At 60.6% G+C, this 114,093-nt stretch carries 106 protein-coding genes, 7 tRNA genes and 1 riboswitch (1 of these 114 only partly in view); of the genes, 47 read left to right on the forward strand and 66 right to left on the reverse strand.

Going from position 1 to position 114,093, the window contains the following annotated elements; genetic code table 11:
* The first annotated feature begins 65 nt into the window (after nt 1–65).
* The 6 genes from LG294_RS10290 to LG294_RS10315 all read left to right on the forward strand — a co-directional run bounded on the left by LG294_RS10290 (nt 66) and on the right by LG294_RS10315 (nt 5,496).
* Nucleotides 66–794 (forward strand): LysE family translocator, encoded by a 729-nt coding sequence (locus LG294_RS10290; RefSeq protein ID WP_404285449.1) that lies wholly within the window; start codon nt 66–68, stop codon nt 792–794.
* 148 nt (nt 795–942) lie between these two features.
* Nucleotides 943–1,632, forward strand: coding sequence for an energy-coupling factor ABC transporter ATP-binding protein (locus tag LG294_RS10295; protein WP_404285450.1), 690 nt, complete (start codon nt 943–945; stop codon nt 1,630–1,632).
* Nucleotides 1,629–2,234, forward strand: a complete 606-nt coding sequence (locus LG294_RS10300) for an energy-coupling factor transporter transmembrane component T family protein (protein WP_404285451.1) — start codon at nt 1,629–1,631, stop codon at nt 2,232–2,234. Before LG294_RS10295 ends, LG294_RS10300 begins: the two co-directional genes overlap by 4 nt.
* A 43-nt stretch (nt 2,235–2,277) precedes the next feature.
* Nucleotides 2,278–2,853 carry a biotin transporter BioY gene (locus LG294_RS10305; RefSeq protein ID WP_404285452.1) on the forward strand — a complete coding sequence of 192 codons (576 nt, stop codon included), beginning with the start codon at nt 2,278–2,280 and terminating at the stop codon, nt 2,851–2,853.
* Nucleotides 2,854–2,857: 4 nt separating this feature from the next.
* On the forward strand, nt 2,858–4,327 hold the full coding sequence (locus LG294_RS10310) for a class I adenylate-forming enzyme family protein (RefSeq protein WP_404285453.1): 1,470 nt from the start codon (nt 2,858–2,860) through the stop codon (nt 4,325–4,327).
* Entirely contained in the window at nt 4,324–5,496 is a 1,173-nt protein-coding gene (locus LG294_RS10315; protein ID WP_404285454.1) for a thiolase family protein, read from the forward strand. Before LG294_RS10310 ends, LG294_RS10315 begins: the two co-directional genes overlap by 4 nt.
* A 111-nt stretch (nt 5,497–5,607) precedes the next feature.
* On the opposite strand, the gene LG294_RS10320 is transcribed toward LG294_RS10315, so the two are convergent.
* Genes LG294_RS10320 through LG294_RS10340 form a run of 5 tightly spaced genes read right to left on the reverse strand, consistent with a single transcriptional unit; the run spans nt 5,608 to nt 10,296 of the window.
* Complete coding sequence (locus tag LG294_RS10320; RefSeq protein WP_096285112.1) at nt 5,608–5,952, reverse strand: metal-sulfur cluster assembly factor; 345 nt, start codon at nt 5,950–5,952, stop codon at nt 5,608–5,610.
* Between the two features lie 13 nt (nt 5,953–5,965).
* The gene (gene sufC, locus LG294_RS10325; RefSeq protein WP_404285455.1) at nt 5,966–6,724 is read right to left on the reverse strand and encodes a Fe-S cluster assembly ATPase SufC; all 759 of its coding nucleotides are present in this window, start codon (nt 6,722–6,724) and stop codon (nt 5,966–5,968) included.
* Nucleotides 6,725–6,770: 46 nt separating this feature from the next.
* Nucleotides 6,771–8,051: a Fe-S cluster assembly protein SufD gene (sufD, locus tag LG294_RS10330; RefSeq protein WP_404285456.1), complete on the reverse strand. Its 1,281-nt coding sequence runs from the start codon at nt 8,049–8,051 to the stop codon at nt 6,771–6,773.
* Between the two features lie 2 nt (nt 8,052–8,053).
* Nucleotides 8,054–9,514 (reverse strand): Fe-S cluster assembly protein SufB, encoded by a 1,461-nt coding sequence (sufB, locus tag LG294_RS10335; protein WP_404285457.1) that lies wholly within the window; start codon nt 9,512–9,514, stop codon nt 8,054–8,056.
* Entirely contained in the window at nt 9,511–10,296 is a 786-nt protein-coding gene (locus LG294_RS10340) for a helix-turn-helix transcriptional regulator (protein ID WP_404285458.1), read from the reverse strand. The genes sufB and LG294_RS10340 overlap by 4 nt, the downstream gene beginning before the upstream one ends.
* 191 nt (nt 10,297–10,487) lie before the next feature.
* On the opposite strand from LG294_RS10340, the gene LG294_RS10345 reads away from it, so the two are divergent.
* Genes LG294_RS10345 through LG294_RS10355 form a run of 3 tightly spaced genes read left to right on the forward strand, consistent with a single transcriptional unit; the run spans nt 10,488 to nt 13,166 of the window.
* Nucleotides 10,488–11,441 carry an ABC transporter ATP-binding protein gene (locus LG294_RS10345; RefSeq protein ID WP_404285459.1) on the forward strand — a complete coding sequence of 318 codons (954 nt, stop codon included), beginning with the start codon at nt 10,488–10,490 and terminating at the stop codon, nt 11,439–11,441.
* Complete coding sequence (locus tag LG294_RS10350) at nt 11,438–12,199, forward strand: ABC transporter permease (RefSeq protein WP_404285460.1); 762 nt, start codon at nt 11,438–11,440, stop codon at nt 12,197–12,199. The genes LG294_RS10345 and LG294_RS10350 overlap by 4 nt, the downstream gene beginning before the upstream one ends.
* A 25-nt stretch (nt 12,200–12,224) precedes the next feature.
* Entirely contained in the window at nt 12,225–13,166 is a 942-nt protein-coding gene (locus tag LG294_RS10355) for a heme A synthase (protein ID WP_404285461.1), read from the forward strand.
* A 75-nt stretch (nt 13,167–13,241) separates the two neighbouring features.
* On the opposite strand, the gene LG294_RS10360 is transcribed toward LG294_RS10355, so the two are convergent.
* The 3 genes from LG294_RS10360 to LG294_RS10370 all read right to left on the reverse strand — a co-directional run bounded on the left by LG294_RS10360 (nt 13,242) and on the right by LG294_RS10370 (nt 15,695).
* Nucleotides 13,242–14,195, reverse strand: a complete 954-nt coding sequence (locus LG294_RS10360; protein WP_404285462.1) for an HAAS signaling domain-containing protein — start codon at nt 14,193–14,195, stop codon at nt 13,242–13,244.
* On the reverse strand, nt 14,188–14,529 hold the full coding sequence (locus LG294_RS10365; protein ID WP_404285463.1) for a PadR family transcriptional regulator: 342 nt from the start codon (nt 14,527–14,529) through the stop codon (nt 14,188–14,190). The genes LG294_RS10360 and LG294_RS10365 overlap by 8 nt, the downstream gene beginning before the upstream one ends.
* A 218-nt stretch (nt 14,530–14,747) precedes the next feature.
* Nucleotides 14,748–15,695 carry a heme o synthase gene (locus LG294_RS10370; RefSeq protein WP_404285464.1) on the reverse strand — a complete coding sequence of 316 codons (948 nt, stop codon included), beginning with the start codon at nt 15,693–15,695 and terminating at the stop codon, nt 14,748–14,750.
* Nucleotides 15,696–16,420: 725 nt separating this feature from the next.
* On the opposite strand from LG294_RS10370, the gene tkt reads away from it, so the two are divergent.
* The 9 genes from tkt to LG294_RS10415 all read left to right on the forward strand — a co-directional run bounded on the left by tkt (nt 16,421) and on the right by LG294_RS10415 (nt 27,735).
* The gene (tkt, locus tag LG294_RS10375) at nt 16,421–18,523 is read left to right on the forward strand and encodes a transketolase (RefSeq protein ID WP_404285465.1); all 2,103 of its coding nucleotides are present in this window, start codon (nt 16,421–16,423) and stop codon (nt 18,521–18,523) included.
* Between the two features lie 16 nt (nt 18,524–18,539).
* Nucleotides 18,540–19,643 (forward strand): transaldolase, encoded by a 1,104-nt coding sequence (gene tal, locus LG294_RS10380; protein ID WP_404285466.1) that lies wholly within the window; start codon nt 18,540–18,542, stop codon nt 19,641–19,643.
* On the forward strand, nt 19,644–21,218 hold the full coding sequence (locus LG294_RS10385; protein ID WP_404285467.1) for a glucose-6-phosphate isomerase: 1,575 nt from the start codon (nt 19,644–19,646) through the stop codon (nt 21,216–21,218).
* Between the two features lie 9 nt (nt 21,219–21,227).
* Nucleotides 21,228–22,748, forward strand: coding sequence for a glucose-6-phosphate dehydrogenase (gene zwf, locus LG294_RS10390; protein WP_404285468.1), 1,521 nt, complete (start codon nt 21,228–21,230; stop codon nt 22,746–22,748).
* The gene (locus LG294_RS10395) at nt 22,745–23,686 is read left to right on the forward strand and encodes a glucose-6-phosphate dehydrogenase assembly protein OpcA (RefSeq protein WP_404285469.1); all 942 of its coding nucleotides are present in this window, start codon (nt 22,745–22,747) and stop codon (nt 23,684–23,686) included. Before zwf ends, LG294_RS10395 begins: the two co-directional genes overlap by 4 nt.
* Nucleotides 23,676–24,416 carry a 6-phosphogluconolactonase gene (gene pgl / locus LG294_RS10400; RefSeq protein ID WP_404285470.1) on the forward strand — a complete coding sequence of 247 codons (741 nt, stop codon included), beginning with the start codon at nt 23,676–23,678 and terminating at the stop codon, nt 24,414–24,416. The genes LG294_RS10395 and pgl overlap by 11 nt, the downstream gene beginning before the upstream one ends.
* A gap of 73 nt (nt 24,417–24,489) precedes the next feature.
* Nucleotides 24,490–25,470, forward strand: a complete 981-nt coding sequence (locus tag LG294_RS10405; RefSeq protein WP_404285471.1) for an FAD-dependent oxidoreductase — start codon at nt 24,490–24,492, stop codon at nt 25,468–25,470.
* A gap of 209 nt (nt 25,471–25,679) precedes the next feature.
* On the forward strand, nt 25,680–27,047 hold the full coding sequence (locus LG294_RS10410; RefSeq protein WP_404285472.1) for a TrkH family potassium uptake protein: 1,368 nt from the start codon (nt 25,680–25,682) through the stop codon (nt 27,045–27,047).
* On the forward strand, nt 27,040–27,735 hold the full coding sequence (locus LG294_RS10415) for a potassium channel family protein (protein WP_404285473.1): 696 nt from the start codon (nt 27,040–27,042) through the stop codon (nt 27,733–27,735). Before LG294_RS10410 ends, LG294_RS10415 begins: the two co-directional genes overlap by 8 nt.
* Nucleotides 27,736–27,809: 74 nt before the next feature.
* On the opposite strand, the gene secG is transcribed toward LG294_RS10415, so the two are convergent.
* From secG to uvrA, 12 genes are all read right to left on the reverse strand, one after another.
* The gene (gene secG / locus LG294_RS10420; protein ID WP_096285146.1) at nt 27,810–28,061 is read right to left on the reverse strand and encodes a preprotein translocase subunit SecG; all 252 of its coding nucleotides are present in this window, start codon (nt 28,059–28,061) and stop codon (nt 27,810–27,812) included.
* Between the two features lie 22 nt (nt 28,062–28,083).
* Entirely contained in the window at nt 28,084–28,899 is an 816-nt protein-coding gene (gene tpiA, locus LG294_RS10425) for a triose-phosphate isomerase (RefSeq protein WP_404285474.1), read from the reverse strand.
* Between the two features lie 3 nt (nt 28,900–28,902).
* Nucleotides 28,903–30,129 (reverse strand): phosphoglycerate kinase, encoded by a 1,227-nt coding sequence (locus LG294_RS10430; RefSeq protein ID WP_404285475.1) that lies wholly within the window; start codon nt 30,127–30,129, stop codon nt 28,903–28,905.
* Nucleotides 30,130–30,145: 16 nt separating this feature from the next.
* Complete coding sequence (gene gap, locus LG294_RS10435) at nt 30,146–31,153, reverse strand: type I glyceraldehyde-3-phosphate dehydrogenase (protein WP_404285476.1); 1,008 nt, start codon at nt 31,151–31,153, stop codon at nt 30,146–30,148.
* A 199-nt stretch (nt 31,154–31,352) separates the two neighbouring features.
* Complete coding sequence (locus tag LG294_RS10440) at nt 31,353–31,982, reverse strand: superoxide dismutase (protein WP_404285477.1); 630 nt, start codon at nt 31,980–31,982, stop codon at nt 31,353–31,355.
* A gap of 63 nt (nt 31,983–32,045) precedes the next feature.
* Nucleotides 32,046–33,026, reverse strand: a complete 981-nt coding sequence (gene whiA, locus LG294_RS10445; RefSeq protein ID WP_404285478.1) for a DNA-binding protein WhiA — start codon at nt 33,024–33,026, stop codon at nt 32,046–32,048.
* A 27-nt stretch (nt 33,027–33,053) separates the two neighbouring features.
* Entirely contained in the window at nt 33,054–34,079 is a 1,026-nt protein-coding gene (gene yvcK, locus LG294_RS10450) for a uridine diphosphate-N-acetylglucosamine-binding protein YvcK (protein ID WP_404285479.1), read from the reverse strand.
* A gap of 6 nt (nt 34,080–34,085) precedes the next feature.
* A complete protein-coding gene (rapZ, locus tag LG294_RS10455) occupies nt 34,086–34,979 on the reverse strand; it encodes an RNase adapter RapZ (protein WP_404285480.1) in 894 nt (297 codons plus the stop codon).
* Nucleotides 34,980–34,988: 9 nt separating this feature from the next.
* The gene (gene uvrC / locus LG294_RS10460; protein ID WP_404285481.1) at nt 34,989–36,926 is read right to left on the reverse strand and encodes an excinuclease ABC subunit UvrC; all 1,938 of its coding nucleotides are present in this window, start codon (nt 36,924–36,926) and stop codon (nt 34,989–34,991) included.
* Between the two features lie 2 nt (nt 36,927–36,928).
* Nucleotides 36,929–37,600: a lysophospholipid acyltransferase family protein gene (locus LG294_RS10465; protein WP_404285482.1), complete on the reverse strand. Its 672-nt coding sequence runs from the start codon at nt 37,598–37,600 to the stop codon at nt 36,929–36,931.
* On the reverse strand, nt 37,600–38,298 hold the full coding sequence (locus LG294_RS10470) for an HAD hydrolase-like protein (RefSeq protein ID WP_404291720.1): 699 nt from the start codon (nt 38,296–38,298) through the stop codon (nt 37,600–37,602). Before LG294_RS10470 ends, LG294_RS10465 begins: the two co-directional genes overlap by 1 nt.
* A gap of 97 nt (nt 38,299–38,395) precedes the next feature.
* Nucleotides 38,396–41,266, reverse strand: a complete 2,871-nt coding sequence (uvrA, locus tag LG294_RS10475; protein WP_404285483.1) for an excinuclease ABC subunit UvrA — start codon at nt 41,264–41,266, stop codon at nt 38,396–38,398.
* A 366-nt stretch (nt 41,267–41,632) separates the two neighbouring features.
* Here uvrA and LG294_RS10480 point away from each other — a divergent pair, with 366 nt between their 5' ends.
* Nucleotides 41,633–42,469 (forward strand): SDR family NAD(P)-dependent oxidoreductase, encoded by an 837-nt coding sequence (locus tag LG294_RS10480; RefSeq protein WP_404291722.1) that lies wholly within the window; start codon nt 41,633–41,635, stop codon nt 42,467–42,469.
* A 142-nt stretch (nt 42,470–42,611) separates the two neighbouring features.
* On the opposite strand, the gene LG294_RS10485 is transcribed toward LG294_RS10480, so the two are convergent.
* Entirely contained in the window at nt 42,612–42,989 is a 378-nt protein-coding gene (locus LG294_RS10485) for a GntR family transcriptional regulator (protein WP_404285484.1), read from the reverse strand.
* Nucleotides 42,990–43,071: 82 nt separating this feature from the next.
* Between LG294_RS10485 and LG294_RS10490 the strand changes: the two genes are divergently transcribed.
* Nucleotides 43,072–43,725, forward strand: coding sequence for an MBL fold metallo-hydrolase (locus LG294_RS10490; protein WP_404285485.1), 654 nt, complete (start codon nt 43,072–43,074; stop codon nt 43,723–43,725).
* Nucleotides 43,726–43,753: 28 nt separating this feature from the next.
* Here the strand turns inward: LG294_RS10490 and LG294_RS10495 are convergent, their stop codons facing one another.
* Nucleotides 43,754–44,233 carry a GNAT family N-acetyltransferase gene (locus LG294_RS10495; RefSeq protein WP_404285486.1) on the reverse strand — a complete coding sequence of 160 codons (480 nt, stop codon included), beginning with the start codon at nt 44,231–44,233 and terminating at the stop codon, nt 43,754–43,756.
* Between the two features lie 40 nt (nt 44,234–44,273).
* On the reverse strand, nt 44,274–45,065 hold the full coding sequence (locus LG294_RS10500; protein WP_404285487.1) for a methyltransferase domain-containing protein: 792 nt from the start codon (nt 45,063–45,065) through the stop codon (nt 44,274–44,276).
* Nucleotides 45,066–45,142: 77 nt separating this feature from the next.
* On the opposite strand from LG294_RS10500, the gene LG294_RS10505 reads away from it, so the two are divergent.
* Complete coding sequence (locus LG294_RS10505) at nt 45,143–47,671, forward strand: DEAD/DEAH box helicase (protein WP_404285488.1); 2,529 nt, start codon at nt 45,143–45,145, stop codon at nt 47,669–47,671.
* Between the two features lie 508 nt (nt 47,672–48,179).
* On the opposite strand, the gene LG294_RS10510 is transcribed toward LG294_RS10505, so the two are convergent.
* Nucleotides 48,180–49,214: an NAD-dependent epimerase/dehydratase family protein gene (locus LG294_RS10510; RefSeq protein WP_404285489.1), complete on the reverse strand. Its 1,035-nt coding sequence runs from the start codon at nt 49,212–49,214 to the stop codon at nt 48,180–48,182.
* Nucleotides 49,215–49,333: 119 nt separating this feature from the next.
* Between LG294_RS10510 and LG294_RS10515 the strand changes: the two genes are divergently transcribed.
* Nucleotides 49,334–49,906: a dihydrofolate reductase family protein gene (locus LG294_RS10515; RefSeq protein WP_404285490.1), complete on the forward strand. Its 573-nt coding sequence runs from the start codon at nt 49,334–49,336 to the stop codon at nt 49,904–49,906.
* Here the strand turns inward: LG294_RS10515 and LG294_RS10520 are convergent.
* A complete protein-coding gene (locus LG294_RS10520; protein WP_404285491.1) occupies nt 49,903–50,655 on the reverse strand; it encodes a metal-dependent hydrolase in 753 nt (250 codons plus the stop codon). The genes LG294_RS10515 and LG294_RS10520 overlap by 4 nt on opposite strands.
* A gap of 62 nt (nt 50,656–50,717) precedes the next feature.
* Here LG294_RS10520 and LG294_RS10525 point away from each other — a divergent pair, with 62 nt between their 5' ends.
* The 3 genes from LG294_RS10525 to LG294_RS10535 all read left to right on the forward strand — a co-directional run bounded on the left by LG294_RS10525 (nt 50,718) and on the right by LG294_RS10535 (nt 53,342).
* Complete coding sequence (locus LG294_RS10525; RefSeq protein ID WP_404285492.1) at nt 50,718–51,194, forward strand: GNAT family N-acetyltransferase; 477 nt, start codon at nt 50,718–50,720, stop codon at nt 51,192–51,194.
* Nucleotides 51,191–52,477, forward strand: coding sequence for an alpha/beta fold hydrolase (locus LG294_RS10530; RefSeq protein ID WP_404285493.1), 1,287 nt, complete (start codon nt 51,191–51,193; stop codon nt 52,475–52,477). The genes LG294_RS10525 and LG294_RS10530 overlap by 4 nt, the downstream gene beginning before the upstream one ends.
* A gap of 193 nt (nt 52,478–52,670) precedes the next feature.
* The gene (locus LG294_RS10535; RefSeq protein WP_404285494.1) at nt 52,671–53,342 is read left to right on the forward strand and encodes a hypothetical protein; all 672 of its coding nucleotides are present in this window, start codon (nt 52,671–52,673) and stop codon (nt 53,340–53,342) included.
* Between the two features lie 74 nt (nt 53,343–53,416).
* On the opposite strand, the gene LG294_RS10540 is transcribed toward LG294_RS10535, so the two are convergent.
* From LG294_RS10540 to coaE, 6 genes are all read right to left on the reverse strand, one after another.
* Entirely contained in the window at nt 53,417–54,694 is a 1,278-nt protein-coding gene (locus LG294_RS10540) for an MFS transporter (RefSeq protein WP_404285495.1), read from the reverse strand.
* A gap of 50 nt (nt 54,695–54,744) precedes the next feature.
* On the reverse strand, nt 54,745–55,197 hold the full coding sequence (locus tag LG294_RS10545; RefSeq protein WP_404285496.1) for a MarR family winged helix-turn-helix transcriptional regulator: 453 nt from the start codon (nt 55,195–55,197) through the stop codon (nt 54,745–54,747).
* Nucleotides 55,198–55,332: 135 nt separating this feature from the next.
* The gene (locus LG294_RS10550; protein WP_404285497.1) at nt 55,333–56,391 is read right to left on the reverse strand and encodes a TerC family protein; all 1,059 of its coding nucleotides are present in this window, start codon (nt 56,389–56,391) and stop codon (nt 55,333–55,335) included.
* A gap of 291 nt (nt 56,392–56,682) precedes the next feature.
* On the reverse strand, nt 56,683–58,764 hold the full coding sequence (gene uvrB, locus LG294_RS10555; protein WP_404285498.1) for an excinuclease ABC subunit UvrB: 2,082 nt from the start codon (nt 58,762–58,764) through the stop codon (nt 56,683–56,685).
* Between the two features lie 62 nt (nt 58,765–58,826).
* Nucleotides 58,827–59,081 carry a hypothetical protein gene (locus LG294_RS10560; protein WP_404285499.1) on the reverse strand — a complete coding sequence of 85 codons (255 nt, stop codon included), beginning with the start codon at nt 59,079–59,081 and terminating at the stop codon, nt 58,827–58,829.
* Nucleotides 59,081–59,671 carry a dephospho-CoA kinase gene (coaE, locus tag LG294_RS10565; RefSeq protein WP_404285500.1) on the reverse strand — a complete coding sequence of 197 codons (591 nt, stop codon included), beginning with the start codon at nt 59,669–59,671 and terminating at the stop codon, nt 59,081–59,083. Before coaE ends, LG294_RS10560 begins: the two co-directional genes overlap by 1 nt.
* Before the next feature lie 26 nt (nt 59,672–59,697).
* Between coaE and LG294_RS10570 the strand changes: the two genes are divergently transcribed.
* The 3 genes from LG294_RS10570 (at nt 59,698) to LG294_RS10580 (ending at nt 63,167) form a co-directional block, all read left to right on the forward strand.
* The gene (locus LG294_RS10570; protein ID WP_404285501.1) at nt 59,698–60,369 is read left to right on the forward strand and encodes a YigZ family protein; all 672 of its coding nucleotides are present in this window, start codon (nt 59,698–59,700) and stop codon (nt 60,367–60,369) included.
* Nucleotides 60,366–61,484, forward strand: coding sequence for a class I SAM-dependent methyltransferase (locus tag LG294_RS10575; RefSeq protein WP_404285502.1), 1,119 nt, complete (start codon nt 60,366–60,368; stop codon nt 61,482–61,484). Before LG294_RS10570 ends, LG294_RS10575 begins: the two co-directional genes overlap by 4 nt.
* 63 nt (nt 61,485–61,547) lie before the next feature.
* The gene (locus LG294_RS10580) at nt 61,548–63,167 is read left to right on the forward strand and encodes a DUF222 domain-containing protein (protein ID WP_404285503.1); all 1,620 of its coding nucleotides are present in this window, start codon (nt 61,548–61,550) and stop codon (nt 63,165–63,167) included.
* Here LG294_RS10580 and LG294_RS10585 read toward each other — a convergent pair.
* The 4 genes from LG294_RS10585 to polA all read right to left on the reverse strand — a co-directional run bounded on the left by LG294_RS10585 (nt 63,164) and on the right by polA (nt 70,389).
* Complete coding sequence (locus LG294_RS10585; protein ID WP_404285504.1) at nt 63,164–64,477, reverse strand: hypothetical protein; 1,314 nt, start codon at nt 64,475–64,477, stop codon at nt 63,164–63,166. The two genes, LG294_RS10580 and LG294_RS10585, sit on opposite strands and share 4 nt — an antisense overlap.
* A gap of 230 nt (nt 64,478–64,707) precedes the next feature.
* On the reverse strand, nt 64,708–66,192 hold the full coding sequence (gene rpsA / locus LG294_RS10590; RefSeq protein WP_404285505.1) for a 30S ribosomal protein S1: 1,485 nt from the start codon (nt 66,190–66,192) through the stop codon (nt 64,708–64,710).
* Nucleotides 66,193–66,392: 200 nt separating this feature from the next.
* The gene (locus LG294_RS10595; protein WP_404285506.1) at nt 66,393–67,688 is read right to left on the reverse strand and encodes a GNAT family N-acetyltransferase; all 1,296 of its coding nucleotides are present in this window, start codon (nt 67,686–67,688) and stop codon (nt 66,393–66,395) included.
* Nucleotides 67,689–67,773: 85 nt separating this feature from the next.
* Nucleotides 67,774–70,389 carry a DNA polymerase I gene (polA, locus tag LG294_RS10600; RefSeq protein WP_404291724.1) on the reverse strand — a complete coding sequence of 872 codons (2,616 nt, stop codon included), beginning with the start codon at nt 70,387–70,389 and terminating at the stop codon, nt 67,774–67,776.
* An 85-nt stretch (nt 70,390–70,474) separates the two neighbouring features.
* On the opposite strand from polA, the gene LG294_RS10605 reads away from it, so the two are divergent.
* Nucleotides 70,475–70,960 carry a hotdog fold thioesterase gene (locus LG294_RS10605; protein ID WP_404285507.1) on the forward strand — a complete coding sequence of 162 codons (486 nt, stop codon included), beginning with the start codon at nt 70,475–70,477 and terminating at the stop codon, nt 70,958–70,960.
* Nucleotides 70,961–70,967: 7 nt separating this feature from the next.
* On the opposite strand, the gene LG294_RS10610 is transcribed toward LG294_RS10605, so the two are convergent.
* The 4 genes from LG294_RS10610 to LG294_RS10625 all read right to left on the reverse strand — a co-directional run bounded on the left by LG294_RS10610 (nt 70,968) and on the right by LG294_RS10625 (nt 73,987).
* The gene (locus LG294_RS10610) at nt 70,968–71,513 is read right to left on the reverse strand and encodes a dihydrofolate reductase family protein (protein WP_404285508.1); all 546 of its coding nucleotides are present in this window, start codon (nt 71,511–71,513) and stop codon (nt 70,968–70,970) included.
* Nucleotides 71,514–71,584: 71 nt separating this feature from the next.
* On the reverse strand, nt 71,585–71,821 hold the full coding sequence (locus tag LG294_RS10615; protein ID WP_404285509.1) for a hypothetical protein: 237 nt from the start codon (nt 71,819–71,821) through the stop codon (nt 71,585–71,587).
* Entirely contained in the window at nt 71,818–73,059 is a 1,242-nt protein-coding gene (locus tag LG294_RS10620; protein ID WP_404285510.1) for an anion permease, read from the reverse strand. Before LG294_RS10620 ends, LG294_RS10615 begins: the two co-directional genes overlap by 4 nt.
* 310 nt (nt 73,060–73,369) lie before the next feature.
* Nucleotides 73,370–73,987, reverse strand: coding sequence for an ANTAR domain-containing response regulator (locus LG294_RS10625; RefSeq protein WP_404285511.1), 618 nt, complete (start codon nt 73,985–73,987; stop codon nt 73,370–73,372).
* Nucleotides 73,988–74,175: 188 nt separating this feature from the next.
* Between LG294_RS10625 and LG294_RS10630 the strand changes: the two genes are divergently transcribed.
* Nucleotides 74,176–74,257, forward strand: a tRNA-Leu gene (locus LG294_RS10630).
* Between the two features lie 163 nt (nt 74,258–74,420).
* Here LG294_RS10630 and LG294_RS10635 read toward each other — a convergent pair.
* The 12 genes from LG294_RS10635 to hisI form a co-directional block, all read right to left on the reverse strand.
* Nucleotides 74,421–75,575, reverse strand: coding sequence for an IS1249 family transposase (locus LG294_RS10635; protein ID WP_404285512.1), 1,155 nt, complete (start codon nt 75,573–75,575; stop codon nt 74,421–74,423).
* Between the two features lie 167 nt (nt 75,576–75,742).
* Nucleotides 75,743–77,254, reverse strand: coding sequence for a pyruvate kinase (pyk, locus tag LG294_RS10640; RefSeq protein ID WP_404285513.1), 1,512 nt, complete (start codon nt 77,252–77,254; stop codon nt 75,743–75,745).
* 83 nt (nt 77,255–77,337) lie between these two features.
* Entirely contained in the window at nt 77,338–78,807 is a 1,470-nt protein-coding gene (locus LG294_RS10645) for a glutamate synthase subunit beta (protein ID WP_404285514.1), read from the reverse strand.
* Nucleotides 78,800–83,413 carry a glutamate synthase large subunit gene (gene gltB, locus LG294_RS10650; RefSeq protein ID WP_404285515.1) on the reverse strand — a complete coding sequence of 1,538 codons (4,614 nt, stop codon included), beginning with the start codon at nt 83,411–83,413 and terminating at the stop codon, nt 78,800–78,802. The genes LG294_RS10645 and gltB overlap by 8 nt, the downstream gene beginning before the upstream one ends.
* A gap of 509 nt (nt 83,414–83,922) precedes the next feature.
* On the reverse strand, nt 83,923–84,885 hold the full coding sequence (gene lgt, locus LG294_RS10655; protein WP_404285517.1) for a prolipoprotein diacylglyceryl transferase: 963 nt from the start codon (nt 84,883–84,885) through the stop codon (nt 83,923–83,925).
* 2 nt (nt 84,886–84,887) lie between these two features.
* The gene (gene trpA, locus LG294_RS10660; protein WP_404285519.1) at nt 84,888–85,670 is read right to left on the reverse strand and encodes a tryptophan synthase subunit alpha; all 783 of its coding nucleotides are present in this window, start codon (nt 85,668–85,670) and stop codon (nt 84,888–84,890) included.
* Nucleotides 85,671–86,933 (reverse strand): tryptophan synthase subunit beta, encoded by a 1,263-nt coding sequence (gene trpB, locus LG294_RS10665; protein WP_404285521.1) that lies wholly within the window; start codon nt 86,931–86,933, stop codon nt 85,671–85,673. It lies immediately after the preceding gene.
* Nucleotides 86,934–87,020: 87 nt separating this feature from the next.
* Nucleotides 87,021–87,845, reverse strand: coding sequence for an indole-3-glycerol phosphate synthase TrpC (gene trpC, locus LG294_RS10670; protein WP_404285523.1), 825 nt, complete (start codon nt 87,843–87,845; stop codon nt 87,021–87,023).
* A 1-nt stretch (nt 87,846) separates the two neighbouring features.
* Nucleotides 87,847–88,095, reverse strand: a complete 249-nt coding sequence (locus LG294_RS10675) for an HGxxPAAW family protein (RefSeq protein WP_404285525.1) — start codon at nt 88,093–88,095, stop codon at nt 87,847–87,849.
* Between the two features lie 146 nt (nt 88,096–88,241).
* The gene (locus LG294_RS10680; RefSeq protein ID WP_404285527.1) at nt 88,242–88,826 is read right to left on the reverse strand and encodes a Trp biosynthesis-associated membrane protein; all 585 of its coding nucleotides are present in this window, start codon (nt 88,824–88,826) and stop codon (nt 88,242–88,244) included.
* The gene (locus tag LG294_RS10685) at nt 88,823–90,385 is read right to left on the reverse strand and encodes an anthranilate synthase component I (RefSeq protein ID WP_404285529.1); all 1,563 of its coding nucleotides are present in this window, start codon (nt 90,383–90,385) and stop codon (nt 88,823–88,825) included. The genes LG294_RS10680 and LG294_RS10685 overlap by 4 nt, the downstream gene beginning before the upstream one ends.
* A 76-nt stretch (nt 90,386–90,461) precedes the next feature.
* Nucleotides 90,462–90,863, reverse strand: coding sequence for a phosphoribosyl-AMP cyclohydrolase (gene hisI, locus LG294_RS10690; RefSeq protein WP_404285531.1), 402 nt, complete (start codon nt 90,861–90,863; stop codon nt 90,462–90,464).
* 116 nt (nt 90,864–90,979) lie between these two features.
* On the opposite strand from hisI, the gene LG294_RS10695 reads away from it, so the two are divergent.
* The 3 genes from LG294_RS10695 to LG294_RS10705 all read left to right on the forward strand — a co-directional run bounded on the left by LG294_RS10695 (nt 90,980) and on the right by LG294_RS10705 (nt 93,323).
* Nucleotides 90,980–91,639, forward strand: a complete 660-nt coding sequence (locus LG294_RS10695) for a TIGR03085 family metal-binding protein (protein ID WP_404285533.1) — start codon at nt 90,980–90,982, stop codon at nt 91,637–91,639.
* 133 nt (nt 91,640–91,772) lie between these two features.
* Entirely contained in the window at nt 91,773–92,405 is a 633-nt protein-coding gene (locus LG294_RS10700; protein WP_404285535.1) for a DUF6318 family protein, read from the forward strand.
* Nucleotides 92,406–92,408: 3 nt separating this feature from the next.
* On the forward strand, nt 92,409–93,323 hold the full coding sequence (locus LG294_RS10705) for a hypothetical protein (RefSeq protein WP_404285537.1): 915 nt from the start codon (nt 92,409–92,411) through the stop codon (nt 93,321–93,323).
* A 78-nt stretch (nt 93,324–93,401) separates the two neighbouring features.
* On the opposite strand, the gene hisF is transcribed toward LG294_RS10705, so the two are convergent.
* From hisF to LG294_RS10770, 13 genes are all read right to left on the reverse strand, one after another.
* Nucleotides 93,402–94,172, reverse strand: a complete 771-nt coding sequence (gene hisF, locus LG294_RS10710; RefSeq protein ID WP_404285539.1) for an imidazole glycerol phosphate synthase subunit HisF — start codon at nt 94,170–94,172, stop codon at nt 93,402–93,404.
* A gap of 26 nt (nt 94,173–94,198) precedes the next feature.
* On the reverse strand, nt 94,199–95,047 hold the full coding sequence (gene hisG / locus LG294_RS10715) for an ATP phosphoribosyltransferase (protein ID WP_404285541.1): 849 nt from the start codon (nt 95,045–95,047) through the stop codon (nt 94,199–94,201).
* A 135-nt stretch (nt 95,048–95,182) separates the two neighbouring features.
* A complete protein-coding gene (locus LG294_RS10720; RefSeq protein WP_404285543.1) occupies nt 95,183–95,446 on the reverse strand; it encodes a phosphoribosyl-ATP diphosphatase in 264 nt (87 codons plus the stop codon).
* Nucleotides 95,447–95,517: 71 nt separating this feature from the next.
* Nucleotides 95,518–95,994 (reverse strand): 6,7-dimethyl-8-ribityllumazine synthase, encoded by a 477-nt coding sequence (gene ribH, locus LG294_RS10725; protein WP_404285545.1) that lies wholly within the window; start codon nt 95,992–95,994, stop codon nt 95,518–95,520.
* Nucleotides 95,995–96,026: 32 nt separating this feature from the next.
* Entirely contained in the window at nt 96,027–97,250 is a 1,224-nt protein-coding gene (gene ribB / locus LG294_RS10730; protein WP_404285547.1) for a 3,4-dihydroxy-2-butanone-4-phosphate synthase, read from the reverse strand.
* Nucleotides 97,250–97,873, reverse strand: a complete 624-nt coding sequence (locus tag LG294_RS10735; protein ID WP_404285549.1) for a riboflavin synthase — start codon at nt 97,871–97,873, stop codon at nt 97,250–97,252. The genes ribB and LG294_RS10735 overlap by 1 nt, the downstream gene beginning before the upstream one ends.
* A 14-nt stretch (nt 97,874–97,887) precedes the next feature.
* Nucleotides 97,888–98,946 (reverse strand): bifunctional diaminohydroxyphosphoribosylaminopyrimidine deaminase/5-amino-6-(5-phosphoribosylamino)uracil reductase RibD, encoded by a 1,059-nt coding sequence (gene ribD / locus LG294_RS10740; RefSeq protein WP_404285551.1) that lies wholly within the window; start codon nt 98,944–98,946, stop codon nt 97,888–97,890.
* Nucleotides 98,943–99,653 carry a nicotinamide riboside transporter PnuC gene (gene pnuC, locus LG294_RS10745; protein ID WP_404291726.1) on the reverse strand — a complete coding sequence of 237 codons (711 nt, stop codon included), beginning with the start codon at nt 99,651–99,653 and terminating at the stop codon, nt 98,943–98,945. The genes ribD and pnuC overlap by 4 nt, the downstream gene beginning before the upstream one ends.
* A 113-nt stretch (nt 99,654–99,766) precedes the next feature.
* Nucleotides 99,767–99,904, reverse strand: a riboswitch (FMN riboswitch).
* A 32-nt stretch (nt 99,905–99,936) separates the two neighbouring features.
* Nucleotides 99,937–100,599, reverse strand: coding sequence for a ribulose-phosphate 3-epimerase (rpe, locus tag LG294_RS10750; RefSeq protein WP_404285553.1), 663 nt, complete (start codon nt 100,597–100,599; stop codon nt 99,937–99,939).
* A 41-nt stretch (nt 100,600–100,640) separates the two neighbouring features.
* Nucleotides 100,641–102,155 carry an RsmB/NOP family class I SAM-dependent RNA methyltransferase gene (locus tag LG294_RS10755; RefSeq protein WP_404285555.1) on the reverse strand — a complete coding sequence of 505 codons (1,515 nt, stop codon included), beginning with the start codon at nt 102,153–102,155 and terminating at the stop codon, nt 100,641–100,643.
* Nucleotides 102,152–103,084 carry a methionyl-tRNA formyltransferase gene (gene fmt, locus LG294_RS10760; RefSeq protein WP_404285557.1) on the reverse strand — a complete coding sequence of 311 codons (933 nt, stop codon included), beginning with the start codon at nt 103,082–103,084 and terminating at the stop codon, nt 102,152–102,154. Before fmt ends, LG294_RS10755 begins: the two co-directional genes overlap by 4 nt.
* A 3-nt stretch (nt 103,085–103,087) precedes the next feature.
* Nucleotides 103,088–103,651, reverse strand: coding sequence for a peptide deformylase (def, locus tag LG294_RS10765; protein WP_404285559.1), 564 nt, complete (start codon nt 103,649–103,651; stop codon nt 103,088–103,090).
* Nucleotides 103,652–103,741: 90 nt separating this feature from the next.
* Nucleotides 103,742–104,587, reverse strand: a complete 846-nt coding sequence (locus tag LG294_RS10770) for a cytochrome (RefSeq protein ID WP_404285561.1) — start codon at nt 104,585–104,587, stop codon at nt 103,742–103,744.
* Nucleotides 104,588–104,781: 194 nt separating this feature from the next.
* Between LG294_RS10770 and LG294_RS10775 the strand changes: the two genes are divergently transcribed.
* The 8 genes from LG294_RS10775 to LG294_RS10810 all read left to right on the forward strand — a co-directional run bounded on the left by LG294_RS10775 (nt 104,782) and on the right by LG294_RS10810 (nt 107,135).
* Nucleotides 104,782–104,854: transfer RNA gene (locus LG294_RS10775), tRNA-Gly, on the forward strand.
* A 55-nt stretch (nt 104,855–104,909) separates the two neighbouring features.
* Nucleotides 104,910–104,980, forward strand: a tRNA-Cys gene (locus LG294_RS10780).
* 24 nt (nt 104,981–105,004) lie between these two features.
* Nucleotides 105,005–105,076 (forward strand) — tRNA-Val (locus LG294_RS10785).
* Between the two features lie 34 nt (nt 105,077–105,110).
* A tRNA-Gly gene (locus tag LG294_RS10790) sits at nt 105,111–105,183 on the forward strand.
* A 55-nt stretch (nt 105,184–105,238) separates the two neighbouring features.
* Nucleotides 105,239–105,310, forward strand: a tRNA-Val gene (locus tag LG294_RS10795).
* A 28-nt stretch (nt 105,311–105,338) separates the two neighbouring features.
* Nucleotides 105,339–105,414, forward strand: a tRNA-Gly gene (locus LG294_RS10800).
* 166 nt (nt 105,415–105,580) lie between these two features.
* The gene (locus LG294_RS10805) at nt 105,581–105,802 is read left to right on the forward strand and encodes an antitoxin (RefSeq protein ID WP_404285563.1); all 222 of its coding nucleotides are present in this window, start codon (nt 105,581–105,583) and stop codon (nt 105,800–105,802) included.
* Between the two features lie 145 nt (nt 105,803–105,947).
* On the forward strand, nt 105,948–107,135 hold the full coding sequence (locus LG294_RS10810; protein WP_404285565.1) for a benzoate/H(+) symporter BenE family transporter: 1,188 nt from the start codon (nt 105,948–105,950) through the stop codon (nt 107,133–107,135).
* Nucleotides 107,136–107,157: 22 nt separating this feature from the next.
* Here the strand turns inward: LG294_RS10810 and zapE are convergent, their stop codons facing one another.
* Nucleotides 107,158–108,198, reverse strand: coding sequence for a cell division protein ZapE (zapE, locus tag LG294_RS10815; RefSeq protein ID WP_404285567.1), 1,041 nt, complete (start codon nt 108,196–108,198; stop codon nt 107,158–107,160).
* A 215-nt stretch (nt 108,199–108,413) separates the two neighbouring features.
* On the opposite strand from zapE, the gene LG294_RS10820 reads away from it, so the two are divergent.
* The 3 genes from LG294_RS10820 to ybaK are packed head-to-tail and all read left to right on the forward strand — an operon-like array spanning nt 108,414 to nt 110,303.
* Nucleotides 108,414–109,328, forward strand: coding sequence for a sulfurtransferase (locus LG294_RS10820; RefSeq protein WP_404285569.1), 915 nt, complete (start codon nt 108,414–108,416; stop codon nt 109,326–109,328).
* On the forward strand, nt 109,325–109,759 hold the full coding sequence (locus tag LG294_RS10825; RefSeq protein ID WP_404285571.1) for a SufE family protein: 435 nt from the start codon (nt 109,325–109,327) through the stop codon (nt 109,757–109,759). The genes LG294_RS10820 and LG294_RS10825 overlap by 4 nt, the downstream gene beginning before the upstream one ends.
* Before the next feature lie 37 nt (nt 109,760–109,796).
* Nucleotides 109,797–110,303: a Cys-tRNA(Pro) deacylase gene (ybaK, locus tag LG294_RS10830; protein ID WP_404285573.1), complete on the forward strand. Its 507-nt coding sequence runs from the start codon at nt 109,797–109,799 to the stop codon at nt 110,301–110,303.
* On the opposite strand, the gene LG294_RS10835 is transcribed toward ybaK, so the two are convergent.
* Nucleotides 110,294–111,511 carry an alpha/beta hydrolase gene (locus LG294_RS10835; RefSeq protein WP_404285575.1) on the reverse strand — a complete coding sequence of 406 codons (1,218 nt, stop codon included), beginning with the start codon at nt 111,509–111,511 and terminating at the stop codon, nt 110,294–110,296. The two genes, ybaK and LG294_RS10835, sit on opposite strands and share 10 nt — an antisense overlap.
* A gap of 56 nt (nt 111,512–111,567) precedes the next feature.
* Between LG294_RS10835 and msrB the strand changes: the two genes are divergently transcribed.
* The 3 genes from msrB to LG294_RS10850 form a co-directional block, all read left to right on the forward strand.
* Entirely contained in the window at nt 111,568–111,981 is a 414-nt protein-coding gene (gene msrB / locus LG294_RS10840; protein WP_404285577.1) for a peptide-methionine (R)-S-oxide reductase MsrB, read from the forward strand.
* Nucleotides 111,982–112,128: 147 nt separating this feature from the next.
* A complete protein-coding gene (locus LG294_RS10845; RefSeq protein ID WP_404285579.1) occupies nt 112,129–113,502 on the forward strand; it encodes a DUF6421 family protein in 1,374 nt (457 codons plus the stop codon).
* Nucleotides 113,503–113,512: 10 nt separating this feature from the next.
* Nucleotides 113,513–114,093, forward strand: the 5' portion of a protein-coding gene (locus LG294_RS10850; protein ID WP_404285581.1) for an SDR family NAD(P)-dependent oxidoreductase. Its footprint extends 109 nt past the window's final position; the window shows 581 of its 690 coding nt (coding positions 1–581); it begins with the start codon at nt 113,513–113,515; its stop codon lies off the right edge, out of view.

A 114,093-nucleotide genomic window follows, 5' to 3' on the forward strand; every position in this document is an offset into this window, starting at 1 on the left:
CAAACACTTTTCGATAAATATTCTCAAGTGTTGTACCAGTACTGCAAGAACCATGAGGAGACACCTTGGATATCGCTCAACTAACCGGATTTCTGCTTGTCTCCGTTACGCTCGCCTGCACGCCGGGTGCCGATTGGGCGTACATCATTTCTTCGGCCATTGGACCCAAGGGATATCGTGCAGCAGTTTGGGGACTCCTCACCGGGTACCTATTTCATACCGCCCTGCTGGTCTGCGGTGTGGCGGCGCTTGTGGCCAGTTCACCGCAGCTCCTGTTATGGCTCACCATGGCCGGATCCCTTTACCTCTTGTGGCTTGGCATCGTCACGCTGGCAAGTTGGAGATCGGCGAAATTCTACAATGCGACGGCGACTTCATCTTCCGAGTCAATGACAGCGGTGAGTTCTTCAAGCGTTCCCGCGGAACCTACCTTCGGCGCTACCACCGTACTTACCGAGGCACCTACGCGGATGAACCCTCGCGGCCAATGGCGCGGCTCGTTTTTCAAAGGTCTACTCACCAGCGGCACTAACCCGAAGGCTCTGCTTCTCTACCTTGCGCTCATCCCCCAATTCATTGACCGCTCCGCACCCTGGCCACTGTCGCTACAGACCGGAATACTGGGGCTCTCTCACTTCACGGTGTCGGTCTTCGTTTATTTCTCAATTGCCTTCGCCTCGCGCCTTTTGTTACGCTCCCGTCCGCTGGCGGCGCGCATAGTGACCGCATGTTCTGGAATTATTATGATCGGACTCTCACTAGTGCTTATCTATGAACAGTTCCTTGGCTTATAAATATTTATTGAACACCGATCAAGACAATTGAACAGTGATCAAGTATGCTCTTTTCTCAGTGGGTCAATCAACCACGAAGAACGCAGCCCTACCACCAAATCGCCACTGGTGATTTACTGGGCGAACAAGTACGTCGCGATGGAGCATTGTGGAACTACCAGAGATCCAACTTGAGCATGTCACCGTTGTCTTCGAAGACCGCACGGTCTTGGCTGATGTCAATTTGGCGCTCAACGAACGCCGCATCGGAATCATTGGTGCCAATGGCGCAGGGAAAAGCACCCTGTCCCGCTTGCTCAATGCTCTCGTTATTCCCACCGATGGCACGGTGCGAGTAGGCGAATTGAATACCGCCAAGCATGCAAAACAGATTCGTCGCGATGTAGGATTTGTCTTCCAAAACCCTGCAAACCAAATCATCATGCCACTGGTGGCGGACGACATTGCTTTCGGCCTGAAGAACCTTGGACTATCAAAGGCTGACCGTAAGGTCAGGGTCGAACAAACCCTAGACGAACTTAACATCAAGCATCTGGCGGACCGAGAAAGTCATACACTTTCGGGTGGCGAGCAACAGATGGTCGCGCTGGCCGCTGTGATCGCGATGCAGCCGCGCACCATCGTATTCGACGAGCCAACGACCATGCTCGATCTGCGCAATCGCTTGCGGTTCCAACGTGAGATCGCGCAGCTACCCCAGCGCGCGATCGTAATCACCCATGATTTGGAGCTGCTCGATGATTTCGACCGCGTTCTGGTCGTCACCGACGGAACCATTGCTTTTGATGGCTCTCCCGCGGAGGCCATTGACCATTACCGCCAGTGGAGCCACGTATGATCGCGGCACACAACACTTCCTACCTGGCTAAACTTCCTGCCGGGCTGAAGTTTGGAGCGCTTTTGGTAGTAAGCATCGGGTTGTACTTGATCAATAGTTGGCAAGTGCTTTTCGCGCTTCTCATTTGCAGCATTCTGCTACTGCTCAGCGCGCAAGTGAAATTCCGGCAATTACGCACGCCGCTGGTGACCTTGTTACTGATACTCAGCTTTGTCTTTATTTCGCTGGGTATACAGACCAATTGGGAGAACGCCTCGGTGTCCGTCCTTCGCTTGCTCACCATGTGCATGTTTGCCTACGCAGTCAGCCTGACGACAACGTTCGACGCCATGCTGGAACTTTTTCAGCAGGTGGCCTCTCCCCTGCGTTATGTGGGGGCGAACCCGGCCCAAATTTCATTGGGGCTATCTCTAGCCATTCGTTTCATTCCAGAGCTCAAGCGCGTCTATCTAGAAGTCCGCGAGGCACAACACGCTCGCGGGCTCGCCAATAACCCTTTGGCTGTTGCAGTCCCGCTGGTGATTCGTTCGTTACGCATTGCCGACGATACCGCCGAAGCATTGGAAGCTCGTGGGTACGACTCGGCCGACAAGCACAAATAATTTCGCCCTCATCACTCGCAGCATCACTCGTTAGGACCCTCCCATGGCAACTGCCACTTCTTCTCAAACCCGAAATACCGTCTACGTAGCAATTTTCGCTGCGATGATCGCCGCGATGGGACTGGTGCCCCCCATCGTGATTGGCATTATTCCAGTGCCTATCACCTTGCAGACCTTAGGCGTCATGCTCGCAGGTGCTCTGCTTGGGCCCATCAGAGGCATGCTGTCAAGCCTGATTGTGGTTGTCCTTGCACTTGCAGGATTACCGCTCCTAGCAGGTGGACGTGGCGGACTTGCGGTTCTGCTCGGGCCAACCGGCGGATACCTGCTCGGCTGGATTTTCGGCTCCTTAGTCATCGGAGCACTGTTCAAGTACTGGGTACTTCGCCAGAAAAGCCAGGGCATGCGCATCGCGACCGGACTGCTTTCCACCATGCTCGGCGGAATAGGTGTCATCTACCTCTTCGGAATTCCCTGGACTTCTGTAGTGACAGGCCTTGACTTGGGTACCTCTGCGCTTGGTTCTCTGGCATTCATCCCAGGGGATCTGATCAAGGCAGTAGTTGCCACGCTAGTGGCCGTCACGGTTCACCGCAGCTACCGGGGACTCATGCGCTAGACCCATGAATCTCGCTAGCCAACTGCATCAGCACGCACTCACTCGCCCAGATCACCCGGCGGTAATCAGCAGCTCCCAGGTAATCGATTATGCAACGCTGTATGCATCCAGCCACGATTTGGCTCAACTGTTGCAGACGGATCCGAGCATTGGACGTCGAATCGGACTCTACTGCTCGGATCCGGTCGCATTGGCCATAGGATTCCATGCTTGCCTGCTCGCCGGAGTGAGCGCCATGATTCTCGACCCATCATGGCCTGCCGAAAAGCTCCGGAACACGCTCACGCAATTCGGTTCACCGAAGGTCCTCACAGATCAGCTCGGCGAGGCTTCAATGGCCGCTGTCGGCCACACGGCCCTGCCCGTGCGCCCAAACTCCGAACGAGCTGAGGCGGTCCCGCTCCTTGCCTCGCAAAGCGGCTCGGAATCCGAGCTTTTGCTCATCTTCACTTCAGGATCCACCGGCAGCCCTAAGGCCGTTGTTCGCACCCGTGGATCATGGGAACAATCGATAAACCACAGCGCGGCCATTCTAGGTGCCAGCAAGGATTCGAAAACTCTTGTTCCAGGGCCACTAGCGCATGGCCTCGGCCTCTACGCGATGGTTGAATCGGTCGCTCTGGGTGGCACCCTCGTGGCACCGGGTCGTTGGCGGGCCGATAAGGTTCGGCCACTGCTACAGACAACTAGTTGCAACCGACTGGTCGCAGTTCCTGCACTCGTGCGGTTGTTAATGCAGCAGATACCGCTCCAGTTGCTCTCAGGCCTACGTCATGTTGTCACCGGCGGTGAGGCTTTGAGCTTGGAACTAGCCCAGCAGGTCCTAGGTCTTTCGAATGACATGACGTGCACCGAATACTTCGGCAGCAGCGAGCACAGCCTCATTGCCTACCGCCGGCGCAGCATTGAGGAAACCGGGGAGAGCCCTTTTACGGGAACGCTCTTCGCTGGAGTTCAGGCGCATTTGCATGCACAGAATCCCACCGATGGGACAGGTCGGCTCATGATTCGAAGCGCGTTCAACGCCACCGGTTACGACCCGCTGGGCTCGGGACAACTAGAGCGTTGCGAGGAAGCGACCGGAATTGGCGATATTGCCCGTTTGATTCCCGGTGACCGCATCCAAATACTGGGCCGCGGGGGCGACATGATGAATATCAATGGAAACAATGTCTACCCTGCTGAGATCAGCACAGCGCTCGAAGCAGCAGGCCTGATGCAGCCGCTCGTACAGGCTCACCTTATTGCCTCCGGCAGGACTCTGTTGACCGCCTACGTATTGCATCCTCAACAACAGCCGTTGCCCGATCCCCTTACATTGCTTGAAGCGCTCCGCGAAGTTCTGCCCATTTACAAGATCCCCCATGAACTGGTGTTTTTGTCCTCTTGGCCGCTGCTCGATAGCGGAAAACGAGACATTCGTAATCTTCCTGCACCGCCATCAACCGGACTTAGAAAGCTACGATTGCGATGAAAGAAGCCCTAATCATAGCCGCCAGGCGTACTCCAGTGGTGCGCTCAAATAAGGAATTCGCTCGCCTCGGGGCCGACCAATTGTTAGGCAAGGTCTTTGACGCTTTGTTGGCGGACTCCGGAATCTCCCCTGCGGAAGTCGACCACGTCTTTGCAGGGAATGCGGCAGGGCCCGGCGGAAATGTTGCGCGCGTAGCGACGCAAGCTTCCCGGCTGCCCAACTCCGTGCCGGCGACCACCCTCGATGCCCAATGCGCGAGCGCGTTGGAAGCAATCGCAGCCGCAGCCAGAATGGTGCGCTGTGGCGAGGCACGTGCGGTGATCGCGGGCGGTGTTGAATCGGTTTCAACCGCCCCTTGGCGAATGGAGAAAAATGGGGATCCTAGCGGTCCGCCAAGGATCTATTCGCGTGCCCGTTTCACCCCGAGCCCGCAAGCCGACCCGGAAATGGGTGTGGCCGCGGAGAACATCGCCACGCAGTTTGATATCTCTCGTGCCGCACAAGACGAGTTTGCCTTAGGAAGTCACCAACGCGCAGTGCGAGCGCAGCAAGCCGGACGCTTCAGCCAGGAAATCGTTCCGGTCGACACGCCTTCGGGTGTGGTTCAGTCCGATACCTGCCCGCGAGAGGGACTCTCGGCCAGAAAGCTCGCGTCCTTACGTCCCGCGTTCGTTCCCGGAGGTACCGTGACGGCTGGTAATTCATGCCCCATAAATGATGGAGCTGCAGCCGTGCTAGTTGTCGATGCGGAGCACTATGCGCAACTCGGATCACAGTTTGCCCTGCGTTATTTAGGGACCGGGACTGGCGCCTGCGACCCACAAATACTTGGCATGGCTGCGGTACCCGCGTACCAAAAACTTGCGACGCTACTTGGCGAAAACCGGCTCAGACAGGCGGACCTCATTGAGTTCAATGAAGCGTTCGCCGTACAGGCCTTGGCTTGCCTTGCCGAGCTAGGAATCACAGCATCAACGGTTAACCGTGATGGTGGCGCGCTTGCTTTGGGCCACCCCTATGGCGCCAGCGGAGCTCTGCTGGTGACCCGGCTCTTCTGGCAGGCGCAAGCCAATGCACGTAGTGAAGAACTATGTCTGGCTCTCATGGCCGCCGCCGGTGGCACCGGCACGGCGATGGCCTTTGAATCGGTCTCCACGCAGCGCGTTTGAATCCGTTGGCCATGGGATAGCGCTACTTCCAGCGCAGATTCAACTAGCGGATTAAGAAAAGGCACCTTTCGAATCTTGAGAGATTCGAAAGGTGCCAATTTGCTCTACAACTTAGATGTTGAACCCAAGGGCGCGCATCTGGTCGCGACCATCGTCGGTAATGCGTTCAGGACCCCAAGGTGGCATCCAAACCCAATTCAAACGATGCTCGTCGACAACGCTTTCCATCGCCTGGGCAACCTGCTCTTCGATAATATCGGTGAGCGGGCAAGCCGCGGTGGTCAAGGTCATGTCGAGAATAAGTGCGCCGTCTTCCGCGTACTTCAAACCGTAGAGCAGGCCCAAGTCGACGATATTAACACCGAGTTCCGGGTCAATGACGTCTTTGAGCGCCTCCTCTACGTCTTCCAACGGAGTCGTAGCGGCTCCCGTGCTCTGTTCGGTTGATTCACTCATGGAATTTACCTTACTAGGCTTGGACGTTCAGGAAGCGGTCGTAACCTTCTTCTTCCAAACGATCTGCAAGTTCCGGGCCACCCTGCTCAGCGATTCGACCGTCAACAAACACGTGCACCTGGTCTGGCTTGATGTAGCGCAGGATGCGGGTGTAGTGGGTGATCAGCAAGGTGCCCATCTGGTTCTCGTCCTGAGCGCGGTTGACGCCCTCGGAAACGGTCTTCAACGCGTCAACGTCGAGGCCCGAGTCGGTCTCGTCGAGAATCGCGAACTTAGGCTTGAACAGCTCAAGCTGCAAGATCTCGACGCGCTTCTTCTCGCCGCCGGAGAAGCCTTCGTTGACGTTACGAGCCGCGAAGTCCGCATCGATCTTCAGCTTGCTCATGGCTGCCTTGACGTCCTTGGTCCAAGTACGCAGCTTCGGAGCTTCTCCGTCGATTGCGGTCTTGGCGGTACGCAGGAAGTTGGTCATGCTCACGCCTGGCACCTCAACTGGGTACTGCATAGCCAGGAACAGGCCTGCCTTGGCACGCTCGTCAACGCTCATCTCCAGCACATCGGCGCCATCAAGGGTAATCGAACCCGAGGTGACCTTGTAGCGTGGGTGACCGGCGATGGTCGAGGCCAAGGTGGACTTGCCCGAACCGTTAGGGCCCATGATTGCGTGGGTTTCGTTGGTGTTGATGGTCAGCGAAACACCCTTGAGAATTTCCTTCTCACCCTGCTCGGTGTCGATCGAGACGTGCAGGTCTTTGATTTCCAGAGTAGACATACGTCGTTCCGTTTCTATATCTAAAAGGCTGGTAGAACCGGAGCTACTAGAGATTAGTAGCTGCCAATTCTTCTTCGATGGTGTCGGTCAGGCGCTCTTGGAGCTGCTCATCACCGATCTGCTGGACGATTTCGTTCAGGAAGCCACGAACCACCAAACGGCGTGCGGTCTTCTCATCGATACCGCGAGACATCAGGTAGAACAGGTGCGCGTCGTCGAAGCGTCCGGTGGTGGAAGCGTGTCCGGCACCGTCGATCAGGCCGGTCTCGATTTCCAGGTTAGGCACCGAGTCGGCACGAGTGCCGTCGGTGAGCACCAGGTTGCGGTTCGCCTCGTAGGAGTCGGTTCCCACAGCAGCCTTCTGGATCAGCACGTCGCCAACCCATACGGTGTGTGCGCCCTTGCCCTGCAGGGCACCCTTGTACAGCACGTTCGACTTGCAGTTAGGTACCGCGTGGTCAACGAACAGGCGGTGTTCCAGGTGCTGGCCGGCGTCGGCGAAGTACAGGCCGTACAGCTCGATCTCTGCGTGTTCCCCGGCAAAGCGAGCCGAAGGGTTCACGCGCACCAGGTCGCCACCGAAGGTGACGGCGATGTGCTTGAACGTTGCATCCTTGGCCACGACTGCCTGCTGCGAGGAAGTGTGGATCGTATCGGACTCCCAGGCCTGCAGCGAGACAACGCGCAGACGAGCACCGGCGTGAACATCAAATTCAATGTTCTGTGCCAGAACTGCCGAGCCGACGTGGTCGATGACGACCATGGCTTCGGAGTTCTCCTCCGCCACGATGATCAGGTGCTGGGCCGCTGGATCCAGCGACTCGCCGGTGATGCGCAGAACGCTCTTCACGTCCTCGGCGTTAGCCGGGATGGTGAGCACCTGCGCGCCGTTGGAGTACTTCCAGCTGTTGGCCGACACGCGGTCATCAGGGGTGAAAGCATTTCCGCGGATCGCGTCATCTGCCGCAACGGTGCGCAGCGAGACGGTTTCCGAACCGGTGAGCTCGATCTTTGGTGCCTTGCCGGTCAGCTCCGCGGTGTGCAAGTTGCCGATGCGCTTGAGCGGGGTAAAGCGCCAGTCTTCTTCGCGACCGGTCAGCTTTGGGAAATCTTCAACGTTGTAGCTGGTCAACCGGCCTGCACGCGAGGAATCCGTGACGCCTTCGCCGCCGCCGTGGCTGTGGCTCTTGGAAGAGGCACCGGCAAGCGGAGAGGTGGCGCTGTCGTTCAGGGGCGAAAGGTTTTCGCCCTCTTCGGTGAAGCCCGGGATGGAAGGGGCGCCAATGCGCGCCTTCTCATCGGGAATCTGAGTGGTGGTCTCCGACATTCTTAACCGACCGATCCTTCCATCTGAAGTTCAATAAGGCGGTTCAGTTCCAGCGCGTATTCCATTGGAAGCTCACGGGCGATTGGCTCAACGAAGCCACGCACGATCATTGCCATTGCCTCGTCCTCGGCCATGCCGCGGGACATCAGGTAGAACAGCTGTTCTTCGGAAACACGGGAAACTGTCGCCTCGTGGCCCATGGTCACGTCATCCTCGCGGACGTCGATGTATGGGTAGGTGTCCGAACGCGAGATCTGGTCAACCAGCAACGCGTCACAGACGACCGAGTTCTTTGTACCCTTGGCGCCTTCGCGAACCTGGACCAGACCACGGTAAGCGGAGCGGCCGCCGTTACGGGCCACCGACTTCGCGACAATGGAGCTGGAGGTGTTCGGAGCGATGTGAACCATCTTCGAACCGGTGTCCTGGTGCTGGCCTTCGCCGGCGAAAGCGATGGACAAGGTTTCACCCTTGGCATGCTCGCCTACCAGGTACACGGCTGGGTACTTCATGGTCACCTTGGAGCCGATGTTGCCATCGACCCATTCCATGGTGGCGCCTTCTTCACAGACGGCACGCTTGGTCACCAGGTTGTACACGTTGTTCGACCAGTTCTGGATCGTCGTGTAGCGAACGCGGGCGTTCTTCTTCACGATGATCTCGACTACTGCCGAGTGCAGCGAGTCCGACTGGTAGATCGGGGCGGTGCAACCCTCAATGTAGTGAACGTAGGAATCTTCGTCGGCGATGATCAAGGTGCGCTCGAACTGACCCATATTTTCCGTGTTGATGCGGAAGTATGCCTGCAGTGGGATCTCTACATGGACGCCCTTAGGAACGTACACGAAGGAGCCACCGGACCAGGTCGCGGTGTTCAGCGAGGCGAACTTGTTATCGCCAGCCGGGATGACCGAGCCGAAGTACTCCTTGAAGATGTCTTCGTGTTCCTTCAACGCGGTATCCGTGTCAAGGAAGATGACACCCTGCTGCTCGAGATCCTCGCGCAGCTGGTGGTAGACAACCTCGGACTCGTACTGAGCAGCCACGCCGGAAACCAGACGCTGCTTTTCAGCCTCTGGAATGCCTAGCTTGTCGTACGTGTTCTTGATGTCTTCGGGCAGGTCCTCCCACGAGGTGGCCTGCTTCTCCGTCGAGCGAACGAAGTACTTGATGTTGTCGAAGTCAATGCCTGAGAGGTCTGGACCCCAGGTAGGCATCGGCTTGCGGTCGAAGTACTTCAAGCCCTTCTGGCGCATCTCCAACATCCACTCAGGTTCTGACTTGAGGTTGGAAATGTTGGCTACAACATCGGCGTCAACGCCACGACGTGCATTTGCACCCGCGTCGTTCTTGTCTGACCAGCCGTATTCGTAATTACCGATTCCGTGGAGTTCGGGGTTCTTCTCCAGAATTTCGGAAATTACACCTGGGTCGGCAGACTCCTGTGCAATCTGATCCGTCATCGCGGCCTCTCCTGCTTCGTGAACTGAATTCGAGTTCTTTTCTCAGCGCGCATTGGCGCCTTACCGCGACCCACAGGGATGTGGGTCGTGCACACATGTCCACCGCCGGCTAGCGTCGACAACCTTCTCACGTCAACACCGACCAATCGGGCGAACATTTCAGTTTCCATGTCGCAAAACACCGGAAACTCGCGTGCCAAATCTTGTATGGGGCAATGCCCCTGGCACAGCTGAACGCTGCGCATTAGTGCTGTTGAAACTTTCGCTTCAACCTTGCGGGTGTAACCAACGAAACCGTCGGAGCTAAGCAATTCGCTAAGCTTCGCTGCTCGCTCCTCCAGCCCTTCAACACCGTCTAGTGCTTTCGCATAGCGGCTTTCCATCGTCGCGAAGCGGTCACGGGCGAATTTGCGAATCGCATCTTCTCCCGCCGCGTCCCCCAAGACTTTAAGCGCCTGGGTGGCGATGTCCAAGTAGTCATTGCCCAGCTTCGTCTGTCCCCGGTGCGATAGTACGTACCGACGGGACGGACGGCCTGCGCCCGACTTCTGGTTGGCTACCAGCTTCACCTCTACTAGCCCGGATTTGGACAAAGCATCGAGGTGACGCCGAACCGCCGCTGGTGTGAACCCGAGCTTGGTGCCAAGCTCGGCCGCACTGACCGGTCCATCTTCTAGGACTGCGTTGAGAACTCGGTCTCGCGTGCGCTCCTCAGTATCCCCAACCGCGTCAACCGTAGTGCCAGTTGTGGTACTAGCTGTGTCTGAATTAGATGAATACACAACATAAGCATGCCTATATTTTATGTCTACGTCTAGTAAGGAAGGACTTACTAAGGTAGAGCTTGTCATCGGGAGAATCTTGCGGTTTTTCTCTCCCGCTATATCCATCATCCTCGGTACGCAAACCGAATTCGAGCCTTCGTGACAAAGGACTCAGAGCCCTTGACTTCGACATGACGTAGAATGCTGTGGTGTCTTCAGTTACTCCCAGCCTCATCATCAATGAGCTGAGCAAGGATCTGGGACCGGTTCCTGCGCTAAATAATCGCATGCTCAGGGTCCTGGATTCCGTCTCCCTCAAAGCTTTCCCCGGGCAGGTCACCACGCTTCTCGGCTCCAATGGCGCCGGCAAGTCAACAACCCTTGCCTGTGCCCAGGGACTTATGCGCCCTGAAGGCGGAACAGTTCAACTGCTCGGCCAAGATCCTTTTGGCGATAATCCGGCTCTTCGTTCGCGCGTCGGAGTGATGTTGCAAGACGGTGGATTGCCACCCTCGATGCGACCAGTTCCGTTGCTGCGCCATGTCGCTGCCATGTACAAAAACCCAATAGATATTGACGCGCTGATTGCGCGTCTAGATCTCGAATCTTTCGGCAGCCGCACCATCCGCCGACTCTCCGGGGGGCAAAAGCAACGTGTCGCCTTGGCGCTAGCGCTAGCCGGAGACCCCGAAGTTTTGTTCTTAGACGAGCCAAGCGCGGGCCTCGACCCCCAGTCGCGTCATGTAGTTTTCGACCTAATCAGCGAACAGCGCGACGCCGGCAAGGCGATAGTGCTCACCACCCACCTGATGGATGACGCGCAACGCCTTAGTGATTACGTGTACATCATCGATAAGGGCCGCACCGTCGCACGGGGCACAGTCGCCGAATTGACGACGCTGGCCGCCGCAGAACATGAGACCCGGCCAGTGAACTTCGGTGCGACACCTGGACTCACGCTCCCGCAGCCGCCAACAGGTCTGCACTTGGACGAAACTGCCCCCGGCGAGTACCACCTGACCGGGGTCAGCGCTGCGGATCATCTTCATTGGCTCACCAGTTGGTGGGCACGCGAGGGAATCTTGCCAACGCACATGAATCTGCAAGCACGCAGCCTCGAAGATGTTTTCTTGGAGTTCGCGCAGAAGGAGGAATCGGCATGAGCCAGAATATTGCCAAATCCAACGCGGTTTCCACATCCAAGCGCATCGCGCTGCAAGGCAAATACGAAACAATCATGATGCTCAGCAATGGTGAGCAACTGGTCCTAGCGGTGGTTCTGCCTGTCATCGCCTTATTCGGGCTGACTTTTACGGATTTACTTGAGGGAGTTGCTCCGCGCAGCATTGATGCAGCCGTCCCCGGCGTGCTTGCCCTGTGCGTGATCTCTACCGCCTTCACTGGCCAAGGCATTGGAACCGGCTTCGACCGCCGCTACGGCGTACTACGGATGTTCTCCACGACCCCTTTGGGGAAGACTGGCTTGATTTTCGGCAAGGTCATCGCGGTGCTTACCGTGCTCGCCATCCAGGTAGTCCTCATCACGCTAGTAGCTTTGTTGCTCGGCTGGGAGCCAAACCTGTTTGGAATCATCCCCGCGATCTTGTTCTTGCTCCTCGGGGCAGCGGCCTTCACCGCCTTGGGGCTGCTCATTGCAGGCACTGTGCGCCCAGAGGCCACGCTGGCAATCACGAACTTGGCGTGGATCCTGCTCGCCGGAGTAGGCGGGGTGCTCTTCCCCTTGCGCATGGCTCCGCAATGGATCCAGCCGACACTGGACGCGCTGCCTTCGGCTGCGCTTGGCGATGCAATGCGCTCAGCGCTCATTGAAGGTCACTTCAGCATCGCGAGCTTGATCTTCTTAATACTTTGGGCCGCGGCCGGTTCATTCGCCGCCATCAAACTTTTCAAATGGAACTAACCAACACAAAATAAGGGAGATTTCCATGTCTTCAAGCCTAGTCACCCCAAGTTGGGCCGATAGGTTGCCGACGCAGGTCACCCGCCTCGTCCACGGTTTGGCGATCGCCTCCTTGATCTCTCAGGTTGGCATCATCATCACCGGTGGCGCAGTACGACTGACCAAATCCGGTTTGGGCTGCTCACACTGGCCAAACTGCGTCCCGGGTTCCATGACCCCGGTCCCAGAGATGGGAGTGCACGGGCTCATTGAGTTCGGCAACCGCCTGCTCACCTTTGTGTTGCTGGCTATTGCAGTGGCGTTCTTTATCGCCGTCTGGAATATGCGCAAGACCCATCGCTCGATCTTCACCCTTGCCTGGGTCCTTTTGGCTGGTATTCCCGCTCAGGGAGTCATCGGTGGCATCACCGTATGGACCGACCTAAACCCTTGGGTTGTGTCCCTGCACTTCATTCTTTCGGGAACACTGGTCTGTTTGGCCACCATTTTGGTCAATCGCACCCGTCGAGAATTGAAGCAGGAAGAGAACCCAGCGTCGACTAAGTCAGTTGGCCAATTCGCCACGGCTGCTTGGATCTTGTCCATGCTTTCGGTCATCATGGGAACCATCGTCACCGGCACTGGCCCGCACGCAGGTGACGCCAGCGCCCCCCGCCACCTCTTTGATCCGCTCTTGGTCACTCGGATGCACACCGCTCCGGTGTACCTGCTGGTAGTGGCGGCCATCGCCGTAGTGATTCTGGCTCATCGCACTGGCGGTAACCCTAAGGTCCGGGCAGCTGGCTGGTGGCTGGTACTGGTTATCGTGGTGCAGGCGGCTATCGGATATACCCAGCACTTCACTGGCTTGCCGATCGCTCTGGTACTGCTGCATATGCTCGGCGCTTGCCTTCTGCTGGTCGCAGCCACGCATTTGTGGGACCGAGCCGTCCGACTGCCCCGTAGCGAACGCGTAGAAGAGCGCTAAACGCTATCTAAGACTCAAGCGGCTGGATCCCCGGGGATCCAGCCGCTTTTGCTTTACCTTGCCACAACGGTCTTCCTAGCGGGTGATGCCTGCCCTGGGGCGCAGACGCAGCAGGCCATAGATTCCAAAAGACACGACGATGCCTCCAAACAGCCAAATCGCTGCTACCAGCATTCCACTATCGAATACGGCGACCAGAAGTGCCAACAGACCGTAAATCAACACGGCCCAGTAGGCGATACGACGGTTGAGCATAACCCCGATTGCTATCACCAGACACGCTACTGCCCAGATCACTGCGGGAACCATGACGAGCTCAAACGTTTGGTTGACCATCGTGCCGAAGAGTACCAAAACGGGAAGCAGTATTATGACTAAACCAATGATCCGCAGCACCACAGACTCTCCCCGGCCAGAGCGAAGTTCTTTGGCAAACGGCAGCGTGGCAGCCAACCAAATCACGATGGCCATGGGGACGTAGAACAAGCCTGCATCCATAGGATTAAGGAACACCAACAAGCTGGATGCCACCGCACAGGCGAGCGTAGCCCAACGTCGCATCCGCAGTGGCACGAGCAAGAGCAACGCCACCAGCACCGCCGGAAGCAGGGTGAGTACCGCTACTCCCGGTCCGTAAAGATCCACCAAAGATGAGAGCGTGCGTTCGGTCGCACTAGTCGATTCGGGATGCTGCCCCTCGGCGTTCCGCAGGAAAAAGCTCACGATGACCGCAGTGAAAGTCGCCAACGCCACCGCGGCTCCAATCAGGGTGCTCCCTACTGGCCATGGGCTGGTTCCACGTGGCTCGGGGATCCCCAACTCGCTTCGGGACATCTTGGCCACCTCCCGAGGCTCCCCCAACGCACTGATGACCTCAGATTCGGTACGGCCGCTCAACCTTGATTCCTCGATATGCTCCGAGATGTCCTGGATAATAACTCGCCGCTGAGTCTCAGGAAGGTCCGCCAAGTATCCGCTGAGTTGACGTAGATAGCGCTTCGCAGTCACGTCCGCCTTGGTACTAAACATGATGTTCTCCTATTAAACCGTTCACCCGGTTACTCAGCTGGCCCCAGACTGAGCCGAAGAGTTCTAGTGATTGCCTACCGTTGTCGGTGATTGCGTAGTACTTGCGTGAGCGTGAACCGTCGGTTTGCTCCCAGCGGGTCTGCACACTTCGCGCATCCTTCATCCTGGCTAGCAAGGGGTAGAGACTCCCCTCGCTGGCCGTCAGCTCCAGCTCAACTAGCTGATTTGCAATCTCAAGCCCATACATCTCCCGCTCGGATAACAATGCAAGGACGCAGTATTCAAGCACACCCTTGCGAAGGTTCGTAGCGATCTTTTCGGCGTTGAGATTCATACCCTGAACTTACCTTGCGTAACAAGCCTTGTATAGCAAGAAATCCAATCGTTAGCGATTCTTGACCAAGATCAGAACCCCAACCTGCGGTGGCCACGGACTCCGCTACCAAGTCGGCGATGGAATTACCTGTTAGACAGCAAGCAGCTCAATGAACGAGTGGGCACAAAAAAATCCCCGTCTTCAACTGATTGAAAACGGGGATTCAAGAAATTCTTTTAGCCAAATAGCGGGCTACCAATAAAAGGGTCGAAAGCCAGTGCTAGGAAGACCACCGATAGATAAGTGATCGAGATATGGAAGACCTTCATAGCCTTGCGGTTCATCTCCGCCGGACTGTGGTCTCGCTGAGCCTCGCGGTAGAGAACGTGCGATTCGTAGACGAACCAGATACCTGCGCCACCGGCAACCGCGGTATAGACGATGCCCGCGTAGCCCATAGGAAGCAAGAGCAATGAACACACGACGGTGGCCCATGCGTAGAGAACAACCTGTACCGAGACCCGGCGCGCGTTGGCAATGGCACCGAGCATTGGCACCGAAGCAGCGTTGTAATCGTCCGCATATTTCATCGACAGTGGCCAGTAGTGTGGCGGAGTCCAGAGGAAGATAACCAGGAACAAGATGATCGCCGGCCACTCAACTGTTTCGGTCACTGCGGCCCAGGCGATGAGCACCGGCATGCATCCTGCGATACCGCCCCAGACAATGTTCTGCGAGGTACGACGCTTGAGGATCATCGTGTAAAGCACCACGTAAAGAAGAATCGCGGCGAGACCAAGCGCGGTGGTCAGCGGGTTGGTTCCGAACCAGAACACGGCAAGCGATGCGACTGCCAATACCCAGGAGAAGACAAGGGCCTCACGTGGCGTGACATCACCGGTAACCAAGGGGCGACCCTTGGTCCGCTTCATCAGCTTGTCCATGTCACGGTCGAGATAGCAGTTGAATGAGCCGGCTGCACCCGCGGACATCGCACCGCCAAGAAGGGTTGCGATCATGAGCCAAACATCAGGGAAACCTCGCTCGGCGAAGATCATCGTCGGCAAAGTAGTGACCAGGAGCAGCTCTACGACGCGAGGCTTGGTCAACGCGAGATAGGCGCTAGCCTTACGCTTGACAAAATCCCCGGTGCTTTCATCAGGCTGGCGCGCTGAGCGCGGCACTGATGATCCGGCGACATTAAGAGTCTTCAATTAAACGCACTCAGTTCTACACGGGTACAAGACAGACATCTTTTATTCTACGACGAATAGAAGTCAGGCGGTAGTTGCCTCGTGGAGGTATTCATAGTTATGCCCGTGATTCCGGTCATCTTTGCCGGCAATAAATTCCGCACCCTGTCCCACTAAGAGCAGCTTTTCACCGACAGCCAGACGGTAGTACGAGAACTGCCGTCGGTAACTCGCTCGACCAAACACAGGCTTATAACTTTGTATTCTTTTATCCAACAAGATCTGCAGATTGTGCGGTTGCTATTTTCGATCTGCCGAAAGCAACAGCCCGCACCCTCCGGGTGGGGCAAAATTGCGAAACCGGAACCAACTCCATTGTGTTGATGTCAACGTCGCAGATGTCATGGAAGAAACGGATGCGAGACTTCCGGGCACCCTAAATTCGATTCCTTGCCTCCGGTGTGGCATCCAAAGCACGCGCCGACACCCAAGGCTTCCAAGCCATTGAATGTTCGAGGGGTCAAAGATTGACGCAAATTGTGCGTGTCATGTTTGTTCAACCCATACAGTCAAAGGCCGATTCGCGATACAGTGGACACTAATCGCGCCGTCGCCACCGAATACCCCACAAGCTCGACCACGGGTAGGAGGGTCGACGGCGTATTGCGTGTCAGCGGGATAAGCCCCGTCCAAGCCTGAATGGAAGGAACGCCGCAGTGGCGATTGAATCCTTAGTAGAAGAGTTCTCACTTACCGAGTTGGATCGTAAGGCCATCGACACCACGCGTGTCTTGGCAGCCGACGCAGTAGAAAAAGTTGGCAACGGCCATCCCGGTACCGCCATGAGCTTGGCTCCGGCCGCGTATTTGATCTTCCAGAAGCACCTGCGTCATGACCCGAAGGATCCCAACTGGATCGGTCGCGACCGCTTTGTGCTCTCCCCCGGTCACACCTCGCTGACCCTGTACCTACAGCTGTTCCTCTCGGGCTACGGCCTGGAAATGGAAGATATCGAAGCGCTGCGCACTTGGGGCGCCAAGACTCCGGGCCACCCGGAGTACGGCCACACCGCCGGCGTTGAGATCACTACCGGCCCATTGGGCCAGGGCCTGGCTTCGGCAGTAGGCTTCGCGTACTCCCAGCGCCGCATGCGCGGTCTGCTGGATCCTGCAGCAGAAGCCGGCACCAGCCCGTTTGACCACACCGTGTACGTCATCGCTTCCGATGGCGACCTGCAGGAGGGCGTCACCTCCGAGGCCTCCTCGCTGGCTGGCCATCAGGAACTCGGCAACCTTGTCGTTATTTACGATGACAACAAGATCTCCATTGAGAACGACACCGACATCGCGTTCACCGAAGACGTCTTGGGCCGCTACGACTCCTACGGCTGGCACACCCAGCGCGTTGACTGGACCGTCACCGGCGAGTACGTCGAAGACATGCACGCACTGGACGCCGCGATCCGCGCCGCCAAGGCCGAGACCTCCCGCCCATCGATGATCGCGCTACGCACCATCATCGGCTGGCCTTCGCCAACCAAGCAGAACACCGGTGGCATCCACGGTTCGAAGCTCGGCGGCGAAGAAGTTGCAGGCTTGAAGGAAGTTTTGGGCTTCGACCCAGCGCAGTCATTCCACATCGACGAAGAGGTTCTGGAGCACGCTCGCGAGGTAGTGACCCGCGGCGCAGAGCTGCACGAGTCGTGGAACGAGACCTTCAGCGCGTGGAAGCAGGCAAATCCCGAAGAAGCAGCGCTGCTTGAGCGACTGCAGGCCGGTGAGCTGCCAGCGGGCTGGACCGAAAAGATCCCGACCTTCGAACCAGGCTCCACCATGGCCACCCGCGCCGCCTCGGGCAAGGTCATCAACGCGATCGCCGATGAGTTGCCAGAACTGTGGGGCGGCTCTGCCGACCTCGCCGGTTCGAACAACACCACCATCGAGACCGCGAAGTCCTTCGCACCGGAACGCCGCTCCACCGATTCGTGGGATGCCAGCCCTTACGGCCGCGTATTGCACTTCGGTATCCGCGAGCACGCCGCCGCGTCGATCGTGAACGGCATCGTGCTCTCCAGCCCGACCCGCGCATTCTCCGGAACCTTCCTGATCTTCTCGGACTACCAGCGTCCGGCCATCCGCTTGGCCGCCTTGATGGGCATCCCATCGATCTTCGTCTGGACCCACGACTCGATCGGACTTGGCGAGGACGGCCCGACCCACCAGCCGGTGGAGCAGCTTGCCTCCTTGCGCGTCATCCCGAACTTCGACGTTGTCCGCCCGGCGGACGCAAACGAGGTCGCCTACGCATGGCGCGGCATGCTGGAACTGACCGGCACCCCATCGGGTATCGTGCTCTCCCGCCAGAACCTGCCGATCTATGACCGTTCGGCGCCCGGATTCCGCGGTGCCGAAGGCACCCTGAAGGGTGGCTACATCCTGGCCGAAGCCGTCCGCGACGGCGCCGAGGTGACCCCAGATGTCATCTTGCTGGCCACCGGCTCCGAGGTCGAGCTGGCAGTCGAGGCACGCGAGGCACTTGCAGCCAAGAACGTCGCAGCACGCGTCGTCTCGCTGCCAAGCTTCGAGTGGTTCGCCAAGCAGGACGCGGCCTACCGCGAAGAGGTTCTCCCAGCGGCCATCACCGCCCGCGTGTCGGTGGAAGCCGGCGTAGCCCAGGGCTGGCGCGAGCTGGTCGGCGCCGCAGGCGAGATCATCTCCCTGGATCACTTCGGTGCATCCGCAGATTACAAGAAGCTCTACAGCGAATTCGGAATCACCGCCGATGCAGTTGTCGCAGCCGCCGAAAAAGTTGTTAAGTAAGGAACTGGCACACATTATGAGTAACCCAAATACCCAGGCCCTGTCCGACGCCGGCGTTTCCATCTGGCTGGACGACCTTTCCCGCGAGCGTTTGACCAGCGGCTCGCTGGCCAAGCTCATCGAAGAGAAGAACGTCGTTGGCGTAACCACCAACCCTTCGATCTTCGCCGCGGCGCTATCTAACGCAGCTGTGTACGGCGAGGCAATCGCCGAGCAGCGCCACAAGTCGGTCGAAGACGCAATCACCGAGATCACCAGCGACGATGTTGCGTCCGCCTGCGATCTGTTCCGCCCGGTCTACGACTCCACCAACGGCTTCGACGGCCGCGTGTCCATCGAGGTCGACCCGCGTCTGGCTCACGACACCGCGCAGACCATCGTTCAGGCCAAGGCCCTCTACGAACGCGTTGACCGCGAAAACGTGCTCATCAAGATCCCCGCTACGCTCGCTGGCCTAGAGGCCATCACCGAAACCATTGCGGCGGGCATCAGCGTCAACGTCACGCTGATCTTCTCGCTGGAACGCTACCGCGAGGTCATCAACGCGTACCTGATCGGCTTGGAGAAGGCCAAGGCCAATGGCTTGGATCTGTCCAAGATCCACTCGGTCGCCTCCTTCTTCGTCTCCCGCGTGGACTCGGAAATCGACAAGCGCCTGAACGCCATCGGCACCGACGAAGCTCTGGCCCTGCGCGGCCAGGCCGGTGTGGCTAACGCACGCCTGGCCTACCAGGTCTTCGAGGAGTCATTCGCCTCGGCACGCTACGAGGCGTTGGCGACCTCCGGCGCCAATGTGCAGCGTCCGCTGTGGGCGTCGACCGGCGTCAAGGATCCGGCCTACCCGTCCACCCTGTACGTCACCGAGCTGGTGGCACCGCAGACCGTGAACACCATGCCGGAAAAGACTTTGGATGCTACCGCCGCGGAAGCAGAGGTACGCGGAAACGTGGTTTCCGGCAGCTACGACCAGGCAAACGGCGTGCTCGATGCGCTCGCTGCCCAGGGCATCGACTACAACGAAGTTGTGTCACTGCTTGAGGTTGAAGGCGTTCAGAAGTTCGACGTCGCATGGAATGAACTCCTTGAGGACATGTCTGTGGCTTTGAAAGAGGCCAAGTAAATGGAATTGGGCTTAGTGACTTCCGGTGCGGCACTCGCATCGGTTGATCAGCTACTTCCGAAGCTCATCGAAGCTAAGGTCGGCAGCCGCATCGCCGCCCAGGACCCCACCGTGTGGGGCGCCGAGGCCGAAGCCGAATCAGCTATGCGTCTGGGGTGGGCTCAGCCCTTCGAAGCCGCCGAAAAGCTGCTTCCGCAGATCCTGGAGCTGCGCGAGCAGCTGCTGGCCGAGGGCCTGACCCGCATCGCCCTGTGCGGTATGGGCGGCTCCTCGCTGGCACCCGAGGTGATCGCCGCACATGACGAGGTTGACCTGGTCATCTGTGACACCACCGACCCGCAGATGGTTTCCGAGATCGTGAACACCGAGCTGGAGCGCACCGTCGTGGTCGTCGCCTCCAAATCGGGGTCCACCGTGGAAACCGATTCGCAGCGTCGTGCATTCACCGCGGCCTTCGAGGCAGCCGGCATCGATCCGGCGACCCGACTGGTGCTCGTCACCGATCCGGGTTCCCCGATGGACAATCCAGAAGGCGTGCGTGCGGTATTCAACGCCGATCCGAATGTGGGCGGGCGCTACTCGGCGCTAACCGCTTTCGGGCTGGTGCCTTCGGGTCTTGCCGGAGCCGATATCGAAGCGCTGATCGAAGAGGCCGGGTTGATCTCGGACCTGCTCAGCGGCGACGACGAGGACAATATTGCCTTGCACCTTGGTGCAGCGCTGGTCACCGCCGGCCGCGACAAGCTGGTCATCGCCGAAATCGGCGACGCCCTGCCGGGCTTCGGCGACTGGGCCGAACAGCTCATTGCCGAATCCACCGGCAAGCTTGGCAAGGGAGTGCTTCCCGTGGTGGCACATCCCGATGCGCCCGAGCTGAAGGATGTGGCCGCCGACGTGCTGCCGCTCTACCTGCATGAGCAGCTGCCCGCGGAAATCGATGAGGAGGCCACCGCGATCCACCTCAGTGCACCGCTGGGCACCTCGTTCATGATCTTCGAGTTCGCTACCGCAGTGGCGGGCTACCTGTTGGGCATCAACCCGTTTGACCAGCCGGATGTCGAGGCAGCCAAGATCGCCGCGCGTTCGCTGCTCGACGCACCGACCGCCGGATCCCCGGATGCGGTGGACGGCAGCGTTGAGCTGTTCGGCACGCAGGCAGCGGACCTGGCAGGTGCGCTGGATGCGCTGACCGCACAGCTGGGCGAGGATGGCTACCTGGCCATCCACGCCTACCTGAACCGTCACGGTGACGCTGGTCTGGAGGAACTGCGCGATCTGCTGGCCGAACGCACCGGACGCCCGGTGACCTTCGGCTGGGGACCACGCTTCTTGCACTCCACCGGCCAGTACCACAAGGGCGGCCCCCGCCAGGGGGTCTTCCTGCAGGTCACCGCGAACCATGAGCAGGATCTTGAGATCCCGGGCCGCGCCTACAGCTTCGGCGGTTTGATCACCGCACAGGCTACCGGCGACGGCAAGGTGCTCTCGGACGCCGAACATGGCCGTCCGGTGCTGCGCGTGAATCTAACCGATCGCGCCGCGGGTATCGCGGCGCTGCTTGAGGCTGCGAGCTAAGAACAAAATATGAGTAATCCACTTCGCGACGCCCGCGACCGGCGGCTTAACCGCATCGCCGGTCCGGGCGCGCTGGTGTTCTTCGGAATCACCGGCGACCTGGCCCGCAAAAAACTGATGCCCGCGGTCTATGACCTGGCTAACCGCGGTCTGCTACCCCCGAACTTTGCCATCGTCGGCTTCGGCCGCCGCGACTGGTCGGCCGAGGAATTCGCCAACCAGGCCCGCGAATGGATCCTGGCCAGCGCGCGGACCCCGTTCAACGAGACGGTATTCGAACAGCTGGCCTCCGGAATGCGCTTCATCTCCGGGGCCTTCGACGACGACAACGCCTATCAACAGCTCTCCGCCACCCTGGATGAGTTGGCCGAGTCGCGTTCCACCGGACGCAACCACGCCTTCTACCTGTCCATCCCGCCGAGCTGGTTCGACGTGGTCTGCCAGAAGCTCTCCGAGCACAAGCTCGCCAAGGATGAGAATCCCGGCTGGGAGCGTGTGGTCATCGAGAAGCCCTTCGGCCACGACTTGGAAAGCGCCCGCGAGCTCAACGAGATCGTCGAGTCGGTCTTCCCGCCCGACGCGGTCTTCCGCATCGACCACTATCTGGGCAAGGAAACGGTGCAGAACCTGCTGGCGCTGCGTTTCGGCAACCAGATGTTCGAGCCGCTGTGGAACAACAAGTACGTGGACCACGTGCAGATCACCATGGCCGAGGATATCGGCATCGGGGGACGCGCAAGCTACTACGACGGAGTGGGCGCTGCCCGCGACGTCATCCAGAACCACCTGCTGCAGCTCTTGGCGCTGACCGCCATGGAAGAACCCATCTCCTTCAACGCCGACCACCTGCGCGCCGAGAAGGAGAAGGTGCTCACCGCGGTGCAGCTGCCCGAGGATCTGGGTGCAGCCAGCGCGCGCGGCCAGTACACCTCCGGGTGGCAGGGCGGCGAAGAGGTAGTCGGCTTCCTCGACGAGGAGGGCTTCAACCCGAAGTCCAAAACCGAAACCTACGCGGCGGTGCGGCTGAACATCAACACCCGCCGCTGGGACGGGGTGCCTTTCTACCTGCGTGCCGGCAAGCGTCTGGGACGCCGCGTCACCGAGATCGCGGTGGTCTTCAAACGCGCACCGAACCTGCTGTTCACCGATCACGCGGATGACGAGTTCGGGCAGAATGCCTTCGTGATCCGCGTGCAGCCCGATGAGGGCGCCACCATCCGCTTCTCCTCCAAGGTGCCCGGCACCCAGATGGAGATCCGCGACGTGACCATGGACTTCGGCTACGGCAACGCGTTCACCGAGTCCTCCCCGGAGGCCTACGAACGACTGATCCTTGACGTGCTGCTCGGCGAACCGCCGCTGTTCCCGCGCCATGAAGAGGTCGAGCAGTCCTGGCGCATCCTGGACCCGTTCGAGGACTACTGGGCCGCACAGCCCGAACAGCCAGATCCCTACCTGCCCGGCTCCTGGGGCCCGGCCAGCAGCGATCAGCTGATGGCCAAAGATGGAAGGACGTGGCGACGACCATGATGATCGATCTTCCCAATACGACCACCTCAAAGGTGGCCAAGAAGCTGCTCTCCTCGCGCCGCACCCACGGCGTGGTGGCCCTTTCCCGGGTGCTGACCCTGGTGGTCATCACCCGCGAGGGCTTCGCGGAGAACGCCATCGAGGCGGCCAACCTGGCTAGCCGCGAACACCCCTGCCGCATCATCGTGGTGGTGCGCGGCTCGGAGAAGGGCGAGAACCGGCTCGACGTGCAGATCCGTGTCGGCGGAGACGCCGGCGCCTCCGAGGTCATCGTAATGCGCACGCACGGCCCGGATATGGCTGCCGACGAGGCGCTGATCTCCGCACTGCTGCTGCCCGACGCACCAATTGTGGCCTGGTGGCCGCACGGGGTCCCGGCCGATCCGTACAACACCGCGCTGGGCAAGCTGGCGCACCGGCGGATCACCGACTCCAACGAGACCAAGGATCCCACCGAAGCGCTGTTCCAACGAGCCAGCACCTACCGCGCCGGAGACACCGACCTGGCATGGACCCGCATCACCCTCTGGCGCGCCCAGCTGGCCAGCATCATCGATCTGATCGGCACCGAGGGCCTGAGCGGCATCACCGTGAAAGGTTCGGAGAACTCTCCGTCCACCTCGCTGCTGGCGGCCTGGCTGACCATGCGCTTGGAAGTCCCGGTGACCATCGCGGCGGATAAGTCCACCGGCGGGCTCTCCAGCGTACGGTTGTCCCGCGAGGCTGGGGACGTGGAGCTGTCCCGTCCCTCCGGGGCCGTGGCCCACCTCTACCTTCCGGGCAGCGCACCGCAGCGAATCTCATTGCCGCGCCGCTCGGTGGCCGAATGCCTGGCCGAGGAGATGCGCCGCCTGGACGCGGACGACGTCTTCGGCGAAGTCATCACCCGCGGGCTCAGCCTGACCAACCTAAGGAGCATCATTCCCAGTGATCGCTAGACAGATTGTCATCCATGAAGACGGCTCGGCCACCGCGCACGGAGTCGCCGCCCGGCTGATCACCTCCATCGCCGATGCGATCGCCGCCCGCGGGGTCGCCCATGTGGTCCTCACCGGCGGCACGCTGGGCATCGCGGCGCTGGCGGCAGTGGCGCAGAACCCGGCGAAAGTCACGGTGAATTGGTCGGCGGTGCACTTCTGGTGGGGCGATGAGCGCTTCGTCGCGGCCGGCAGCACCGATCGCAACGCGGTGCAGGCCGAAGTGCTGTTCGCTGCCCTGGATGAGCTGGGCCTTGACCGTGGCACCGTCCACGTGATGGGTGACAGCGACGCCTTCGCCAGCGCCGAGGAAGCGGCGGCCGCCTACACGCAGCTGCTCGCCGACGAGGCAAGCGACGGGGCCGCGAACCCGGTCTTCGACGTGCTGATGCTCGGCATGGGCCCGGATTCACATGTGGCCTCGCTGTTCCCGAACCACACGCGCTCCACCGAGCTCGGGGCAATCGCGGTGCACGACTCCCCCAAGCCGCCGCCGCACCGGGTGTCGCTGACCATGAGCACCATCAACACGGCCCGCGAGGTTTGGTTGCTGGTCTCCGGCGCGGAGAAGGCGCCAGCCTTGGCGGCCGCCCAGCATGAGGTCAACGAGGTCAAGGTGCCGGCAAGTGCCGTACAAGGCACCGAGGCTACCCGCTGGCTGATCGACCGCAGCGCCGCGACGCTGCTCTAAGCATCACCGCAGACCGGTGCCGCCCATAAGCCATGGGCGGCACCGGTCTTCGTGTTTTGAAAGGACCTTCCATATGACCGTGCAACAACCGCCAATTCAGACACGGCGCATCACGGTGATCGGCGCCGGAGTGATCGGGCTGTCCACCGCCCACGAGCTGGCTACCGCGGGCTACGCGGTCACCGTGATCTCGGATCAAGAGCCATTGGAGACCGTTTCCGCCGTGGCCGCCGCCATCTGGTTCCCCTACCACACGGAGAACTCCCCCGCCGCAGATCTGCTGCTCGCTCGCTCGCTCGCGCGGTTCGAAGAGCTGGCATCCATACCGGCGGCCGGAGTGGATCTGCGTCCGGGTTTGAACGTGGACCATTTGCCCGGAGCCGATCGCTCCTGGACCAAGATCGTTGCGAACGCGACCGAGGCGCCAAAGGCGGAGCTGCCCGAAGGTGCCCACGCCGGAGTCTACGCGCGCCTCCCGATCATCACCATGACCACCTACCTCTCGTGGCTGCGCAATGAGGTCGAAGCGCTCGGGGTGAAGTTCATCCACGGTACGGTCGAGGATCTGGCCGAGCTGAAGGGCAGCGCGGATCTTGCGGTCATCGCCGGCGGGCTGCGCGGTGGCCAGCTCTTGGGCGATGCTGAGTCCGTGTACCCGATCCGCGGCCAGGTGGTACGCCTGGCCAATACGAAGAAGCTCACCGACTGGCTGTGCGACGACGACTACCCCGATGGGGTCAGCTACATCATTCCCCGGCGCGAGGACATCATTGTCGGCGGCACCGACACAGCGCATGATTGGAACCGCGAAGTCGATCCGGACACCGCGGCGGCAATTCTGCGCCGCGCCACCGAGCTGATGCCAGAACTCGAAGGTCTGGAAGTCCTCGAGCACAAGGTGGGACTTCGCCCGGCGCGCGATGCCATTCGCCTTGAACTCGTCTCGGGACATCAAATTCCGGTCATTGCCGCCTACGGCCATGGTGGCGCGGGTGTCACCCTGTCATGGGGTACCGCGCAGCGCGTCCTCGATTTGGTCGCCGAAATTCACTAGTCGCTCAGGTTCACTGAAGATCCTCGAAAACAAGACGATTATTCGTATTAGCTTCGGGGACCCGCGTATTAACGACAAATCTGATGCGCGAAACGGCCTGGGATAGTGAGATGCAAATCACTGCTTGATGCCTTGAATACAGGCGTAGTATTTCATTCGTTACTCACGCTCGCGCTTCCGTGCGGCGTTACTACGATCAATGTGAAATCATGCTCGCAAAGAAGTCTGGGCTCCAACTGAGCCCGCGCCATAATTCCCTGGCCCGGCCAGCGCAACTAGTCGCACTAGGGTTTCTGGGCGCCATCCTGCTCGGCGGCTTGCTGCTCGCCACACCTTGGGCGCACACCGATGGAAAATTCACCCCACTTATCGATGCGCTTTTCACCGCCACTTCAGCGGTCTGCGTCACCGGCCTCACCGTGGTGGATACGGCCACCCATTTCACGCTCTTCGGCAAAATCATCATCTTGGTACTGATTCAGCTAGGCGGGCTTGGCATCATGCTCGTCGCCTCCCTGCTGAGCATGCTGCTCATGGGCAAGATCGGGATGCTCACCCGTCAGTCCTCACAGCGCGAAAGCAACGCACTGAGCGGACAAGACGTACGCACAGCGACTAAAGTCATTCTGCTCTTCTCACTGTCCATCGAAGCCATTATCGCCCTGCCGCTGGCTCTACGCTTCTGGCTAGGCTACGACTACGATGTGCCCGCGGCCTTATGGCACGCGGTTTTCCATGCGATATCCTCCTTCAACAACGCAGGATTTGCACTCTACACAGATAGTTTGATGGGATTCGTGGACGACCCGTGGATCAACCTCCCGCTCAGCTTTGCGATTATTCTTGGCGGCCTCGGTTTCCCGGTGCTCGTTCAGCTACGCCGCTACGGTCGCAACACGCTCAAATGGAGTATGAATACCCGGCTCGTCCTGCTCATGACCGCCCTTCTGCTGCTCGGCGGCACGGTATTCATCACCGCCATGGAGTGGAACAACCCAGAGACCCTTGGCAAGCTGGATCCGGCCGCACGAGTGCTTGCAGGATTCTTCCAATCGGTGCAAACCCGAACCGCCGGCTTCAACTCCATCGATATCGGCGCGATGCACCCGGCTTCGTGGCTTGGCATGGACGTGCTCATGTTCATCGGCGCCGGCCCCGCCGGTACCGCAGGTGGCATTAAGGTCACCACCGCGGCAGTGCTGCTATTTATTATCATCGCCGAGCTGCGCGGCGAAACGGCCGTCAACGTGCTGGGCAAACGGCTTTCGCGGTCCATTCATCGCCAAGCACTGACGGTTGCGCTCTTGGGCGCCGCCGCGGTCTTCGCGGGCACCATGGGATTGCTGTTGCTGACGCCGTATTCGCTGGATCGCTGCCTCTTCGAAGCAACATCGGCTTTCGCAACCGTCGGCTTGTCCACCGGCATCACCCCCGACCTGCCCGATGCCGGTAAAACCATTCTGATCGCGCTCATGTACTCAGGGCGCGTCGGCGTACTCTCTCTTGGCTCGGCTCTCGCATTGCGCGACCGCAAGGCCCTCTACGAACTTCCAAAAGAAAGGCCCGCAATTGGGTAAGCTACTGAATTTCCGCTCAGACTCGAAGCACATTGCCGCCGCCGACTCGGTTGCGGTGATTGGCTTGGGACGCTTTGGCACGTCACTTGCCATGGAGTTGATGAAATCGGGCACTCATGTATTGGGAATCGACCTGCACGAGGACAACGTCCAGGCATTGAACGGTGAACTGACGCAGGTGGTACGCGCAGACGCGTCACGCCGCGAAGTGCTTGAACAGCTCTCCATTCACGACTTTGACCGGGTAGTGGTCGCCGTAGGCAGCCACCTGCAATCCTCGATCCTGTGCTGCTCGCTACTTGTGAGCATGAATATTCCGTTGATCTGGGCGAAGGCCCAGGATGATCGCCACGGACTGATATTGGAGCAATTGGGGGTCCACCATATTGTCTATCCCGAAAAGGATATGGGCCGACGCGTAGCCCATCTAGTGCGCGGCTCGATCATGGATTACGTGGAGGTGGACCCGGGTTATGCCCTGGTGAAGATGACCGCACCGGCTAGCCTGCATGGGATGCGGTTGAGCGAGATGGGAGTCCGGAAGAAGTATCGGGTCACCATCGCCGCGAAAGCCAATGCGAACGGCATTTGGCAAAATACCGACGCGGACTCGGTGCTTGAAGAAGGGGACCGTGTACTGGTGCTCGGATCCACCGCGGACATCGATCGCTTCGGACAACTGCGCTAGGCGGCGATAACCGAATCGAGGCTTAAAGCAAGGAAGGGGACCCACCATCGTGGGTCCCCTTCTCTAGATGCCTGCTATGACTCGATGCTGAAGCGCATGACCAGTGCTAGGCCAATGATGACTGCACCCCAGACCAGACCAAGAACAATGGTGATTCGGTTCAGGTTGCGCTCGGCAACACCGGATGAACCCATCGAGCTGGTCATGCCGCCACCGAACATGTCGGACATACCGCCGCCACGACCCTTATGAAGAAGGATCAATAGGGTGAGCAGGACGCTGGTGATACCCAGCAGTACCTGCAGAATGATCTTGATGATATCCAAGTCGACGGTTCCTTAGTTAGATTCAGTCGGTGACGAGATGGTGCTCGAACCTTACAATATTAGCAAACTCTTCGGCATCCAAACTAGCACCGCCGACCAGCAGACCATCGACGTCGCGTTCACGCATGATTACCGCGGCATTTGCTGCCTTAACACTTCCGCCATAAAGCAGGCGCGCCTTCTGTGCAATGTCCTCGCCGAAACGCTCGATCAAAGCTCCGCGGATCGCGGCGCACATCTCCTGCGCATCGGACGGGCCTGCAACTTCGCCGGTTCCGATGGCCCACACTGGCTCGTAGGCAATGACCAGAGTTTCGGCCTGTTCGGCGGTGACGCCTTCCAAGGATTCGGCAAGCTGGTTCAGCGTGTAGGCAACATGCTCGTTCGCTTGGCGCACCTCAAGTCCTTCACCGACGCAAAGCACCGGGGTCAGCTCGTGGCGGTACGCGGCACCAAGCTTCGCGGCAACCACAGCGTTGGACTCGTTGTGGTATTCGCGGCGCTCCGAGTGGCCGACCAGCACGTAGCTGCAGCCAAGCTTATTCAGGAACTGACCGGAGATCTCCCCGGTGTAGGCTCCCGAATCCTGCGCGGACAGGTCCTGCGCGCCGTAGACGACGTCAAGCTTGTCGCCCAGGGTCAGGGTCTGCACACCGCGGATGTCGGTGAACGGTGGGAACACCGCAACCTCGGCACGATCGTAATCATGCTGCGCATCCTTCAGGGTCCACGCCAGCTTCTGCACCAGGGTGATGCCCTGGACGTGGTCCATGTTCATCTTCCAGTTGCCCGCGATCAGCGGCTGGCGCACGTAGGCACCGTTATTCGACATCGTCATAATTTAGCCTTCCAAAGCGGCAACACCCGGCAGGGTCTTGCCTTCAAGGTATTCGAGCGACGCTCCGCCACCGGTGGAGATGTGGCCGAAGTCGTCCTCCGAGAAGCCCAAGGCACGCACAGCAGCGGCTGAATCGCCACCGCCTACGACGCTAAACGCCTCGGAGCCGGCTAATGCCTGGGCCACCGTACGGGTGCCCTCGGCGAAAGCCGGGATCTCGAAAACGCCCATTGGGCCATTCCAGAACACGGTGTTTGCACTCGTGATGTAGCTTGCGAACAGTTCTGCTGACTTCGGGCCGATATCCAGGCCCAGGCCGTTGGATCCGAAGCTGGCTTCTTCGATCTTGTCGGCGGCAAGCACCTCGTGCTCCGCATCTGCCCCGAACTTGCTGGCAACTACGACGTCCGATGGAACGATGATGTCGCAACCAAGCTTTTCGGCGCGGGCCAGGTACTCCTGGCAGATGGAGATCTGATCTTCTTCAAGCAGCGAGCCGCCGATGGCGTATCCCTGGGCCTTGAGGAAGGTGAATGCCATGCCGCCACCGATCAGCAGCTGATCGGCCTTGCCCAGCAGGTTGTCGATGACCGCGAGTTTGTCCGAAACCTTCGACCCGCCAAGCACGACCACATAGGGGCGCTTTGGCGCTTCGGTCAAAGTCTTGAGGACCTTGATCTCGGTAGCGACCAGGTCACCCTGGTAGCTAGGCAGCAAGGCTGCGATATCGAAGACCGAGGCGTGCTTGCGGTGCACTGCGCCGAAGGCATCATTCACGTAGACGCCGTTGTCACCGGTCAGAGCGGCTAGCGCCTTGGCGAACTCTTCACGCTCCGCGTCGACCTTGGAGGTCTCGCGGGCGTCGAATCGTACGTTTTCAAGAACGAGAACCGAGCCCTCGGCCAACGCGGCAGCGGATTCGCGAGCGGAATCCCCCACGACATCGGTGGCCACGGTGACATCAAAATCTGCAAGTTCATTCAAGCGGTGAGCGGCAGGCTCGATGGAGTACTTCGAATCGACCTGGCCCTTAGGGCGACCCAGGTGTGCCATCACGATGACCTTGGCGCCAGCCTCGGTCAGTTTGGTGATGACCGGAAGGGACGCGCGCACGCGTCCGTCATCGGTTACGGTCGCCCCGTCGAGCGGTACGTTAAGGTCGCTTCGGACCAAAATGTACCGCCCGCGGACACCGTCAGCGAGTAATTCGTCGAGAGTGTGAGAAGACATGTCTCTAGGTTATCGACTAGAGGCTTGATCCCACGAATTCGACAAGGTCAACAAGTCGCGAGGAGTAGCCCCACTCGTTGTCGTACCAAGCCACAACCTTGACGGTGTTGCCAATTACGGAGGTCAATCCGGAGTCGAAAATAGCTGAGTGCTTGTTCGTCACAATATCCGAGGAAACCAGCGGATCGGTCGAGTACTCGAGGTATTCGGCCAGCTTGCCTTCGGTGGCTGCCTTCTCGAAAGCGGCGTTGATTTCTTCAACGGTCGCGGTGCGAGCCAGGTTGACGGTCAGGTCGGTGGCCGAGCCGGTTGGTACCGGTACGCGCATTGCGTAACCGTTAAGCTTGCCCTTCAACTCCGGAAGCACTACGCCGATGGCCTTAGCGGCACCGGTGGAGGTCGGGATCAGGTTCAGCGCTGCGGCGCGGGCACGACGCGGGTCGCTGTGTGGTGCATCCTGCAGGCGCTGGTCAGCGGTGTATGCGTGGATGGTGGTCATCAGACCGTCAACAATGCCGAATTCATCGTTCAAAACCTTGGCCATTGGGGCCAGGCAGTTAGTGGTGCACGATGCGTTCGAGATGATGTGGTGGTTTGCCGGTTCGTACTTGTCGTGGTTGGCGCCCATCACGATGGTGATGTCTTCATCGCTGGCCGGAGCTGAGATGACGACCTTCTTTGCACCCGCGGTGATGTGCTTGCCAGCGTCGGCAGCCTTGGTGAAGAAACCGGTCGATTCGATGACGACGTCGACGTTCAATTCGCCCCATGGCAGGTTTGCTGGGTCGCGCTCCGAGAGCACTTTGATGCGGCGTTCTCCGACGACAATGGTGTCGCCATCTACGGATACCGCTTCGCCTAGTGGGCCGAGAACGCTATCGAATTTGACTAGGTGAGCCAGTGCATCGATGGAACCGAGGTCGTTGACTGCGACGATTTCGATGTCTGCTTTGTGCGCCAGAGTGGCACGCAGGAAGTTGCGTCCGATACGACCGAAACCATTGATTCCAACACGAGTAGTCATGTGGCTATCTCCTCTAAATGGGATGATTGCGCCACTGCCGTGCTTTTCACGGAAGTGGCCTGCTTATCTAAGAGGACACTCCGTTGTGTCGTGAGTTGCAGACCTCGTGAAACACGAGGTCTGCAACACACCTGATACATCCTACGCGAAATTCGCGGAGAATGTGAGCTGAATTACCAGAAGGTTAATTCGGCAATAATTACTTACCTGGAACTACCAGCGAAGCAGCACCATTGCGAGCGGCTTCGAAGCGAGCCTGGACATCAGCCCAGTTCACGATGTTCCAGAAGGCCTTGACGTAGTCAGCCTTGACGTTGACGTAGTCCAGGTAGAAGGCGTGCTCCCACATGTCCAGCATCAACAGTGGGATGGTTCCCACTGGGACGTTGCCCTGCTGATCGTACAGCTGCTCGATGACCAGCTGGCCACCTAGCGGCTCGTAGGCCAGAAGTGCCCAGCCCGAGCCCTGGAGGCTCATTGCCGAGGCGGTGAAGTGACCGCGGAAAGCGTCGAAGGAGCCGAAGAACTCGTCAATCGCCGCAGCCAACTCGCCTACTGGCTTGTCGCCACCCTCTGGGGAGAGGTTGTTCCAGAAGATCGAGTGGTTGGTGTGTCCACCCAAGTGGAACGCCAGGTCCTTCGAGAGCTTCGGGATGTTACCGAATTCGCCCTTTTCGCGGGCTTCTGCCAACTGCTCCAACGCCGAGTTAGCGCCTGCAACGTAGGTTGCGTGGTGCTTCGAGTGGTGCAGCTCCATGATGCGAGCCGAGATGTTCGGCTCCAGTGCAGCGTAGTCGTACTGCAGTTCTGGCAGTGAATAGACAGCCATGATTCTCCTCAATCTTCTCAATTGGTTGAATCTCCGCGGAAGGTCTCCCGCGGGGACAATTTTTTACTGTTCCAGTTCATCTACTGGAACACTGGACTCGGTTCCAGGTATTCCCAGATCACCAGCTTTTTTATCCGCCATGGCTAATAGCCGACGGATACGACCGGCAATCGCGTCTTTAGTCATCGGAGGTTCGGCCATGCGGCCCAACTCATCCAACGACGCTTGTTTGTGCTCCAGGCGAAGCACCCCGGCGTAACGCAGATGCTCAGGCACCTCGTCGCCAAGAATCTCCAGGGCACGCTCCACGCGAGCACCCGCAGCTACGGCAGCTTGAGCGCTGCGGCGCAGGTTCGCATCGTCGAAGTTCGCCAGCCGATTTGCGGTAGCACGCACTTCTTTGCGCATCCGGCGTTCTTCCCACACCATCAGCGCGTCGTGCGCACCCATGCGCGTCAGCAGTTGAGCGATGGCATCTCCATCGCGAATCACTACGCGATCCACACCACGCACCTCGCGTGCCTTGACCGTCAGATCCAGACGTCGAGCAGCACCGACTAGGGCGAGCGCTGCTTCTGGGCCTGGGCAGGTAATTTCAAGTGCCGAACTACGTCCCGGTTCGGTTAGCGAACCGTGGGACAAGAACGCACCGCGCCATACCGCTTCGGCATCGGCAGTTGAACCGTTGACGATCACCGAAGGCAGCCCGCGTACGGGCCTTCCACGCTGGTCAAGTAGCCCGGTTTGGCGTGCCAGAACTTCGCCGTCTTTGGCAACACGAACTATGTATCGACTGCCCTTGCGGATGCCGGAGCCGGAGACCATGACAATCTCCGAGTCATGTCCGTAGAGTTCGCCAATGGCGATCTTGAGCCTGCGAGCGGTCGCAGCCAAGTCAACCTCAGCCTCGATTACTATTCGCCCGGAGACAATATGCAGTCCGCCGCTGAAGCGGAGCATGGTCGAAACCTCGGCCTTGCGTACCGATGGCTTGCGAATCTCAACCCGCGACAGCTCGTCTTTGACGGAAGCCGTCAATGCCATGAATCAAACTCCCTTACATAGATCCGATCAGGATCCGATTGCGGTAAACACCTCATGATAGGCCGCCGCTAAGCGCAACGGGTCGTGCTCGGCACGACCGTCAGATACACCCACTCTACTAAAGAAGACTCGTGCCCCGAGTTTTTGCGCTGCCAGCTCAAATCTTTCCTTGTTACGAACCCGCGATTCATCAGCGATAATCGCATCAAATTGTACGTTTGGGGCGTAGCGTCCCAAAACTTCAAGATGCGCCGCAGCGTCCATTCCTGAAGTCTCGGCGGTGTCCACGGACAGATTCATGGTTAGCAGTTTTTTCGCCGTTGTATCCGCGATGGCTTGGCGCATATCGGGCAACAACAGGTGCGGGAGCACCGAGGTGTACCACGAGCCTGGACCGAGAATGATCCAGTCGGCCAATTCGATTGCGTCCAATGCTTCTGCACAAGCAGGCGCTCCGTCTGGTTCCAAATACACTTTGGAGACCAGTCCCCCACCGCCGGCTGCGGCTAGTTGCGCTTGGCCATCGATTCGTCGCTTAATCAAGGTATCGGTGGCTTCGTCCGCTTCGAGGACTTCACCGTGAATCGACAACGGGACGGTACTCATCGGCAGCACTTGGCCACGCGCGCCAAGCAAAGCGCCGGCCCAGCGCAGCCCGGCGACCGGGCTGTCCAGCAATTCCCAGAGCGCGAGGATCAGCAAATTGCCCACCGCATGACCATTCAGCGGCTCTTCTGGATGTTCGTCGGATTTGAACCGGTGCTGCATGACGTCGCGCCACGTTCGCCCCCAGTCATTGTCATCACATAAAGCGGCCAGCGCCATGCGCAGGTCCCCCGGAGGTAGCACGTCGAAAGAACTGCGCAACCTTCCAGAGCTTCCTCCGTCATCGGCGACGGTCACCACGGCTGTCAGCTCCGTGGTGAGGCGGCGCAGCGCCGCAAGAGAGGCAGACAGGCCATGCCCACCGCCCAACGCAACCACCGAGGGGTTGCGCATATCATCGGGTCTGGTAAGACCCTGAATCGGGATTGGTCCCGTTGCGAATGCCATTGAAGACTACTCCCGGCCTAAATCACGGTGCGTGATGTTCACTCGCACATTGGGTAGCTGCGCGAGGCGACGCCCCAATTCAATGGTCGTCGCTACGGAACGGTGCTTACCGCCGGTACAACCGACGGCAATTGTCGCGTAGTGCTTGTTTTCCCGCCGGTACCCCTCGAACACTGGCTCCAGCGCTTTGAGGTAGTTTTCGATAAATTCGTTGGTCCCCGGCTGACGCAGGACGTAGTCCGAGACTTCCTTGTCCTTGCCGGTTTGTGGACGCAGCTCTGGGACCCAGTGTGGGTTTGGTATGAAGCGCACATCTGCCACATAGTTGGCGTCGGTAGGCAGCCCGTATTTGAACCCGAAGCTCATGACATTGATCCGGAGAATGATCGGGCCGGATTCGGCAAATAGCTCGTTCGCCGAGCGCGCAAGATCGTGCACCGACATCGACGAGGAGTCCAGGATGAGCTCGGCCGCTTCACGCAAAGGTCCGGTAACATCGCGTTCTCGCTGAATCCCATCGACAATGCGCCCGTCGCCCTGCAAAGGGTGCGGACGCCGGCCCTGTTCAAAGCGCCGCACAAGGACCTCATCGCTGGCATCCAAATAGACCAGACGGTATTTCACTCCGCCGCTGGTGAGCAGCGCCAAAGATTCACGAATTTCTGGAAAGAGATCTTTGGAGCGCACATCCATGACCACCGCCAAACGTGGAATGGTCCCCTGGGAACGGCTCATCAGCTCGGTCAGCATGCCGAGCATGGAAGGCGGAAGGTTCTCTACTACGTACCAGCCCAAGTCTTCCAGTGCATGGGCTACGGTGGTTCGTCCGGCGCCTGACATGCCCGTAACGATCACGAGCTCGGATTCCGGAGGTTTTACAGCTTCATACTCGGTGGTCATATCTCAAGGCTAGTCGAGAATTTCTCCGGTAGTCATGTTCACACCCGCACGTGAAGTATCTTCCAAGGATTCTTTGATGGATGTTGCAAGCTTTTCCCCGACTCCAGACACCTCCATGAGCTGTTCCAAGGACGCAGCCCGGATCTTTTTCATCGATCCGAAGTGCTTGCGCAGCGCTTCCTGTTTCGATTTACCTAAGCCCGGAATAGCATCCAAGTCAGAAGAAATCATCGACTTCGATCGCTTTGCACGGTGGAAGGTGATAGCAAAACGGTGGGCCTCATCACGCAAACGCTGCACCAGGTACAACGCTGCCGAAGCACGAGGCAAAATGACGGGGAACGGGTCCTCCGGTAGCCAAAGCTCTTCCAGTCGCTTCGCCAAACCAACAACAGGAATATCATCGATCCCCAAGTCATCTAGGGCTTTTTGAGCTGCAGATACCTGCGGCGGACCACCGTCAACGATCACCAGGGATGGAGGGTACGCAAATTTCTTGACTTCACTGGCTCCGGGTTCAACTTCGCCGGTGCTGAAAGTTTCCGGGTCGATTTTTTCCTTCAGATACCGGCTGAAGCGTCGGTAGATCACGTCATACATACTGGCGGTATCGTCACGCGCCGCGTCGCCCGTAATCGAGAATTTTCGGTATTCGCTCTTCTTGGGCAGCCCGTCTTCAAAAACCACCATCGAGGCTACGACATTGGTTCCCTGCGTATGCGACGCGTCGTAACATTCGATACGCAATAAGGCGGTTTCAGCACCGAGCGCTTCTTGCAATTCCTGCATCGCTGCAGAACGAGTCGAAATGTCACCTGCTCGTTTGGACTTGTGCAGGCGCAAGGCTTGTTCTGCATTCTCCACCACAGTGGACGCCAGCGCCGCCTTGTCGCCTCGCTGCGCGACGCGCAGGGAAACCTTCGAGCCGCGTAGTTCCGTCAGCCAGGTGGTGACATCTTCAAGGTCATCGGGCAGCGTAGGAACCAATACTTCGCGCGGGATCCTATCGGCATGATCGGCATAAACCTGGGTGAGCAGCTGTTCGACAAACTCGGCGTCGGTCAGATCGGCGACCTTTTCCACCACCCACCCACGTTGCGAGCGAATTCGACCGTCTCGCACGTGGAAGACCTGTACGGCTGCTTCTAGCTCATCGGCGTGAATGCCGAAGACATCGGCTTCGGTATTCTCCGCAAGCACCACCGCGTTACGCTCGAACACCTTGTTCAGGGCGGCGATGTCATCACGATAGCGGGCGGCTTGTTCATATTCGAGATTGCTGACAGCCGCTTGCATCTGCGCAGTCAGCTGTCGGGTGAATTTCCCCGCTTCGCCACCCATGAAAGTACACAGGTCTTCGGCCAATGCTCGGTGATCTTCTGGCGAGATTCGGTTCACGCACGGTGCGGAACACTTATCGATATACCCCAGCAGGCAGGGGCGGCCCGATGCCTCTGCACGCTTGAATACCCCGGGGGCGCAGGTGCGTACCGGGAATACGCGCAAAAGCGTATCGAGGGTTTCGCGTATCGCCTTAGCCGGGTAAAAAGGACCGAAGTATTTCACGCCCTTGCGCTTATCTCCGCGCATGACCAGTGCGCGCGGGAACTTTTCGTCCATCGTAATAGCAAGGTATGGGTAGGTCTTATCATCGCGGAAGACAATATTGAATCGCGGTGTATATTCCTTGATCCAGGTGTACTCGAGCTGTAGCGCTTCCAGCTCGGATCCGACGGTCGTCCATTCAACGCTTGCCGCGGTGAACACCATCGTGCGGGTTTTCGCGGTAAGGCGTTGCGGGTTGACAAAATAGGAGGCCAAACGATTGCGCAGGACACGGGCTTTGCCCACATAAATGACCCGGCCGTGCTCGTCGCGGAAGCGGTAGACACCCGGTTTGGTAGGGATATCCGATGATTTCGGACGGTAGCTGGCTGGATCTGCCATCGTTACTTCGCGTCCGGTGGCAACTGGTTGTAGGAGTCCACACGTTCCTGACCGCTCAGTTCGGCGATCGCGTCAACGATTCGGTCCGTGGCCCGGCGGCGTTCGGGCAGCGGGTGCTTGCGACCCAGCTGATCAAAGTACAACGGCTCCCCGTAATGAATAGAAAACTTTGTCGGGCGAATCCCCTTGGTATCGGCCGGCTGCAGTTTTTCGGTACCGATCAACCCCACCGGGATCACCGGAACTCCCGTGGTCAGGGCCAGCCAACCCACGCCGGTTCGGCCACGGTAGAGCTTACCGTCGCGGGAACGGGTGCCTTCAGGGTAGATGCCAATTCCGCTGCCGCTTTCGATGATCTCCACCAGCGAGTCCAGAGCCGCCACAGAGGCAGCTTGCTCACCACGCTGCACCGGAATCGAACCAACGGATTCGAAAAAGGTTTTCATGGCTTTGCCTTTAATGCCGGGTGTGGTGAAGTACTCGGCCTTTGCGAAGAACGCGACGTCACGTGGGGTCAGCGCCTGGACAATGATCGAGTCGAGGAACGACAGATGGTTTGAGGCGACAATGAAGCCGCCTTCCTTTGGCACGTTATGAATACCGGTAATCTCCGGACGGCACAATGTGTGGAGCATTCCGCGAATTGATGAGCGGGTCATGGTGTAAAGGCTCATTACTTCAGGCCCTCCTGCATCGACTGTCCGTCTAGCGCCGCAGCACGTTCTTCACCTAGCAACAATACGGCGAGCTCACGCACGTTACTTGCGAGGTAATCTGCCGCGTCCAACTCATTAGGCAGCGCAAAACCCCAGCTGACGCCGATCGATGCCACTGAGTTTTCACGCGCCGCATCCAAGTCATAGTAGCGATCGCCCACAACTACGGCGCGTGCTGGATCCAGATTGCCCGCCTGGAGTGCCGCCAAGACAATATGCGTCTTGCTCGAGCCCATGGAACCATGTTCCGAAGAGTTGCCGAAGATCGCATCCAGCGAGGAGTCCAGTCCCTGCTTGGTGATCAACTCGCGCGCAATGGGCTCAGGTTTAGCGGTAGTCACTGCCACGTAAATTCCGGCCGAGCGCAGCGCCGCCAGAAGTTCGCGCAGTCCCGGGTAAACCCGTGAAGCAGCCATGCCCACTGCCGCGTACCGGGCACGGTATTCGGCGATGATCTGATCGATGTTCTCATCGGTGACACCCTCCAGGGTGCGCAGACCGATTTGCAGCGGTGGTCCCACCAGCGCCTCGACAGCTTCCTCGCCAGGATCGGTGACATTATTTGCCACGAGGGCATGACGAATCCCGGATGTAATGGAGCCTGCGGGGTCTACGAGAGTCCCGTCCAGATCAAAGAGCACGCTTGTTACCGACATATTCACTTAGACATCATCCCATGAAGCGGACTCACGTTAAGAATCCATAACTGAAAACGCATACTCAGCGGCTCCGCCTCACTCGGGTTTTGACGTTTTAGAGAATTTCGGAAAGGAACTTTCCGGTGTGCGATTCGGCGACCTTCGCCACGGATTCCGGGCTTCCGGTGGCCAAAATCATTCCACCGCCCGAGCCGCCTTCCGGCCCCAGATCGATCACCCAGTCGGCCGACTTGATGACATCCAAGTTGTGCTCGATGGTCAACACTGTATTGCCTTTGTCGACCAGTCCTTGCAAAACTTTCAGCAGCTTGCGGATGTCTTCAAAGTGCAGACCGGTGGTCGGCTCGTCGAGTACATAGATGGAGCGGCCGTTTGAACGCTTCTGCAATTCCGCGGCGAGCTTTACACGCTGCGCTTCACCGCCGGAGAGCGTGGTTGCCGGCTGTCCAAGACGAACATAGCCGAGTCCCACATCGACCAAGGTCCTCAGGTGGCGTGCGATCGGAGTAAATGCGGCGAAGAATTCGGCGCCTTCGGAGATCGGCATATTCAGCACGTCCGCGATGTTTTTGCCCTTGTACAGCACCTGCAGGGTTTCGCGGTTGTAGCGCTCACCCTGGCAGACTTCGCAAGGCACATATACGTCCGGCAGGAAGTTCATCTCGATCTTCAGCGTGCCGTCGCCCGAGCAGGACTCGCAGCGCCCGCCCTTGACGTTGAAGGAGAACCGGCCAGGCTGGTAGCCGCGCAGTTTCGCCTCATTGGTCTCCGCGAAGAGCTTGCGGATATTGTCGAATACCCCGGTGTAGGTGGCCGGGTTCGACCGCGGGGTGCGCCCAATCGGCGACTGGTCCACGTGCACGACCTTGTCCAAGTGCTCCAGGCCCAGCACCCGGGTATGACGACCGGGGACTTGCTTGGCGCCGTTGAGCTTATTCGCCAGCACCTTGTACAGGATGTCATTGACCAGCGTTGACTTGCCCGAGCCGGAGACACCTGTAATGGCGGTCAACACGCCCAGCGGGAACTCCACCGAGACGTCCTGCAGGTTGTTTTCCTTAGCGCCTACCAGCTTGAGAATGCGCTTCTTGTCGACCTTGCGGCGCTTGGCGGGCAGCTCGATCTGCTTGCGTCCGGAGAGGTAGTCGCCGGTCAGCGAGCGGGTGTTCTCCTTCAGTCCCTCCAGTGAGCCGGAATGGACCACCTCGCCGCCGTGCTCCCCGGCACCCGGACCGATATCAACGATCCAGTCCGCCTCGGCAATGGTGTCCTCATCATGTTCGACGACGATCAGCGTGTTGCCCAGCGAACGCAGGTGCAGCAGGGTTTCGATCAGCCGGCGGTTGTCACGCTGGTGCAAGCCAATGGACGGCTCGTCCAATACGTAGAGCACGCCCACCAGGCCGGAGCCGATCTGCGTGGCCAAGCGGATTCGCTGCGCCTCGCCACCGGACAGCGTGCCCGCGGCACGTTCCAGGGTCAGGTATTCCAGGCCCACGTCCAAGAGGAACTTCATGCGCGCGCCAATTTCCTTCAGCACCTGGGTGGCGATCTTCGCTTCGCGGTCGCTCAGTTCCAAGGTGGTGAGGAATTCGGCTGCCGCACGCAGGTCCATGGCCGCCACCGCGGCGATCGATTTTCCGCCGATCAGCACCGACAGCGAGGCCGGGTTCAGGCGTGCACCGCCACAGGTAGGGCACGGAATCTGGCGCATGTACTGTTCGTAGCGGTCGCGTGCGTGATCCGATTCAGTCTCTTCATGCTTGCGGTGCACATAGGAGATGACGCCTTCGAACCCGGTGGAGTACTTGCGTTCCCGGCCGAAACGGTTCTTGTACTGCACGACGACCTTGTGGTCCTTGCCGTTCAGGATTGCCTGGCGCGCCGATGCCGGCAGGTCCTTCCAGGCGGTGTCCATGCTGAAGCCCAGTTCTTTGCCCAGACCCTCGATCAACCGGTTCCAGTACTCGGTGGTCGCCTTGCCCAAGGACCACGGTGCGATGGCTCCGTCGGCCAGCTTGACCTCGGAGTCCGGGACGATCAGGTGCTCATCGACCTCGAGCTTGGTGCCGATGCCGCTGCAGGCGGAGCAGGCACCAAAAGGGTTGTTGAAGGAAAAGGTTCGTGGTTCGATCTCATCGATCGCCAGCGGGTGCTCGTTCGGGCAGGCGAGGTTCTCGGAGAACGCACGGACGCGCTTGGGATCGTTCTCTTCCAGATCCACGAAGTCCACCAGAACGCGGCCATCGGCCAGGTTCAGCGCCGTTTCCACGGAGTCGGTCAGCCGCTGGTGCACCGTATCGTTGATGGCGAGGCGGTCAACGACGACCTCGATGGTGTGCTTGACCTGCTTAGCAAGCTTGGGTGGCTCATTCAGCTGAATGGTTGTGCCGTCAACCCGTGCGCGGGCGAACCCCTTGGAGGAGAGCTCTGCGAACAGGTCGACGAACTCGCCCTTGCGGGCACGCACTACGGGGGCGAGGACCTGGAAGCGGGTTTTCTCCGGCATTTCCAGCAGCTGGTCGACAATCTGCTGCGGCGACTGCTTAGAAATAGGTTCACCGCATTCGGGGCAATGCGGGCGGCCTACGCGGGCCCAGAGCAGGCGCATGTAGTCATAGACCTCGGTGATGGTGCCGACGGTGGACCGCGGGTTGCGGCTCGTTGACTTCTGGTCGATCGAAACGGCCGGGGATAGCCCTTCGATGAAGTCCACATCCGGCTTGTCGACCTGTCCCAGGAACATGCGCGCATAGGCGGACAGGGATTCGACGTAGCGGCGCTGCCCCTCTGCGAAAATCGTGTCGAAGGCCAGCGATGACTTGCCTGAGCCGGACAAGCCGGTGAAGACGATCATCGCGTCGCGCGGAAGATCCACGTCTACGTTCTTCAGGTTATGCTCGCGCGCACCCTTGACGATCAGACGGGACAAATCCAGTTTTTTGCTTTCTGCAGTAATAGCCACGAAGCAATACTAATCGAAAACTACTTCGAATAAACGTGGTACTTGGCACAAATGCGCGTTACTTTCGCGCAGGGCGATATCCCGGGCATTTCCTTGCCTGGAGATTTGCGGGTCGGCGGCCGTTTCGAGCCTCGGACGGATCGAGCAGGAGAAACCAGATGATTAGTCGCTAGCGCCGGCAGCGTTCATCCTCTTGGCATGTCCCCATAAAATTCTCTTGACGAGCCATACTGCTTGTGCGTCCGGGTGAGGTGCTCCAGCCCCACGCCAGAGCTCTTGGCATGCAACTAAATACAGGCACAGGCGTCCGCTAGGATGACTTATCTGTTCGCTCCAGGAATGGGGGCTCGAGCGCCCGAGTCGATAATGAGGAATGAATTCATCTTGAGTAAAACTATTATCATCACCGGCGCCAGTGACGGCATCGGCGCAGCCGCCGCCCGCACGCTGGTTGGCCGTGGCCATCGCGTCGTTATCGTGGGGCGTTCGGAGAGCAAAACCAAAAGCATCGCGACAGAGCTGTCGGTTCCTTACTACGTTGCGGATTTCGCGGAGCTGAACCAAGTTAGAAAGCTGGCAGATGATCTGCTGGAGGCATACCCGGAAATCAACGTGCTCGCGAATAACGCAGGCGGGATCATGGGTGTGCGAACCCAGACTGTTGATGGTCATGAAAACACTTTCCAGGTCAACCACCTTGCTCCGTTCCTGCTCACTAGCTTGCTCATGCCAGCGCTGATTGCCGGCGAGGCAACGATTATCCAGACAGCCAGTGCGGCAGCACGGATCTTCGGACGGTTCGATATCGGAGACCTGCAGAATGCCGAGGGCTACGCCCCGCAGAAAGCCTATGGCAACGCGAAACTCGCTAATATCCTCTTCACTCAGGAATTGCAACACCGGTTTGGACCACGCGGCATCACCGCCGTTGCATTCCACCCCGGTATCGTCGCCAGCAGCTTCGCCAGCGACACCACTCATTTCATGCGGCGCATTTACCACGGGCCGCTCAAACGCCTATTTACCGTCACGCCGGAGAAAGGGTCAGATCAGCTTGTTTGGCTCGCGGAAGGGATTCCTGGAACGACTTTCCTGCCGGGTTCCTACTATGAATCCCGCAGGATAGCGACAAAGGTAAGTGCCGAAATGCACAATCCGAAGATTGCCGAACAGCTCTGGAAGAAGTCGGCTTCACTCCTCTGAACCGTTGCCTGACAGGATTTGCCAATAGTTCTAGTGCAGTGCAGTTTTGGTCCCAACCAGCATGAACCACCTGTTTGGGGCTCGCAGTTCGTGTTTGGATTGGTTCCCACTGCACGTCGCCTCATGGCTCGGAGGTTGCTGACTAGCGAGGCAGCGAGCTGAAAGCGGCGCGCAAATATTTAACCGCGGTCTCCTCGTCAACCGACCAGGTCTGGGCAACGCGTGCCAGATCGGCTGCGGCATCGCTGACTTCTTGCTGGGCGCGATCCTCAGCCGCTTGCACGATTGTTCCGTGCCGCCCGCGGGTCACGACCGCGCCTTGGGCTTCTAGCTCCTTATAGACCTTAGCCACCGTGTTCACCGCAAGATCCAGGTCACCGGCGAGCGCCCGCACCGAGGGAAGCTTGGTTCCGGGTGCCAAATCACCACCGGCAATACTTGCAAGGATTTGCTCACGTACCTGCTGATACGGTGCTACAGCCGATTTCGAGTCGATACGGATGAAATCCAGGTTGGCCATGGGCGCTCCATTCGGTGCAATACTTCGGTTGATTCACTGAGCCTATCGTGTTCAGTCCAATCGCCATCGTAAGGTAATAACCATGAGTGAACTTCTATTAGCCGACGTCACGATTCGTTCGGTGAGCGTCTCGGAAATGAACAACAACGTTTACTTGGTCACCGAGCGGGCCAGTGGCAAACAGCTACTGATCGATGCGGCTGACGAAACTCCTGCGATTCTAGAACTCGTGGCCAGCGCCGCCAAGGATGGCCCCGAGCCACAGGTCGTTGGGATCGCCACGACCCATGAGCATTGGGACCACGTGCGGGCTCTGGCCGAGGTAGCCGAAAACTTCGCCGTTCCCACGTACGCAGGCGCCGAAGATATCGAGGGTATCGCCAAGGAGTCGGGGGTGAAGATTAGCCACGGGTTGACCCACGGTGATCGAATTTCCGTTGGCCAGATCGACCTTGAGGCCATTCACCTTCGCGGGCACACCGCGGGCTCGATCGCCTATGCACTGCAGGACTCCTCAGGGCAGCAGGTCATCTTCAGCGGAGACAGCCTATTCCCTGGAGGTGTAGGCAATACCTGGGAGGACCCGGAGCGTTTCGCATCGTTGCTCAACGACGTATCAGAACGTATCTTCGAAAAATTCCCGGATGAAACCATGGTCCTGCCCGGTCATGGTGGCTCCACCACGGTGGGCACCGAGCGCCCGCACCTCGATGAATGGCGCCAGCGCGGCTGGTAATCCATAATTTGAAGAATTGCCCATCAGGCTACGGCCCGGTGGGCAATTCTTGTATGTAGAGAAGCATCCGCCATTCACTGCCCGGTTCGTGGTTCACGAACCCGCGATCCTCGTAAAAGCGACGAGTCGCTGCATCGTCTTCGTCCACGTTGATGTGCATTTCGCTGCCCCCACGCTGCGCAAGCTGAATCAGGACAAGTTCAAGGATGGCGCCGCCGATGCCTTGGCCTCGCAGTGGAGGGCGCACATACAGCTCATCAAGCACCGCGAGCGGCCCGTCCGAATAGATGGTTGGCCGCAAGGTCACGATGGCGTGTCCCGATGGTTGAGTTGCAGGGCCGGCTAGGACTGCATAGCACTGTGGGCCAGCGAGCATGTCCCGCAACCGCCGGGTTAATATCTGCTCCGCGGGGCAGGGAGAACCGAACTCCGCATTGAAGTCAGCCTGCAGCTTTGCCAGCTGCTCGCAGTGTTCCGCCGTAGCCAAGTAGGTGCGCCGCTTTTCCATGCGGTCATTCTCCTCCTCGATCATTGGCGGCACCAGTGTTTCAGCCCTGCTTGCGTGCCACCATAAAAATGCGCCGGAAAGGAAAGTTTGTCAGCTTAGCTCCGTCGGGTGCCGTGAATGCTGGGTAATGCTCGGCGACGGCAGCCGAATAGTCCGCTTCAAAATCTAGGTACTCCAGCTCGGGCAGTGTCGCCTTGATGGGCAGCAAAGCGGTGCCTCGCACCCAGTCAAGGATCGGGTTCTCCCCCTCCATCACCTGGTGGTACGTCGTCTCCCACACATTTGCCTGAAATCCTGCATCCAGCAATAGCCGCTGATACTCTTCAGGTTCATCCACCACGTCGTCATGCCGCAGGACGCCACCGAGCTTGCCTGCCCACTTCTGACCGTCCGCCACCTGGCGCATCACCGCATGGGAGGCAGAGCCGAAGTTTCCCGGCACCTGGATTGCGACGTAAGCACCGGCCTTCAAATCACCCAACCAGCTTTTGATCAGTTCGCGGTGTTCGGGGAGCCACTGCAGCATGGCGTTGGAAAAGAGCAGGTCGATCTCTGGGTCCGGGTGCCAGTTGCGTGCATCGACAAATTCAAAGTTGAGATTTGGTTGCTGCACCGCGATGTTGGCTTGGGCGATCATCTCCGGCGAGGAATCCAATCCGGTCACCTGCGCCAGAGGCCACCGCTCGGCCAGCAAGCTCGTCTTGTCTCCCGGCCCGCAGCCCAGATCGACAATCCGGTTGGGGGTGATTTCGCCTAGCTGACCTAGCAGGTCTGCATAGGGCCGTCCGCGGTAATTCGCGAATTCGGCGTATTTATTTGGGTTCCACTTCATATTTCCGAGCCTAGTACTACGGCTCAGCGTTCAACTAGCCTCCGGTCACAGTTCTCAACGGATAGGCTTAGAACATCATGTTGCTCACCGATTACCTGCCTGCAGATGCGAAGAACGTTTCCGACGACGAGATTTACGAGTCCTTTGGCCGCTGGGTAACCACCCGCGGCATCGACCTATACCCCGCCCAGGACGAGGCCTCGATGGCCTTGGCTGCCGGAAGCAACGTCATTCTGGCGACGCCCACCGGCTCGGGCAAATCGCTGGTCGCCATTGCCGCGCACTTCTACGCAATGTCCCGCGACCAAATCAGCTTCTACACCGCCCCGATCAAGGCCCTGGTGTCCGAGAAGTTCTTCGACCTGTGCAAGATCTTCGGAGCCGAAAACGTCGGCATGGTCACCGGCGATTCCTCGGTGAACGCCGACGCGCCGATCATCTGCTGCACCGCCGAGATCTTGGCAAACATCGCATTGCGCGAAGGCTCCCGCGCGGATGCCGGTGTGGTCATCATGGACGAGTTCCACTTCTACGCAGATCCACAGCGCGGCTGGGCCTGGCAATTGCCGCTCATCGAGCTGCCGCAGTCGCAGTTCCTCTTGATGAGTGCCACCCTGGGCGACGTCAGCCGTTTTGAGAAGGAACTTGAAGATCGCACCGGGAAAACCACCGTGACGGTGGCGCACTCCGAGCGTCCCATCCCGCTGCACTTCTACTACTCGATGGAACCGGTCCAGGAAGCCGTCGAGGAACTGATCAAAACCCAGCAGGTCCCGATCTACATCGTGCATTTCTCCCAGCTGGACGCGATCGATCGCGCCACCGGCTTGATGAGCATCAATGTGTGCACCCGCGAGGAGAAGGACCGCATCGCCGAACTGGTGGCCGGATTCCGCTTCGCCGCCGGGTTCGGCAAGACATTGAACCGCCTGGTGCGCCACGGCATCGGCGTGCACCACGCCGGCATGCTGCCTAAATACCGCCGGCTGGTCGAGCAGCTCGCCCAGGCCGGACTGCTCAAGGTCATCTGCGGTACCGACACCCTGGGAGTGGGCATCAACGTGCCGATCCGCACGGTGCTGATCACCGCGCTGTCCAAGTTCGACGGCACCCGCACCCGCATCCTCAACGCCCGCGAGTTCCACCAGATCGCCGGCCGCGCCGGACGTGCAGGTTTCGACACCGCCGGTACCGTGCTGGTCCAGGCGCCCGAGCATGCGATCGAAAACCACAAGGCCATGGAAAAGGCGCTGAAGAAGCATGGTGAGGGCTCTTCGAAGCTCAAGCAGATCCCGAAGAAGAAGCCGCCGCAGAACTTCGTCACCTGGGGCGAGAAGACCTACGACAAGATTGTGCATGCGGATCCGGAAACGCTGAAGTCCTCCTTCCAGGTCTCCCACTCGATGCTGCTGAACCTGCTCGAACGCGAGGACAACGCTTTCGAGGCGGCCCGGCGTTTGCTCACCGAGAACCATGAGACTCCCACCTCGCAGCGCAAGTTGAAGCTGCGTGCCCTGGGCATTCTGCGCGAGCTGATCGCTACCGGCGTGGTGGTGCGGCGCGCGGAGCCCGATGAATACGGCAACTATTACGAGCTGACCGTGCACCTGCAGCAGAACTTTGCGTTGAACCAGCCGCTGTCTCCATTCGCCTTGGCTGCCCTGGAACTCTTCGAACCCGAATCCCCAAGCTACGCACTGGATGTAGTTTCCGTGATCGAGGCGACCTTGGAGAAACCCCGTCAGGTGCTCTCCGGCCAGGAGAAGAAGGCCCGCGGCGAGGCAATTGCCGCGATGAAGGCCGATGGCCTCGACTACGACGCGCGGATGGCGGCCTTGGAAGAGGTCACCTACCCGCAGCCGCTGGCGGAGAAACTTGAGGCGGCCTTCGAGCAGTACCGTTCTGGTGCCCCTTGGTTGGCCGACTTCGAGCTGCAGCCAAAGTCGGTCGTGCGCGACATGTACGAACGAGCCATGGGTTTCTCGGACTTCGTCCAGTACTACCAGTTGGCTCGCTCGGAGGGCGTGCTGCTGCGCTACCTGACCGATGCGTACAAGGCCCTGCGCCAGACGGTCCCGCAGGATTCGCTGCGTGAAGACCTGGAAGACCTCATCGAGTGGCTTGGCGAATTGATCCGCCAGATCGATTCCTCGCTGCTCGACGAATGGGAGGAACTCTCCCGCGGTGAACTGCACGAGGAAACCGAGATCACTCCCCCTGCCCCGGAGAAGCTCACCACCAATATGCGGGCCTTCCGCGTGATGGTTCGCAATGAGATGTTCCGCCGGGTCAAGCTCTTCGCCGATGAACAAGATCAGGCCTTGGGCGAACTTGATGGGCACAATGGTTTTGATTCCGATGCCTGGGCCGAAGCAATGGACGGCTACTTCGAGGAACATGAGGACATCGACGACGGGCCGAACGGCCGTGGCTCGAACTTATTTGTCATCAAGGAAAAGCCGAACCGGATCTGGGAGGTCCGCCAGATCTTCGCCGATCCGGACGAAAACCATGACTGGGGAATCAACGCCACCATCTCCTTGGACGACTCCGACGAACTCGGTGCACCGGTAGTCACGGTGACCGCGGTGGGACGACTGGACTAGTTTTGGAGCGATAGTCCCGAGCATCTGCTTTCGCCCGCGACAGCCTCGGCCGTCATGCACCCCAACAGGTGAATGACGGCCGAGGCTGTCTTGGAGTTAACTAGTTTTCAAAAAACCTAGTCCAACGGGCTATTTGGCATCTTCGAGCAGCTTTGCCGCAGCTGCTAAATCCACTGATAAAAGTTTGGCGAAAATTAACCTGTCACAGCTAACCGGTTATGGGGATTCGACGGTATTGTTTGTCCCATGAATCCAATCAGGCTGCGCAAGATCGGCAGTTTCGTCATGTTTCTCGCATGGCTGAGTCTCATTAGTAATCACGCGGTGATGTTTACTGCGGAAGGTCTACTAGCCACACTGCTACAGCTGGCGTTAACCGCTAGCGGCACGTGGTTGCTGTATCAGAGCTGGAAATCACAGCCTCAGGTGGAAGCCCTGAGCCAGCCCTAAACCGGCGAAGCATCCCGGGCCGCGGAACAGTGACTTCGAAGTTCACTGCGGACCTGATCTATCGGTTGGTTCCCTGCGAAACGGTAGCCAAATTACTGAGGATAGTTACCTCTTCTTCCCTGCTCAAGCCTGTACGCGCACCGTCGATTCCATGCAGCCATTGAAGCGTGTCAACGGTCGTCTGCGCTAAGCTGCGGGCACGTAACCCCGCTTGCTGAACCGGACGATGATCGCGATCAAGCATGCCGGCAACTGCCGGATCAGGGAGCCACAGCGGAAGCGACCTTTCCCCGCTCCATGGCACGACGCCCTGATCGTGTAGCGACGCAGCGTCAGCCCAGTGCACCCTTGGCTCACCTTCCAGCGCCTGAAAGATCTGCGCGATGAATTGGCGGCGCGAAGTTGCCGGGCCCACCGCGTCAAAGGTTCCGCTGGATTTTTCCTCGGCGAGCTCGATGAGCCAGATCGCAAGATCACGCGCGTCAAGTACTTGCACCGGGTCTTCGGCTGCAAGCGGCACCAGCAGGTCGAAGCCGTCGTCTAAGCTGCGCGCCGCATGCTCTGGCCAGTAGCTGAACCTGCCTGTGGGGTCCTTGGGCCCGACGAGCAGTCCCGGTCGGATGATCGCGGCTGTGGCTTGATGCTCATGGACGAGTTGCTCGCAGGCAACCTTCATCGCCCCATAGGTCTCGGCTGTCGTCTGTCCCCCGTCGCTTTCGAGCGGTTCGAATAGCTTGGCGTTGGTGGGCGACCCACCGGGCAGCGACAGGTCCGAATACACGGATATGGTGGACACGAAGACCCAATGATCTGCACTGAGTTCTTGCGTTGCGCGGCGCACGTGCGCGGGGGTCCGCGAGACATCGATAACCGCGTCGAATTGCAAGGTGGCGAGTTCGGCTGGCGCCGGATCGTTCCGGTCCCAGTAAATGAACTCGCTGCCCTGCGGAGCAATCCCGCTTTCCCCACGGGCAGCGCATGTCACTAGATGCCCGGCATCCAACGCGAATTGGGCCACGTACTGCGAAAGGAACACGGTACCGCCAAGCACAAGAAGTTTCATGTTCCCAAGTACAGCAGTGGTGGATGCCACAAAAAAGAGCTTTCACTCTGAGCACACTGCAAAACTCGGCTTTCTAGCCACCGCTTGTCGTGCGTGTTAGCATTTTGAAAATTGCTGAGCCGGTACCGTTAGGCCGAAGGATGTGCACGATGAGTCGAAAACTTGTTTATTTCGTGGCGGTGAGCCTGGACGGTTTTATCGCCGCACCCGATGGTGACTTCACGGCGTTTCCCACCGAGGGTGACCATATGCAAGCAATCATTACCGAATACGCCGACGCGATACCCGCACATATTCACCGCGCCCTTGGCACCAGCGCCCCGGGGACCAAATTCGATACGGTGCTGATGGGCTGGAACACCTACAATCCCGAAACTTACGGCGGCATCGATAGTCCCTACACCCATCTCCGGCAGGTAGTAGTTTCACGATCCGCACGCTCGGTTCCTGAGCATATTGAGCTGATCAATGATCCGGTGAGCAAAGTACGCGAACTGAAACAGGAGGACGGGCTTGATATCTATCTTTGCGGCGGCGGGCAACTAGCTCAGGCGCTCCGCGAAGAAATCGACACGCTCATCCTCAAACGCTATCCGTTGGTTTTCGGCTCGGGGATTCCGCTGTTCGGCGATGCCGACTACACCGCGTTGCCCTTTACCCACCTGAACACGCGTACTTTTAATACCGGCGTCTCGTTCACCGAGTATGAGCGCGCCCGCTAGGCCAAGATGATCGCGATGGCGACATAGGAAGTCAGGAGGCTGGCAAGGATCCATTCGGCCTTCGAACCGGTTTCCGCGAGGATCGGCAATGCGACCCGCCCGTTAGCTTTCCAGCAATCCCCGATGACCGGGATCCTGCGGAACCACCGCGGGGCTCCTATTTTAATTGGCCACAGCAAGTTGCACCCGCCGATGGTGAGCATATCCCCCAGAATGTGCACGATCACCCCGACGGTCACCGCCAGCGGGAACCATGCTCTTTCGACGGGAGCATTCATTCCCACGAACGCCCCGGCAGCCAGCGCAATCACCCAGCACAGCAAGGGCGGCATGAATTTCACGCTCTTCACCGCGAAGGAAATCAGCAGGATGGCGAAGAGCGCGGCGCCGGGGTAAACCACTCCGAGCTGGGCAACTTCCACAGACCACGAGTCGGCTAGCCAGGCAACAAAAATGAAGAACAAGATTCCCAGAATAGAGTGGGTACCGTTACGGTGGCCGCCGGCGACCTTGCCGATAATCCGAGTCAGGAGATTCGAAATCGGTGGCAGGGAGCGCGCGATCGTGGCCTTGTGGTGGTCGGCGTCGGGCAGCAGGGCCGCGCCTGCGCAAACGATCGCCCCCGCAAGGGTTTCCCACCGCTCCATATGCAACGTGCCGAATCCCAGGTTCACGGATCCAACGGTCACCGGAGTTGTTATTGCTAGCCATGCGGCTGCGCCGCTCATGGCGTGGTGTCCACCCATCATGGATTCCACCTTAGGACTGGTCACCGACGTTATAGCCGCACGACGGCGGTAAGCTTAAACACATGCCACAAATCAGAGAAGCGCGCCGCGCGGACTGCCCGCGAATCCTTGACTTGATCCAAGAGCTGGCGGTGTATGAAAAAGAACCAAACGCCGTGAAAAACACCGTCGCAGATCTGGAGGAGCATCTCTTCGGCGATGCTCCAAAGGTCTTCACTCACGTCGCCGAAGACGAGTCCGGATTGGTTGTCGGAATCGCCATGTGGTTCCCGACCTACTCCACATGGGAAGGACGCCACGGCATTCACCTGGAGGACCTGTACGTGCAGGAAACCGAACGTGGCAAGGGCACCGGCACCGCGTTGCTCAAGACCTTGGCACAGATCTGCGTGGAGCGTGGCTACCGCCGCCTAGAGTGGGCGGTACTGGACTGGAATGCCCCGGCGATCGCCTTCTACGATTCGATCCGCTCGTCCACCATGGACGGTTGGAGCACTCGCCGCCTTGACGGCCCTGCATTAGAGGAGATGGCCCGATGATTCACTACCGAGGGATGGACGTAACCGAGCACCGCGTCGAAGTGCCGCTGGAGCATGGAAGCGCAGTCGGCGAGAAAATCACCGTCTTCGCCCGCGAAATCAGCACCGATGCCGGCAAGCCATGGCTGCTGTTCCTGCAGGGCGGTCCGGGAGGGAAATCTCCGCGCCCCGGCTCCTTGTCCGGCTGGCTGGCCGAAGCGACCAAGCACTTCCGCGTCCTGCTGCTCGATCAACGCGGCACCGGCCTGTCCACCCCGGCGAACCACCAGACCCTGGGCTTGCGTGGCGACGCGGCAGCCCAAGCGCGCTACCTCACGCACTTCCGCGCCGATTCGATCGTGCGCGACGCCGAGGCGCTGCGTGAGCAGCTGGGCATCGAGAAATGGAGCACCTTCGGGCAGAGCTACGGCGGATTCTGCACGCTGACCTACCTGTCGTTGTTCCCCGAATCCCTCGAACGCAGCCTGGTCACCGGCGGACTTGCCTCCTTGGATGCCGATGCGCAGACCGTTTATCGGGCCACCTATCAGCGCATGGCCGAACGCAACCGCGAATACTTCTCCTGGTATCCGGAAGACTTCGACACCCTGCACAAGATCTACGAGCATCTGCGGCACAATGATGACGAGCTGCTGCCCGACGGGCGCAAGGTCACCGTGCAGTTAGTTCAGATGCTCGGCATGTTCCTCGGCGGCAACACCCGCGTGCATCTGCTGCATCACGTGTTCGAGGAGGCATTCTCGGCAACTCCTGGCGGCTGGCGGCTCTCGGACGCCTTCCTGTCCACCCTGTACGCTCAGGTTTCCTTCGCCGCGAATCCGCTCTACGCGCTGATGCACGAATCCATCTACGCCCAAGGGGAAGCCACCAATTGGGCCGCCGAACAGGTTCTGGAGGAGTATCCGGAATTCACCGAGCATGCCGATACCCCGCTGCTCACCGGCGAGATGGTCTACCGCTGGCATTTCACCGAAGATCCGGCATTGCGTCCGCTCGAAGAGGTGGCGCGAATTTTAGCTGAACACGAACATTTCGGCCCGCTCTACGACCTCGACGTGCTCGCACGCAATACCGTACCGGTCGCTGCCGCCGTCTACCACGATGATGTCTATGTCGATCGCGAACTGTCGTTGCGCACCGCTTCCCAAGTCAAGGGCCTGCAAACGTGGGTGACTGAGGATTTCCACCACGACGGAATCGGCGATGAAGGTCCGGCGATCTTCCGCCGGCTGTTGGCTATGACCAACGGCGAAGACCCGGAAACGGCCGCGGCTGGCGACTGAGCACTATCGCCGGTGCGCCGTGGTGGCTAGACTGGCACACAAGCTCGGCGTCAACCAACCTCGAAGTTGCTTGGCGCCTTTGCTTTGGCGGCCTCTGGCTCAACGGGTGTGGCGGATGCTATTCGCGCACACCGCGCGTGCTAGGTTTTCGCTCAAGGGCAGCTAGCCCGATATATAGGTCGAAAGGAACACTATGGGAAACAATATTAATGGTGTCGATGTTCCAGACGATCTGGTCTCGAAGGTCGAAGAGTTTGACGGCATCATCGCAGCCGCTCACCTGCCATACAACATGACGCTCGATCGCGCCGAAGAAGACGCGTTGGTTTACAAGTTCGTAGAGTCCGACATTGACTTCGCACTGGTTCTGCATGGTGAGGCGATCTTCGCCACGACCTCCGCGTTGGATGACTCGGACGCGGATTTCGAGCCGGTATACACCTTCGACCCGGAGTTCCCGCTCACCGCCGAGGACTTCGCCGAACGCCTCACCGACTTCGTGACCTTAGCGCAGAATTGGCAGGAAGTTTCCGAACTGCCCTTCGTGGCCGAGAACCCCGAGTACTTCGGCCCTTCGGACAAGCCGAACAGCGTGTTGCTCTACGAGGATGGTTACCGCTACGAACTGCTGTTCGTAGAGAACGGCGACCATTTGGTATTGGCACGTCCCATCGATACCGAGGCCTACGAGGTTGACCCCGACGAGGACGAAGACGAAATCCCGTTGATCTACACCAACCACCACATGCTGCACCCAACCATGGGCGGAGCGTTCATCGTGATGTTGGCGGAAACCTTCGGACTGCCGGCAGAGGAAGAGGCGCTGCTCGCGCCACTGCGCATCATCCTCACTCCGACGAACTAGGTATCAGCTAAAAACGGCTGGGGCCTGATTTACCATAAGTGGTAAGTCAGGCCCCAGCATCGTTTTAAGCCCGATCAGCGGGTCGAACCGGTGGGAGCCACCGAATCGGCGGCAGCTATTTCCTCGGTGCCCGCGTGCTCTCCGGCACCGAGGTGGGACAGATGCCCGCCGAGCAGTGCCAGCACCAAGATTGAGGCGAATACGGCCGCTGCACCAAACCAATAGGGTGCGCCTGCTCCCATGGCCGCGGCAATTGGACCGGCAACCGCAGGAGCGATTGCACCGCCCAGGAAACGCACGCCGGAATAGGTGGAACTTGCCACGTTCCGGGGAAGGTCGGTGGCTTCCATCACCGCCTCGGTTAGCGCGGTGTTGAGGACGCCCAGAACTAGGCCGGCGACGACAATCAGCGCGACGAGCGCCACCAGATGCGTATGGAACACCGCCATCAAGGCGAGCAGGACTCCCAACAGGCTCAGTGCGACAAACATGATTGGGCGCAGGCCAAAGCGACGAGTCAGCAACGGCGCGACGAGCACCGAGGTGATGGCAAGTGCCAGTCCCCAGCCGAAGAATACCCAGCCCAGTTCCGCGGCGCCAAATTCGAATCCTTGCTTCGCGGCGGCGGCTTCCAGCGGGTAGGGCGAGTAGGCCAGCAACGTAAAGAACCCGAAGTTATACAGCACTGCGGTGAGCGCCATGGTGCGCAGAGCTGGATTTCGCAGGGCGCTGAAGCTTGCCCATGGAGAGATTTTCATCTGGTTAGCGGGTGCTTGCGGCAAGCTGAGGAAGGCGAGGATCGCGATGAGGCCGATCGCCATCAGCGTTGCGGTCCCGAAGAACGGCCCGCGCCAGGACAGGCTGCCAAGCACCCCGCCCAGCAGCGGCCCGACCGCCATTCCCACGCCCAGAGCCGCCTCGTAGAGCACGATCGCCTGCCGGCTGCCACCGCTGGCGGCACCAACAATGGCGGCCAAAGCCGTGGAGATGAACAGCGCATTGCCCAGACCCCAGCCGGCGCGGTAGGCGAGAATCTGGTTAATCGATCCGCTGGCGCCAGCCAGCGCGGAAAAGAGCACGATGAGCACCAGCCCGCCGAGCAGTGTTTTCTTCACTCCGATCAGCGTGGAGACCCAGCTGGTGAAGAACATCGCCAATCCGGTGATGAACAGGTAGCTGGTGAACAGCAGCATGGTTTGCGAGGCCGTGGCTTCCAGGTCCCGGCTGATCGCCGGAAGAATCGGATCGACCAAGCCGATGCCCATGAACGAGACCATGCAAGCGAACGCGATGGCCCACACGGATTTTGGTTGGTGCAACAGCGAGTTGCGCGATTGAGTATTTTTCGTCATAAAGCCAGCTTCTGAGAATTCTTAGTTGTTTTGGCAGGTGCGGCGCGTAGCTAGCGATCCAGATTATCGGTCAACTCCAGCACCAGACGTTCGAGCAGCGGTAGGGCACGGTCGAGCGTCTCGCGCTCCTGCTCGGTCATCGCTTCGATGCTGCCGGTCAACGCGTTGATTGCACGCTGCTTGTACGCCGTGAGCTCCTGGATTCCGAGCTCGGTCACCGAGACAAGCGAGGCGCGGCCGTCTTGCGGGTCGGCAGAACGTTCTACCAGGCCGTCTTTGTCCAGGCGTGTCACCAACCCGGTCATGCTCGGTTGGGCGATGCGCTGTTGTACGGCCAGATCCCCCACGCGTTGCGGTCCCTGCCGGTGGAGCACAGACAGCACACGCCAACTGGTGACCGATCGTCCATCACCAGCGGCTTGGCCGAGCAGCCGGGACATCGCACCGGAGAAGAGCGTCAGACCTCCCGCGAGGCCAGCCAGGGGATTTTCTTCGCTTGTCATAGTTTCAACATAGCAGAATTACATAGGCAGACTATGCAAATAAGCATTTAAAGTTACCCAGGGAACAGAAAAACCCGCCACATTCCATCTGGAAGATGAAATGCAGCGGGTAAATTCCTCGCGCTTAGGTGCGGACTAGTTGCCCGGTTCCTGATCGCGTTCGATCGATGCATGAGCTGCAGCCTTTTCGGCTGCCACAGCTTCGGCCTTGGCTGCCGCGTTACGACCCAGAGGGGTCCACAGCGACAAGACCGTAGCGATCACGATGGTCGCCAGAATAACAATCAGCGAGATGGAAGTTGGGATCTCTGGAGCCCAAGCAAAGCCTTCGCCACCATTGATGAACGGCAGTTCGTTGGTGTGCAGTGCGTGGAGCACCAGCTTGACGCCGATGAAGGCCAGGATGAAGCTCAGTGCATGCTTCAGGAACACCAGGCGGTTCATCAAACCACCGAGCAGGAAGTACAACTGGCGCAGACCCATCAGCGCGAAGATGTTCGCGGTGAACACGATGAAGGCCGAGTTGGTCAGACCGAAGATCGCAGGAATCGAGTCCACGGCGAACAACAGGTCGGTCATGCCGATGGTAATGAAGACCATCACCATTGGAGTGAACAGCTTCTTGCCGTCAACCACGGTACGCAGCTTGTTGCCGTCGTAGTCCTTGGCGAATGGCATCTTGCTGGTCAGCTTCTTGACCAGACCGCTATCGCTTTCTTCGTCCTCGTCGTCTTCGTCCTTCAGCTGGTGCCATGCGGTCCACAGCAAGAACGCACCGAAGATGTAGAAGACCCACGAGAAGTGCTCGATCATCGCAGCACCGGCAAGAATGAAGATTGCGCGCAACACCAGCGCGATGATGATGCCGAACATCAGCACCTCTTGCTGGTACTTACGCGGCACCGCAAAGCGGGTCATGATGATGATGAAGACAAAGAGGTTGTCAATGGACAACGAGTATTCGGTAATCCAGCCGGCGTAGAATTCCTGGCCTAGCTGGGAGCCTGCCTGCCACCAGACAATGCCACCGAAGATCAACGCCAAAGTAATGTAGAAGCCGACGAAAAGTCCGGCTTCCTTCATCGATGGTTCGTGCGGCCGCTTGACCACATAGAGCAAATCAAGCAGCAAGACAACGCAGAGCGCCACCAAGGCAATGATTTCAAATTGGAGTGTTAACCCTGAAGCACCCATAGAAGAGCAGCCTTTCGTCGTAAGGGTAGGACAAAGATTCGCAAGTCTCTCCGCCGTCAAGAACTAATTCTTGTTCGGCTGCTGCGCCCGGCGAAACTTCAATGGTTCGCGTGTTGACGTTCACAGCATTTGGGATACTCCCCTACGTACGAGATTCAATTGTAGCCTAAAGCAACCTCACACACTTCAAACCTAGTGTGCCTCACCCTGGAGGCACCGCACTCGCGGCACCCCCATAGCATCTATCCACGCTAGTCAGCGGACGGTCATCCGGCGTTGATTAACATTGTGTTAAGCGTGGCCAGCGTCCTTCATTTGGCGCAGTTCCTTCTTCAATTCCCCCACCTCATCGCGAATGCGCGCAGCCAGCTCGAACTGCAGTTCGGCCGCAGCTGCATGCATCTGCTCGGTCATCTGCTCGATCTGCCCGAGCAGGTCTTCGGCCGGGGCCGCAGCCAAACCGTCCTTGCGGATCGGCGCGGCCCTGCGCTTCGCGTCCTTGGCCAGCCGGTTGTTGCTCAGCAGCTCCTGGGTGTCAGCATCCTCGCGGGCCAGCTGATCGGTGATATCCGCGATCTTCTTGCGCAACGGAGTCGGATCGATCCCATGCTTCTCGTTGTGCGCCCGCTGGATTTCCCGTCGGCGATTGGTTTCCTCGATGGCCTTCGCCATCGCGTCGGTGATCTTATCCGCGTACATGATCACCTGCCCGGACACGTTGCGCGCTGCGCGTCCGATCGTCTGGATCAGGCTGGTCGCCGAACGCAAGAAGCCCTGCTTGTCAGCATCCAGGATCGTCACCAGCGACACCTCGGGAAGGTCAAGTCCCTCACGCAGCAGGTTGATGCCCACCAGCACGTCGAAGGAGCCCATGCGCAGCTCGCGCAACAGCTCCACGCGTCGGATGGTATCCACATCCGAGTGCAGGTACTGCACCCGGATCTGGTGTTCGGTCAGGTAGTCGGTCAGGTCTTCGGCCATCCGCTTGGTCAGCGTGGTCACCAGCACGCGCTCATTGCGCGTCACGCGCACGCGGATCTCGTCGAGCAGGTCATCGATCTGCCCCTTGGTGGGCTTCACGATGATCTCCGGGTCGATCAGCCCTGTGGGACGGATGATCTGTTCGACGAATCCATCGGCCTTGCCCAGCTCGTATTTGCCCGGGGTCGCCGAAAGGTACACGGTCTGTCCGACGCGTTCGAGGAACTCATCCCACTTCAGCGGTCGGTTGTCCATGGCCGAAGGGAGCCGGAAACCATGCTCGACCAGGTTGCGCTTGCGCGACATATCGCCCTCGTACATGGCGCCGATCTGCGGCACCGTCACATGCGACTCGTCGATCACCAGCAGGAAGTCATCGGGGAAATAGTCGATCAAGCAGTGCGGGGCGCTACCCGACTCGCGGCCGTCGATATGCCGCGAATAGTTCTCGATGCCGTTGCAGAAGCCCATCTGCTCCATCATTTCCAGGTCATAGGTGGTGCGCATGCGCAACCGCTGAGCCTCGACAAGCTTATTCTGCGACTCAAGTTCTTTCAGCCGCGCAGCCAGCTCGTCCTCGATGGTCTTGATCGCCTTGTGCATGCGCTCGGCGCCGGCGACATAGTGGCTGGCCGGGAAGATGTACATTTCGGTCTCCTCGCGGATGACCTCCCCGGTCACCGGGTGCAGGGTGTAGATCGCCTCCACCTCGTCGCCGAAGAACTCGATGCGCAGCGCCTGCTCCTCGTACATCGGGATGATCTCCACGGTATCCCCGCGCACCCGGAAGGTCCCGCGGTGGAAGTCCATGTCGTTTCGGGTGTACTGCATGGCCACGAACTGGCGCAGCATCGCGTCGCGGTTCAGCTCCTCGCCGCGGCGCACCGTGACCATGCCCTCCACATATTCCTCCGGCGTACCCAGGCCGTAGATGCAGGAAACCGTGGCGACGACGATCACGTCCCGGCGGGTGAGCAGCGAATTGGTCGCCGAGTGGCGCAAGCGCTCGACCTCCTCGTTGACCGAGGAATCCTTCTCGATGAAGGTATCGGTCTGCGCGACGTAGGCCTCGGGCTGGTAGTAGTCGTAGTAGGAGACGAAGTATTCGATCGCATTGTTCGGCATCAGCTCGCGGAACTCGTTGGCCAGCTGCGCGGCGAGCGTCTTATTCTGCACCAGCACCAGGGTGGGGCGCTGCACCTGTTCGACAAGCCACGCGGTGGTCGCAGACTTACCGGTGCCGGTGGCGCCAAGCAGCACGATATCCTTCTCGCCGCCGTTGAGTCTTTGCGTCAGCTCCGCGATGGCGGTGGGCTGATCTCCGGCGGGGGTGTATTCGCTGATGACTTCAAAGGGGGCGACGACGCGCTTGATCGGCTGTGCAAGGCTCATGGTTCCAGCATAACGAGGCGCACCGGCACTCGCCTACGCCCCAGCGCATGCCGATCGCGAAATTACTTGCCGCCTAGGCGCATTCCGGAGCGAATCGCGGTGCGCGTAGCGGTCCGGCGAATCTGCCCGCCGAAAAAAGTCACGGTGAGCACGGTGGCCGCGATCAGCCCGAGCAGGGCAAGCCATCCGGAGATATACACCACCGGCGAGTACGGACCGGCGGAGCCAACAAATTCGGCGCGGCCGCCAAAGCCCAACCACAGCACCAATGCCACGGCAAAACTGCCGAACATCGTCCACTTCGAAATTTTCTGCATCAGCGGTTTAAGCCCTTCGTAAATAGTTCGGCCACTTGCGCTTGGAGTTCTTCAAGTGTCCCATCATTTTTCAGCAGATGATCGGCGATTGCCGCGCGATCAGCGTCGCTGGCCTGTGCGGCCATCCGCGAGAGCGCCTCGGCCTCGCTCCAGCCGCGGTCTTCAACCATCCGGCGAATCCGCTCAGCTCGGGGGGCCTGCACCACGATGACCACATCAAAGCGGTCCGCCTGCCCCGATTCGACAAGCAACGGGATGTCTTCGACCACGACCGCCGCTTCCGCCGCGCCAGCACGCAGGCGGTTAGCCTCGGCGCGCACCAGCGGGTGCACGATTGCGTTCAGCTTCAACCGCTGCGCCTCATCGCCGAAGACGAGCGCACCGAGCGCAGCTCGGTCCAGCGACCCGTCGGCGGCGAAAACGTCCTCTCCGAAGGCCTCGCGAATCGCTTCCAGGCCCGGCGTTCCGGGCGCAACTACCTCACGGGCGAGCTTGTCCGCGTCGATCAGCACCGCACCGAGCTTCGCCAATTGCGCTGCCACTACCGATTTGCCGGAAGCCACGCCGCCGGTCAGTCCCACATGCATCATGGCTACCACCCTATAAACTAAGTACGATGAACACCAACGACTCGGCCGCCACCAGCTACACCACGCTGCGACGCGACAGTGTGCACGAGGTCGAGATCAAGCGCTCGCGGTTCATCACCTACCTGTTCCGCGTCGAGGCCGAGGCGGAGGCCCGGACGCATATCGCTGCCCTGCGCAAAACCCATTTCGACGCCCGCCACCACTGCAGCGCTTTCATCATCGGGCCCGATCGGATGGCCCAGCGTTCGAACGACGACGGGGAGCCTTCGGGCACCGCCGGCATCCCGATGCTCGACGCGCTGGCCAAACGCGATACCGGGCAGGGTTCGGACCTCTCCGATATCCTCGCCGTGACCGTGCGCTACTTCGGCGGCATCAAACTCGGCGCCGGCGGGTTGGTGCGCGCCTACTCGGACTCCGTCTCCCAAGCGCTCGACCACGCCGCCCTGACCACCCGCCAACGCCTGCGCATTTTTGAGCTGCCCGCCGAGCATGCGCTGGCAGCACGCTACGAAAACGAGCTGCGCTCCGCCGGTTACCAGCTGGGCGACACCCACTGGGGCGACGCGCACGCGGTGCTGAGCATCGGCATCAATGATGGACCGGCAGCCAGCGAACAGCTTCACACGTTGATCGCCACACTCACCTCCGGCGCCGGAATCCTGCGCGCCTCGCACACCACCTGGGTGGATTCATGACTCACGAACTGCTGAACAAACTACGCCGCTGGCCAGAGGTCGAAGGCGAAAACCTCTTCGCCCACGACGCCGCGGACCGGCTCATGCTGGACACGGTCCACGCCTGGCCGCACACCGTTTCCATCGTCGGTGATCAGTATGGCGCGCTGAGCCTGGGCGCGCTGTCCGCCGGGGCAACTCACGTGCGGGTGCATACCGACTCGCTCACCGCACGGCGCGCGATCACCGCGAACCTGCAGGCGCTGGCCCCGCAGCAGGTGGCGCAGCTCGAATTCTGTGCGCTCGACACTGTCGCGGCCGACGCCACCTTGGTGCTGCTGCGTCTGCCGCGCGGAGGTGACGTGCTCGACGAACAGGCCTCCGCGATCGCCTCAGCCGCGAGTTCGCAGGCCGTGGTGCATGCCGGCGGCATGCTCAAGCATATGAACCGCACGATGAACCAGACCCTGGCCACCTATTTTTCCACCCTCGAGGTCTCCCTGGCCCGGCAGAAGGCGCGCGTGCTGACCGCCAGCGCCCCGCTGCCCACGGCACACTCCCATAGCTACCCACGATCCGCCACGCACCAGGTCAACGGGACAGCATTCACCCTGACTGCCGGAGCTGCCACCTTCGGGGCACAACGCCTGGATCCGGGCACCGCGCTGCTGCTGGAAAACCTGCCCGACCTGTCCGGCCACACACGCTTGCTCGATCTGGCCTGCGGCAACGGTTCCATCGGCGTGTATGCAGCACTCACCCACCCGGCGTTGCTCGTGGATGCCTCCGATCATTCGGCCTCCGCGGTGGCCTCCACCGGGCTGTCCGCGCAAGCCAACCACCTGTCCGCGCGGATCACCGCCGTCCAGGACGATGGCCTCAGCCGCCACCCGGATGCCAGCGCCACGCTGATCACGCTGAATCCGCCCTTCCACATCGGCAATACCGTGCACGCGGGCATCGCGCTGAAGCTGTTCGATGAGGCAGCCCGGGTCTTGGCCGAGGGTGGCGAGCTGATCTGCGTGTTCAACTCGCACCTGCGCTACCGCAGCGAACTGGCCAGCCGCATCGGCCCCACGCAGCAGCTGGCGCGCAACTCCACTTTCACGGTCACCCGCTCAATCCGCCGCCGCTAAGCCTTATCCACATCCGGCCGCCTGGCCGCAATCCCTGCCTGATCCGCATCGCACACTGGGTCCATGACAACGCGGATCGAGCAGCTCGTCACGGCGCTGCGCACAACTTTGGCCGGCTCGGAGGAAATTTCCACCTCCGAGCTCATCGCTTTGTCCGCGCTGGCCCCCGAACTTCAATCCACCCTCCGCGTCAAGACAACCGGCCTTGCCGACCCGCGCGCAGCCCTGGCGCTGGCCGCCGGCACCGAGGTGCTGGCTCATGAAACCGTGCGCAACCAAATCCACTGCGCGCACCTGCTTGAGGCCACCGGCGCGCATCAGTTGGAGGTCACGCAGATCGATGCTGTCCGCGCCAGCACCTGGGATCTGGCCAGCGAACCGGTACTTGCCACGACCCGGCCCAGCTACAAGAACGCGGCCGAACTGCTTTCCGCATGGCTGAATATTGATATTTTTGAGGCCCGCCGCCGGGTGAACGATGCACACCTGATGATCTGCCAGTTCGACGCACAGGGAAACCGTTGCTCTGCCCAGTTCGCTGGCCTCGCGCAGCGTTTTAACACCGTGGGACCGGACCCCCGCGAATCGCTGAGCGCCGCCCGTCGCTTGGAAAAATTCGAACCCACTACCGGCGAGTTCGACTCCCCAGGCACCGCGAGCGCCCTGGATTCCACCGGCCAGCTGTTGGAACACACCGCACTTGGAATACTTGCCGAATCCGAACCTAAAACTCGCACCAAAAAACTGAACCGGCTGATCAAATCCGCCAAGGAGCAGGCGACACTGGAAGATCCACAGGCCGATGCCGGAATCTACCGCAAAGGTGAAAAAGACGGATTGATCATCTACGAGGTGCGCTTAATACCGCTCGATGCCGAGGACTTCGAATCCCTGCTCGCTCAGGCGGACAACCCACGCACCTTAGCCGGCGCCGCCAGCCGGCAGCTGGACGGGGAGCAAAACCCCACTCAAAACCCTGACGCGGTCCCGGATCACCCTGATTTTGTGACCGATGAGGAAGCAGCCAGCGCCACCTGGAATCCACTCACCGAGGCGAGCGTCGCACGTCGGCGTTTGCAGGCGTTGATGACCTTGCTGAAGGTCAACGGCAAAAAGGTGAGCCGGTTGCTTGCCCAACGCAATCAGAATCCAGCCGCCACGCAGCCCACGGAGTCCGACGAACCAGAAATCCCGGTGGTCCGGCCCACCGTCATGGTTCATCTGACATTGAAGGAACTCACCGGGTTGGCCACAACTTATGGAGTGACCGAGCATGGCTTCGCTCTGCGCCCCGCCCAGCTTCGCCAAGTGCTGGCCAGGGCAAAAATCATTCCACTGGTACTTGGCGGACGCGGCGAAATTTTGGATATCGGCCGCGAGCAACGGAATTTCCCACGCTACATGCGCCGCGCGATCAAAGCGCGGGACCGGGGGTGCATTGTCCCGGGCTGCACGGTCCCACCGGAGCATTGCGAACTGCACCATATTTGGTGGTGGTCGCGTGGCGGACCGACCGCGGTTTACCTTGGGTGTTGCCTGTGCACCGCGCACCATCACGATGTGCACGCGCAAACCCTCAAGGTGATCTCACACGGGGGCCTGCCCCAGGTCATCTTGCCGAAATTTGTGGACCCCGCACAAGTGCCACGTCGTAACTCCATCAACGACCGACCCGAGGTTTAGGCCACCGGGTGGTCGACAAGATACGGTCGTTGCCCCGGCACGCGTACCGCATACCCTGCCAATCCCTTGGCACCCAGCGGAATTTGATCCAACACCCGCATCGTTGCGGGGTTGAACTTCTCGACCACCAAGGGAGTATCAACGCAGTTTCGCCACAGCAACCCGCGTTTAGCCCGCGAGATCGGTTCAGAGACTCGTTGCGGGAGATAATTTGCCGCCGCGGCGGTTCCCTGCCCGAATACCGTTAGCACCTGCAGCCGCACCGGTTTTGAGTCCCATCCGCTGAATCCGGCGATTACCAGACGATCTGAGGCACGAACTAGCCGGTCATTAGCGTGCTCACCATACACCCACGGCTGATCGGCTAGCCGCGTAAATTCGGCAGCGCTCAACGCGTTGACCGCGGAGATCCCATGCACCGAACAACGATCCAGGCATTCAACGAACTGCTCGTATTCGCTGGTCTTGGATTCTTCATTCGGCTCGGTACATGCACACCCGGTACCGGGTTCCGGTTCGCGTGCCACCACCACACCGATCGCCACAAAACTCAGTGGCCCATACCCGGGAGCCAACGGAACTTCAAGAGCCAGATGGCCCACGATGAGTTGTTCGACCCAGCGCACCAGCAACACGATCAGGCACAAGACCATCGCCACGCTTCCTAGGATGAACCCATCGATACGGTCCCGATCGACATCGGCAAATACCTGCTCTGCATCGGTCAAAAATTGCCAAATGATTTTGAGCAAAGGGTAGAGCATCGACCCCAAGGCCAAATACCACAGCGTGGTGGGTAGCTGCCGGTAGATCCGCAATTGCCGCAATTGCTCGCTGGGGATCAGCACCGTGGAGGTTGCATGATCCCGCCAGCGGCGTAGCCTCGCGATCAGCCGCCACTGGTTGACCAGTCCGCTCAGCGCCAGGAACGCAAACCAGCACCCGCACCCCAGCACCACAAGTTGCGCGGTGCCTTCCGGTTCCAGGATCAGGGAAAGCGTGGCCGTCGCAGCCAGCGCCAGCCACGGCGCGATCCTCGCGGCGGCCCACATAATGGCAATGCACGCGACGATCACGGAAAAGGTCAGCAGTCGGCCGAGTTCCAACTCGGGTCGCTGCGGGTAGGCGAAGCGGAAGAGATAGATGTTCAGTGCGATCAACGGTATCCAACTGGCTAAGAGCACCATGACGTTGGGGATGGTCTTCGGGATCTGGCGCCATTCTTCGGTGCTGACCGAATAAAAGGGCACCACCTTGCCCGCGGCGGCGCCATGGCCCACCTGGAGGTTGTTGCTCTTTGCTTGCCTCATGGCCATTCCTCACCGCCCGCGCCTACAGAACTCACAGGATTTAGTCTATAGCTGTTATATTCTGTTCGCACTCCACCTTTGGGTCGACTTCCTAGCTTCGCACTACACAGGAAGGATGACGCGTTGCATGAATCTGCCCAGCACGCAGAAAAGGCCCAACCCGCAATGGGTTGGACCTTTTCTTGAGCGTTCGCTTAGCTATTCGCCAAGCTCACTAGCAACATTCGAAATTAGTTGCCGGTCAGCTTTTCGCGCAGTGCAGCCAATGCTTCGTCCGAAGCCAGGGTGCCTGCATCGGTGGCTGGTGCCTCCGAGGAGTACGATGCTGGAGCAGCAGCCGAGGAACCGCCAGCAGCGGCTGGTTCTGCTTCTGCTTCTGCGTCGGCAGCGATTGCAGCAACAACCTGCTTCTTGTGAGCTTCCCAACGCTCCTGAGCGGCAGCGTACTGTGCCTCCCAAGCGGCGCGCTGGGTGTCGAAGCCCTCGAGCCATTCGTTGGTCTCTGGGTCGAAGCCCTCTGGGTACTTGTAGTTGCCCTCTTCGTCGTACTCTGCTGCCATGCCGTACAGAGCTGGATCGAATTCGGTACCCTCTGGGTCCACGCCTTCGTTAGCCTGCTTGAGCGACAGCGAGATGCGGCGGCGTTCCAGGTCGATGTCGATGACCTTGACGAACAGCTCGTCACCCACGGAGACAACCTGCTCGGCCAATTCAACGTGGCGCACTGCAAGCTCGGAGATGTGGACAAGGCCTTCGATGCCGTCTTCGACGCGAACGAACGCACCGAATGGAACCAGCTTGGTGACCTTACCTGGTACAACCTGGCCCAGCGCGTGAGTGCGGGCGAAGGTCTGCCAAGGATCTTCCTGGGTAGCCTTCAGCGACAGCGAAACGCGCTCGCGGTCCAGATCGACCTCGAGAACCTCGACGGTGACTTCCTGGCCAACTTCGACAACCTCGGATGGGTGGTCGATGTGCTTCCAGGACAGCTCGGAAACGTGGACGAGGCCGTCTACGCCGCCAAGGTCCACGAATGCACCGAAGTTGACGATGGAGGAAACGACGCCCGGACGAACCTGGCCCTTTTCCAGCTTGTTGAGGAAGGTCGAGCGGACCTCGGACTGGGTCTGCTCGAGCCATGCACGGCGGGAAAGCACAACGTTGTTGCGGTTCTTGTCCAGCTCGATGATCTTGGCTTCGATTTCCTGGCCGATGTATGGAGCCAGGTCGCGCACACGGCGCATCTCGACGAGCGATGCTGGCAAGAAGCCACGCAGGCCGATGTCCAGGATGAGGCCACCCTTGACAACCTCGATGACGGTACCGGTAACGACACCGTCTTCTTCCTTGATCTTCTCGATGTCGCCCCAGGCACGCTCGTACTGAGCGCGCTTCTTGGACAAGATCAGGCGGCCTTCCTTATCTTCCTTGGTCAGAACCAAGGCTTCAACGCTGTCACCAACGGCGACAACGTCGCCTGGGTCAACGTCGTGCTTGATGGAAAGCTCGCGGGAAGGAATGACACCTTCGGTCTTGTAACCGATGTCGAGCAGAACTTCGTCGTGGTCAACCTTGACGACGGTGCCTTCGACGAGGTCACCATCGTTGAAGTACTTGATGGTGGCATCGACTGCGGCCAAGAAGTCCTCAGCAGATCCAATGTCGTTAATTGCGACAACTGGTGCGCTGTTGTTCTCGTTCGAGGTGATGGTCATGTAGTAGGGACTCCGATGTGGATAGATTTGATCAGTCGAACCCCGGAAGTCCCGGAGTTTCGAGCGGGTAACGTTTACCTGCGGACACGGCAATGCCATGACACGCCTTCCTAAGTCTACGCGTCTAGCAGAGTTCGGGTCAAAGCAGAACCCACCAACATCGATAGTCTCACTTTGTGAGGTTCGTTACATTACCTCAATTAAAACAGGTGCGGCGAGTGCGGGCTGTTCAACGTTTCGAAGAAATTGCGCGCGACTCGCAACGGTTGCACTCGCAGGTTTTTTGCCCTGCCCACGCTCAGCAGATCTGCCAGCGTTGCATCTCCCAGATACACCCGGGAGAGATCCGCCACCTGAAGCTGCACCCAATCGATCGACTCGCGAGGGCGCTCCACCTTGTGCACGGTGGCCGAACCGCCACGTACCGTCACCTCATAATTTCCCGATGCATATCCGAGCTCATCGTCGATCTTGAGCACCATCGACCCGTCATGCTCATAGTGCCTGGCCTCCAAAGCGGCCACGGGATCGAGCACCCGCAACCAAAGTTCATCGTCGAGACTGCGAATCTTGTAGTCCCGGTCGTTGCTGAGCATCAAACGCAACGGATCACGGACCGGGCCTTGGGCGTGGACTTCTTCAATGAGATCATGATTGCCCAAGAAATTTAGCAGTCCGATGCGGGCGAGCGGCGAACTCGCGATGAGCTTTTGCACTTCCATGGTCGGGGTGTCGCTGTCCCACCCCTTGAACTTGAAGCAGACGAGGCCTTCTAGATGACCGGATTCGTTGCGGTAGACCGCCCAACGCAAATTTTTAGGTTTTGCCAGTGTTTCCCACCCGTCCCAGCGGCCCAGCATGTACCCCTCGTCGAAGAGTGTGGGGTCAACCGAGCCGAAGCTTCGTTGCATGCAGTCCGCCGCCAACTGCCGGTAGTGCGGCGCCACATCCTCGGCGAGCACCTCTTGGACCGTACCCGGCAGCTCGCCTTGAAGCCCCAGTCCCCCAGCGCATTTGAGCGTAAAGCGCACCCGATGGCTCGCGATGCCGAATCCATAGCGCCCGTAGATACTGCCTTCGCTGGCGGTCAGCGCCGCCAGGGGAAAGCCCTGCGCGGCTGCGAAAGCCAGATCCGCGTGCATCGAGGCCTTCAAGATCCCCCGACGCCGATGCGTTGCGCTGACGGTGACCGCGGTGATCTTGTGGATCTGCAGCAGCGCCTTGCCGCCGACGTTCAACTGGCCGGGAAAGGACGCGTAGGTGTGCACCGGGGCGGTGACATGCCGGGACGGGGCTTTGGCCGACCGGTCGAAGACCATGCTCATGCGCAGCTTCTGGTCACGGGCGATCTCGAGGTAGGTTTCGGCGGATGCCTCGTCGCCGAGCTCATCGTAGAATCCAAGCGCTGTACTGCGCTGGAACAGGGTGCTGATACGCATTTGGGAATCTTCCAGCTGTTCGGCCTGCCAGCTCAGCGATTCTAATTCTTCGTTCATTGCTTGCCCTCCACACCTCGTTGTAACGGGTTAAGCCAGCATGGCCGGTGCACCGCGAAGTGCACCGGCCACGCGGTGATGATTTTTAGTGCTCGGCTTCATGCCAAGACTTGCCGGTACCCGGCTGAACGTCCAGCGGGACCTTCAGCTCAGCGGCCCGGCTCATCTCGTGCGTCACCAGCTCCTGCACTGCGTCCAGTTCACCGGCAGCAATTTCCAGCACCAGCTCATCGTGCACCTGCAAAAGCATCCGTGATTTGTACTTCCCCTCGGCCAACAGCTCGGCGATGCGCAGCATCGCGACCTTCAGCAGATCCGCCGCGGATCCTTGGATCGGCGCATTCAGTGCGGCGCGTTCGGCAATATCGCGCAATCTCCGATCGGAGCTGTTCAGCTCCGGCAGGTAGCGGCGGCGCCCGAAAATAGTCTCGGTGTAACCATCCTTGCGCGCCTGGTCGACAACGGAACGCAGGTAGGTGCGCACCGCGCCAAAGCGGGCGAAGTAATCCTTCATCAGGTTGCGCGCCTCATCGACGGAGATCTTCAGCTGCTTTGACAGCCCGAAGGAACTCAATCCGTAGGCCAGTCCGTAGCTCATCGCCTTCACCTTCGAACGCATCTCGCTGGTGACCTCTTCGGGAGCCACATCGAATACGTGCGAACCGACATACCGGTGCAGGTCCTCGCCGCTCTGGTAAGCCTCGATCAGGCCTTCATCGCCCGAGAGGTGCGCCATAATGCGCATTTCGATCTGCGAGTAGTCCACGGTCAGCAGCGTTTCGTATCCCTCGCCGACGACGAACACATCGCGGATGCGTCGACCCTCTTCGGAGCGGATCGGGATGTTCTGCAGGTTCGGGTTCAGGCTGGACAAGCGTCCGGTCGCGGCCACCGTCTGCGCATAGGTGGTGTGAATCCGACCGTCGTCGCCGATCGATTTGAGCAGCCCATCAACCGTCTGGCGTAGCTTGATCGCCTCGCGGTACGCCATCAGCGCCACCAGGAACGGGTGCTGGGTCTTGACCAGCAGATCCTGCAAGGATTCCGCATCGGTGGTGAAACCGGTTTTGATCTTCTTGGTTTTCGGCAGGTCAAGTTCTTCGAAAAGCACCACCTGCAGCTGCTTCGGACTCGATAGGTTCACCTCGTGCCCGATGGACTCGTAGGCTTCCGTGGTCGCCTGATCCACCTGCGCGGTGAAGTGCGCGTGCAGCTCGTCGAGGCGTTCGCGGCTCACCGCAATGCCGGCATGCTCCATCTCGAAGAGCACATCGATTAGCGGCAACTCCATCTCCTTGGCCAGCTCGGCCGCATGCTTTTCGGCGAGCTTAGTTGCAAGGAACGCTGACAAGTCAAAAATCGCCTGTGCCTGAGCAAGGGTCGGCTCGACCAGATCTGCGGTGAGACCCAGATCCAGTTCGCCCTTCTTGGCAGGCTTGAGCACCGGAACCGTGTACTTCAGATGGTATTGCACCAGATCCACTAGTTCATGGCTGCGCCGGTCCGGCTGGATCAAGTAGGCGCTGATCAGCGTGTCGTCGCCCAGTCCGGCGACGCTGAAGCCACGCTCGTGAAGCCGGTGCATGGCGAATTTCGCGTCGTGGAAGATCTTCGGGGCCTGCGCATCGGCGAGGAAATCGGCAAGCACCTTTTCGGTGTCTTCACCCAAGCTGGACAGTTCCAGCCAGAGTGCCTTGCCCTCACGGAAGAGCGCCACACCGACGGCTTCGCCCGCCGTCACCGCCACTTGTACCGCGATAGGCGCCCCCTGGCCTTGGGCGATGAATTCACCCAGTGCCTTGGCATCGTTGGCTTCAAGCCGCTCGAACTGCGCCGCTTCGGGTTGCTCTTCGTCATCCTGCGCGGCAAAGAGGTCGAAGAGCCGCTTTCGCAAGGTGTTAAATTCCAGCGCGTCGAAAAGATTCTCAATCTCTTCGCGGTTCGGCGCGACCAGTTCCGCTTCGTCCAAGGTCACCGAGAGTTCCAGATCGTGGCGCAATTGGTTCAACCGGCGGTTACGGGTGACATTGTCCACGTGAGCCCGCAGGCTCTCGCCGACCTTGCCCTTGATCGAGTCGACGTTCTCCAAGATTCCGTTCAGGTCTCCGTAGAGGTTTAGCCATTTCGCCGCAGTCTTCGGCCCCACACCGGGTACGCCCGGCAGATTGTCGGCGGTCTCCCCCACCAGTGCGGCCAGGTCAGAGTAGCGTTCAGGACGCACGAAATACTTGCTCTCAACCGCTTCGGCATCCATCGGCGGGATGTCGCTAATGCCCTTCTTCGGGTAAAGCACCATCGTCTTGTCGGTGATCAGCTGGAAGGCATCGCGGTCACCGGAGACGACGAGGACTTCGAAGCCCTGCTCCTCGCCCTGGGTCGCCAGGGTTGCCAGGATATCGTCGGCTTCGAAGCTTTCAAGGGTGATGCTTGGAATGTTCATCGCCTTCATGACCTCTTGAATGAGATCGATCTGGCCGTAAAATTCTTCTGGAGTCTTATTTCGACCGCCCTTGTACTCGGTGTACTCCAGGGAACGGAAAGTTGGGGTGTCCAGGTCGAAGGCCACCGCAACGTGCGTAGGCTTCTGCTGACGGATCATCGTCAGCAGCATCGAGACGAATCCGTGGACGGCATTGGTGTGCTGGCCGGTGCTTGTCGCAAAGTTTTCGGCGGGCAGCGCATAGAACGCGCGGAAGGCCATCGAGTGTCCGTCGATGATCAGAAGTTTCTTATCCGACGTGAATGTCGTTTTGGTAGTTTCGCTCACACCTGAAAGCCTAGTTGTCATGAGCGACAATTTCACTTCTAACGACGAGCAATCTTCAGCACACCCATTTGCCCAGCAGTTGACTAGGCATGGTGTTCCGCAGGAGATGTGGCCTTTTCTCCATGGGCACGGGGTGGGGACACTGGTGGAGAAGCTGGATATCCGCTTCACCGAGTTCAGCACCGACCGGGTCTGCGCGACCATGCCAGTAGAAGGAAACACGCAGGTGGTGGGCATCCTGCATGGCGGGGCATCCGCCGCGCTAGCCGAAACCTTGGGCTCCATGGCTGCGGCTTTGCACGCAAAGGGCAAGGCAAACCCGGTAGGCGTGGATCTAAACGTCACCCACCACAAGGCCGGACTTCAGGGTCTGGTCAGCGCCGTGTGCACCCCACTTCATTTGGGCCGGCGCATCACCACCCATGAAATCGTTATCGCCAACGACGCAGGTCAACGCGTGGCCACTGCTCGAATCACCAACATGCTACTGCCCATCGAGGGCTAGCCAGGCGCTAGGAGACGGCGTAGCTGGAGGCGAAGACATCGTCGCCGAGCTCACGGATTTTCAGCTCGGACAGCTGCGCGTTGGCGCCGCGACCGAAAATGTTCACCCCGCCGCCGAGAAACACCGGCACCGTCACCACGGTGAGTTCGTCGAGTATTCCGGCCTCGATAAAGCCTCCGGCAAGATCCGCACCGCCAACGAGCCAGACATCCCCGGCACCGGCACTTTTGGCAATGTCGCGGCTCCAGAAACTAATTTCACCGCGGATGAATGTCAGATTTGTGTCAGGCAGCGAAGGAAGCTCGTGGTGTGTGAAGATCCACACAGGCTTCTTGCCGAATGGCCATTGCAGGTGGCCTTCATTGATATCTCTTACGATCGTGTCGTAGGTTTTACCGCCAATGACTACCGCACCGATGGTGTCAAAGAACTCTCGAAGGTCAGTTTGGTAGCCGGGCAGTTCAGTAAATGGGCGTAGCCAATGCGTATCGCCAGACTGATCGGCCACAAAGCCGTCGATGGAAGCACCCACGTAGTACTTGAAGCTAGTCATAGCTCCAGTCTAGGGGTGCCTCCATCGAAGGCAATATTTAGTTTTTGTCGCTCACCGGGTTAGCGGGGAGCTTAGAATCCCAAGATCGCTTGGCTCAGCTGTGGAACGATGAGCACCACGCCGAAGAGCACGATCAGGCCGCACACTCCGAAGCACAAATAGGCGCCGTACTTATTGATCTGAGTGTTGCTGTGTTCATCGCGGGCCACCGCCAGCAGCCGAACACCAAAGGAGTACGCGACAACGATGCACATGGCAGCAACCCAGCTGACCAGGGCGACGATTAGAAATGCTGTCCAATCGATCATGAGATATCCGATTCCTTGTCCATAGCTTCCTGTTCAAGCTTCCGGGCCGTCTTAGCTTCGGCCTTGGCCCGTGCTCGACGCTCCTTCTTCGACAGAATGTTGACCGCCGCTCCCGAATTGTCGATGTCTGACATCGCAGTTTCGTGTCCTACGTGGTCCTTGCGGGACATGTACCAGAACAGCAGCAGCGTTCCAACACCGACTACGGCGACGATCCCGACGCCGACTGCACCGATATGGGTCAGCGCCGCGGCTGCGCCACCAACGATTGCTGCCGCCGGAAGGGTGAACAGCCACCCTAGGGCAATACGACCCGCGGTGCCCCAACGGACTTCGGCGCCCTTGCGCCCTAGGCCGGAACCGATGACCGAGCCCGAAGCCACCTGCGTGGTGGACAGCGCGAAGCCTAGGTGCGATGAGGTAAGAATTGCCGAGGCCGTCGATACTTCGGCCGCGAAGCCCTGTGCGGGTTTCACATCGGTCAAACCCGAACCCATGGTTCGGATAATGCGCCAGCCGCCGGTGTAGGTGCCCAAAGCGATGGCAATTGCACAGGTAGCAACCACCCACAGGTGTGGGCCGGTTCCGGCGCTCTGCATGCCCGAAGCGACCAGCGTCAGGGTGATGACACCCATGGTCTTCTGCGCGTCATTGGTACCGTGCGCCAGCGCTACAAGCGAGGAAGAGAAGATCTGTCCATAACGGAATCCTCCACGTTTAGGCGCAGCACCGCTCTGTCGCTTCGTAATGGAGTAAGCGAGCTTCGTGCAAATGTAAGCGGAAATACCTGCAATCAGCGGGGCGCATAGTGCCGGCAGGAGCACCTTGGACAGGAGCACTCCGTAGTCGATGGCTCCGAATCCGGCACCGACGATCGCGGCACCTACCAGTCCACCGAATAAAGCATGGGAGGAACTTGAGGGCAAGCCGAGCAGCCAAGTGAAGACGTTCCAGATGACCGCGCCCATAAGTCCTGCGAAGATCATTTCCGGCATGATTTGCACGCCGGTCGTGGGGTCTTCGTTGATAATGCCGCCAGAAATTGTCTTAGCTACCTCCGTGGAGAGGAAAGCGCCTACGAGGTTCAAAACCGCGGCAAGAGCTACAGCCTTTTTTGGAGTGATTGCTCCGGTTGCGATTGGAGTGGCCATCGCATTGGCCGTGTCATGAAAACCATTGGTGAAGTCGAAAAACAACGCCAAGGCGATGACTAGGACGACGATAAGCGTCAAATCCATTGAATACCAGCCTGAGGGTCGAACGGCAAGGAAAAAGAACATGGGCCAAGAGCTACGAAATCCAGCGAAAATAGTGGCGTGCGGGATTGGGCTCAAAGCGCAATTTCAATCTTATGCTCCTGAGCAGATACGTCAATCCGGCCAGTCAACTAACTCCCCACAAATTTCACATGAACATTAGGTAACTGAGTGGGCAACTACCGTGTTCAAGCTGGAACGATTTATTTCCGGCACAAAAAATGTGCGCCAAACCATAGGTGGCTTGACGCACATTCAGGCGGATAACCGCGCCGCGGGCAATATTGGGCGGTTACTTAACCTGGTCGATCACGGTGTCCGCGACCTGTCGCATGCTCAGTCGGCGATCCATCGACGTCTTCTGGATCCAGCGGAATGCTTCTGGTTCAGTCAAACCCATCTTGGTAATGAGCAGCGATTTGGCCCGGTCCACAAGCTTTCGGGTCTCGAACTGCTCGGCGAGGTTAGTCACCTCGGACTCCAGGGCGCGCAGCTCGTCGTTGCGCGAAATTGCGATTTCAATCGCCGGGGTCAGGTCCGCCGGGGTGAATGGCTTGACGACATAAGCCATGGCGCCAGCTTCGCGAGCACGCTCCACCAGTTCCTTTTGGCTGAAAGCGGTGAGTAGTACGACGGGGGCGATGCGCTCCTTGACGATGGACTCCGCGGCGGTGATGCCATCCATCACCGGCATCTTCACATCCATCAGCACTAGGTCAGGCTTCAGCTCACGAGCCTTCTCCAGCGCGCTCTGGCCATTGTCGACCTCAGCGACTACGTCGTAGCCTTCGGAACGCAAGATCTCAACAATATCCAAGCGGATCAGCGTCTCATCTTCGGCGACGATCACGCGTCGAGCTGCAGAAGGCGTCTCGGAAGGGATTTTGGTAATTTCTGGTAGCTCGCTCATAGGGCGCCTTCCTTATTGGTCTGCGTACCTGCCTCGTTAGCTGGCAGAACTCACGATGAATTTCGCGGCGAGCCGCGCTGCTGCCGTTTCGTATCTAAGCCTACTTGCATGTATTCTTATTAGGGCGATGACGCGAGGATATCGATTAGGAAATCTACGAAACCTCTAGTAAACTCGTCAATGTGTTAGCCCAAGTGGCGGAATCGGTAGACGCGCCGCACTCAAAATGCGGTATCGAAAGATGTGTGGGTTCGAGTCCCACCTTGGGCACATAATGAATGTCGTCGGAGAAAGTGAGAACTTTCTCCGACGGCATTTTTCTTTTAACCTTTCACCCAAATGTGATGCATCTCGCAACGCAGAAAACTTGGCTTCAAAAGCGAATGGGGGTTATGTGCCAAAAAGTGTGTACAGATGACGCGCTGAAGTGGATTCAGCGACGCCCTCCCCACCCTTTTTGCACTCCATTACCGTCATCCCAACTGAAATGCTTGTCGTAAAGCACCGGCCCAATAGGCTCATCCTTGATGATCTTCGGCGAGGGTTTCTCGGCCCAATGCCGCTGCTGCACGAACGACCACGGATCCTTCGGGTTTTCGACGTGTCGATACAAATACCAGCGCACGAGCGCTATCGAATGCTCCGGCGTCAAGCCTCGGTGCAGTCGTAGCTGGTCCTTGATACCCGCGTTGATACCGCCTTCGAGCGGGCTTGTGGTCCGAGGCAACACCTCGCCCTCCAATGCCAGGTCCAACCACTGAAAAAGTTGATCCTTCTTCAAAAGGTTGTGGAAGAGCTTCTCGCCTCGGCGCAGGTTGATATGGGTGTACCACCACGTTTGATTAGGGCTGACGTACGAAGGCCGAGACTCAGACTTCCCTTTGGCATAGGTTCGTTCTTTGAGCGTGACTGTGTGCATGGACTGCCACTGATAGAACTGCTCGGTCCACTGATTCGCTTGTTCCTTCGTCTCAACTTTCATCAATGCCCGGGTCAAGGTAAGTAGCTGCTGACCTGGGACTGTGCGCGGGTTCAAAGTGAGGTGCTTAACCATGGTTTGGCGGATATGGAAGAAGCAACGCTGGATCTTCGCTTCCGGCCAGAGTCCGGTGATCACAGACTCCAGCGCCCCATTCCCGTCAATGACGGCGATCTGTGGTGGTGCCATGCGTTGGAGCATGCGGGTCCACGAGGCGGTCTTTTCACGGTCGCAGAACTGCCAGTCGATGATATGAGTACCGTTGAAAGCGGTCAGGGCGCAGTAGCCGTTGAAGTAGGTGCCATCGAGCATGAGGTATCGATGTTGTTCGCCGGTTTGCTCAAGGTGTGGCTGGACTTGCCAGCACCAGGCGGTGGTGCGGTGGAAAGTCCGCCGAGGGGTTTGTAGCTCGGAAATACTGTGTTTCCCGGTGGCCCAACGGTAGAAGCCGGTGAACTGTCCTTTCGCGATGATATCGGGGCGGGAAACAGTGCTGGACGCGCCGCAGTTCTTGCACCGCCAGCGGGTGCGTCCAGCGCCTGTTTTCCCGTTCTTGACCAGCTTATTTCCGCATACATCACAACGGGGTTGGTTTGCAATTGTTGCCACGGTACATGCTTTCAAAGCATGTGTTCGTGGTGTTATTCCTAGTGATTACATGTTTTCGGGGAGTTCTGTACACACTTTTTGGCACTTAACCCGCGAATGGGCCTGTGCTCAGGATCGATGACACGATCTTGAGCACGGGCCCATTCTAGTCAGCTAAGAGCTACGGCTTAGAGATCTTTAGGGGTCGACACGTTGGCTGGTGCCCACGGTCCGACAACTTCGCGAGTTGGCATTGGCTTGCCTTCGACCAGCTGACCGGCATCCGCCAAGTCACCGACCTTGTGTACACGCAATGAATTGGTTGAACCAGCTTGGCCCGGAGGGGAACCGGCAGCGATGCAGACCAGGTCATTGATCTCCGCTAGGCCTTCACTGAGCAACTGTTCGTCGACCTGCGCGGTCATCTTGTCCGTATGGTCGGCGTAGGCCACTAGACGTGCCTGCACTCCCCACATCAGGGTCATGATGTTGTAGGTCTGCTGCAGTGGCGTGAACGCCAACACCGGGCGCTTCGGGCGCAGGCGTGAAAGACGTCGCGCGGAGTCACCGGACTGGGTGAATGCGACAATGTATTTCGCGTCGAGCTGATCGGCGATTTCCACGGCAGCGCGGGTAATCGCGCCTCCACGGGTCTTCGGCTGTGAGCCAAGACGTGGAATACGATCCAATCCGTGCTCTTCGGTGGAGGTGATGATGCGCGACATGGTCTCCACGGTTTCCACCGGGTAGGCGCCTACGGAGGTCTCCCCCGAAAGCATCACCGCGTCGGCACCGTCAAGCACCGCGTTGGCGCAGTCCGAAGCCTCGGCACGCGTCGGGGTAGGCGACTCGATCATCGATTCAAGCACCTGGGTGGCGACGATGACCGGCTTGGCCCAGCGGCGGGCAAGTTCCACCGCACGCTTTTGCACCAGCGGAACCTCTTCCAGTGGCAGCTCGACGCCCAAATCGCCACGGGCGACCATGATGGCGTCGAAGGCATTGATGATTTCTTCCAGCGCTGCGACGGCCTGCGGCTTTTCGATCTTTGCGATCACCGGCAGGCGGCGGCCTTCTTCGTCCATGATTTCATGCACGCGCTCGATGTCGCTCGCATTGCGCACGAAGGACAGGGCGACCATGTCTACGCCGGCGCGAATCGCCCAGCGCAGATCGTCCTCGTCTTTTTCGCTCAGCGCCGGCACGTTGACCGCGACGCCTGGCAGGTTGATGCCCTTGTTATTCGATACCTCGCCGCCGACAACGACCTCCGAACGCACCTCGGTGTCGGTGACCTCGATGGCTTTGAGCTTCACCTTGCCGTCGTTGATCAGCAGGAAGTCCCCCGGCTTCACGTCCGTTGGCAAGCCCTTGAACGTCGTGGAGCACAGGTTGCGAGTACCCTGGATATCCTCGGTGGTGATGGTGAACTCTTCGCCGACTTCCAAGATGAACTTGGCGTCGTCCTTGAATCGACCTAGGCGAATCTTCGGGCCTTGCAGATCGGCGAATATACCGACCGCGCGACCCACCTCGGTCGCCGCATTACGAACGTTCGCCAGGGATTGAGCATGCATGGAGTAATCTCCATGGCTCATGTTCAGTCGGGCGACGTCTACGCCCGCTCGAAGTACCGCTACGGTGTTTTCATAGCTCGCTAGGGCCGGGCCCCATGTTGCCACAATTTTTGCGCGTCTCATACCGTCAGCCAAATGCCTTTCATGTCTGCATAGGCAAAATGCGACGAACCCGTTTGGGTTCGCCGCATCAAAGCTTATGCCACTCAAATGATGCTGATGGCTCTATCGGTTGGAGCAACCGGTGCAGGAAGGTTCGTCGTTTCCATCAGGAACTTATCGACTCCGGCGGCGCAAGCGCGACCTTCGGCGATAGCCCAGACGATCAGCGACTGCCCCCGACCGGCATCTCCGGCGACGAACACCGATTCGGTGTTCGTCATGTAGTAGCCATCTCGGGCGACGTTGCCCCGGTTGTCGAAATCGATGCTGAGCTGTTCATCGAGCCCGGAAGGTTCCGGACCGGTGAAGCCTAGAGCCAGCAGAACCAGATCCGCTTTGATTACGCGTTCGGTCCCCGGCTTCGGCAGGCGCTTGCCAGCAACGAATTCTGTCTCTGCAACTGTAACACCGATCACCTTATTCTGCTCGGCTCCCTCGCCGGAAACAAAGTTCACAGTCGAGGCCAGATAGCTGCGTTCGCCGCCCTCCTCATGCGAAGACTGCACCTCGAAAAGCAGCGGCATCGTGGGCCACGGCTGAGCTTCGGCGCGTTCGGTCGGCGGCTTCTGCCCGATGGCCAAGGTGGTCACCGATGCGGCTCCCTGGCGCAGCGCGGTGCCGATGCAGTCAGATCCGGTGTCGCCACCGCCGAGCACGATCACGTGCTTGCCCTTCGCATCGATGCGTGCGGCGTCCAGAGTCCCGGCGACCACGCGGTTGTTCTCGGTGAGGAACTCCATGGCGTGGTGCACGCCATCCAGCTCACGGCCTTCGATGGGAAGTTCACGCGGGATGGTCGCCCCGGTGGCTACGATCACCGCGTCATAATCGCGACGCAATTGCTCCCAGCTGATCTCCTTGCCGATCTCGATGCCGGTGCGGAAGATCGTCCCCTCCTCGCGCATCTGTGCCAGGCGGCGGTCGATGATCTGCTTTTCCAGTTTGAAGTCCGGAATGCCGAAGCGCAGCAGGCCGCCGATCTGCTCGTCGCGCTCGTAGACCGCCACGGTGTGCCCCACGCGGGTCAGCTGCTGGGCAGCAGCCAGTCCCGCCGGGCCCGAGCCGACGATCGCCACGCGCTTCTCGGTGTGGCGTGCCGGTGGCTGCGCGATGAAGTCGCCCTGGTCCATCAGGTGCTCGGCCAGCTCGGCCTCGACCTGCTTGATGGTGACCGCGGGCTGGTTGATGCTCAGCACGCAGGCTGCCTCGCAGGGGGCGGGGCACAGCTTTCCGGTCAGTTCCGGGAAGTTGTTGGTGCTCAGCAGCCGGGCGGCGGCGTCGTCCATTTTCCCGCGGTAGGTCAGATCGTTGAACTCCGGGATCAGGTTGCCCAGCGGGCAGCCCTGGTGGCAGAACGGGATGCCGCAGTCCATGCAGCGGCCGGCCTGTTCCTTCAAGGTGCCGGCCTTCTGCCGTTCGAGGACCTCCTTGTAGTCCATCAAACGCACCGATACCGGGCGCTTAGGTTGGGTGACGCGATCGGTCACCTTCAAAAATCCGCGTGGATCAGCCACGGGTCACCTCCAAAATCTTGTCCCATACCTGCGGCGAATCCGGATTCTCTCCGGCTGCTGCCGCTTGGGCACGAATATTTTCCACCGCCGCGAAGTCGCGCGGGATGATGCTGGTCAAACGCCGGCGCGTCTGCTCCCAATCCAGGATCAGGCGCTGGGCCTGCGGCGAAGCGGTCAACGCGATGTGCTCGGTGAGCAGCGCATGAATCGCCCGCGCCTCATCGTCGTTGACCCCGCGGACCAGCAGGTCACCGGCTGCGGCGGCCAGCGGATTCAGGTTCTTCTCCTCGAAGTCCAGCACCCAGGCCATGCCGCCGGACATCCCGGCGCCGAAGTTGCGTCCGGTGGCGCCCAGGATCAGCACCCGGCCGCCGGTCATGTACTCGCAGCCGTGTTCCCCGATGCCTTCGGTGACGATCGTGGCGCCCGAGTTGCGCACCGCGAACCTTTCGCCGACCATGCCGTTGATGAACATCTCTCCGCTGGTCGCTCCGTAGCCGACCACGTTGCCGGCGATCACCTGGTCCTGCGGGTTGGACAGGGTGGTGCGCGGCGGGTGGATGGCGATCCGTCCGCCCGAAAGCCCCTTGCCGACGTAGTCGTTCGCGTCCCCGGAGAGCGCCAGGGTGATGCCCGCTGGCAGGAAAGCGCCCAGCGATTGGCCCGCACGCCCGGCCAAGTTCACCCGGATGGTGTCCGCGGCAAGTTCTTCGAGTCCGAAGGTTTTGGTCACGTGGTGGCCCAGCAGCGTGCCCACCGAACGGTCGGTGTTCACGATGTCCGCATCGATCACCACCGGGATCCGATCGGACAGGGTCTGCGCGGCGTCGGCCAGGAGCCGCTGGTCCAGATGCTTGTCAAGACCGTGGTCCTGCCCGATCCGGCGGCGGCGTGCTGCAAGTTCCACACCGGGCACGTGGGTGATCGCGCCCAGGGCCAGGGACTGGACCTTCTCGTGGGCGCCGGCCTGCGCGCCGGTGAGCAGCTCCACCCGGCCGATGACTTCCTCCAGGGTGCGGGCGCCGAGCTCGGCGAGCAGTTCACGGACCTCTTGGGCGATGAACTCGAAGAAGTTCACCACGAATTCGGCCTTGCCCGTGAAGCGTTCGCGCAGCGCAGGATTCTGCGTGGCCACGCCCACCGGGCAGGTGTCCAGGTGGCACACGCGCATCATGATGCAGCCAGAAACCACCAGCGGAGCGGTGGCGAAACCGAACTCCTCGGCGCCGAGCAGCGCACCGATCAGCACGTCGCGCCCGGTTTTCAGCTGGCCGTCAACCTGCACGGTGACGCGGTCGCGCAATCCGTTCAGGATCAGTGTCTGCTGCGCTTCGGCCAGGCCGATCTCCCACGGGGTGCCGGCGTGCTTGAGCGAATTCATCGGGCTCGCCCCGGTGCCGCCATCGTGCCCGGAGATCAGCACGACGTCGGCTTTCGCCTTGGCCACGCCGGCCGCGACGGTGCCGATGCCGGACTCGGAGACCAGCTTCACATGCACGCGGGCCGACGGGTTGGAGCACTTCGCATCGTGGATCAGCTGGGCCAGGTCCTCGATCGAGTAGATGTCGTGGTGCGGCGGCGGGGAGATCAGTCCTACGCCCGGGGTGGAATGGCGGGTCTTGGCGATCCACGGGTAGAGCTTCTGGCTCATCAGCTGGCCGCCCTCACCCGGCTTCGCGCCCTGGGCCATCTTGATCTGGATGTCATCCGCGTTCGTGAGGTACAGGCTGGTCACCCCGAAGCGGCCCGAAGCGATCTGCTTCACCGCGCTGCGGCGCTCCGGATCGAGCAGCCGCTCGGGATCTTCGCCGCCCTCGCCGGTGTTGGATTTGGCTCCCAGCCGGTTCATCGCGATCGCCAGGGTTTCGTGCGCCTCGGCGGAGATCGAGCCGTAGCTCATCGCCCCGGTGGCGAAACGCTTCACAATGGAGCTGACCGGCTCGACCTCGTCGATGGAGATCGGGGTGATGCCTTGGGTGTTGAACTTCAGCAGCCCGCGCAGGGTTTTCAGCTCAGTGGCCTGGTCGTCGACCGCCTTGGTGTACTCCTTGAACACGTCGTAGCGGCGGGTCCGGGTGGAATGCTGCAGGCGGAACACGGTCTGCGGGTCGAACAGGTGCGGCGGGCCCTCGCGGCGCCACTGGTATTCTCCGCCCACTTCCAGCTCATTTGGCTGGCTCGCTCCGGAATGCTCCGGGTAGGCGCGGGCATGGCGGGCCGCGGCTTCGCCGGCGACGACATCCAGTTCGATGCCCGAGAGCTTGGTGGTGGTGCCGGTGAAGTACTGGTCGACCACGCGCTGGGATAGCCCCACGGCTTCGAAGGTCTGCGCCCCGCAGTAGGAGGACACCGTGGAGATGCCCATCTTGCTCATGATCTTCAGCACCCCCTTGCCCAGCGACTTGATCAGGTTGGCGGCCGCGGCCTGCCCGGTGACGCCCGGCAGCGAGCCCTCCTCGGCCAGCTGCTCGACGCTTTCCAGCGCGAGGTACGGGTTGATGGCGCTGGCGCCGTAGCCGATGAGCAGCGCGATGTGGTGGACCTCGCGGGCGTCGCCGGACTCGATGATCAGCGACACGCGGGTACGGGTCGAGCTCTTGAGCAGGTGGTGATGCACCGCGGAAGTCAGCAGCAGCGATGGGATCGGAGCCCATGCTGCGGAGGAATCGCGGTCCGAGAGCACGATGTAGCGCACCCCGCGGTTCACCGCCGCGGAGACCTTTTCGCAGATTTCCTGCAGGCGGGCGCGCAATTCGGACTCGCCGCCGGTCGGACGGTAGAGCCCGCGGACCTTCAGCGAGTGCTTGGCTCCCGACTCGGCACGCAGGTTCACGATCTTCGCGACCTGGTCGTTGGTCAGCACCGGGTAGTCCAGATCGATCTGGGTCTGCGCCACGCGGTCCAGGGACAGCAGGTTGCCGTCGGGCCCGATGGAGGTGCGCATCGAGGTGACCAGTTCCTCGCGGATCGCATCCAGCGGCGGATTGGTGACCTGGGCGAAGGACTGCGTGAAGTAGTCGAAGAGCAGCCGCGGGCGCTGCGAGATCGCGGCGATCGGGCTGTCGGTGCCCATGGCGCCCAGCGGCTCGGCGCCGGTGCTGGCCATCGGGGCCAGCAGCATGCGCAGCTCCTCGGAGGTGTAGCCGAAGGTCAGCTGGCGCTGCAGCACGGAGGCCGAATTGTGGCGCACATGCTCCAGATCCGGGAAGTCCTCCAGCGACTTGATATTCGTCCCGACCCATTCGCGCCACGGCTTGGCGGCGGCCACTTCGGCCTTGATTTCCGCGTCCTCGACGATGCGTCCGGCGTTCAGATCCAGCACGAACATCTTGCCCGGGGCCACCCGGCCCTTGGAGACGATATGCTCCTCGGCGATGTCGATGACCCCGACCTCGCTGGCGAGCACCACCAGGTCATCGTCGGTGACCCACCAGCGCGCAGGGCGCAGGCCGTTGCGGTCCAGCACCGCGCCGGCCAGCTGGCCGTCGGTGAAGCAGACCGCCGCCGGGCCGTCCCACGGTTCGATGAGCATCGAGTGGTACTGGTAGAAGGCGCGCAGGTCGGCGTCCATCTGGGTGTCGTTCTCCCAGGGCTGCGGGATCATCATCATGATCGCCTCGGTGACCTTGCGCCCCGAGAGCATCAGCATTTCGGCGACCTCGTCGAAGCTCGCGGAATCCGAGGCTCCGGGGGTGCAGATCGGGAATAGCTCCTCGGGCACTTCGCCGAGCAGCTCGGATTCCAGGGTCGACTGGCGGGCGCGCATCCAATTGCGGTTGCCCTTGACGGTGTTGATTTCGCCGTTGTGCGCGATGGTGCGGAAAGGCTGGGCCAGCGGCCACGACGGGAAGGTGTTCGTGGAGAATCGCGAGTGCACGATAGCGCAGCGGCTGGTGAAGCGCTCGTCGGACAAGTCCGGGTAGAACGGCTCCAGCTGGGCGGTGGACACCATGCCCTTGTAGACGATGGACTGCGCGGAGAAGGAGGCGAAGTAGACGCCGATCTTATTCTGCGCGCGGCGGCGGATGCGCCAGGCCGCGGCGTCCAGGGCGTGGGAGTCGAGCTCACCGGAGGCCGCGCTGGAGGCGACAAAGAATTGGGTGATATGCGGCATGACCGCACGGGCGGAGGCACCGAGCACTTGTGGATTCACCGGGACGGTGCGCCAGCCGAGCACGCTCAGCGACTCTTCGGCCGCTAGCTCTTCGAGTTCGGATTTAGCGAAGTCCAGTTCGCTCTGCGCTGCCGGCAGGAAGCCCATGCCCACGGCGTAGCGTCCGGGGGCGGGCAGCTCGAATTCGGTGACTGCGCGCAGGAAGGCGTCGGGCAGGTGCAGCAGAATGCCCGCTCCGTCGCCGGTTCCCTCGTCGGCGCCGATGGCTCCGCGGTGTTCGAGCCGGCGCAGAGCGGTGAGCGCATGGCTGACGATCTCATGAGTCGGATTGTTCTTCAGCGATGCAATCATCGCCAGTCCGCAGGCATCCTTTTCGGCGCTCGGGTCGTATAAACCCTGTGCCGGCGGGATTGCTGCGAAGCGGGTATAGGGCGAGGAGACTGCCTCGCCAAATCCGGGCGAGGCGTTCAACTGGACTCCGGTCATGCTCATGAGCGTGCCTTTCGTGGTTCATGCGGCGGAAAAAGGCGGGCCGGGTCCCACCTCGGGGATTCTCGAAGGTGCGTCAGCAACCGGCCGCCTTGACCTCGTGGCCAGTGCTGCCGTCGGCGGGGTAGGGCCGAGCGGGCGCTCTGGTTCAAAGGTTGAAGAAATCCACCGCGTTGTGGTTCCTGCGCCTCGCCGGGATCATGGGGTGTGGATTCTCGGAGAGGTGCGTAGATTCACAATACGCCCCCTATGTTTCTCGCTTTCGCGCGGTTTTGTTTCGAAAATGTTAAAAGGGTCACGGGCAACTGAAGCTAAAAAGCAGGTTTTTTCACTGCCAGGCTATCTGGTTCCGCTGTTTTACCCGGGGTGAGGCGATTTTAAATGTTTCGCGCAGATTGCGCACTGCCCACGTAGATCACGAGAAAGTCATCCGTTAACGCCGAAACGGGGACCGAAAAAACACGCGGTGGTGTTTTTCGGTCCCCGTTTGAGGCGCGGATGCAGTTTTCCGGTCAGATCGGCGGGTTCTCGTCGTCCTTCGCGATCTTCCGCTCTGCGCGCTCTGGCGATGCTTCGGCGTCCGCGGCCGCTTCGAGAGCAGCCGGCTCACGCCCGGGCAGGAAGAGCGAATCCTTGCCTTCGGGACGCAGCTTGACCAGCACGTAGGCCAGCGCCAGCGAACCGAAGACCACTAGGGCGATGGCAAGCCACTGGTGAATGCGCAGGGACAGCGGGCCGATGGTGATGATCTCGGCCGCGTCCAGGCGCAGCGACTCGGTGAAGGTCCGGCCGATGCCGTACCAAATCACGTAGCAGCAGAACATCGCCCCGCGGCGCAGCGCGAACTTCTTATCCAGTGCCAGCAAGACCACGACGCCCAGCAGATTCCACAGCGATTCATAGAGGAAGGTCGGGTGGAAGAGCGTCTCGGGGGGCAGCGACGCCGGGAAGTTATGGTGCTCCGGGTCGATTTCAAGTCCCCAGGGCAGAGTGGTCGGGGCGCCGAAGAGTTCCTGGTTGAACCAGTTCCCCCAGCGGCCCACGGCCTGGGCCAGCAGGACGCCGGGAGCGACCGCATCGATGAAGGACGAGAGCCGCACTCCGGTCCGCCGGCAGCCGATCCAGGCGCCGACGATGCCCAGCGATACCGCACCCATAATGCCCAGTCCGCCCAGCCAGAGCTGCGGGATCTCGGCCCAGTGCGACTGCTGTCCGCCGAGCCCGAAGTAGTACATCGGGTCGGTGATCAGCACATGGTAGAGCCGGCCGCCGACGATGCCGAAGGGGATCGCCCAGATGACGATGTCCCAGAGCATATCCGAGTCGCCGCCCCGGGCTCGCATGCGCTTGCCGGTGAGCCACAGCGCCAGCACGATGCCCAGCAAAATGCACAGCGCGTAGGCGTGTATGGTCAGCGGGCCCAGGGAAAGCTTCGAGAATTCTTCGGGTGGAGAGGGAATGGAGACCGGCAGCATGCCTAGGCCCGTCCGCTCAGCGCCGCGGCGAGCCGGCCCACGGCGGGCACTCCCCCGTCACGCAGCGCGGCGACCAGCGCGGTGCCCACGATGACCCCGTCGGCGTAGGCGCCGATCTCGGTGACGTGTTCGCGGCGCGAAACTCCCAGTCCGACGCAGGCGTTTTCGGCGCCTGCGGCATGGGCCGCGTCCACCACTGCCTGCGCGGCGGAGGAAACCTCGCTGCGCGCACCGGTGACGCCCATCAGCGAAACGCAGTAGACGAACCCGGAGGACGCCTCTACGGTTTGCCTCACGCGCGCCTCGGTGGAGCTCGGTGCGATCAGGAAGACCCGTTCCAGGTCGTACTTCTCGCTTGCGGCTTGCCATTCGGCGGCCTCATCGGGCACCAGATCGGGGGTGATCAAACCGGCCCCGCCGGCCTCGGCGAAGCGCCGGGAGAACTCGTCAACGCCCAGGCGCAGCACCGGGTTCCAGTAGGTCATCACCATCACCGCGGCGTCGGTGCGCTCGGTGATCCCGCGCACGATGTCGAAGATCTGGGCCACGCGGAAGCCATTGGCCAGCGCCTGGTTGGTCGCCTCCTGGATGACCAGTCCGTCCATCACCGGATCCGAGTAGGGAATGCCCATCTCGATGACGTCGACCCCGTTTTCGGCCAGCGCGACGGCGGCCTCGATGCTGGTTTCGACATCCGGGAAGCCTGCGGGCAGGTAGCCGATCAGCGCCGGGCGGCCTTCGGCACGCGCTGCGGCGATCTTTTCTGCACTAGTGACTCGCGACATTTATTTGCCCTCCGGGGTGTTTGCGGCGGCCTCGGAATCGAGCATGCCGAACCATTCGGCGGCCGTGGATACGTCCTTGTCCCCGCGGCCCGAGAGGTTTGCGATGATGATGGTTTCCTCGGGCTTGGCGCCCGCGGCGATCTTGAGCTGCGCCAGGCGGATGGTTCCGGCCAGCGCGTGCGCGGATTCGATCGCCGGCAGGATGCCCTCGGTGCGGCACAGGATCTTGAACGCGTCCATGGCCTCGGTGTCGGTGACCGGCTCGTAGTGCACGCGGCCGATATCTGCCAGGTAGGCGTGCTCCGGGCCGACGCCCGGGTAGTCCAGTCCGGCGGAGATGGAGTGCGATTCGATGGTCTGCCCGTCGTCGTCCTGCATCAGGTAGCTTTTCGCGCCGTGCAGCACGCCGGGCTTGCCCAGGGTGATGGTCGCCGCGTGGCGGTCGGTATCCACGCCATCGCCGCCTGCCTCGAAACCGTAGAGCTCCACCTCGGCGTCGTCCAGGAAGCCGTGGAAGATGCCGATGGCGTTCGATCCGCCGCCGATGCACGCGGTGACAGCATCGGGAAGGCGTCCGGTCTGGGCCAGGATCTGCTCGCGGGCTTCCTCGCCGATGACCTCATGGAAGTAGCGCACCATGGCAGGGAACGGTGCGCCGCCGGCGGCGGTGCCCAACAGGTAGTGCGTATTGCCCACGTTGGCGACCCAGTCGCGCAGCGCCTCGTTGATCGCGTCCTTCAGCGTCTGGCTGCCCACGGTCACCGGGATCACCGTGGCGCCCAGCAGCTGCATGCGCGCGACGTTCAACGCCTGGCGGCGGGTGTCCTCGGCGCCCATGTAGACCACGCATTCCAGCCCCATCAGGGCCGCGGCGGTGGCCGAGGCGACGCCGTGCTGGCCGGCTCCGGTCTCCGCGATGATGCGGGTTTTGCCCATGCGCTTGGCAAGCAGCGCCTGGCCGAGCACGTTGTTGATCTTGTGGCTGCCGGTGTGGTTCAGGTCCTCGCGCTTGAGGAAGACACGCACCCCGCCGCAGGCTTCGCTGGAGAAGCGCTTCGCCTCGGTCAGCAGCGAGGGGCGGCCCGAGTAGCTGCGGTTCAGCTCCTTGACCTCTTCGATGAACGCCGGGTCGGCCTTGGCCGCCTCGAAAGTCTCGTTCAGCTCATCCATGGCCGCCATGAGCGATTCGGGCATCCAACGTCCACCGTACTGACCAAAGTACGGGCCGCTAGCATGTTTCAACGAGTCATCCGATGCGTTCATCGATTCCCTCTTCTCTTGAAATTTTTGGGCGGTGCCCGGCCCGGACGCAAGTCCTGGCCGGGCACCGAAGATCTGGGTGCTGCGCGCCTAGCGTGCTGGCTTGGCGGCGGAACCCGCTGCGATGAACGCGGCGACGGTGGCCCGCGGATCGGCGTGCTTGACCAGCGCCTCCCCGACGAGAATTCCGTCTGCCCCGGCCGCAGCGTAGATTTCCACCTGTTCGGCGGATTCGACACCCGACTCGGCGATGATCACCGCGTCGCTTGGCAGCAACGGGGCCAGCGCACCGAAGGTGTCCACGTCCACATCGAGGGTCTTCAGATTGCGGACATTCACTCCGATGATCTTCGCGCCGGCCTTGACGGCACGCGCGATTTCCTCCTCGGTGTGGGTCTCCACCAGTGCGTTCATTCCCAGCTCGTGGGTCAATTCTAGGAAACTGGAGAGCGTTTCATCATTCAGCGCCGCAACAATGAGCAACACGAGGTCCGCGCCGTGGGCCCGAGCCTCGTAGATTTGGTACTCGTCGACGGTGAAATCCTTGCGCAGCACCGGAATCGAGACCGCCTCGCGGACCGCGTCCAGATCGGCCAGGGAACCGCCAAATCGCCGCTGTTCGGTGAGCACGGAGATCACCGAGGCCCCGCCGGCCGCATATTCTGCGGCCAGCACGGCAGGTTCGGGGATCTGCGCCAGCGCGCCCTTGGACGGAGACTTCCGCTTGACCTCGGAGATCACCCGCAGTGTCGTGTCGCGCGCGGCTTGCTCGGCATGGCCGCCGAGGGCCGCGAAGCCATCGCGGGCCGCCGGCATGGCGTCCGCGGCCGCCTTGACCTGCGCGAGGCTGGTGATGGCGCGACGGGCGCCCAGGTCTTCCCGGACGCCCGCGATGATGTCATCAAGAACAGTCAATTTAGTGTGCTGCTCCGCTGCGCGAACCGCCCACACCGAAACCGGCCTTCTTCATGATCCAGCCGACGATCAGCCCGAGCACCATAATGCCCGCGCCCGCGTAGACGATGGCCGGGTTGTGGAACGCGAAGGCGACGCCGCCGACGATCGAACCGACGATCATGGTGCCGACGCAGGCCCAGGCTGCGATCGAGTTGCCGTGGCCGATTTCTTCGGTGTAGACCGGGTCAGTCTCGGTGTTCTGCGACATTGCTGGATGTCTCCCTTTTACTCTTCAGGTTGCGTGCCGCACCGGAAAACCGGTCCGCACGATGGACTTCGCTTACTATTCTGCCACTTGGACTTGGCGATGGCCTATTCCACGGCGCTTCGTTGCGTCCCGGTGGGCAGAATCACTTACTGGTTGCCGCTGGTGGGATCCTCGCCCTTGGAGAGCTGCTCCCAGTCCGAGATCCCGCGCGATTGCGCGTCCTTGGCCGCGGGGGCCGCGGAAACCTCCCGATCGTACTTCGAGCTTTTTTTCCACCCGCCGCAATAGATCAGCACCAGAATTCCCTGCAGCACGATGATCGCCCCGGCCACCACGGTCAGCGAGGGCCAGAGCGAGACGGTGTACTGCCCGGCGCCGCTGGTCAGCCCGGTGGCTTCGGCCACCGCACCGGCGGCGGCAGCCTGCGGGTTGGTGACCGCTTGGACTCCGGCGGCGATGACCGCGATGCCTGCCAGCAAGGTGATCAGGCCGATCAGGTAGCGGGCGATCTTCCCGGCGATCAGCAGGGCGAGCGCCCCGGCGAGCACCGCGACGCACAGGGCGGTGACGGAAGCGGCGGCGGTGGACCCGTCGACGACGATCGCCGGCACCTGCACGGTGCCCGATTCGACTTGGACGACCACCCAGGTGCGGGTGGCGGTCCACAGGCCGGCCAGGGCTCCGAGGATGCCAAGCAGTGCGGTATTGCGGGCGGTGAGATGTTTTTTCACTTGGTTTCACCAGTTTCGGTATTGGCTTGGCGCATCGAGCCGGCGGCCCAGACCGCACGCAGCGGAGCGGCGGCCTTATTAACTGTTTCCAGCGCTTCGTCGGCGAATTTCGAGTCGTTCACGATGCCGCCTCCGGCCTGGACGTAGGCGCGGTGATCCTTCAGCAGCGCCGAGCGGATCGCGATGGCCATGTCCATGTCGCCGGCGAAGTCCAGGTAGCCCACGACCCCGCCGTACACCCCGCGGCGGTAGGGCTCGTACTCGTCGAGCAGCTGCAGCGCCCGGGGTTTGGGCGCCCCGGAGAGCGTGCCGGCCGGGAAGGTGGAGGCGAGCACATCGTAGGCGTCCACGTCTTCCCGCGCCTTGCCGACCACGTTGGAGACCAGGTGCATGATGTGGCTGAAGCGCTCCACCTCCATGAACTGGGTGACTTCCACGGTGCCGGCCTGGCAGACGCGGGACAGGTCGTTGCGCGAGAGGTCCACCAGCATCAGGTGCTCGGCGCGTTCCTTCTCGTCGGCCAGCAGCGACTTCTCGTGCAGCTGGTCTTCCTCGTAGTTCGCCCCGCGCGGGCGGGAGCCGGCGATCGGATGGGTGACCACGTGGGAGTCGTTGACCGTGACCAGCGCCTCCGGGGAGGATCCGACGATCTCGAAGGGCTCGCCGTCCTCGTTCTCGAAGTTGAACAGGTACATGTACGGGCTCGGGTTCGTCGCGCGCAGCACCCGGTACACGTCCAGCGCATCCGCCTTGGTTTCCAATTCGAAGCGGCGCGAGACCACGATCTGGAACACCTCCCCGTCGACGATGGCCACCTTCGCCTTCGCCAGCGCCTGGAGATACTCGTTTTCGTCCCAGGAATGGCTGACCGCTTCCATCAGCGCCTCGCGCGGCACGTCGGTGCCCTGCAGGGTGATGGCGGTCGAGTCCACCGGGGTTCCGAGCTGGTCGAGCATCTTCTGCAGGCGCGCCACCGCGGCATCGTAAGCCGCCTCGGCGTGCTCTTCGCGGCCATCGAAGTTGATCGCGTTGGCGATCAGCGTCACGGTGCCCTCGGTGGCGTCGTGCGCCGCCATGTCGGCGACCAGGTTCATGCTCAGCTCGGGGATGTTCAGGTCATCGACCGGCGGATTGGGCAGGCGCTCCCAGTGGCGCACGCACTCCCAGCCGATGAAGCCGACCATGCCGCCGGTCAGCGGCGGCATTCCCGGCACCGGTTCGGTGTGCAGCGCGCGAACGGTGTCGCGCAATACGTCCACGCTCACCCCGCCGGTGGGTAATCCCTCGGGCACATGCCCCTGCCAGTAGGCCTCTCCGCCGCGCGTGCTCAGCGTCGCGGGCGAATTCACTCCCACAAACGAATACCGGCTCCACACCCCGCCGGGGGCGGCCGACTCCATCAGGAAGGTGCCGGGGCGGCCGCCGGCCAGCGAACGGTACAGTCCGATCGGGGTCAGCGAATCGGCCAGCACCGAGATGGTGACCGGAATGACCCGGCGGGTCGGTGCCATGGCCAGGAAGGCCTCGCGGGAAGGGGAAATCTTGCCTAGGGTTTTCATTCAGCTTCTTTTCAAACGCTTAAACTTTGAGGACGCCCGATGCTTGCCTGGGCGTTCGTGGGGTGTCAGGCCCGATTTATTCGGGGCGGTGACCGATGGCCGCGGGCAACTGCCGATCGGTAAAGCAGGATTCGGTGCCGGTATGGCAGGCCGCGCCCACCTGGTCGACCTTCAGCAGCAACGCGTCGCCGTCGCAATCAAGGGCGGCGGACTTCAGGTACTGCCCATGCCCTGAGGTGTCTCCCTTGCGCCAGTATTCCTGGCGGGAGCGTGAGTAGAACGTGACCCGCCCGGTGGACAGCGTGCGGCGCAGCGCTTCGTCGTCCATCCAGCCGAGCATGAGCACCCGTCCGGTGTCATGCTGCTGCACGATCGCGGCAAACAACCCGTTCGCATCGCGTTTCAACCGTTGCGCTATCTGCGGGTCGAGGGTTTCTGATTCGGGGCTCCAATTCGAGCCGCTCTGAGAAGTAGACATCCCCTTTAGCATACTGGGTTCTCCGCCTTCATCTCCCGAGCGTGACGCACCGCTTAGAGCCGATCGTAACCGCTTGACGACACCCGCAGTCGATTACGCCCAAGAACCGCCAACCCGTGCTAGTTTCAGAGGTGATGCACCTAGTTCAAGCTTCCAGATTGGCGTTGGCCGAGACCCTGCTAGCAGCGGGCCCCACCGCCGACACTCTGTGCGCCGGTTGGCAGACCCGCCACCTCGCCGCGCACTTAGTCCTCCGCGAAAATTCTCTGCTCAGCGCCGGCGTTGTGCTTAAGCCGCTCGCCTCGAAACTCGATGTGCGTCTGCAAGAGCTTGCCGACGACGCGCAGAAGCCCGAACGATACGCGGCCCTGGTGCGCCGCTTCCGTGCCGGGCCCAAGGGCTACTCCCCCTTCGCCTTTGAAAAGCTGGACAAGGCGCTGAACCTGAACGAGTTCTTCATTCACACCGAAGATGTGCGCCGTGCGCGCAGCCAGTGGGCTCCCCGTGTGTTGGACAATGAATACACGGAGTTGCTGTGGCAATCTCTTATCAAAACCTCGCGCTTGTTCTTCCGCAAGGCCCCCGTCGGCATAATCTTGTGCCGTCCGGATGGGCAACGCCACGTGGCGAAGAAGGCTCCGAATGCCGTCTCCATTAATGGGCCGGTCACGGAGCTGATGATGTACGCCTCCGGGCGCACCGATGAAGCACTAGTTACCTTCGAAGCCGGTCAAAGCGCGCTGCAGATTATCCGCGGCTACCACCCCTCGATCTAGGTTTCATTACTAAACTCGACTAGGTCTGACGGCCTCGAGTTATCCACACTTTTCGCGCATACTCTCCCAATAACGACTCAAGGGGTCTAGGATATCGCTCAAACGCGATCCTCGACATGCTCGGAGAGTTCTCATGAACACTCGGAAAATTGCAGTGGCACAATCTATCGTTTTGGCTTGTGCATTGACGGTTACAGCTTGCACGGGCGGCACTTCTCCGCCGGACCCGACTCAGTCTTCTAGCCCGGTGGCGCAAGAATCGGAACCTACCGAACCAAGCCCGACACCGACGAAGCCCAAATACGAGCCTGCGACCGCTAAGGGTCCGGCGAAGAACGTTCCAAAGCCACAGATGCCAGAGCTTGCAAAAAAACATAATGAAGAAGGTGCAATTGCCTTCGTCAAGCATTACTTCGACTTAGTTAATTATTCTCTCGAAACGCATACTGTCGGCGACATAACCAAGGTAACGAAGCGTAGTTGCAAGGTCTGTGGCGACAACCTAATCGATCCCGTTAGGGGTCGAGCAAAGCTCAAGTACTGGCAGGTCGGCGGTCAGTACGAGGCGGATGTTGAAAGCGTCAAAAAAACGAGCAGCACCGAAGCCATCCTGTCTTTTTCAGCAACAGCACAGAAGACAGAGATCTACTCTGCAGCCAACAAGCTTGTCGCACGTGGCCTTGCCTCAGAAGAACCGATAACAGGGATCACAATCCTTCGTTGGGACAACGGTTGGAAAATGTTCGATCTGAAATTCTCGGAATAAGAAATGCAACACCATATATTGATCTCTGCATTTGCGGTCTTCCTAAGTTTTTCAGGTACGCAGCCTTTTGAGTCGACTGTGCCGGTTCTTGCTACTGCCGAGTCGGCGTTAGTCTGTCCTTATTTAAATCAATTCCACAATAATCAAATAGAAGTCCTAGTTGAAGAATGCGACAAAAATTATGTCGAAACCGATCCCTACCACCAAGAACGACCTGACCTAATAAACCACCAACCAAAACAACGTTATGAAGTAGAATACCTCGACGGATGCGTTATCGGATTGGAACAATTTCGCGGCTGTAATCAAAATCCGGATTCCGTTCTTTGCGAGAACGGAACGTCACCGTATTCGCGCATAATAAGGTTCATCGGAGGACCGCGTGACGGAGAAACACAAATTACGCATCAAATATGCCCAGAAGATAACGTACCTATTGACCTTCAAGACGCCGAAATAATTGAACGATTAGTAATCACACCTGCTGAATTCAGGAAATTCCCCATTCGTGGTTCAAATGTGGAGAGCGATCCCCAAAAATTCTCACTTCGCAACGGCCACACACACTTGTGGGCAGAAGGCGATACTCAGGATTTCAACACAGACATTAGAGGCGTTCCCACAAAGCTAAGGGCCATACCAGTCGCATGGAATTGGACATATGGGGATGGCAAGACTCGGAACCTAGACTTCCCAGGTCAGCCAGCACCGGAGCATACGCTTCGGGACGAAACGCCAACAAGTCATTCTTTTGAGGAAACAGGCACCTACAGCGTTGGGCTCACAACGTTGTTCCGTGGAGAATTTAGCGTCGATGGCGGCCCGTGGCAGGCAATCCCGGGACAAGCTGCAGTACCCAGTAATCCAATCGAAATCGACGTATGGCGAACCAAGAAACAACTCATAGCCACGGATTAGATCCTGCCGAGAACAATTCTTGATGGACACAAAAATGGGCCAGTTCAAAAAGAACTGACCCATTTTTTCGTAGAAATGTTAGCGCACCGGATAGCCGGCTTCGCGAATCTTTTCCTTCACCTTAGCGATCATGTCGGTAGGTCCGAAGTGGAAGATCGAAGCAGCCAAGACCGCGTCGGCTCCGGCTTCGATTGCCGGCGGGAAGTCTTCCGGTTTACCCGCGCCGCCAGAAGCGATCAAAGGAACTTTTACGGCCGCGCGTACGGCGCGGATCATTTCCAGATCGAATCCGTCCTTGGTGCCGTCCGCATCGATCGAATTCAGAAGTATCTCGCCTACGCCACGTTCGGCCGCATCCTTAGCCCAAGCTACCGCGCACATTCCGGTCCCGGTCCGGCCACCATGCGTGGTGACCTCATAGCCCGAGGCGATCGATGGATCGTCAGTACGACGTGCGTCGAGGGAAAGCACCAAGACCTGCGAACCAAAACGTTCGGTAATCTCGTTGATCACATCCGGGCGAGCCACCGCCGCGGTGTTGATCGATGCTTTGTCGGCGCCATTTCGCAGCAGGCGATCGACGTCTTCCGCTGCTCGGACACCGCCGCCAACAGTCAACGGGATGAAAACCTCTTCGGCCGTATGCCTTACGACTTCGAAGGTTGTCTCCCGGTCCGAGCTGGAAGCTGTCACGTCTAGGAAGGTGAGTTCGTCGGCACCGGCCAAGTTGTAACGCCGGGCCAGTTCCACAGGGTCTCCGGCATCGCGAAGACCTTCGAAGTTAATGCCCTTGACGACACGTCCAGCATCGACGTCCAGGCACGGAATAACACGGATTGCTACGCTCATGAGCTGTATCTCCTAAGGTGGCGTGGCTAGATGCGGCAGGCGTGGATCTGGCTGACCAGAATCGCGCGAGCCCCAACGTCGTACAGCTCGTCCATGATGTTGTTGGTTTGCGACTTCTTGACCATCGCGCGGACGGCGCACCAGTCGGAGTTCGCCAGGTCTGAGACGGTTGGCGATTCCAGACCAGGAGTCAAAGCGCAAGCCTCTTCGACCTGAGTGCGGCGAATGTCGTAGTCCAGCATGACGTACTGACGGGCGACTAGCACGCCGGACAAACGGCGGATGAGCACATCAAGACCGGCCGGCTTGTGGCCGACACGTCCGATGAGCACGGCTTCCGACTGGAGAAGCACGTCGCCGAAGATTTCCATTCCGGCAGCCTTGATGGTGTTGCCGGTTTCGACCACATCGGCGATCGCATCGGCGACACCAAGACGCACGGAGGACTCAACTGCACCATCCAGGCGGACGACACTCGCGTCAATCCCCTGCTTCTTCAGGTAGTGGGCCAGAAGAATGTCATAGCTGGTGGCAATGCGCTTGCCATTGAGCTCCTCGACGGAGTTGAACGCTCCGATGGGGGCGGCGAAGCGGAAGGCGGACTTGCCGATGCCAAGGGATAGCTGCTCCTCGACATCGTCGTCGACATCTGCATCGAGGTACAGGTCACGACCGGTGATTCCTACGTCAAGGATGCCGCGGCCTACGTAAACGGCGATATCGCGCGGACGCAGGTAGAAGAATTCAACGTTGTTTTCCTCATCGACCAGAACCAGTTCGCGAGAGTCTCGGCGCTGAAGATAGCCGGATTCCTTGAACATGGTTGAGGCGATTTCGGAGAGGGCACCTTTGTTGGGCAGGGCTACGCGAAGCATTTAATTACTCGTTTCATGAGTGTGGCGCCGGGCGATATGCCAAAAACAAGCGCCAAGGATCTAATTGGCCGTTGTTACTGCCGCCGAGCGGTGTCTACGACCGGGTTTGAAAACCCGGTCGTAGCAGCGCGACGGCTATAGATGCTTGTAAACGTCGGCCAAGGTCAGACCCTTGGCAATCATCAAAACCTGCAAGTGGTAGAGCAGCTGGGAGATTTCCTCGGCTGTTTCCTCGTCACTTTCGTACTCGGCGGCCATCCAAACTTCGGCGGCCTCCTCCACAACTTTCTTGCCGATGCCGTGAACACCGGAATCAAGTTCGGTGATGGTACGAGAGCCTTCCGGGCGGGTTTGGGCCTTGAGCGATAGTTCGCTGAAGAGCTCGTCAAAAGTTTTCACGTCTACAAGACTAGCGTTTTTCCTGCCGACGCCCGAATTTTCCACGCCTATTGTGACGCCCGATGCGGGCATTAGCGCAGGGCTGCGACGGTCATCACAGCTGCTGAGAAGGCTTCGTAGCCTTTATCCTCGCTGGAACCTTCCAGACCCGCGCGGTCCAGCGCCTGCTGCTCGTCGTCGCAGGTGAGTACACCGAAACCGACAGGGACTCCGGTGTTCACCGAAACGTCGGTAAGGCCGTTCGTGGCCGCGAGGCAGACAAAGTCGAAGTGCGGTGTCCCGCCGCGAATCACCACGCCCAGGGCGACGATCGCATCGTAGGACTTGGCCAGCGTGCTTGCGGCTACCGGAAGTTCGAAGGTGCCTGGAACGCGAATCAGGCTCGGATTATCGATCCCCGCGTCGCGCGCGGCTCGCTGCGCGCCGTCGATAAGGCCGTTCATGACGACCTCGTGCCAGCTGGCGGCGACGATCGCGACCTTCAAGCCTGAAAGATTCAGTGCTTTGAGCTCATCGGCGACGTTTGTCGGGGCTCCATGCTTGCTCATGTTTTGATCCTTAAAGATTGTGTGATGGTGCTTCAGAAGCTGGTTTTGGTGTCCGGCAGTTGCAGGTCGTGGCCGAATCGCGACTGCTTGGTGCGCAGGTAGCTTTCGTTTTCGCTGCGTGGGGCGATCCTGCTGGGCACTAATTCGCTCACCTTCACGCCGGCCTGGGTGAGCTTGGCCTGCTTGTCGGGGTTGTTGCTCAGCAGGCGGATCTCATCGATCCCCAGGTGCTTCAGGATTGCCGCTACCGCGAAGTACTCGCGCGCGTCGGCGGGGAAACCCAGGTGGAGGTTTGCGTCGAGGGTGTCCACGCCGGTTTCCTGCAGCGCGTAGGTGCGCAGTTTATTGAACAGTCCGATGCCGCGCCCCTCGTGGCCGCGCACGTACACCAGGTGCCCGCCCTCGGCCGCGATCTGCTCCAGGGCCGCATGCAGCTGTTCGCCGCAATCGCAACGGTAGGAACCGAACACGTCGCCGGTGAGGCATTCGGAGTGGATGCGCACCAGGTTCGTCGCCCCGTCCAGGGTGGGTGCCGGATGGCTGAGCACGATGTGCTCGTGGCCCTCCACGCTGGCGGCCCGGGCGCTGAAGGTGCCAAAGGGGGTGGGCAGCGAGACGGCTTCGGTCAGCGAGATTTCATCGTTGACGCGGCGCCACCGGGCCAGATCATCGATGCTGACCAGCGGCAGCTCGTGAGCCGCGGCGAAGTCGCGCAGATCATCGAGGCGCATCATCGAACCGTCGTCGTTCACGATCTCACCGATCACGCCCACCGGTTCCAGACCCGCGCCACGGCAGAGATCCACCGCGGCCTCGGTGTGGCCGCGGCGTTCCAGCACGCCTCCGGCGGCGGCGCGCAGCGGGAAAATATGCCCCGGGCGGCTCAGCTGAGCTGCCTCGGCGGCCGGGTCCGCCAGCAAGCGGGAGGTGAGGGCACGGTCGGCGGCTGAAATTCCGGTGGTGATTCCGCTGGCCGCGTCGCAGGAGACGGTGAACGCGGTGCCCTTGGAGTCCTGGTTGATGCCGACCATCGGGGCCAGGCCCAATTCATCGGCGTGTGCCGCTTCCAGCGGCACGCAGATGACCCCGGAGGTGTAGCGGATGGTGAAGCCCATCAGTTCGGGGGTGGCGAATTGCGCGGCGAAGATGATGTCGCCTTCGTTTTCGCGGTCTTCATCGTCCACCACGACCACCGCTTTCCCGGCGGCGAGGGCGGCCAGCGCGGTGGGGATCGAGTCCAGTTCCTTGCGGGGCATTATTTGCCGCCTCCGAACGCGTTCAGCCGTGCCACGTATTTCGCGAGCACATCCACCTCGATATTGATGGCGTCGCCGACCTGGCGGGAGCCCATGGTCGTTTCCTTCAGCGTGATCGGGATGATGCCGACCTCCACCCAGTGGGCTCCGGCAGCGGCCGGCGCGGAGACCGCGGTGATGGTCAGCGAGATGCCGTCCAGCGCGATAGAGCCTTTTTCCGCGGTGAGCGGGGCGTATTCATCGGGCAGCCCGATTCGGAAGGTGGTCCACTGGCCGTGCTCTTCGCGGGCCAGCACCGTGCCGACGGTGTCCACATGTCCCTGGACCACGTGGCCGTCGAGCCGCCCGCCAGCCGGGGTGCAGCGTTCCAGGTTCACGATCGAGCCGGAGCGCAGTTCCCCGGTGCTGGTGCGGCGCAGGGTTTCTCCCATCACGTCAACGCTCAGGGTTTCGCCGTCCAGCTCGGTGGCGGTCAGGCAGACGCCGTTGACTGCCAGCGAACCACCGAGGCCCAAGTCCTCGGTGTGGCCAGGTGCCTTCAGGGTGAGGACTGCGAGATCCTCGCTCGGGTGGTTTTCAATTCCCAGCACCGTGCCGGTGCCGGTGATAATTCCGGTAAACATTGTTTGGGGGTCCTTTAAAGAGTGCGGGGTGCGCGTTCGGGCAGCGGTTCCAGATGCATCAGCACATCCGCATCGAGGCGGGTGAGCGCGTCGGATTGGTGGGCGTCGAGCCTGAAATGACGGGCCTGGGACAGGGTGGTCACCGAGTTGATGTTCACCGAGGTGCTTCCGGCCCCGATGATTACCGGTGCCTGGTAGCAGTAGATCTCATCGGCCAGGTCCGCTTCGATAAACGCCGAGGCGATGATCGAGCCCCCCTCGATGAGCAGGTGGTTGAAGCCAAGTTCGGTGGCGCGGCTGACAAGTTCTCTGACGTCGTGGGTGCGCAGCTGCTCCCAATGGTCGTCGTATGCCAGCGCCAAGTCCTCGGGCAGCTCCCGGTTGCCCAGCACAATGCGGTAGGGCTGGTGTTCGTGCAGTCCCCCGGCGGCGGTGCGCGCGGTCAGCCGCGGATCATCGGCGATGACGGTATTCGTGCCGACGACGATCGCGTCCACCCGGGAACGCAGCCCATGTGCGTGGTTGCGCGAGGCGTCCCCGGTGATCCACTGGCTGCTGCCGTCCGGGGCATTGATCCGCCCATCCAGGGACTGGGCGGTTTTCACGGTGATGAACGGACGGCCTTCCGCCTTGGCGCGGAACCACCGGTGGTTCAATTCCCAGGCGGCCAGATGCTGATCGCTTTGGGTGACGGTGATCCCGCGCGAGCGCAAGTAGTCAGCTCCCCCGCTGGCGGTGGCGGTTTCATCGCTCATCGCGTAGTGCACATGTCCGATGCCGGCGTTCGCAATGGCCTGCGCGCAGGGTCCGGTGCGCCCGCGGTGGTTGCATGGCTCCAGGGTGACCACCATGGTCAGTTCCGCCGCCTGGTTGCGATCCATGCGGCCCAGCCGGCGCAGCGCATCGATCTCGGCGTGCGGGTTGCCGGCGCCCAGGTGGAAGCCGGTGGCGATCACGCGTCCGGCCCCGTCGAGCACGCACGCGCCGACCAATGGATTCGCTCCACGGGCTCCGCGTTGCGCCGCTTCCAGCGCCGTGCGTAGCGCCTGGTCCAATTCGCTCTGCCCGATCATAATTGCTTTCCTTTGATCGTAGGGTCTAGCATTTCGGTTTCGATCTGCGGTTTTTCATCCTTTTTCGCCTTCATCCAAACGAAGAAGCCGACGATGGTGAAGCCGCCGTAGAACAGGTACATGAAGGCGCTGGCGTAGTAGCCGGCGGAGAAGAGCAGCGGCACGCCGACCGCGTCCACGGCAACCCAGATGAGCCAGAATTCGACCCAGCCCTTAGCCATGCCATAGGTGGCCAGCAGCGAACCGACGAAGGTCCACGCATCGGCCCACACCGGATCGTAGGAACCTAGCATCCTGAACAGCGGTGTCACCGCAATGGTGCCGACGATGAGCATGGCGATCAAGCCCACGCGCTCATTGGTCGTAGCCCATTTCGGGGTGACCGCATGGCCGCCGTCCACCCCGTCGCGGGCCTGCTTCCAGCGCACCCAGCCGTAGAAGGACACCGCGATGAACATGATCTGGCGGCCAGCTTGGCCCCACAGGTTGGCGGTGTAGCCGGTGTCGAAGATGCTGCCCAGAAAGACCGTGAGGAGCAGGAGGTTGCCGACAATGCCGACGGGCCAGGCCCAGACTTTGCGGCGCATGCCGCCTAGCGCGCTGGCCAGGCCAAAAATATTGCCGACGACTTCGCGCACCAGAAGTGCCGAGGAGCCGATCGCAATTTGTGAGTTGAAAGCTTCAATGAGCCACCGCAGAATATCCATCATTCACCCTTCTCGAAGCGGCGGCTCCGGGGGTGTGCAGTTGATGGGCCTATGGCTTTGTGATCGTTCGGCTCGCTCGAGCGGAACGGCTGGTTAAGCCATGGCAAATCAAACCCGTGCTTCTCCCTTCCAGACTTTAACTGTCGGTACCGGAATTTCACCGGCTCAACCGCATCCTTGGCTTGTGGCCTTGGCAGCGGGTCGCGGACTATAACCGCCGGTTCGGACTTACACCGACCCCGGAGCACGTATTCGTGTTTACTAGTGCCTAGTTTGACACATTTTAATGACTGATGCGTGCAAGATTTCTTAATGCGTCAATTTCCGCCGCCGGTTCCGGCGCGGAGTAGACGGCGGATCCGGCGACGAACACGTCGGCCCCGGCTTCGGCGGCGCGCAGAATCGTATCCCGCGAGATGCCCCCGTCAACCTGGAGCGCGATCGGCTTGCCGGTTCCGGCAATGGCCTTGGCCGTGCGTCTGATCTTGGGGAGCACCAGATCGAGGAACTTCTGCCCGCCGAAACCCGGTTCGACGGTCATCAGCAGCACCATGTCCAGCTCGCCGAGCATATCCAGGTACGGTTCGATGGGAGTGGCCGGGCGCAAGGCCATGGACGCCTTCGATCCGGCGGCGCGCAGCTCGCGGGCCAAGCGGATCGGCGCCGCGGACGCCTCCGCATGGAAAGTGACCGAGTCCACCCCCAGCTGGGCGTATTCCGGGGCCCAGCGATCGGCGTTCTCGATCATCAGGTGCACGTCGATGGGCAGGTCGCTGACCTTTTCAAGCGCATCGACCACGGGCAGCCCGAGGGTCAGATTCGGCACGAAGTGATTGTCCATCACGTCCACATGGACCGCGTCGGCGGTGTGGATGCGCGCCAGTTCACTGGCCAGGTTGGCGAAATCCGCGGACAAGATCGACGGATTAATGCGCGGGTTGCTCATCGGTGCTCCTTGGGATGGGAGGGTGGATTTTGTTGCGCGGGCTACGCGCTTTTGGTGATGATCGCCATGAACATGGCGTCGGTGCCGTGGATATGCGGCCATAGCTGGGCGGTGCTGCCGCCTGCCAGCTCGTGCCCGGAGGCGGGAGTGCCGGCCAGTGCAACGGCGGAAACCGCGGCTCCGGTGTCCAGCAATGCCGCGGTGGGGTTCGACTTCAGGAAATCTTCGACCACCAGACGGGTTTCGGCCATATGCGGCGAGCAGGTCACGAATCCGATGACGCCGCCGACGCGAACCGCGTTGAAAGCGGCGGCAAGCAGTTCGCCCTGCAAGCTGGTCAGCTCCGGGATGTCGCGTGGCTGCTTGCGCCAGCGCGATTCCGGGCGGCGGCGCAGGGCACCGAGCCCGGAGCAGGGGGCATCGACCATGATCCGGTCGTAGTCCCCCGCGAATTCCTCGGTTCCGAACTCGCGGCCGTCCTTGGTGGTGATCATCCAATAGTCCCCGGGAACTGCGGACATCGACTGTTCGACCAGGCGCGCACGGTGCTCGGTGGGCTCGTTCGCGGTGAGCCTGGCGTCGCGTTGCACCGCCAGCGCGCCGAGCAGCGCGGCCTTGCCGCCGGGGCCTGCGCAGAGATCCAGCCAGTACTTGTCATCGCCGTCCACCGGAAGTTTCACGGCGGCCAACGCGCGGGCCACGAGCTGGCTGCCGGCATCCTGCACACGCACGGTGCCTTCGCGCACGCCGGGCACGCGGGCCACATCGCCGTGCTTGTAGGTGGCCGATTCCTCGACCAGGGTCCCCGGCTCGGCGCCGGCTTCCATGGCCGCTTCCAAGGTGCCCAGCCCGGGCAGCGCGACCAGGTTGACCACCGGAGCCAGGTTGTCCGCTTCGAGTAGCTCGGCAAGCTCTCCGGCCTCGCGGCCGTGGGCGATGAGGGCACCGCGCAGGGCGCGGACGATCCAATCCGGGTGGGAATGCTCGATCGAGAGTTTTTCGGACTCGCTGGCCGCGTCGGCGGTCAGCAGTGCCTTCCACTCTTCGGGTTCCTTAACGCTCACCTTGCGCAGCACCGCGTTGATCAGCCCGGAAGGCCCGGCGCCGATCTGCGCACGTGCCAGCGACACGGTCTCATCGAGGGCCGCATGCTTTGGCACGCGCATGGCCAGCAGCTGGTGGGCGCCCAGGCGCAGAGCGTCGAGGATTGCCGGGTCCAGTTCGGCCAGCGGACGGTCAACCAGAGTGCTGAGGATTGCGTCGTAGAAGCCCTGGGAGCGCAGCGCGCCGTAGGCAAGTTCGGTGGCGAAACCCGCGTCACGCTTTTCCAGGTGGTGTTCGCGGATCATCTTAGGCAGGACCAAGTTGGCGTAGGCATCCTTTGCGGAGACCTCGCGCAGCACCTTGAAGGCCACCAGCCGGGCTGGATCCGCCGCGCGTTTGCGCTGGCCCGGAGCCGACTGGCTGAACTTTCGAGGGCCATCGCCCTGGCCGCGGTTTCGGGTGCGGCCCGCTTCGTTGCGTCGTGGTTCGTTTACTGATTCGTGCCCGCTCATGCGAAGCTCACTTTCGTTCCCTGGGTCAGTACGCCGCGAGCCCAGTCGGAGGCGTTCATCATTTTCTTGCCTGGAGGTTGGATGGTCGAGAGTTCCAGCGCCCAGGTGCTAGTGCCCACGTAAACCATCGGGTGCTTGCCCGGTTCGATGTGCACTTCCCCCGGTGCCAGCTCAGTCATTTCGCGGCGCTCACGCAGCGGGCCGAACTTGTAGCGTGCCTGATCCGCGGTGGCCCAGGCGCCCGGAAATGGGCTGGTGCCATGGGCGCGGCGGCGGATTTCGGTGGCCGTGCGGCTGAAGTCCAGCTGCGCGTCGACGTCGGTAATTTTAGGTGCGTAGGTATGCGAGCCGCTTTGCGGTATCGCCACCGCTTGACCCGCATCAAGTGCCTGCAGGGTTTGCACCAGCAAGGTGGAACCGGATTCGCTGAGCCGATCGAGCATGGTCCCGGCGGTGTCCAGCTCCCCGATCCGCTCGGTGACCTGCCCGAAGACCGGGCCGGTGTCGAGCCCGGTTTCCAGCTGGAAGGTTACCGCGCCGGTGATGTCGTCGCCGTGGATGATCGAGTGCTGCACCGGGGCGGCGCCGCGCCAATCGGGCAGCAGCGAGAAATGCAGGTTGATCCACCCGTGCCGCGGCACGTTCAGCGCGGCCGCGGGAACCAGCCCACCGAAGGCGACGATCGCCGCTGCATCCAGCTTCAGCTCGGCTAGTTCCGCGGTCACTTCGGCGTCGATCTTATTCGATTTGATGGTGCGCAGTCCCAGCTGCTCGGCGCGGGCTGCGACCGGAGAGGGGGTGAGCACGCGCTTGCGTCCCAGCGGCGCGTCGGGGCGGGTCAGCACGGCGGCGATCTCAAAACCGGCGGCGTGCAGGTGCTCCAGCGAGGTGACGGCGACCTGCGGGGTGCCTGCGAAGAGGATGCGCATAGGTTAGTTCCCCATTCCGGCGCCGAAGCTGGATCCGAGGAATCCTGCGCGTTGCGCCACGGTGGCGGTAGCTGTCTTTTCGTAGTCGCTGGCACGCAAGGTGCGCCAGGCGGCTTTCTTCTCCGCCGGGGCCAAGCGATCCAGGAAGAGGATGCCGTCGAGGTGATCGGTCTCATGCTGCACGCAGCGCGCCAGCATCCCCTCACCCTCGATGCGGACCGGTTTTCCGAATTTGTCGTAGCCGGTGGCAACCACGTGGCGGCGGCGTGGCACCGGAGCGGAAATGCCCGGGATCGAAAGGCAGCCTTCGATCTCGTCGGGCTGGAAATCTTCGCTCAGCTCGAGCACCGGGTTGATGATGTGTCCACGTTCCTTGCCGATCTGGTAGGTGAACACACGCAGTGAGACTCCGACCTGGGGCGCCGCTAGGCCCGCACCATCAACGTTTTCCATGGTCTGGTCCATATCGTCGACCAGCTTTTGGATTTCCGGTCCAAACTCGGTCACCTCCTGCGCTGGTGTGCGTAGAACGGGATCACCGATGATCCGAATTCCCAAAATCGCCATAGTACGTGCGGCTCCCTCTGCGTTGGTCGACTATCCGCTAGCCTCGGGCGCGCCGACGCTAACCACACCAGTCTACGGTGCGCCCGGCTTCTAGGAATGAGGTGGCGGCGTGATCTCGACCAGAGCGGCTCGTGCCTTGGAGATTTTGAACTGCGCCTCCCAGTTGCGGCGCAGCGCATAGAACTTGGACCAGTAATCGGGCAAGGCAGCCGGTGGCGCCATAAAAGTTCGGGTGCCGCTCTGCCCAAGGGCCACGGCGAGCAGCATCGAATCGGTTCCATAGGGCCACTGCTCCCAGCTGCCAGCGTCGGCGTCCACCACTTGCTCTTCGGCTTTGGCCGCGGCAGCCAGCTGCATGATGACCTTGTCGTCGGGGGTTTTCACCATCCCCTCACGATCGGTGCCTTTGGTCTTGTAGTCCAGCAAGCACACCTTCCCGCCGATGCGGGCGACCAGGTCGATGGTTCCGGCGTAGCCTACGGTTTCGTTCCAGACGGTCACCTCCGTTGCCAGCGGCTCCACCCGGTACTGTTCCCACCATTTTTCGAAGTGCGTCGCGAAACCCAGTTCATCGTTGGCCTCCAAGGCCGAGCGCGCCGCCTCTAGATCCTCTGACTCACCCAATGCACGCAATGCGTACTGTTCGGCGTAGTTGTGCACGCGGTTCCCCCGGGCAGCAGCGGTATCGCGATAGCGTTCGGCCGCGGCCGCAGAGTCACGCACCAGAGATCGCATCTTGCCGGGTTGCGACAACGCATCGGACAATCGCTGATCTTCGGAGAGGGACTTGGCGGCCATGTATCCAGCCCAACCAGAGAGATCCATTTTGTCCATCCCGATCACCGTGGTGATCGATGGGACAGTGGCTTCGGCTCCCACCTGACGGCTGTACATTCGCCCTAGATCTGTTTGAATCGCAAGTTTTGGTGACGTCATGCACACGATCATGGCACGAGCGGTGGACGCTTTGTTCCTAGTCCGAACGAGAATAACTAATTTTCCGCGTAGTTCCGCGGGTTTTCGGCCATGTGAACCAGATCTCACGCTCTCGATTTGGAAGCTTGCGGAAACTCGTATAGAGTTTTTACTCGTTGGAGCGAACGGAAACGGCGCGAAAACAAGCACTTTTTGCGGACATAGCTCAGCTGGTAGAGCGCAACCTTGCCAAGGTTGAGGTCGCGAGTTCGAACCTCGTTGTCCGCTCGCAGAAAGATTCATCGACTAAGTAAAATTAGTCACCTCGGCTTCGGCCGAGTTTGGTGGGGTGGCCGAGAGGCGAGGCAGCGGCCTGCAAAGCCGTTTACGCGGGTTCGAATCCCGTCCCCACCTCGCAAAGAGGTATAAATCTTTTTTGCGCGATTGGCGCAGCGGTAGCGCGCTTCCCTGACACGGAAGAGGTCACTGGTTCGATCCCAGTATCGCGCACTGAGTTTTGATTTTCGGATCAACATTCAAAAATGCGGACATAGCTCAGCTGGTAGAGCGCAACCTTGCCAAGGTTGAGGTCGCGAGTTCGAACCTCGTTGTCCGCTCTGAGAAATCAGAGTTTTTTACTTTGTTTCTGTCGAGATTCTTCGGAATCCTTCGGCGCGATTGGCGCAGCGGTAGCGCGCTTCCCTGACACGGAAGAGGTCACTGGTTCGATCCCAGTATCGCGCACTGAATATTAGTTTTTGCTGGTATTCATGCGGTCATAGCTCAGCTGGTAGAGCGCAACCTTGCCAAGGTTGAGGTCGCGAGTTCGAACCTCGTTGACCGCTCCATTACAAGAAAATGGGAATCACTCCAAGTGATTCCCATTTTTGTTTAACTTCGGATTGCACAACACGCCCGGGAATTCTAAAAGTCTTCCATGCGAAGGCTTTTCGCTTTAGTGTGGATAACAGTTGTGGAGCTATAGGGGTTCCCACCGTCGAATGGAGGTGCAGCATGGCAGGATTTGATGATCTGCGTGGCAAGGCAGAGGAATTCGCGCAGCAGAACCCGGATCAGGTCTCAGATGGAATCAACAAGGTCGGCGATTTTATCGACGACAAGACCGGCGGCAAGTTCGCAGAGCAGGTTGACGGTGCCCAGCAGGGTGCTAACGACTACCTCGGTGGACTTGGCGGAGGCGCTGAGGAAAACGAAGGCGAGAACAACCAGGGCTAATCCCTTGGTGATCTTGCTTCGGCCTTGACCAAGCATCCTTGAAAGGTACCGACCTCTGGTCGGTACCTTTCTTGTTTAACTTCATATGCGGGCTGTGACGTGCGCCGATTAGCATTGCGGAGATTGAAACCTGTAGAAAAAGAATATGACTCGACGCACTAATGCCACCGCGGATGGCATGGCCCAGGCACTCATCGCCGGTTTCATCACCACCATGGTGGGATTTGTTGCATCCTTCGCGGTGGTGCTTGCCGGATTGTTCCAGGTGGGCGCATCCGTTCAGCAGGCTGCTTCCGGGTTGCTGATCTTGTCCCTATGCGTCGGGCTGAGCACCATCGTGCTCTCCCTGCGTCACCGCGTGCCGATCAGCATTGCGTGGTCCACCCCTGGTGCGGCGATGCTCGCGGCGCTGGCCCCCGGGGCATTCGGCTTTGCCGAGGCGGTGGGCGCGTTCATCGTGGGCGGCGTATTAATCATGCTCTCAGGGCTGATTCCGGCTCTGCATCGGATGCTGACGCGCATTCCGGTGCCGATCGCCCAGGGTATGCTCGCCGGCGTGCTGATTCCGCTATGCCTGACTCCCTTTACCGCCTTGGGCACGATTCCGCTGCCGGCCTTGGGGATCCTGCTGGTGTTCTTCATTGGGCTGCGGTTGCTGCCCAAGTTCGCTGTGGCGCTGAGCATGCTCGCTGCGGTCGGATTCGGGCTGTGGCATATCGGGCGCACCGGCGCTTGGGGCCAGCTTGAGCTGCTGCCGCAATTGCAGTGGGTCTCCCCCGAATTCTCCTGGCAGGCGATCGCCAGCATCAGCGTGCCGCTATTCATCGTCACCATGGCCTCGCAGAATATTCCGGGGGTCGCGGTGCTCGGGACCTTCGGATACACGTTGCCATGGCGCTCCTCGATGCTGGTCACCGGGGCAGGCTCCTCGGTCGGCGCGCTCTTTGGCGGGCATGCGATCAACCTGGCAGCGATTACCGCGGCGCTGGCCGCAGGCGAGCAGGCTGGAGCGGACCCGTCCCGTCGTTGGCGGGCGGCCACCAGCTCCGGGGTGTGCTATCTCATCTTCGCCGCCCTCAGTGCGCTGATCGTCTCCGTGGCCAGCGCCTCGCCGCAGGGCTTGTTCCAAGCGGCAGCCGGATTGGCCCTGCTGGCCACGCTGGGAAATTCGCTGCTCGGGGCGATGGCCGATGCGTCCTGGCGGCTGAGCGCCTTGGCCACCGTATTGGTGGCCGCAGGAAATCTCACGCTCTTCGGGATCGGCGGCGCGTTTTGGGCGTTGGTCGCCGGGCTGTTAACGCACTTCATCGTCGAGCGTGGGGCTCGACGATGAAGTTGCCGGTGTGGCGCTTTGCCTAGAGGGCCGGCTCTCCGGCCTGCCCCTCGCGGGCCAAGGCGGTCAGCCTGGAGACCGCCCGGTAGTACTTCTTCTGGTAGCCGCCGGACATCATTTCCGGGGTGAACAATTCACTGAATGGCTTGCCCGAGGCAATAATCGGGACATCCTTGTCATACAGGCGGTCTGCGAGCACCACGAAGCGCAGCGCGATCGACTGATCGGTGATGGTGTCCACATTGTGCAGCACCAGCGCGTCGGTTTCTGCCAGCAGCTGGCGGTAGCGCGAGGGGTGGACCTTGTGCAGGTGGGCGACCAGGTCAGCGAAATCATCAACCGCGAGGGTCTTGCCCGCATAGCGTTCGGCCGCGAAGTCCTCGATGGCGCCGTCCTCCAGTGGCTTGGGCGCGTCGGGCAGACCGCGATGGCGGAAGTCCACGCCGTCCACGCGGTGCACGTCGAACTGCTCGGAGAGGGTTTTGATTTCGCGCTGGAAATCCACCGCGGCGAAGCGGCCCTCGCCGAGGGCGCCGGGCAGGGTGTTGGAGGTGGCTGCGAGTTTCACGCCCGCATCGGAGAGTTCGCGCATCAACCGGGACATCAGCACGGTGTCCCCCGGATCGTCGAGCTCGAATTCATCGATGCAGACCAGCTTGTACTCGCTGAGCACGTCAACGGTGCGGCGGAAGGAGAGCGCGCCGACCAGGTTGGTGTATTCCACGAAGGTGCCGAAGGCCTTCGGACCGGGGCTGGCATGCCAAAGCGAGGCGAGCAGGTGGGTTTTGCCCACTCCGAAGCCGCCGTCGAGGTAGATGCCGTTTTTGGTTTCCGCTTTCTTGCCGAAAAGCTTGGAGAACAGGCCGCCACCGTTGTTCTTGCCCACGGTTTGGGCGAAGTTGCTCAGTTTGGTGACCGCTTCGGCCTGCGAGGGCTGGTTCGGGTCCGGGCGGTAGGTATCGAAGGACACCTCGCCGAAACGGTAGGACGGGTGGAAGCCGGCCAGCAGTTCATCGACCGAAAGGTTCGGTGTGGTCTGTGTCAGGTGGATGATCTTGGCCATGCGTTCGAAGGTGTCCTTTAGATTGGCGTGCGGGTGATGATGCGGGTCTGCTGCCTTGGCCCATCGGCCAGTTTACCTTGGCGGGGGCGCGAAAATGGAGAACAATGTCGCACCCCACACGAATGCGCTGCCGCGGGGACTAGGCTAGAAGGTGAGAATGCGGCCGCCGCTTCGTGCGTCGGCCAGAAACCGAACTATGAGGAACGTGATCACGCATGTCGCTGCCTGTTGAGAACAACCCGAACTACGCACAGTATGCCCACCCCGAACGGCTGGTCTCCAGCGATTGGCTGGCGGCAAATCTGGGGACCGAGAACCTGGTGGTGCTCGAATCCAACGAAGATATCCTGCTGTACTCCACCGGCCACATCCCCGGCGCGCTGAAGATCGATTGGTTCACCGAGCTGAACGATGAGGTCACCCGCGACTACGTCGAAGGCGAGGACTTCGCGGCGCTGATGTCGGCAAAAGGCATTAGCCGCGATACCACGGTGGTGCTCTACGGCGACAAGTCCAATTGGTGGGCTGCATACGCTTTGTGGGTTTTCACCCTGTTCGGCCACGAAGACGTGCGGCTGCTCGATGGCGGGCGCGACAAGTGGATCGCCGAGGGAAGGGAGCTTTCCACCGAGAAGCCTTCGGTGGTAGCCGCGGACTACCCGGTCATCGAACGCGATGATTCGGTGATCCGCGCCTACCTGCCGCAGGTGCTGGAGCACCTGGGAAACCCGCTGATCGATGTGCGCTCCCCGGAGGAATACACCGGCGAACGCACTCATATGCCTAACTATCCCGAAGAGGGCGCAATGCGCGGCGGGCACATCCCGAGCGCCGCCTCGGTGCCGTGGGGCAAGGCAGCGGCGGCGGATGGCACCTTCAAGCCTCGCGCGGAGCTGGAAGAGATCTACCTGGCCGAGGCCGGATTGCAGCCCGGCGATGAGGTGGTGGCTTACTGCCGCATCGGTGAGCGCTCAAGCCACACCTGGTTTGTGCTCAAGCACTTGCTCGGCTTTGAGACCGTGCGCAACTATGACGGATCCTGGACCGAGTGGGGTAATGCGGTGGGCGTGCCGATCGTCCGCGGCGAAGCGGCCGGCGCAGTTCCAGCCAAGCGCGGGATCCGCGCATGAGCGCGCTGACCCCGGCATTGGCCGAGATCGTCGAAGAGTTCACCGAGGTTCCGGAAGCTGACCGGCTGGAGCTGCTCTTGGATTACTCCCGCGAACTGCCCGAATTGCCGACGCGGTTGGCCGAGCACCCGGAACTCTTCGAGCAAGTGGTTGAGTGCCAGTCCCCGCTGTTCCTGATCGTCGAGGTGAGCGCCGACCAGGTGGTGAACCTGTTCTTCTCCGCGCCGCCCGAAGCGCCGACCACTCGCGGCTTCGCCTCGGTGCTGGCCGCCGGCTTGGATGGCTGCCCGGCCGCCGAGATCTTGGCGGTTCCCGAGGATATGCCAGCGTTGTTGGGTCTTTCCCGGGCATTGTCACCGTTGCGGATGCGCGGCATGACTGCGATGCTGGCCCGGATCAAGCGCCAGATCTCCGAGCAGCTGGCCGCGTAGCCGCGCAAGGCCAGGGGCTCAACGAAGGACAAAGGCAGTGGCGAAGAAAATGAAGGCGGCCTCCACCCCGGCAACGCTCGCGCTGGACACGGCGGGCATCAAGTACGTGGCGCACAGCTACAGCCACAGCGATTCGGCCGAGAGCTACGGGGCGGAGGCCGCGGAGCAGTTGGGCGTCAGCGGGGATCGGGTGTACAAAACGCTCATGGTCTCCACGGGCGCCAACTCCAGCCAGGAGTTGGCGGTGGCGATCGTGCCGGTGGATGCGACCTTGGATCTGAAGTCCGTGGGTGCGGCGCTAGGCAGGAAAAAGGCCCAGATGGCCGATAAAGCGACCGCACAGCGGCGTTCGGGCTATGTGCTGGGCGGAATTTCCCCCTTCGGCCAGCGGCAAAGCTCGCCGACGGTGCTCGATGCCGGGGCGCTGAACTTCGAAACCATCTTCATTTCCGGCGGGCGGCGCGGCTTCAGCTTGCAGCTGCGCCCGCAGGATGCGGTGAAGACCCTCGATGCGCTGGTGGCGGCGATCGCCGCTCAGCGCTGAGCGGCGAGGCGTTCGGTGAGGAATTCGCGGATCGCCGCGGCAAAACCTTGCGGGTCGCTGTTGGGCTCGCGGGTATGCCCGGCCCCGGTGAAGACTCGCAGGGTGACCAGATCCGGGCGCAGCGCAGCCAGTTTCAGGCTGGGCCCGTAGGGGACGAATTGATCGTCTTGGCTGTGCATGATCAGCGTCGGGTGCTCCAGTTCGCTGGCCCGGTCCACCCAGTTAAGCCGTTTGAGGTTCACCGGGGCCGCGAGCCCGGTGACCCAGCGTCCGGCGCGATTGGTGAGCAGCCAGCCGGCAAAGAGTCCCACCGTTTGCGGGATCTTATTGAGCCGCGCCTGGTGGGAGATCACATCGACCCAATTAATCACCGGACCCACGAGCATCAGCGAATCGATATAGAGGGCTAGCTCGGAGCGGTCCGCGGTTTGCAGGCTGATCGCTCCGCCCATGGACCAGCCGAGCAGGACAATCTGCGTGGCCCCATGATCGCGGGCGTATTGGACCGCGGTTTGCACGTCGTGCCATTCGGTATCCCCCAGCCCGTAGCGGCCATCGGCCGCATTCGGGGCGAGCCCGTCGTTGCGGTAGCTCATCAGCAGGACCGTGGCGCCAATTTCGGTGAGCACCGGCAGCGCGCGAATGGTTTCGTTGCGCCGCGCGCCCCGCCCGTGCACCCCGATCACCCAGAGGTCCTTGTGGCTGGTGCCCGGCACGAGCCAGGCCGGTCCGGTGCCCACCGCCAGCTCCAGTTCGATATCCTGCGCGGCGATGCCGAGGTCTTCGGGATGTTCGTAGATGGCTCCGGAGAGGTATCCGCGGCGCACCCCTTCCAGGCTCCCGCGGTAGATGTGTTCGAGCTTGCGGGCGATCAGCCGCGGTTTGCCGGGTACCGCCCGTGGTGCCGAAAGCCTGGCGACACAGGTCTCTCCCTCGGAGATGAGCGAGCATCCGCCAGGATCGGCGGTGTCCGCAACTTTGAGGAAGTGCAGCCAGAGCTGGCCTTCCTCGTCGGTCACGATCTCGCGGATGATGGCGTTGCCGGTGCGCCGCTCTTCGGGAGTGACCACGCGCCGGGCAAAATACCCGGCCAGCGCGGAAACGCTCGCGGCCAGCAGCGAGCCGGCTGCAATGCCCAAGCCCACGCCGATCAGCGTCGCGGGCACCGTTTTACGCGGTTCTAAGGTTTCGACTATGTTCCGGGCCATGCCCCCATACTCTCAAATGCGGCTTCGGGAATCATCTAGCGACGCAAATCGTTTGCATGAGTATGAGCGAAGAATCGAAGAAGACAGAGATCGACTGGCAGCAGATCCTTTCCCCGGAGGAATTCCACGTCTTGCGCCAGGCCGGAACCGAACGACCATTCACCGGTGAATACTGGGATACCACCACTGAGGGAGTGTATTCCTGTCGCGCCTGCGGCGTGGAGCTTTTCGCGAGCGGCACGAAGTTTGACGCCAGCTGCGGGTGGCCCTCATTTTATGCCCCGCTGGCCGAGGATCGGGTGCGTTACATAACGGACGAGTCGATGGGCATGAAACGTGTTGAGGTGCGTTGCGCGAATTGCGATTCGCATATGGGCCATGTGTTTGAGGGGGAAGGTTTCAAGACACCGACGGACCTGCGTTTCTGCATGAATTCGTTGAGCCTGACCTTGCGGGAAACGGAGGGCTAAAACCTCTGACCGTCGTGGGGTGCACCTCACATCAAGCATTAGTGATGCTTACTCATGAGTGACTGAGCAACACTAATTCTGTTCTTTGAGCGTAGCGTTATAGCTAGGCCACGAATACGACCAAAGAACTTGAAAAGGTGCCCCACGATGACCCAGCTCTCCCACAACGCACAGGCAACCGCGCAGATGCTAGCCACCCATGATGCATGGCTGGCGCTGAAGGCGGCGGCCAGTGATTTCCAGAGCCTGCAGTCCAAGGACGGCTCCCTGGCCGAGGCCGCAATGCAGCCACGCGCCAGCGGCCTGATCGCTATCATCGTCGACGCCATCGATGAGCTGCTGCCGCATTTCGCCCACGATGCGAACTACTTGCAGGCGCTGATCGCTGACCTGAAAAAATGGGAAGCACATGGCTTCGGCACCCCGGACTTCTTGGACGCACTGCTCGAATTCCAGCCGCAGTCCCAGCGTGAAGACGGACTTCTGCATCTGGTGCTCTTCCCGATGTACACGCAGAACGGTTCGACAAACCGCCACCTCGAAGCCGTGCTGGTGCAGGTCATATGGCCGGACTTCATCGCGCAGCTGGAGGCGGGCAGCTACTCCAACGCATTGTTCGTGCCGTTGCGTTTCATCGATTTCACCGCCGGCTACGACACCAACTCCGCGGTACTCTTCCCCGAATCGGTCGCCATCCGCGAAACCCCTTCCTTCACTTGGGGTGCCATCTTCCAAGACCGTGAGGCGGCCCGCTTCCGCAAGGTGCTCAAGGAAGCCGCGGCAATCACCAACCTGCAGCTGCCTGCCGATGCGGCGCAGCTGCTCACCGATCAGCAGCTGACCGAAGAAACCTTCATCATGTGGGATCTGATCCACGACCGCACGCATATGCGCGGGGACCTGCCCTTCGACCCATTCATGATCAAGCAACGCATGCCATTCTTCCTCTACTCTCTGGAAGAGCTGCGTTGCGATCTGACGGCATTCCGCGAATCCATGAAGATCGCCGCCGACCCGGCTAGCGATGCGGAAGCGGCGCACACCGCGAAGCTGGTGCAGTACGCAGTCATCTTCGACCGGATCTTCCGTTTTGCGATCACCGGCTCGCGGGTGCGCAACTACGACGGGCTCGGCGGACAACTGCTCTTCGCTTGGATGCACCAGCACCACGTCCTGCACTGGACCGACACCAAGCTGAGCATCGACTGGGATCAGGTGCCCGAGGTGGTTGCAGCCTTGGGGGATGCGATCGACGAACTGTATTGGAAGTCCATCGACCGCCCGAAGCTCGCCCATTGGCTGGCTGCCTATGAGCTAGTCTCCGCCACCGTCACCCCGAACCCGGCTTCGGTGTGGGCCAAGGGGCCAGAGGCCTTGCCGCTGACCGCGCCGCTGCGTGAAATAACCGATCAGGTGCTGGACGATGAGTTCCCGCTGTCGATGTTCTACGAGGCGCTGAACAAGAAAATGGCGGCGGTGATCGAGTCCACCCGCGGCATGACCGGCGCCACAAGCATCTAGGATCGATACCGTGAGCAAAGAACAAACAAAACAGCTAGTGCTGATCGCCGGGGCCACCTCGGCCGCCGGGGCCGCAGCGGCCCGCCAACTCGTCAATGCCGGGGCTCGAGTGCTGGTGGTCGGCAGCAATGCCGCGCGTCTGGACGAACGCCTAGGCTTCGCCACTGCACGCTACGAATGCGACCTGTCGGACCGCCAAGCGGTCAACGATCTGGCCGAGCAGATCCATGCGCAGCACGGCAAGATCGATGTGCTGCTGCATCTGGTGGGCGGTTGGCGCGGCGGCAAGTCGATTACCGGGCAAACGGACGCCGACTGGGACTTCCTGCACATCAGCGTGCTGACCACGCTGCGCAACACCACCCGCGCCTTCGTCGATGACCTGGTCGCTTCGGATGCCGGCCGCCTAGCAATCATCAGCGCTCAGGCGGTGACGAATCCGACGCCGTCGAATGCGAATTATGGTGCGGTGAAGGCCGCCGCAGAGCACTGGGTCAATGCGATCGCCCGGCTCTTTAGCAAACAGGCCCCGCAGGCAGCCGCCCTGAGTTGGGTTGTCAAAGCACTGAGCGACAAGTCAGCCGGTGAGGT

It is taken from the genome of Glutamicibacter arilaitensis (assembly GCF_044793945.1).
GTDB lineage: Bacteria > Actinomycetota > Actinomycetes > Actinomycetales > Micrococcaceae > Glutamicibacter > Glutamicibacter arilaitensis_B.

What these genes read in the sequence shown, in the direction of transcription:
- def (WP_404285559.1), bottom strand. Translation starts at nt 103,651, where the DNA reads ATGGCGATTTTGGGAATTCGGATCATCGGTGATCCCGTTCTACGCACA.
- hisI (WP_404285531.1), bottom strand. Translation starts at nt 90,863, where the DNA reads ATGTCTACTTCTCAGAGCGGCTCGAATTGGAGCCCCGAATCAGAAACC.
- LG294_RS10485 (WP_404285484.1), bottom strand. Translation starts at nt 42,989, where the DNA reads ATGGCCAACCTGGATTTCATCCGTATCGACTCGAAATCGGCTGTAGCA.
- LG294_RS10505 (WP_404285488.1), top strand. Translation starts at nt 45,143, where the DNA reads ATGTTGCTCACCGATTACCTGCCTGCAGATGCGAAGAACGTTTCCGAC.
- coaE (WP_404285500.1), bottom strand. Translation starts at nt 59,671, where the DNA reads ATGATGCATGTGGGACTGACCGGCGGCGTGGCTTCCGGCAAATCGGTA.
- LG294_RS10570 (WP_404285501.1), top strand. Translation starts at nt 59,698, where the DNA reads ATGAACACCAACGACTCGGCCGCCACCAGCTACACCACGCTGCGACGC.
- LG294_RS10810 (WP_404285565.1), top strand. Translation starts at nt 105,948, where the DNA reads ATGACTCGACGCACTAATGCCACCGCGGATGGCATGGCCCAGGCACTC.
- LG294_RS10545 (WP_404285496.1), bottom strand. Translation starts at nt 55,197, where the DNA reads ATGACAAGCGAAGAAAATCCCCTGGCTGGCCTCGCGGGAGGTCTGACG.
- LG294_RS10605 (WP_404285507.1), top strand. Translation starts at nt 70,475, where the DNA reads ATGAGCGACAATTTCACTTCTAACGACGAGCAATCTTCAGCACACCCA.
- LG294_RS10845 (WP_404285579.1), top strand. Translation starts at nt 112,129, where the DNA reads ATGACCCAGCTCTCCCACAACGCACAGGCAACCGCGCAGATGCTAGCC.
- fmt (WP_404285557.1), bottom strand. Translation starts at nt 103,084, where the DNA reads ATGCGCATCCTCTTCGCAGGCACCCCGCAGGTCGCCGTCACCTCGCTG.
- LG294_RS10705 (WP_404285537.1), top strand. Translation starts at nt 92,409, where the DNA reads ATGCAACACCATATATTGATCTCTGCATTTGCGGTCTTCCTAAGTTTT.
- trpB (WP_404285521.1), bottom strand. Translation starts at nt 86,933, where the DNA reads ATGAACGCATCGGATGACTCGTTGAAACATGCTAGCGGCCCGTACTTT.
- LG294_RS10300 (WP_404285451.1), top strand. Translation starts at nt 1,629, where the DNA reads ATGATCGCGGCACACAACACTTCCTACCTGGCTAAACTTCCTGCCGGG.
- LG294_RS10835 (WP_404285575.1), bottom strand. Translation starts at nt 111,511, where the DNA reads ATGGCCCGGAACATAGTCGAAACCTTAGAACCGCGTAAAACGGTGCCC.
- LG294_RS10595 (WP_404285506.1), bottom strand. Translation starts at nt 67,688, where the DNA reads ATGAACGAAGAATTAGAATCGCTGAGCTGGCAGGCCGAACAGCTGGAA.
- rapZ (WP_404285480.1), bottom strand. Translation starts at nt 34,979, where the DNA reads ATGACCACCGAGTATGAAGCTGTAAAACCTCCGGAATCCGAGCTCGTG.
- LG294_RS10805 (WP_404285563.1), top strand. Translation starts at nt 105,581, where the DNA reads ATGGCAGGATTTGATGATCTGCGTGGCAAGGCAGAGGAATTCGCGCAG.
- LG294_RS10350 (WP_404285460.1), top strand. Translation starts at nt 11,438, where the DNA reads ATGAGCCAGAATATTGCCAAATCCAACGCGGTTTCCACATCCAAGCGC.
- LG294_RS10675 (WP_404285525.1), bottom strand. Translation starts at nt 88,095, where the DNA reads ATGTCGCAGAACACCGAGACTGACCCGGTCTACACCGAAGAAATCGGC.
- LG294_RS10385 (WP_404285467.1), top strand. Translation starts at nt 19,644, where the DNA reads ATGGAATTGGGCTTAGTGACTTCCGGTGCGGCACTCGCATCGGTTGAT.
- LG294_RS10405 (WP_404285471.1), top strand. Translation starts at nt 24,490, where the DNA reads ATGACCGTGCAACAACCGCCAATTCAGACACGGCGCATCACGGTGATC.
- LG294_RS10770 (WP_404285561.1), bottom strand. Translation starts at nt 104,587, where the DNA reads ATGACGTCACCAAAACTTGCGATTCAAACAGATCTAGGGCGAATGTAC.
- LG294_RS10465 (WP_404285482.1), bottom strand. Translation starts at nt 37,600, where the DNA reads ATGAGCCTTTACACCATGACCCGCTCATCAATTCGCGGAATGCTCCAC.
- LG294_RS10735 (WP_404285549.1), bottom strand. Translation starts at nt 97,873, where the DNA reads ATGTTTACCGGAATTATCACCGGCACCGGCACGGTGCTGGGAATTGAA.
- gltB (WP_404285515.1), bottom strand. Translation starts at nt 83,413, where the DNA reads ATGAGCATGACCGGAGTCCAGTTGAACGCCTCGCCCGGATTTGGCGAG.
- LG294_RS10525 (WP_404285492.1), top strand. Translation starts at nt 50,718, where the DNA reads ATGCCACAAATCAGAGAAGCGCGCCGCGCGGACTGCCCGCGAATCCTT.
- LG294_RS10585 (WP_404285504.1), bottom strand. Translation starts at nt 64,477, where the DNA reads ATGAGGCAAGCAAAGAGCAACAACCTCCAGGTGGGCCATGGCGCCGCC.
- ribH (WP_404285545.1), bottom strand. Translation starts at nt 95,994, where the DNA reads ATGAGCAAGCATGGAGCCCCGACAAACGTCGCCGATGAGCTCAAAGCA.
- LG294_RS10520 (WP_404285491.1), bottom strand. Translation starts at nt 50,655, where the DNA reads ATGATGGGTGGACACCACGCCATGAGCGGCGCAGCCGCATGGCTAGCA.
- ribB (WP_404285547.1), bottom strand. Translation starts at nt 97,250, where the DNA reads ATGCCCCGCAAGGAACTGGACTCGATCCCCACCGCGCTGGCCGCCCTC.
- LG294_RS10490 (WP_404285485.1), top strand. Translation starts at nt 43,072, where the DNA reads ATGAGTGAACTTCTATTAGCCGACGTCACGATTCGTTCGGTGAGCGTC.
- sufD (WP_404285456.1), bottom strand. Translation starts at nt 8,051, where the DNA reads ATGTCGGAGACCACCACTCAGATTCCCGATGAGAAGGCGCGCATTGGC.
- pyk (WP_404285513.1), bottom strand. Translation starts at nt 77,254, where the DNA reads ATGAGACGCGCAAAAATTGTGGCAACATGGGGCCCGGCCCTAGCGAGC.
- LG294_RS10360 (WP_404285462.1), bottom strand. Translation starts at nt 14,195, where the DNA reads ATGTTTAGTACCAAGGCGGACGTGACTGCGAAGCGCTATCTACGTCAA.
- hisF (WP_404285539.1), bottom strand. Translation starts at nt 94,172, where the DNA reads ATGAGCGTAGCAATCCGTGTTATTCCGTGCCTGGACGTCGATGCTGGA.
- tal (WP_404285466.1), top strand. Translation starts at nt 18,540, where the DNA reads ATGAGTAACCCAAATACCCAGGCCCTGTCCGACGCCGGCGTTTCCATC.
- LG294_RS10825 (WP_404285571.1), top strand. Translation starts at nt 109,325, where the DNA reads ATGAGCGCGCTGACCCCGGCATTGGCCGAGATCGTCGAAGAGTTCACC.
- LG294_RS10575 (WP_404285502.1), top strand. Translation starts at nt 60,366, where the DNA reads ATGACTCACGAACTGCTGAACAAACTACGCCGCTGGCCAGAGGTCGAA.
- rpsA (WP_404285505.1), bottom strand. Translation starts at nt 66,192, where the DNA reads ATGACCATCACCTCGAACGAGAACAACAGCGCACCAGTTGTCGCAATT.
- whiA (WP_404285478.1), bottom strand. Translation starts at nt 33,026, where the DNA reads ATGGCATTGACGGCTTCCGTCAAAGACGAGCTGTCGCGGGTTGAGATT.
- msrB (WP_404285577.1), top strand. Translation starts at nt 111,568, where the DNA reads ATGAGTATGAGCGAAGAATCGAAGAAGACAGAGATCGACTGGCAGCAG.
- LG294_RS10515 (WP_404285490.1), top strand. Translation starts at nt 49,334, where the DNA reads ATGAGTCGAAAACTTGTTTATTTCGTGGCGGTGAGCCTGGACGGTTTT.
- LG294_RS10480 (WP_404291722.1), top strand. Translation starts at nt 41,633, where the DNA reads ATGAGGAATGAATTCATCTTGAGTAAAACTATTATCATCACCGGCGCC.
- sufC (WP_404285455.1), bottom strand. Translation starts at nt 6,724, where the DNA reads ATGTCTACTCTGGAAATCAAAGACCTGCACGTCTCGATCGACACCGAG.
- LG294_RS10700 (WP_404285535.1), top strand. Translation starts at nt 91,773, where the DNA reads ATGAACACTCGGAAAATTGCAGTGGCACAATCTATCGTTTTGGCTTGT.
- LG294_RS10540 (WP_404285495.1), bottom strand. Translation starts at nt 54,694, where the DNA reads ATGACGAAAAATACTCAATCGCGCAACTCGCTGTTGCACCAACCAAAA.
- LG294_RS10610 (WP_404285508.1), bottom strand. Translation starts at nt 71,513, where the DNA reads ATGACTAGCTTCAAGTACTACGTGGGTGCTTCCATCGACGGCTTTGTG.
- tpiA (WP_404285474.1), bottom strand. Translation starts at nt 28,899, where the DNA reads ATGACGATGTCGAATAACGGTGCCTACGTGCGCCAGCCGCTGATCGCG.
- LG294_RS10320 (WP_096285112.1), bottom strand. Translation starts at nt 5,952, where the DNA reads ATGAGTGAATCAACCGAACAGAGCACGGGAGCCGCTACGACTCCGTTG.
- LG294_RS10355 (WP_404285461.1), top strand. Translation starts at nt 12,225, where the DNA reads ATGTCTTCAAGCCTAGTCACCCCAAGTTGGGCCGATAGGTTGCCGACG.
- LG294_RS10530 (WP_404285493.1), top strand. Translation starts at nt 51,191, where the DNA reads ATGATTCACTACCGAGGGATGGACGTAACCGAGCACCGCGTCGAAGTG.
- LG294_RS10315 (WP_404285454.1), top strand. Translation starts at nt 4,324, where the DNA reads ATGAAAGAAGCCCTAATCATAGCCGCCAGGCGTACTCCAGTGGTGCGC.
- ribD (WP_404285551.1), bottom strand. Translation starts at nt 98,946, where the DNA reads ATGATCGGGCAGAGCGAATTGGACCAGGCGCTACGCACGGCGCTGGAA.
- gap (WP_404285476.1), bottom strand. Translation starts at nt 31,153, where the DNA reads ATGACTACTCGTGTTGGAATCAATGGTTTCGGTCGTATCGGACGCAAC.
- sufB (WP_404285457.1), bottom strand. Translation starts at nt 9,514, where the DNA reads ATGACGGATCAGATTGCACAGGAGTCTGCCGACCCAGGTGTAATTTCC.
- LG294_RS10685 (WP_404285529.1), bottom strand. Translation starts at nt 90,385, where the DNA reads ATGAAAACCCTAGGCAAGATTTCCCCTTCCCGCGAGGCCTTCCTGGCC.
- LG294_RS10625 (WP_404285511.1), bottom strand. Translation starts at nt 73,987, where the DNA reads ATGAGCGAGCTACCAGAAATTACCAAAATCCCTTCCGAGACGCCTTCT.
- LG294_RS10535 (WP_404285494.1), top strand. Translation starts at nt 52,671, where the DNA reads ATGGGAAACAATATTAATGGTGTCGATGTTCCAGACGATCTGGTCTCG.
- uvrC (WP_404285481.1), bottom strand. Translation starts at nt 36,926, where the DNA reads ATGGCAGATCCAGCCAGCTACCGTCCGAAATCATCGGATATCCCTACC.
- LG294_RS10620 (WP_404285510.1), bottom strand. Translation starts at nt 73,059, where the DNA reads ATGGATTTGACGCTTATCGTCGTCCTAGTCATCGCCTTGGCGTTGTTT.
- LG294_RS10440 (WP_404285477.1), bottom strand. Translation starts at nt 31,982, where the DNA reads ATGGCTGTCTATTCACTGCCAGAACTGCAGTACGACTACGCTGCACTG.
- LG294_RS10365 (WP_404285463.1), bottom strand. Translation starts at nt 14,529, where the DNA reads ATGAATCTCAACGCCGAAAAGATCGCTACGAACCTTCGCAAGGGTGTG.
- LG294_RS10410 (WP_404285472.1), top strand. Translation starts at nt 25,680, where the DNA reads ATGCTCGCAAAGAAGTCTGGGCTCCAACTGAGCCCGCGCCATAATTCC.
- hisG (WP_404285541.1), bottom strand. Translation starts at nt 95,047, where the DNA reads ATGCTTCGCGTAGCCCTGCCCAACAAAGGTGCCCTCTCCGAAATCGCC.
- LG294_RS10615 (WP_404285509.1), bottom strand. Translation starts at nt 71,821, where the DNA reads ATGATCGATTGGACAGCATTTCTAATCGTCGCCCTGGTCAGCTGGGTT.
- lgt (WP_404285517.1), bottom strand. Translation starts at nt 84,885, where the DNA reads ATGCTGCCGGTCTCCATTCCCTCTCCACCCGAAGAATTCTCGAAGCTT.
- LG294_RS10495 (WP_404285486.1), bottom strand. Translation starts at nt 44,233, where the DNA reads ATGGAAAAGCGGCGCACCTACTTGGCTACGGCGGAACACTGCGAGCAG.
- trpA (WP_404285519.1), bottom strand. Translation starts at nt 85,670, where the DNA reads ATGTCGCGAGTCACTAGTGCAGAAAAGATCGCCGCAGCGCGTGCCGAA.
- yvcK (WP_404285479.1), bottom strand. Translation starts at nt 34,079, where the DNA reads ATGGCATTCGCAACGGGACCAATCCCGATTCAGGGTCTTACCAGACCC.
- zwf (WP_404285468.1), top strand. Translation starts at nt 21,228, where the DNA reads ATGAGTAATCCACTTCGCGACGCCCGCGACCGGCGGCTTAACCGCATC.
- LG294_RS10550 (WP_404285497.1), bottom strand. Translation starts at nt 56,391, where the DNA reads ATGGGTGCTTCAGGGTTAACACTCCAATTTGAAATCATTGCCTTGGTG.
- LG294_RS10430 (WP_404285475.1), bottom strand. Translation starts at nt 30,129, where the DNA reads ATGTCTTCTCACACTCTCGACGAATTACTCGCTGACGGTGTCCGCGGG.
- zapE (WP_404285567.1), bottom strand. Translation starts at nt 108,198, where the DNA reads ATGGCCAAGATCATCCACCTGACACAGACCACACCGAACCTTTCGGTC.
- LG294_RS10820 (WP_404285569.1), top strand. Translation starts at nt 108,414, where the DNA reads ATGTCGCTGCCTGTTGAGAACAACCCGAACTACGCACAGTATGCCCAC.
- LG294_RS10395 (WP_404285469.1), top strand. Translation starts at nt 22,745, where the DNA reads ATGATGATCGATCTTCCCAATACGACCACCTCAAAGGTGGCCAAGAAG.
- LG294_RS10755 (WP_404285555.1), bottom strand. Translation starts at nt 102,155, where the DNA reads ATGAGCGGGCACGAATCAGTAAACGAACCACGACGCAACGAAGCGGGC.
- rpe (WP_404285553.1), bottom strand. Translation starts at nt 100,599, where the DNA reads ATGAGCAACCCGCGCATTAATCCGTCGATCTTGTCCGCGGATTTCGCC.
- polA (WP_404291724.1), bottom strand. Translation starts at nt 70,389, where the DNA reads ATGGCCTTCCGCGCGTTCTATGCGCTGCCCGCCGAAAACTTTGCGACA.
- pnuC (WP_404291726.1), bottom strand. Translation starts at nt 99,653, where the DNA reads ATGGATATTCTGCGGTGGCTCATTGAAGCTTTCAACTCACAAATTGCG.
- LG294_RS10580 (WP_404285503.1), top strand. Translation starts at nt 61,548, where the DNA reads ATGACAACGCGGATCGAGCAGCTCGTCACGGCGCTGCGCACAACTTTG.
- LG294_RS10500 (WP_404285487.1), bottom strand. Translation starts at nt 45,065, where the DNA reads ATGAAGTGGAACCCAAATAAATACGCCGAATTCGCGAATTACCGCGGA.
- LG294_RS10560 (WP_404285499.1), bottom strand. Translation starts at nt 59,081, where the DNA reads ATGCAGAAAATTTCGAAGTGGACGATGTTCGGCAGTTTTGCCGTGGCA.
- LG294_RS10470 (WP_404291720.1), bottom strand. Translation starts at nt 38,298, where the DNA reads ATGTCGGTAACAAGCGTGCTCTTTGATCTGGACGGGACTCTCGTAGAC.
- LG294_RS10310 (WP_404285453.1), top strand. Translation starts at nt 2,858, where the DNA reads ATGAATCTCGCTAGCCAACTGCATCAGCACGCACTCACTCGCCCAGAT.
- LG294_RS10305 (WP_404285452.1), top strand. Translation starts at nt 2,278, where the DNA reads ATGGCAACTGCCACTTCTTCTCAAACCCGAAATACCGTCTACGTAGCA.
- uvrB (WP_404285498.1), bottom strand. Translation starts at nt 58,764, where the DNA reads ATGAGCCTTGCACAGCCGATCAAGCGCGTCGTCGCCCCCTTTGAAGTC.